Below are 115,343 nucleotides of genomic sequence, written 5' to 3'. Positions count from 1 at the left end.
CGGTTGCGCTGATGAACCACCCTCTCGACTTCCTCACCGCCGCCGACCTCGGCACCCGTGTCGTCGTACGCACGCGCATCGCCGACGGCTACACGGATGCCCTCGGCTACCTTAGGTCCCGCAACGCCACACACTGCACGGTGGAGACCAAGCGTGGCACGGTGTCGCTCGTGCTCGCCGAGGTGGTCGCCGCCAAAGAGGTGCCGCCGCCGCCCCCGCCCCGCCCCCGCCGCCACGTCGGCGACTAGGTCTACCCGCCTTCGTGTGATGTATCCGCTGTTCGCCCCCACCCCGCTGGTTGAGCCTGTCGCAACAAGGTGACGTGCCCGCGAGAGTCGGCCGCGTTCGTGAGTTCGTCTCGCGGGGTCTCGACGAGCTCGACCAGCGGAAGGGTCGCGACCAGCGAATGGGTCGCACTCAGCAGACTGGCTGCGGCTCAGCCCGGCGGCAAGGCCCCGGCCCGGCGCCGCAACGCCGCGCGCAGCCGCTCGTCGCGGGCCAGCTCCACGGCCCGGTCGTACGCGCCGCGGGCATCCGCCACTCGCCCCACCTCGGCCAATAGATGCGCCCGGGTGGCCCAGAACGGCTGAAACGACGCCGTGTCCGGACGGTCGCGGGCCAGCACGTCGAGCACGCCGAGCCCGGCCGTCGGCCCGTCGACGTTGCCGATGACCGCGGCCAGCGCCACCCGGGCGCCCGCGGTGGGGGAGACCCGCACCAGCGCGGTGTGCAGGGTCTTTAGCGCGGGCCAGTCGGTCACGCCGGAGCGGGCGCGATCGCAGTGCGCCGACTGGATGGCCGCCTCCAGCTGGAACCGGCCGATCCGGCCCAGCGGCTGGGCGCGCCGCAGGTAGCTCTCTCCGCGCGCGATGAGGGCGGTGTCCCACAGGTCCGGGTCCTGGTCGTCGAGGGCGACGAGCTCGCCCGTGCTGCTCGTGCGGGCCGGCAGTCGGGCGATCGAGAGGGCCAGCAGGGCGGCCAGGCCGAGCACCTCCGGTTCGTCGGGCAGCAGCGCGGCGAGGGTCTCGGCCAGGTACAGCGCTTCGCCGGCCAAAGAGTCCGGCGCGGCTCGGGTATCCGGCTCCGCGCTGGCCCAGTCGATCGCGTAGGCACCGTAGACGGCCTCGAGCACCGCGGGCAACCGCTGGGGCAGGTCGGTGAGCGACGGCACCACGAACGGGATGCGCGTGGCACGGATGCGCCGCTTGGCCCGCACGAGCCGCTGCGCCATGACGGGCTCCGGAACCGCGTAGGCCGCCGCGATGTCGGCCGCTGTGAGGCCCAGCACGGACTGCAGCATCAGCGGGGTGCGCACGGCAAGGTCGATGGCCGGGTGCGCGCACACGCAGAGGAGCTCGATGCGCTTGTCGGGAATCGCCTCGGTGTCGAGCGCTTCGAGCGCGTCGAGTCCCACCGCTCCGGAGCCGGCAGCCAGTCTGCCGTCCCAGGCGTCCGCTCCCGTGCCTGTCGACCAAGCGCCTGTCGATCGGGCGCCGTCCCGATCGGCACCGTCGAGAGTGCCCTCGACCAGCGGAGCCCGCAGCCGCACCGCCGCCGATTTCCAGAGGTCCCTGAGTCGATTGCGGGCCACGGTGAGCAACCATCCCTCCGGATTATCGGGGACACCCTCGCGCGGCCAGATGGTGAGCGCACGCTCGAACGCGTCGGAGAGGGCGTCTTCGGCGGCCGCAATGTCGCCGGTGGGCGCGGCCAGCACGGCGATCAGGCGCCCGTAGGAGGCACGGGCGGCGAGTTCCGCCCGCGCCCGGGCGGTCACGCTACCTGGTGCCATTCGCCGTCGGTGAACACGATCGCCGACGGGCGCACCTCGATAGCTCCGTACTGGGCGGCGGGGCATTTCCCGGCCCAGTCGATGGCGGCGTCGAGGTCGGGCACCTCGATCACGAAGGTGCCGTTCAGGCGTTCCTTGGTGTCGGCGAACGGGCCGTCCTGAATCTGCAGGGCGCCATCCCGCAGCGATACCGTCGTCGAGGCCGACACGGGCTGCAGGATGTCGGCGGACACGAGCACGCCCGCCGCGTCGAGGGCCTTGCCGTAGGCGTCGAACGCCGCCCGGCCCCATTCCATGTCTTCCTCGGTGATCCCGGCGTCCCCGGACTCCTGGCTGATGACGAGTAGTGAATATTGCATGATCTGTCCTTTCACGCGTAACGGATACTGACACTCCTATGACGACTGAACCAGTCCGAAATCGACATCCGCCCCGCAACTGTTGCCCGTGCGGGCAATTGTGTCCGGCGCACCGGGCGCAGAAGTCCGCTCTGGCAACAGTAGGCGCGCGCGATGCGACCTGGCCCGGCTCGGGCGCGCGGCTCAGGTGCGGCTCAGGCGGGCGGGCCGGCCGCGGGCGGGTCGTCGCGGCCGACCCGGCCCACGAGCAGTAGGCCGCCGATGGCGAGCAGCGCCGAGAGAGTGAAGCAGCGGACGCAGCGCCACCCCGGCCAGTACACAGGCGGCCCCGGTGCCAATCCACAGCAACGCGCCCGGCAGCTGCGCCGCCATCGACGCGCAGAGCACCGCCGCCGCCGCACCCAGCGACCACAGCGTGCGCGATAGCCGCCACGGTTCCCGAACACCAACCGGCCGCTCCCGCTCCGACGCCGCGATCGACGCCAGCCCCGGCCGCAGCATGCCCATCGCGGCCAGCACCAGCACCACAACCCCGAGGAACACCCACCGCCAGCTGGTGTACTCCGCCACCAGGCCCGCGATGAGCGGTCCGATCAGCGACGGCACCACCCAGGCTCCGGCGAAGGCGCCGAAGAACGCCGGATGCATCCGCTGCGGGTACACCCGCGCGACGACCACGTACAGCGACACGCTCAGCGCCCCGCCGCCGAGGCCGTGCACCAGTCGTCCCACGATGAGCGCGGGCATGGATGCGGCGGTGCCGGCGATCATCAGGCCCACGACAAACAGCACAACCGCGGTCAGCACCACGGGCACCGGGCCGGAGCGGTCCGCCCAGTTTGCCCGCAACCACCATGCCCACAACTCCCACGGCGAGCGGACCGGAGAACGCCAGCGCGTACAAGGAGTCGCCGTCGAGCGCCGCACTGATGGTGGGCATCACCGTGGTCACGGCCAGCGCCTCGAACGGCAAGGAAGATCAGCGCGAGGATGCCGACGGTGACCCAGACGTACTCCCGGCCGAAGATCGAGGCGGGGCGCAGCGGGGCCGCGGACGGCAAGGTGGGTAGGGGCACGAGTGCGATCGTAGAACCTCAACCAACGGCCGGCCTCTCACACAAAAAACCCCGCCTGTACGTGCACTGGGCTACGCGGGCGGGGTTCCGGGTGAAGCAACTTGCGGAGAATGGGGGATTCGAACCCCCGAGGGCTTTCACCCAACACGCTTTCCAAGCGTGCGCCATAGGCCACTAGGCGAATTCTCCTGAGCCGGCCGATTCGTGAAGACAACGACCAGGGAAAATCTTACCTGCTTCTGAATGCTCTGCGTGACACATCGTTCAGGGTGCCCGGGTTTGGGCATGGGGACGAGACGCCCTAAACTGGCAACGGCTCCTCGCGTGGCGCTATCCCAGCCAACTCCCCCAGGACGGAAACGTAGCAAGGGTAACTGGGCTCTGGTGGGTGCGCGAGGAGTTTTACTTTGCCCGGATGTGCCCGGATGTGCCCGGATGCGAACCGGTAAGCGTAGCCCTTTCGCCGGCGGGCAGGGGGGACCAACGTCCCTCTTGCAAAGAATCAACGCTCCTAGACTTGAACAGCGCCACTGGCGCCCATAGAGCACTTGGAGTCCGTGATGGTCCATTCGTCCAGCGCCACCTCATTCACCTGGCCCAGCCGCCTGCCGCACGCGTTGAGCGCAGAAGCTCTCGCCAGCGTCGACGCGTGGTGGCGTGCCTCGAACTATCTCTCCGTCGGGCAGATCTACCTGCTCGACAACCCGCTGCTGCGGGAGCCCCTCACCCGCGAGCACATCAAGCCGCGGCTGCTCGGCCACTGGGGCACTACCCCCGGCCTCAACTTCCTTTACGCGCACTTGAACCGGGTCATCCGCGAACGCGAGATCAGCACCCTCTACATCACCGGCCCCGGCCACGGCGGTCCCGGCATGGTCGCCAACGCCTACCTCGACGGCACCTACTCCGAGATCTACTCCGGTATCGATCAGTCCGAAGACGGCATCAAGGGCCTGTTCCGCCAGTTCTCCTTCCCGGGCGGCATCCCCAGCCACGCCTCACCCGAGACCCCCGGCTCGATCCACGAGGGCGGCGAGCTCGGCTACGCGCTCAGCCACGCCTACGGTGCAGCGTTCGACAACCCCGACCTGCTCGTGGCCGCCGTCATCGGTGACGGAGAGGCCGAGACCGGCCCGCTGGCCACCAGCTGGCACTCCAACAAGTTCGTCGACCCGCTGCAGGATGGCGTCGTGCTGCCGATCCTGCACCTCAACGGCTACAAGATCGCCAACCCCACCATCCTGGCCCGCATCCCCGAGAGCGAACTGCTCGAGCTCATGCGCGGCTACGGCCACAACCCGCACATCGTCTCCGGCGGTTTCGACGGCGAAAACCCCCTGGCCGTGCACCAGCGCATGGCGCAGACCATGGACGAGGTGCTCAACGAGATCGCCGCGATCAAGCGCGCCGCCCTCGCCGGCGACACCAACCGGCCGCGCTGGCCGATGATCATCCTGCGCACCCCCAAGGGCTGGACCTGCCCTCCCGTGATCGACGGCGTGCAGGTGGAAGACTCCTGGCGTTCGCACCAGGTGCCGCTGGTCAACGCCCGCGACACCCAGTCGCACACCGACGTGCTCGAATCCTGGCTGCGCTCCTACAAGCCCGAGGAGCTCTTCGACGAGGCCGGCGCCCCCGCCGCCAACATCACCGCCCTCGCCCCGCACGGCGATCTACGCATGAGCGCCAACCCGGTCGCCAACGGCGGGCTGCTGCGCCGCGAACTCAAGCTGCCCAACTTCCGCGACTACGCGGTGGATGTGCCGACCCCCGGCGCCACCGTCGACGAGGCCACCAAGGTGCTCGGCATCTGGATGGCCGACATCATCCGCGAGAACCCGGACAACTTCCGCATCTTCGGACCCGACGAGACCGCATCCAACCGGCTCGCACCATCCGTCTACGCCGCCACCGACAAACAGTGGAACGGCGAATACCTGCCCGAAGACACCAACCTCGCCCGCGCCGGCCGGGTCATGGAGATGCTCAGCGAGCACCAGTGCCAGGGTTGGCTCGAGGGCTACCTGCTCACCGGCCGGCACGGCGTCTTCAACTGCTACGAAGCGTTCATCCACATCATCGACTCGATGTTCAACCAGCACGCCAAGTGGCTCAAGGTGACCCGTGAGATCCCGTGGCGCCGCTCCATCTCGAGCCTGAACTACCTGCTCTCCTCCCACGTCTGGCGCCAGGACCACAACGGGTTCTCGCACCAGGACCCGGGTTTCATCGACCACGTCGTGAACAAGAGCGCCGACGTCGTGCGGGTCTACCTGCCCTTCGACGCGAACACCCTGCTGTCGATCTACGACCACTGCCTGCGCAGCGTCGACTACGTCAACGTGGTCGTGGCCGGCAAGCAGCCGGCGCCGAACTGGCTCACCATGGACCAGGCCGTCGCACACTGCGAGAGGGGCCTGGGCATCTTCGAGTGGGCCGGCACCGAGATTCCCGGCACCGAACCCGACGTGGTGCTCGCCGCCGCCGGCGAGGTGCCCACCCTCGAGGTGCTCGCCGCCGCCAAGATCCTCCGCGAGGCCATGCCCGACCTCAGCGTGCGCGTGGTCAACGTGGTCGACCTGATGCGCCTGCAGTCGGAGGACGACCACCCGCACGGCCTGAGCGACCGCGAGTTCGACGCCTACTTCACCGCGAACAAGCCCATCGTTTTCGCCTACCACGGCTACCCGTGGCTGATCCACAGGCTCACCTACAAGCGCCACGGCCATGGCAACCTGCATGCCCGCGGGTACAAGGAGAACGGAACGACGACGACGCCGTTCGACATGGTCATGCTCAACGACCTCGACCGGTACCACCTGGTGATGGATGTCATCGACCGGGTGCCCGGACTCGGAGCCCGTGCCGGACTGCTTCGCCAGCAGATGCAGGATGCCCGCCTGCGTGCCCGGCAGTACACCCGCGATCACGGGGAGGACATTCCCGAAGTGACCGACTGGGTATGGGCTGGGAACGATGCCGCGGCAGCCGCTGCGCGCGCACTGGACACCACTGGCGGGGATAACGTATAACCGTGGCTCGAAGCATTTACATCACCTCCGCCGAGGGAAATACCGGCAAATCCACTATCGCACTCGGCGTTCTCGACACCCTGTTGCACTCCATCGAGCGGGTGGGCGTCTTCCGACCCATCGCTCGTTCCAAGCACAAGCCCGACTACGTGCTCGAACTCCTGCTCAATCACCTGCAGGCCCGCAAACCCGTCGGCGACCATCCCGTCGCGCAGCCGGCGCTCAGCTACGACGAGTGCGTTGGCGTCACCTACGACGACGTGCACGCCGACCCGGATGCCGCGCTCTCGCGCATCGTGGCCCGCTACAAGGCCGTCGAAGCGCAGTGCGACGCCGTCGTGGTCATCGGCAGCGACTTCACCGACGTCGGCAGCCCCACCGAATTGGCCTACAACGCCCGCATCGCCGCGAACCTCGGAGTGCCGGTGCTGCTCGTGCTCGCCGGCCGGGTGGCCTTCGGCCAGGGCGAGGGACTCAACCAGAGCGACCAGCTCGGCCAGAGCGAACCGCGCACCAGTGACGACATCCGCCAGCTCACCGATGTGGCCCTGACCGAACTCGCGTCAGAACACGTCTCGCTGCTCGGCGTCGTGGTCAACCGCGCCGACCCCGCCAACCTCAACGGCCTCATCGCCGCGGTGCGCGAGGGCGTCGACAACACCCCGGCCACCGCGGATGCGTTGCACGCCGCCGTCGTGCCCGTCTGGGCCATCCCCGAAGACGCGTTCCTCGTGGCCCCGAGCATGAAGACCATCCTCGAAGCCACCCACGGCACCCTGGTGCAGGGCGACCCCGAACTGCTTTCCCGCGAGGCGCTCAGCGTCGTCGTGGCCGCCATGTCGATGGTCAACGTGCTTCCCCGCCTCGCCGAGGGCGCCGTCGTCGTCATCCCGAGCGACCGCCCTGAGGTGCTGCTGGCGGCCCTGATGGCCAACTCGTCGGCCACCTTCCCGTCGCTGGCCGGTGTCGTTCTCGTCGGCGGTTTCGCGCTGCCCGAGTCCATCGAACAGCTCATGAAGGGCCTCGCCCCGTCGGTGCCGATCATCCGCACCGACCTGGCCTCCTACGAGGCGGCCCTGCGCATCACCCACACCCGAGGCCGCCTGGCCGCCGACTCGCAGCGTAAGCACGACACCGCCCTGGCGTTGTTCGAGCAGCACGTCGACGGTGCCGCCCTGCTCGATCGGCTCAAGGTGAGCCGCGCCGACGTGGTCACCCCGCTGATGTTCGAGTACACCCTGCTCGAGCGCGCCAGGCAGAATCGCATGCGCATCGTACTGCCCGAGGGTGACGACGACCGCGTGCTGCGCGCCGCCGCCACCCTGCTGGCCCGCGACGTGGCCGACCTGATCATCCTCGGCGAGGAGTTCGAGGTGCGCTCGCGCGCCATCGGCCTGGGCCTGGACATCGCCAAGGCGCAGGTCATCAGCCCGTTCGACGACGTGCTGCGCATGCGCTTCGCCGAGGAATACGCGCGGCTGCGCTCCCACAAGGGCGTCACCATCGACCAGGCCCGCGACGTCGTCACCGACGTCTCATACTTCGGCACCATGATGGTGCAGCTCGGCCTGGCCGACGGCATGGTCTCCGGCGCGTCACACACCACCGCGCACACCATCCGGCCCAGCTTCGAGATCATCAAGACCCGCCCCGGCGTGTCCGTGGTCTCGAGCGTGTTCCTGATGGCCCTGGCCGACCGTGTGCTCGTCTACGGCGACTGCGCGGTCAACCCCGACCCCACCGCCGCCCAGCTCGCCGACATCGCCATCTCGGCGTCGGAGACGGCCATCGAGTTCGGCATCGACCCGCGCATCGCGATGCTGTCGTACTCCACCGGCGTCTCCGGCAACGGAGCAGATGTAGAAAAGGTGCGGGAGGCCACCGCGATCGTTCGCGAACGCCGCCCCGACCTCGCCGTCGAAGGCCCGATTCAGTACGACGCCGCGGCGGATGCCGCTGTGGCCGCCGCCAAGATGCCGGAATCCGAGGTCGCCGGCAAGGCGAACGTGTTCATCTTCCCCGACCTCAACACCGGCAACAACACCTATAAGGCGGTGCAGCGCAGCGCTGGCGCCGTGGCGATCGGCCCCGTCCTGCAGGGCCTGCGCAAACCCATCAACGACCTTTCCAGAGGAGCCCTCGTGCAGGACATCGTGAACACCGTGGCGATCACCGCCATCCAGGCCGCATCGCTCCGAGCGGTGGTGGCAGCAGTATGACCGCCATCCTCGTCATCAACTCCGGCTCGTCCTCGTTCAAGTACCAGCTGATCGACATCGACACCGAGACCGAACTGGCCGGTGGACTCGTCGAGCGCATCGGTGAGGGCACCGGACACGCCCGCCACACCAACACCGCCTCGGACGCCGGCCGCCAGGAGCGCAACCTGCCGATCCCCGACCACACCGCCGGTTTCGACGTGATGATCGCCGCGTTCGCCGAGCACGGCCCGCAGCTGACCGACGCCAACCTCATCGCCGTGGGCCACCGCGTCGTGCAGGGCGGCAGCATCTTCACCGGACCCACCGTGATCGACGACGCCGTTCAGCAGCAGATCAGCGACCTCGCCGACCTCGCCCCGCTGCACAACCCGGCGCACGTGCAAGCCATTGTCGCCGCCCGCTCGAACTTCCCCGACGTGCCGCACGTGGCCGTCTTCGACACCTCGTTCCACCTCACCATGTCGCCGGCCGCGTACACCTACGCGATCGACCCGGCCCTGGCCGCGGAGCACAGCATCCGCCGGTACGGCTTCCACGGCACCTCGCACAAGTTCGTCTCAGAGGCCGCCGCCGAGTTCCTCGGCCGTCCCCTGAGCGAGCTGAAGACCATCGTGCTGCACCTCGGCAACGGTGCCTCGGCCACCGCCGTCGACGGCGGCAAGTCCATCGACACCTCGATGGGCCTGACCCCGCTGCAGGGCCTGGTCATGGGCACCCGCTCCGGCGACATCGACCCCGCCGTGCTGTTCCACCTGCACCGCAAGGCCGGCCTGTCGATCGACGACCTCGACACCCTCCTCAATAAGAAGAGCGGAATGCTCGCCCTTACCGGCAACGGTGACATGCGCGACGTCGAAGACGCCGCCGTGGCCGGCGACGCCGTGTCCCAGGCCGCGCTCGACGTCTACTACCACCGCATCAAGGGCTACGTGGGCAATTACATGGCCCAGCTCGGCGGCCTCGACGTGATCGTCTTCACCGCCGGTGTCGGCGAGAACTCCGGCATCATCCGCGAGGGCGCCCTGCGCGGCCTCGAGGGCCTCGGTATCGAGATCGACCCGGCGCGCAACGACCCGTTCTCGCGCGTCGCCCGCGTCGTGTCGACGGATGCCTCCCGCGTCACCGTGCTCGTCATCCCCACCAACGAGGAGCTCGAAATCGCCCGCGAAACCCAGGCCGTCATCTAGCCCCCGGCTTCCAGCACTCGAGGTGCGGAAAATCCCGCCTTCGTTCCCACAACGAAGGCGGGATTTTCCGCATCTCAGTCCTGTTCCCCCTGCCCGTGAGTCCCGCGCCGTCCGTCGGCCGAGCCTGTCGAGACCCGCGAGTCGATCCCGCGCAAGGACCCGTTGGTCGAGCCAGTCGAGACCTCGTGCAGGCCGGACAGGGCGGCGGTAAAATTCCCCCGTGCGCACACTCCTCAACGTCATCTGGCTTGTCCTCTCCGGCTTCTGGCTCTTCCTGGGCTACGTCGCTGCCGGCGTCGTGCTCTGCATCCTGATCATCACGATCCCCTGGGGCATCGCTTCGTTCCGCATCGGCGTTTACGCGCTCTGGCCGTTCGGCCGAACCGTCGTCGCCAAACCGTCAAGCGGAGCCTTTTCGTTCCTCGGCAACGTGATCTGGGTGATCCTGGCCGGCTGGTGGCTCGCCCTCGCGCACATCGTCTCCGGCATCGCGCTCTGCGTCACCATCATTGGCATCCCGCTCGGCATCGCCGACTTCAAGATGGTGCCCGTCTCGCTCGCACCGCTCGGTAAGGAGATCGTGCCCGCCGGCGGCGAGTTCGATCGGGCTATCTCCCGCCGAGCCTCCGCCTGACCCGTCGTCGTCGGCAGCACGGTGGTCGGGATGCGCAACTCCTGCAGAATTTCGCCGCAGTGGCACCCACCCGCGAAATTCCGGCATCCGATGCCGGTCTGAAGGGGAAATTGCAGGAATTATGCCTAGGGCGCGAGGGTGACAGGCCCGCCCGGCGTCGGGTCGAGTGTCGACCCGGCGGGAACCGCGACCCGATCGGCGTTCGACACGGCGGCGTCGGGCGATCTCGCGAGAACGCTCGATGTACTGCACGACATCAACTTCGCCCCGACCCACTCCGACCGCATCGTCGTCGCCATGCGCGACGGCCGGGTCGTGGCGGATGCGCCGGCTGACCTGATCAGGCGCGCCGACGTGCTCGAACTCGTCACTGACACCCAGGTTGAGGTGCGCGAGATCGACTGCCGCCCGGTGGCTCTGTACTACAGCTGACCGCCGTCGCCCAATGGCCAGAGGAATGACGAAAAGTGAGAAAAGTTCGGCGCCGAGCGTGACGATACGCCGCGTCAGTCCGTCTGAGAAAGGTAGCCCGTTATTCGGACAGAGGCGCATCATCGGCCTCTCCGATGTACTCGTTCAACCAGGCACCATCGTTCGAAGGAGAACCTCATGACGTCAGCGCAGAACGAACCCGGACAGGGTCCCCCACCCAACTCATCCGGCGACACCCAGCCGGCCGCCCACGCGGCGACCAGCGGAAACACCATCCGCGAGGATGTCCTCGCCAAGGAAAAGGCTCAGTTCGGCGGCATGAAATTCGGCGCGGCTTTCTTCGGTTGGCTGACCGCCACCGGTGCGGCCGTGCTTCTCACCGCCTTGGTCGCAGGAGCTGGTGCGGCCGTCGGCCTGGGCGCCGAGGTCGACCCGGCAGAGACCTCGGAGGCTGCGGCCCAGAACGCCGAGACCGTCGGCCTGATCGGCGCCATCGCCCTGGCCGTCGTCGTCTTTGTCGCGTACTACTGCGGCGGCTACGTGGCCGGCCGGATGGCGCGATTTGACGGCATCAAGCAGGGCATCGCCGTTTGGTTGTGGGCGCTCATCATCGCCGTGGTGCTTGCAATCGTGGGAGCCATTGCGGGAAGCCAGTTCAACATTCTGGCCGACCTCAACAGTTTCCCCCGAATCCCCGTCAACGAGGGCGACCTCGCGCTGGGCAGCATTATCACGGCACTTGTGATCGCACTCGTCAGCCTGGGCGGCGCCATCCTCGGCGGCATGGCCGGGATGCGGTTCCACCGCAAGGTAGACAAGGCCGGGCTCGGCCGATAGGCCGCGCCACCCTCGCCACACGAATAATCCTCAATTCGATCCACCGCCCCACCAGCGTCGAACAACCCGTTCGGTGTGAGAAGCAGGAAGAGAGAAATGACAATGATCAACACCAACAACATCGATTCACTCATCGGTGCAAACGTCGTGGACACCGAGGGCCGCAAGGTCGGCACGGTCGGCCAGGTGTATCTGGACTCGTCCACCAACCAGCCCAGCTGGGTAACTGTCAAGACCGGACTGTTCGGAACCAGCGAATCCTTCGCGCCGCTCGACAGCGCCGACTGGACCGGCGACGAGCTGCGTATCGGCTTCGACAAGAGTTTCGTTAAGGATGCCCCGCGGATCGACACCGACGGCTCACTGGAGAGCGCCGATGAAGACGCCCTCTACAAGTACTACAAGCTCGGCGGATCGAGCACGACGGACCGCGATGCGGACTACGCCGGCACGCAGACGAATGCCACCGTCGGCGACCGGCGCACCGAAGGGTACGACACCTCCGGCCCCACCACGGATGACGCGATGACCCGCTCTGAAGAGCAGCTGCGCGTGGGCACAGAGCAGGTGGACGCGGGCCGAGCTCGGCTGCGCAAGCACGTGGTTACGGAGAACCAAACCGTCACTGTGCCGGTGAGCCATGAGGAAGTCACCCTCGAGCGCGAACCCATCACCGACGCGAACCGGGGCAACGCCACCTCCGGCCCCGACCTCAGCGACGAGGAGCACGAAGTCCAGCTCACCGAGGAGCGCGTCGTGGTGGACAAGGAAACCGTTCCGGTGGAGCGGGTCCGCCTGGGCACCGAGACGGTGACCGAGGACCAGCGGGTCTCCGAAGAGGTGCGCAAGGAAGAGATCGACTACGACGCGTCAGACGCCGACCGCAAGGGCAACCGCTCCCGCGACGACACTCACTAGCACCGCACTGTTATCGAGCCCCGGGGACCTCACGCCCCCGGGGCCTGATGTCGTGACGGGTCGCCGCGAAGGCCCAAACCGTTCCATATTCTTCATGACGTTTCCCACCCGAGAACCGTCTCACTCATAACTGCCCCACAATCACGAGGAGTATCCGTATGTCGTCACGCAACACTCTCGTTCGAAGCTTTCACGATGTCGGCCTGGCAGCCTGGTTCGGTGGTTCGCTGATGGGGGCGGTGGGGCTCAACAGCGCCGCAGCATCGGTGAGCAGCCCCCGGGAACGGCTCGCAGTGTCCAGCGTGGGCTGGAAGCACTGGGCTCCAGTGCAGTGGGCGGCCATGGCCGCGCACGGCATCGGCGGGGCTGGCCTGATCCTCGGCAACACGGAACGCCTCGCCCTGCAGCGGGAGGGGAGAGTCAACACCGGAGTCAAGTTGGCCCTCACCCTGGTCGCCGTCGGCGCAAGCGTCTACTCCGGCGTTGTCGGCATGAAGATGGGCGCCAACGCCGGCGAACCCGTCGAGGGCACCACCGAGCCCGCGGAGGGCACCCCCGACGAGCTGGCGTCAGCGCAGAACCAGCAGCGCATCCTGCAGTGGGTCACTCCCGCCGTCACGCTCATCCTGATCGTGCTCGCCGCCCAGCAAGGGGAACAGCAGCGGCCCGAAGCCACCGGCGGCAGGCTGCAGCGCCTCTTCAAGCGCTAAAAGCTTCACCCTCGGCCCGGGTCGCGCTTGACCCGGGCCCTACCCTTCAACAAGGAACACCACTCATGACGAACCCGAGCGAAGACCCCACCACCAAGTACTTCTCCGCTGGCTTCCCCAGGCAGGAGCAGGACCAGCCCGGACTCACCGCCGCGACCGAACCTCGCCCCGACCACGGTGAGAACACCTATGAGGGCAGCGGCAAGCTCACCGGCAGGCGCGCCTTGATCACCGGAGGCGACTCCGGGATCGGCCGCGCCGTCGCCATCGCCTACGCCAGGGAAGGTGCCGACGTGGCCATCTCCTACCTGGCCGAGGAGCAGGAAGACGCCGAGGACACCGCAGCCCTGGTCCGCGCCGCAGGTCGCACCGCCTTGCTGCTTCCCGGCGACATTCGCGAGGAGGGGCACTGTATCTCCATCGTGAACGAGACCGTCGCCACCCTCGGCGGGCTGGACATCCTGGTGCTCAACGCCGCCTACCAGGAGAACCGCGACGGCCTGGAAAACCTGTCCACGAAGGAATTCGACCGGGTTTTCAAGACCAACCTGTACGCCACCCTGTGGATCGCGCGCACCGCCGTCCCGCATCTGGCGCCCGGCTCGTCAATCATCTCCACATCCTCAATACAGGCGTCGAGCCCCTCGCCGCAGCTCATCGACTACGCGATGACCAAGGCCGCGCTGGTGGCATTCACCCAGGCGCTCGCGCAGCAGCTGGGCTCCACCGGGGTGCGCGTGAACGCCGTAGCTCCCGGCCCTATCTGGACCCCGCTGATCCCGGCGACCTCCTGGCCGGACACGCTGCCCACCTTCGGCCAGGACACGCCGCTGGGCCGGGCCGGGCAGCCCGCAGAACTCGCCTCCGCCTATGTTTTCCTGGCCTCGCCGGAGGCCTCATACATCTCGGGCGCGGTGGTGCCCGTCACCGGCGGCCGAGGCTTCTGACGCCGGATTCCGGCAGAACCATCCCCCCATGTCGCGCGAGCGGCGGCGCGGCGTCGGTGCTGCTCGTTTGGCACGGCGAGAGCGCGGCGAACGTGGCCGCCACCGCCGCCAAGCCGCTGACTCCGAAATCGTCGACATGCCACTGCGCGGCGCGGATGTACCGCTCACCGGACCGGGGATCAACCTCTGTTGAACGCCCTCCATCAGCCGGCTGGTTCGCGACAACGGGCAATCGCTCTGCCGGTGGCCAGCTACACCGATGTGTCCCACTTGGTCACGGCTGGTGTGAGCGTCACCGCGCACACATCCGCGACGGCGCCGCTGTCGCTTCAGAGTGAACGCAGTCACGCGAGATCCTGTCGGACTTGCCCGGCCTGCTGGCCGAACTGGGGCAACACGCCTAACCGAGCATCCCGACGAGGGCCGCCTCACGGGGTGAGGACGACCTTGATACAGCCCTTCTGCTTCTTTTGGAACAGCTCGTACATTTCAGGCGCGCGCTCCAGCGGCACCCGGTGCGTCATCAAGTCCTCGACTCCCAGCGGGTCGGCAGGGTCCTCCACCAGCGGCACCAGATCGTCCAACCAGCTGTGCACGTTGCACTGGCCCATCCGGATGCTGACCTGCTTGTCGAACAGGGTCCGCATGGGGGTGGGATCGGCCACGCCGGCGTACACCCCGCTGAGGGACACTGTGCCGCCACGACGCACCGCCTCGAAGGCGAGGTGCATGGCGCTGAGCCGATCGATCCCCGCGGTGTCCAGCACCTTTTTCGCTACGGGGTCCGGCAGCAGGCCGACCGCGGCCTGGGCGAAACCGGTGCCGGGGGAGCCGTGCGCCTCCAGGCCCACGGCGTCCACGATCGAGTCAGGGCCGCGGCCGCTGGTGGTATCCCGCAGCCGCTCGAGCACGTCATCGGTAAGGTCCAGGGTTTCGATCCCGTACCGCTCCGCCATCAGGCGCCGCTCTGGCACCGGGTCGACCGCCACGACCCGGTGTCCCAGGTACCGGCCGATCCGGCCGACGAACTGCCCCACCGGGCCGAGCCCCAGCACCCCGAGCACGCCGTCCTCCGGCAGCTCGGCGTAAGCGACGCCCTGCCAGGCTGTCGGCAGAATGTCGCTGAGGAACAGGTAGCGCTCATCCGGCAGGTCGTGGCCCACCTTGCGGGCGTTGGCGTCGGCCAGCGGCACCCGTAGCCGTTCCGCCTGGCCGCCCGGCACCGAACCGTACAATTCGGTGTAGCCATACAGCGAGGCCCCGGTGTTGTGGGCGTGGTTTTGGGTGGTCTCGCACTGGGTCGTGAGCCCGCGCCGGCACATGAAGCAGTCGCCGCAGGCGATCACGAATGGGATGACCACCCGGTCGCCGGGACGGAGGGAACGCACGGCCGCGCCCACCTCCTCGACGACTCCCATCGATTCATGCCCGAGGACGTCGCCGGGGGAGAGGAACGGCCCGAGCACCTCATAGAGGTGCAGGTCTGACCCGCAGATGGCCGTCGAGGTGATCCGGATGAGCGCATCTGTCGGTTTCTCGAGGACCGGGTCAGGCACCTCTTCGATCGAGACGTGCCGCTTGCCCTGCCAGGTGAGGGCTTTCATTTCTTCTTCGCGGGTCCGAAGGACACGTGCACCTCGGCCATCTCCATGTCAGCAGTGGCCTGGATGAGCTCCAGCAATGCCGGGTCCAGGCCGGGGGCGAACTCCTCCATCCGTTCGGGGGCGATCACCGACGGTACCCCCGTGGGAGCCTGCTCGTCAGCGACCAGGCTCGTGCCGTCCTTCGAAGGGGACAAACCCTGGAAGATCTTTCCCGCCTCAGACTGACCGGCGAGATCAAAGGTGTACTGCTTGCTCTGCAGGCCGAGGTCGAGCAGTTTCTTCACCTCGGGGAACTTCTCGGCGTTGGTCTTCGGGATTGGCAGCAGGGTGTTCCAGTTCACGCCCAAGGATTCCAGGGCCTTGGCGTAGGCGTTCTCATGGGCCTGGTCGCGCACAATCAGGTAAGAGATCGTGGATCGTGCCGTTTTGTTGTCGGTCATCTCGTAGATGCGGCACTTCTGCAGCCGGCCGGTGGACTCCAGCATGAGGTTGTAGATCAGGTCGAGCACGAGGTTCCCGGAATTGTACACGTAGCTGCCGCTCCACGGGTTGCCGACGGCGTCGACCGGCAGTGCGCCCTGCGCGCCGACCAGGTAGTGGTGGATATTGCCGTGGTCGAGGGCGATTTCCAGGGGAACCGCTCCGCCGGAACCGGCCTTGTCCAGCGGGTCGGTGACCTTGCCCTGGTAGCCGGGCGAGCCATCCAGCAGCCGGGAGATGGTGGTGCCGATGAGTTCGACGTGGCTGATCTCCTCGGTGCCGATGCCCTGGATCAGGTCGCGATACGGCTTCGCTGCGGGACCCCGGAAGTTCATAGACTGGAACAGGTATTGCATCATGGTGCGCATCTCACCGAACTGCCCACCCAAGCCCTCCTGCAGCGCGTTGGCCGCGGCCGGATCCGGCTCGTCCTGGACGATGTCGTGGATGAGGTTTTGCACGTGGAAATACATGGTCTTCCTTTCATCGGGGTGTGTCGACGGTCGAACCGGCCGGGCTCGGGCTCAGACTCAGTCGGTGTCGCGGCCCTCGCCGCTCTCCTCGCGCAGGCGCCGCCCGGTGGCCACGTCCGCGCGGTCCTTCTCTGCTGCTTTGTCGCTCTTGCGGGTGTCCCGCGGCGGCAACTGGATGTCCTCCTCGGCTGCGATGCCGGCCTGGAGTTGGCGGCCGCGCTCGAGTTCGGCGTCGAACTCGGCACCGAAGAGCAGGGCGAGATTGGCGATCCAGAGCCAGAGCAGGAACACGATGACGCCGGCGAGCGATCCGTAGGTGCGGTCGTAGTTGGAGAAATTCGTGATGTAGAGCCCGAACAGGAACGACGCGATCACCAGGGTGATCAGCGCCAGCAGGGCGCCCAGACTGATCCAGCGGAACTTCGGCTGCTTGGCGTTCGGGGTCGCGTAATAAAGGATCGCGATGATCAGCACAGCGGCCAGGGCCAGGATCGGCCACTTCACGATGGACCACACGATCTGCACGGTCTCGCCGAGACCGAGGGCGCTGCCCACCGCATCCGTGACGGGCCCGGAAACGATCAGGATCACCAGCATGATGAGGATGAGCAGGATCGAGACGATAGTCACGAAGAGCTGCATAGGGCGCAGTTTCCAGAACGGCCGGCCCTCCTCGATTTCGTAGATCCGGTTCATGGCCCGGCTGAACGCGCCGACGTAGCCGGATGCCGACCAGATGGCCAGCACAATGCCGAAGACCAGGGCGAACCCGGCGGCCGGTGACGAGCTGAATTGCGCGAGCGGTTCGCGCAGCATGTCGGCCGTGCCGCCGGGAGCTACCTGGTTGACGAGGTTGAGGATGGTGTCGACGGACCGCTCTCCCTGGCCTAAGACGCCCAGTAGCGACATGAGCGCGATCAGCGCTGGGAACAGCGCCAAGACGGCGTAGTAGGTCAGCGACGCTGCGATGTCGGTGCACTGGTCGGCGGAGAACTCGCGAAACGTCTTCCGTATCGCGTATTTCCAGGACGGCTTGCTCACCTCACCCGGCGAATCCGGCTTGCGCGAATCGTCGGGCGAGGGAGCATGGTCCTTCTTCTCGTGGGTCTCGTTGCTGGCCACCGGAAATATCTCCTCGCGATCGTCGAGCGGATGGTGCGGGTTCCGCAGCTACCCGAGGGCGCCCGAACCGGTGTGCTTCGCAGTGTCCCGCACGTCTTCTGCGGACGAGGTCGTTTCGGACTTCACAGTTTCGGCGGCATCCGTTGCGGTGCCCTTGACGGCGTCGGCGGCGTCGGCGAGCGGCTGCTTGAGGTTCTCACCCATCTCCTTTGCTACGTCGGTGACCTCGTGGACCAGCGGCTCAGCGGCATCCTTCACGTTCGCCGCGATCCTCGTCTCGGCGGTGCTGGCGGGTATCAGCGACGACGCCAACCAACCCACACCGAACGCGATCAGGCCGATCGCAAGCGGGTTGCCCTTTGCCTTGTCGACGGCGTTGTGGGCAAGGCCGGAAGCCTCATCGGCCACCCCGCCCAAGGAGTCGCCGGCGTCGGATGCTGAACCCATGAGCTTGTCCTTCACAGAGGAGAAAGCTCCTCGTACTTTGGTGGTCTGGCGCTGCATGATCTTGCCCGGGGTGACCTTGTCGGCCAGGGCGTCCACGTCGGCGCCCAGGCCCCGGCGGGTTTCCTCGATCTGTTGCCGCAGGACCTCTGGGTCGGAGCTGTTCGTGTCGTAGGTGCTCATCGGTTTTCCTCGTTTCGTTTCAGTGCGTCAGGGATCTGCTTCAGGGTGTCGACGGTCTCGGGCGCGCCCTTGATGGTTTTCATCTCGTTGCGTCCGAGCACGAAGAGCACGGCGGCCACGATGGCCCAGACGACGGCGACAATCACTGCGGCCCAGGCGATGTCGATGACATGCCCGAGCCCCCACCAGGCCGCGAACGACAGGAAGAGCACGGTCAGGTGACCGGCGTAGCCGGCTCCGCCGAGCATCCCGGCACCCTTGCCGGCGCGGGTAGCAGACTGCTTGACCTCCGCCTTGGCCAGTTCGACTTCCTGGCGCATGAGAATGGACACGTCGCGAGTCACCTCGCCGAGCAGGTCGCCCAGCGAGGTGTCTGCCGCCTTACGTTCAGAGGGGGTGGGCAGGTCACTCATTGCGGTTCTCCCGATATTCCGGGTACTCAGCCGCGAGCGGGGTCCCGACGCCGCTGGGCGTTGCGGGGGGAGTCCCGACCCCGGGCTGACCGCCGTACGCGCTCGGGGTGCCGACGCCGGCCTGCGGGTTGGAACCGGACGGCGTGCCGCCGCCGGTGCCGCTCTCAGAGGATTCCTTGCTCTCGGCGATCACCGAGCGGGTGAGGCGCCCGGCCAGGACCCCGGCGACGGCGGCGATGGCGATGAAGGTGCCGGGCCGGCGGCGGGCGAAGCCCTTGACCTCGTTGAGCAGCGAACCCGGATCGCGCTGGTCCAGCCAGTCGGCGACTCCGGCGGCACGCGAGGCGGCCTGGTGGGCGAGGTCGCTGGCAACACCCTGAGTTTCAGACGAATCCGCCATCGACCCGAGTTCATCACCGAGCGTGCGGATGCCGGACGCGACTCGTTTCTGCTGCGAGGCGGCCTGGTCGGCGAGTTCGCTCTGCGTCTGGCGGTACAGGTCCTTGGCTTGTTGCTTGGTCTCGCTGCCGACGCGGTGAATCTCGTCCTTGGCGACGCCGGCAACGTGCTGGCCGGCGGCGACGGAGGTGTCCTTCACCTCGGCGGCGCGCTCCTTGGCATCGGGGCCGCTGTCTGACGCCGCGCGGGCGTCGAGGTCCGGGGTGCCCGGTGCGGATGGTGGATAAATGTTCGACATGACACTCCTTGAAAAATCGATGTGTGAGAGACGCCGACCCTCGACGTCTGTGTCGCAATGCGAATATCCTCTGTCGGCTCTAGCTCAATTACAAGCACTCTGAGAGAATCCGCTAACTTGGCTTTTTTCCGTGACGAATCGGCGATTTCACCGTCTATTTAGAGCTGCAGACGGATTCGCTCTACCGCCGGAGGAGGGGGTAGTGGCAACCCCAAACGAGGGGTATTATCCCGTGCCGCACGTCGTCTCGCCGGGTCTACTGCGACACCCAGCGCATGGCGTCGGCAGGCTCGACCAGTTGAGCGGGTAGCTAGCTGGGCGGGGACGCCGTGCTCGCGCGCACCACAAGGTGCGTGGGCACGATGGTGGTGCCGGGGCCCACGGCAGAGTCGATCTGGAGCAGCAGCTTCTCGATGCACAGCCGCCCCACCTGGCCGAAGTCCTGGTGCACGGTGGTCAGCGGCGGCCAGAAGGCATCCGCCTCGCGCACGTCGTCGAAGCCGACCACGCTTGCCTCGGCGGGCACCGACCGGCCGGCCTCGTGCATGGCCCGCATCACGCCGAGGGCCCTCTAATCGTTCGAGGCGAAGAAGGACGACTCCGGTCCGGCGATGTGCCAGACCGTGCGGTGCCCGAGGTCGAGCAGGTGCTGGGTGGCCAGCCGGGCGCCCTCGGTCTGGTCGGTGTCGACCACCGTGTAGCGCTCACCGGCGTCGGAGTCAACGATCACGGCGGGCACACCGGTCGGTACGGTCACATCGATCCGGTCCAGGATGTGCGCTTCCATGATGATCACGATGCCGTCCACAGCCTGCTCGGGGAGCCGCTTCACGGCGCCGGTGACGGCGTCGAGGGTGCGCATGCTCAGCACCGAGGGCTGGGGCAAGGGGCACGCCTGGAGCAACGGGTTCAGCCTCGGCCGGTTTTGGGACCGCGGCCCGCAGACCACCCTCTACGTGCCCGGCCCGGTGCTCGGTACCGAGAACGAGGTGGTCATCCTCTGCCTGCACGGCACAGAGAACACCCTCGCCCGCTTCGTGCCTCAGCCCCGCCGAGTTGCCCCGCCGCGGACGAGTTGCGCAGGTCCGCCGGGGCAACTCGTCCGCACGGGGGCAACTCGCGTCCCACACGCGGTGCGGGGAGCCCTGTGCACGAACCAATCGGGGTGTCAGCGGCAGCAAGTACGATTGACCTCGTGGTTACCGCCCTGTATCGCCGTTACCGGCCAGAGACTTTTGCCGAAATGATCGGTCAGTCCCAGGTGACCGATCCGCTCATGACCGCCCTGCGCACCAACAGGGTCAATCATGCCTACCTTTTCAGCGGACCCCGGGGCTGTGGCAAGACCACCTCCGCCCGCATCCTCGCCCGGTGCCTCAACTGCGCCGAGGGCCCCACCGACACACCGTGTGGCGTCTGCCCCAGCTGTGTCGAGCTCTCCCGCGACGGCAGCGGCTCCCTCGACGTGGTCGAGATCGACGCGGCCAGCCACAACGGTGTCGACGACGCCCGTGACATTCGCGAACGCGCCATCTTCGCGCCGGCCCGCGACCGCTACAAGATCTTCATCCTGGACGAGGCGCACATGGTGACCCCACAGGGCTTCAATGCGCTGCTGAAGATCGTCGAAGAGCCGCCGGAACACGTGAAGTTCATCTTCGCCACGACCGAGCCCGAAAAGGTCATCGGCACCATCCGCTCGCGCACCCACCACTACCCCTTCCGGCTGGTGCCCCCGGCGCCCATGCTCGACTACGTGCAGCAGCTCTGCGACAGCGAGAACATGACCGTGGCACCCGGCGTGCTGCCGCTCGTGGTGCGTGCCGGCGGCGGCTCGCCCCGCGACACCCTCTCACTGCTCGACCAGCTCATGGCCGGCTCCGAGACCGACGCGATCGAGTACGAGCGGGCCGTGGCCCTGCTCGGCTACACCCACGCGACCCTGCTTGACGACGCCATCGACTCCATCGCCGCCCGCAACTCCTCGGCCGCCTTCGACGCCGTCGACCGCGTCATCCAGACCGGCCAGGATCCCCGCCGCTTCGTCGAGGACCTGCTCGAGCGCATGCGCGACCTCATCATCGTGGCCGCCACCAGCGCCGCCGCGGCCGCGGCCGTGCTCCGCGGCGTGCCGCAGGACGAGCTCGACCGCATGCACGTGCAGGCCTCCAAGTTCGGTCCCGCCGAACTGAGCCGCACCGCCGACATCCTCAACGCCGCCCTCACCGAGATGACCGGCGCCACCTCGCCGCGTCTGCACCTCGAACTCATGATCGCGCGCGTGCTCATCCCCGCCACCGACGACACCACGCGTGGCGCCCTCGCCCGCGTCGAACGCCTCGAGCGCCGCATCGGCGTCGACGGCGGCACCACGGATGCCGCGGCCGCGGCCGTTCCCGCCGCCGCAGCACCGGCCCCGCGCACCCCCGCGACAGTTCCCGCCACCCCGCCGGCTGCTACGACGACCTCCGTCCCTCCCGCAGCCCAGGGCTGGGCAACCCGGGCCCCGGGGACCCCCGCTGCCGTCCCGGTCGAGTCCGCCGCGCCCGCCGCAGCAACCAGCCCGGCCGCCGACACCAGCCCCGTCACCGGTGCCAGCCCCACCGCCGGCGTTCCCGTTCCCGCCGTGGCGACAGCGCCGCCCGCGGCCCACGTCGTGCCCGTCGGTCCGGTCACCCTGGCGCAGATCAAGGACGCGTGGCCGCAGATCCTCCAGGCCGTCAAGGAGGTCAAGCTCAGCGCCTGGCTCGTGGTGTACACCGCCCGGGTGCTTGACCTGCGCGGTGAAGACGTTCTGGTGCTGTCCTTCCCCAGCGAGCAGGACATGCAGGGCTTCAAGGCCCAGCAGGCTCCCGGCCAGGGTGTCAGCGAGTTCCTCCGCGGCGCCATCGTGAAGGTGCTCGGCCTGCGGGTGAAGTTCATCGCCCGCGCCGACTCCGAGACCTTCGCCCCAGCGCCCATCACCCCGACCGCGGGCACCGGCACGGCCCCCACCCCGCCGCCCGCCGGTGCGGCCGCCACGCCGCCGGTCAGGTCGGCTTCCTCGATCGCGGCTCCCACCAACACGGCTTCCGTCAAGGCAGCGACGTCCGGCTCGTCGCCCTCCAGCTCAACGTCGGGCTCGGCCCCCTCCGCCGCGGCACCAAGCAACTCGGCTTCCTCCAACTCGGCGCCCTCCACCAAGACGCCTCAGGGCGCTCCGGCGGCGAGCACCCCGCCGACCCCAGCCGCGGTTATCAACGTGCCCTCGGCCGCGTTCGGTGGCCCGTCCAGCGGCGCCGCCTCCGACTTCGGCCCGGCCACAGGCACCGGCACAGCGACCGCGACCCTGGCGCCGCCGACCACCTCCACGGGCTGGGCCACCGTGGTCATCCCCGGATCTACTGCCGCCCTGGCCGCCGCCGAGACCACGGCAAGCGAACCAGCCATGGTCGCCCCCGTCCTGGGCGCGCCCGCGGGCGTATCCGTCACCATCCCGGCCATTGCGCCCATCAGCGCACCGGCCGTCGCACCCGCCGGCGCCGATTCCCCGGCCGCCACGCGCGCCCCGGCCGCCACCCCGGCAGCGTCACCGCCATCCGCCGCGCCCCAGACTGCGCCGCAGTCCGCCCCGGCGTATGACTACGCGCCCGAGCCCGACTTCGAGCCGCCCTTCGACGAGGAGCCGCCGCCCTACGACGACCTCCCCCCTGACCCACAACAGTTCTCCGCACCCCCGGAGCCGACCCGTGGCTCCCGGCCGGCCACGCAGCCGACTCCCCACCAGCAGCAGGCGCCCAGCGCATCCGCACCATCCGCACCATCCGCGCCCACCGCATCCGCCCAGCGCGGCGCGGGAGCGCAGGGCGCCTCCGCCCGGCGTTCACCGGCGTTCGCCGAGAAGCAGCGCTACGGCGAGGCCGTGGTGCGCGAGATCCTCGGCGCCACCTTCATCGAGGAACAGCCGCACGACCCGATCTCGCGACAGAGGAACGATTAACCCATGTATGAAGGCATCGTTCAGGAACTCATCGACGAGCTCGGCCGGCTGCCCGGCATCGGCCCGAAGTCGGCGCAGCGCATCGCGTTCCACATTCTGCAGACCAAGAACTTCGACGTCACCCACCTGGCCAACGTGCTGCTAGAGGTGCGCGACAAGGTGAAGTTCTGCGAGATCTGCGGCAATGTCTCCGAGCAGGACACCTGCATGATCTGCCGTGACCCGCGCCGCAACCCCACCTCCATCTGCGTGGTCGAAGAGGCCAAGGACGTCGTCGCCATCGAGCGCACCCGCGAGTTCAAGGGCCTGTACCACGTGCTCGGCGGGGCGATCAGCCCCATCGACGGCATCGGCCCCGACGACCTGCGCATCCGTCAACTGATGACGCGACTCGCCGACAACACCGTGCAGGAGGTGATCATCGCCACCGACCCCAACCTCGAGGGCGAGGCCACCGCCACCTACCTCTCCCGCCTGCTGACCACCCTCGACATCAAGGTCAGCCGCCTGGCCTCCGGACTGCCCGTCGGCGGCGACCTCGAATACGCCGACGAGGTCACCCTGGGCCGCGCCTTCGAGGGCCGCCGCACCGTCACGAGCTAGCCCGGCGCCCGCAACTGTTGCCCGTGCGGATATGTGCGCCCGGTGCGCCGGCCACAACTGTCCGGATCGGCAACAGTTGGTGCTCGGGAGCACCGCGCACTCATCCACCTCGCCCAGCGCACAACGACACATGAACACCCGAGAATACGAACGCATTTAGGATGGGAGCGCGGGATGTCTCCGCGTACCCGGAAGCCAGGAGTGCCCACGTGAGCCTGATCGTGCAGAAGTTCGGCGGATCATCCGTTGCCGACGCCGAGAGCATCAAACGCGTTGCCAAGCGCATTGTCGACACCAAGAAGGCCGGCAACGACATCGTCGTGGCCGTCTCCGCGATGGGCGACTCCACTGACGAGCTGCTCGACCTCGCCCACGAGGTGACCCCGATCCCGGCGCCGCGCGAGCTCGACATGCTGCTGACCGCGGGGGAGCGTATCTCCATGGCCCTGCTCGCCATGGCGATCAAGAGCATGGGCTACGACGCTCGCTCGTTCACCGGCAGCCAGGCCGGCATGATCACGGATGCCCAGCACGGCGCCGCCCGCATCGTCGACGTCACCCCCGGACGACTGCGTGACGCCCTCGACGAAGGCGCCATCGCCATCGTCGCCGGTTTCCAGGGCTTCAACCGCGACACCAAGGACATCACCACGCTCGGCCGCGGTGGCTCCGACACCACGGCAGTGGCCCTCGCCGCCGCCCTCGGCGCCGATATCTGCGAGATCTACACGGATGTCGACGGCATCTTCAGCGCCGACCCCCGGGTCGTCCCCAAAGCGCACAAACTCGACAGGGTCTCCAGCGAAGAGATGCTCGAACTCGCCGCCGCGGGCGCCAAGGTGCTCTACATTCGCGCCGTGGAATACGCCCGCCGGCACGGGGTCACCCTGCACGTTCGGTCGTCGTTCAACAACAACACCGGCACCATCGTCTACAACCCGGGCGCCACCAGCCCCTACGCCACCGAAATATTGAATGGAGAGCCCGTGGAAGAGCCCATCATCGCGGGGGTCGCCGCCGACCTCAGCGAGGCCAAGGTCACCGTCGTCGGTGTCCCCGACATCCCCGGCAAGGCCGCGCAGATCTTCAAGATCGTCGCCAAGACCAACGCCAACGTCGACATGATCGTGCAGAATGTGTCGGCCGCGTCCACCGGACTCACCGACATCTCGTTCACCCTGCCCAAGTCCGAGGGCCAGCAGGTGCTCACCGCGCTCGCCAACGAGCAGCAGCACGTCGGCTTCGCCGGCCTGCAGTACGACGACCAGATCGGCAAGCTCGCCCTGGTTGGCGCCGGGATGCGCACCAACACCGGCGTCTCCGCCAAGCTGTTCGAGTCGCTGTTCGAGGCGGGTATCAACATCGAGATGATCTCCACCAGCGAGATCCGCATCTCGGTCGTCACCCGCGCCGACACCATCAACCAGGCCCTGCGGGTTGTGCACACGGCCTTCGGGCTGGACAGCGACGACGACGCCGTCGTGCACGGCGGCACCGGCCGCTGACCCCAGCCACCGGCCGCCAAACCCCCGCCCCGGCATAACTCCTGCAATTCCTGCCAAAAACAGCCCGTTCGGCCGGTTTCGCCACCGAACGGGGAGAATTGCAGGAGTTATGCGCACCCCGTCGCGAGATTTGACTGAGTAAGGACCACACAGTGACCAGCACCGCAGCCACCAGCACCGCAGCCACCAGTACCGCAGTACCCCGCCGCGCAGGAATCAACATCGGCGTCGTCGGCGCCACCGGCCAGGTCGGCGCCGTCGTACGTCGCCTGCTGGAAGAGCGCGACTTCCCGGTCGCCAGCATCCGCTACTTCGCCTCCGCCCGCTCCGCCGGCACCGTGCTGCCCTTCAAGGACGAGCGGATCGTCGTGGAAGACGCCTCGACCGCCGACCCAACCGGCATGGACGTGGCGATCTTCTCCGCCGGCGCCACCCTGTCCAAAAGCCAGGCACCGCGGTTCGCCGCGGCCGGCGTCACCGTGGTCGACAACTCGTCCGGTTGGCGGATGGACCCCGACGTGCCTTTGGTGGTCAGCGAGGTCAACCCGGAGGCCATCGACCAGGCCGCCAAAGGCATCATCGCCAACCCCAACTGCACCACCATGGCAGCCATGCCGGTGCTCAAGGTTCTGCACGATGAGGCCGGGCTCGAACGTCTCATCGTGAGCACCTACCAAGCGGTCTCCGGCAGTGGCCTGGTCGGTGCGCAGGAGCTGGCCTCCCAGATCCGTGCCGCCGCGAGCGACGACAACCTCTTCCAGCTGGTGCACGACGGTTCCTCGGTGAGCATGCCCGAGCCCACCGTTTACAAGCGGCCGATCGCGTTCGACGTCATCCCGCTGGCCGGGTCCATCGTTGACGACGGCTTGTTCGAGACCGACGAGGAGAAGAAGCTGCGCAACGAGAGCCGCAAGATCCTCCAGCTGCCCGAGCTTCTCGTCAGCGGCACCTGCGTGCGCGTGCCGGTCTTCACCGGGCACTCGCTGTCGATCAACGTCGAATTCGGCAAGCCGATCTCCGTCGCCCGTGCCACGGAACTCCTCAGCGAGGCGCCCGGCGTGCAGCTCACCGACATCCCCACCCCGCTGCAGGCCGCCGGCGCCGACCCGAGTTTCGTGGGCCGCATCCGTCAGGACCCCGGCGTGCCCAACGGCCGCGGCCTGGCGCTGTTCATCAGCAGCGACAACCTGCGCAAGGGTGCCGCGCTGAACGCCGTGCAGATCGCCGAGCTCATCGCGGCGAAACTCGCCGTCGGATAGTTCGTCGGATAGGGCCCCGCGGGCGCGAAGCCGCGGTCCGCTCCAGTAGTGTCAGACCTTGTGGAGACGATCAGGGGGGCGACGGCAGCGGGCCGGCTGGCTTTCGGCGTGTTCGCGGCGACCGGGCTGTTCTTCATCGGCTCCGCGCTCACCCAGCTGGTGCTAGGCGGCAACGCTGAACACCTGTTCATCGCTCTGATGGCCGTCGCCTGCGCCGGCACCCTCGACATCCCCCGGCTGCGGCTGGGCACCGTGCCGTACCGCAGCCCAGTGGTCAGTCTGCCGATCGTGGTCGTACTCGGCGTGGAACCGGTCTTCGACACGGCCACGGCGGTAGGCCTGGTCTGCCTGGGCGTGCTGGTCGTGGTGTGGCTGCGTGCCCAACGCCCCGAAGTGGCGCTCTATTCGGCCGGGCTCACGGGTGCCGGCGGAGCCGCCTACCTCGTGGCCCACGACGGGCTCCATGCCCAGGGGTTCGCCGAAACGCTGGCGTCGGCGGCCGGTGCGGTCGCGTACATCGTCACGGTCATCGCGTTGGAGGCCCTCCGCCGACGGTTCGACCGGCCCAGAGTCGACCCCGGCGCCGGACGGCACTACTCGGTGCCCCGCCTGGCCCTGATCGTCGGCGGCTACGCCGGGCTCTGCGCCCTGCTCGCTGCGTGGACGCATCCGTTTTTCAATCTGAGCACCGACACCCTGGCCGTGGCCGTCACGCTGGTGCCGCTCGCCGTCATCGGCGTCGGTGCGATCCTGATCGTTCGGGCCACGGCGATGCGCCGCCGACTGGCCGGGGTGGTTGACGGGGTCATCGACCTCAACGCCACGAACCACTTCGTCAAGACCGGCGGCCAGGCCACTCCCATCACCATCACGGCCACCGGCATCAGCACCGACCTGGCCACTGTGCTGCTTCGCGCCGTTCACGACACCGTCGGCGTCGAGTCCGCCAGTGTGCGCCACGAACCGGCCGGACTCGGGGAGATCGACACCTCCTTGGCCATCAGCGTGCTCGGAGGCCAGCACCTCGTGGCCCGCCGCGACGTGATGGACTACCCGTTCACCAGGGACGACCGCCGCGCCCTCGAAGCCCTCGCGCACACCGCCGACGTGGTCTACACCGCCAGGGAGAGCATCGGCGGCCTCACCATCCGCGCCAACACCGACCCTCTCACCGGGCTGCCCAACTACGGCGCCTTCCAGGACGCCCTGGCGAACATCAACGACCACCGGGACTACTCCGAGGCGCTTGCCGTGCTGTTCATCGACCTCGACGACTTCAAGCGGATGAACGACCGCTACGGCCACCAGACCGGCGATGAGATCCTCAGCGAACTCGGCCGCCGGCTCAGCGCCGTCATCCGTCCGTATGACGTCGTCGCCAGGGTCGGCGGCGACGAGTTCGTCGTCATCCTCACCCGGCTCTCGTCCCTGGCCGAGGCGAAGCTGCTGGCCGAGCGCATCATGGAGGCCACCGGCGAACCCCTCGCGATCAGCGGCACCGTGCTCAACCCAATCCTCAGCATCGGCCTGGCCTACTCCGCGCACCGCGAGACGGATGTCAACCAGCTGCTTCGCGACGCCGACCGCAGCATGCTCGCGATCAAGAAGTCCCGCCGCCGCGGCGGCCCGGCCAACGAGAGCAGCATCAACATCTCCGGGCACCGCTCGTCGCAGATGAACGATATCGTCGCCCGCGCCATCGACGAGGACCTGCTCGAACTCGCCTTCCAGCCGATCGTCAGCCTGGTCACCGGCCAGATCTGGGCCTTCGAAGCACTGGTGCGCTACACCGACCCCGAGCTCGGACCACTGTCGCCGCCGTCGCTGGTGGAGAAGGCCAAAAGTCTCGGCCGGCTCGACGCTCTCACCCGCCAGGTGGCGCTCAAGGCGATGGCCGCCGCCGCGGATTTCCGGCTGCTCGAACCGCGCATCGTCTGCATGACCATCAACGTCGAGGCCGGCCAGATCCTGCCGCAGCGGGTCGGCAGCTTCGTCGAAGAGCTGGCCGACCGCTACCCGGGTATCTCGCTCTGCCTCGAACTCAACGAGCGGTCCGTCGCCCGGGTCTCCACCGCGGTGCGCGCCCAGGCCGACCACCTCCGCGACATCGGCATCATGATCGCTTTGGACGACTACGGATCCCAGGACTCCTCGGTCGACGCGCTCGTGCGGATGCCGATGGACATCCTCAAGATCGACAAGAGCCTCGTCGACGACCTCGACGACGTACGTCAGCGTGAGGTGCTCACCGCCCTGCAGGGCTTCGGCGACAACCTCGAGTACTCGATGATCGTGGAGGGCGTCGAAAACGAGGCCATGGCCACGCACCTCTCCGCGCTGGGCATCCGCAGCGCCCAGGGTTTCCACTACGGTGTGCCGCGCAGTTTCGAGAAGACCCTCGCCCGCCTCGAGGAGTTCGGGGCCGACGCGGTGTTGCCCGTGCGCGCCGCGTCTGAGCTTCCGCTCTAAACGCTAGGGTCGCAGTATGGTCGAGCAGAGTCTGAGGTTGCCGCATGTCGGCGTGCGGGAGCGCGTCGAGCGATCCGTGTTCCTCACCCAGCTGCTCCTGGCCGCGGCCACCCTGCTGCTCGTCGCGGTCACGGTGGCCAAGGACGCGGCCATCTTCGTGGAGCCGCTGTACTTCCTCGGCGTCATGATCATCTTCGGCACCACCGGGCTGGCCGCCGCCGTGCCCTGGCGCCGACTGCCCAAGATCTGGATCGTCGTCCTTCCGTTGCTCGACATCGTCGGGCTCACGCTGGCTCGGGAGGCGCAGCCACAGCTCGGCGTCAGCTTCCTGCTGGTGTTCCCGGTGATCTGGATGTCCACCCACTTCGGCCAGGCCGGTGCAACCGGCAGCGTCATCTTCGCCAGCCTGCTGCTCTGGGCCGGCCTGCCGCTGATGTTCTTCAACGACCCGCTCAACGCCTCCGGGTACGCCACCTCGCAGGCGCCGCTGCTGGCCGTAGTGACGATCATGCTGGCGTTCGTTGCGTCCGTCACCTACACCTCCAACCGGCGGGCGCTGGCCCAGCGGGTGCTGCTCACCCAGCAGGCCGGCCTGTTCGAAGCGGCCCTGCAGCGCTCACGGCGCCAGGAGCAGACCCTCGACGAGATCTTCAACACCGTCGACTTCGGTGTGGTCGGCTACGACAGCGACGGCCGGGTCAACTTCGTCAACCGGGCCCAGCGGTCCATGCTCACCCGATTCGGGGTCAGCGACGGCGTCGGCCTGGCCACCATTGTCTACAAGGAAGACGGCGTCACGCGCTTCGACGACCAAGACCGGCCCACCCAACGCGCCCTCCGCGGTGAGACCATCGACAGGGTGACGGTGTGGCTGGGTTCCCCCGACCAGCAGCAGGCCGCCATCCTCCTGTCGGCCCGGCCCATCCACGACCACAACGGCCGCTACGACGGCGGCGTGATCGTGACCCGCGATGTCACTGCCGAGGTGCGGGCCGTGCAGGCCAGGGACGACCTCGTAGCCTCGGTCTCCCACGAGCTGCGCACCCCACTCACCTCGATCCTGGGCTACCTCGAACTCGCCCTCGACGACGACACGATCGACCCCGACACGCGCCGGATGCTCGAGATCGCGTCGAAGAACTCCGACCGGCTCCTCGAAATCGTCTCCGGACTACTCACCGCGGCCAGCGAGTCCAAAGAGGGTCTGGCGCTCAACGTCGCCGCCTGCGACCTGTCGGCGATCATCACGGATGCCGTCGAGTCGGCCGAGCCGCTCGCCGCGCAACGCGACATCACGTTCGAACTGGCCCATCTGGCGCCGATCACGGTCATCGCGGATGCCTTTCGGCTGCGCCAGGTGATCGACAACATCTTCTCCAACGCGATCAAGTACAACGTGGAATCCGGCAAGGTCAGCGTCGAGGTGCTGGACGTAGAGTGCGGCATCGAGCTGCGCGTCGCCGACACCGGTCGGGGCATGAGCGAAGACGAACAGGGCAACCTCTTCGACAGGTTCTACCGGGCCGACTCGGTGCGGGGCTCCAGCGTGCACGGCACGGGACTGGGCTTGAGCATCAGCCGCGACATCATGCGCGAACACGGTGGCGACCTGCGCCTGGAGTCGACCAAAGGCAAGGGGACGACGGCAATCGCCACGCTCCCGGTGAACAGAGGTTGAGCGTGGCACACCACGCTCGACGGGGGACAGCATGCAACTAGACGGACCCACACTGCAGATGATCAGTGGGTTGATCGTGATCCTGTGCGGGGTCTCGTTCATTTTCAACACCGCGCTCAACCGCAACGACCCCCCGGGCCGGTTGTGGAGCCTCGCGTTCGTGGCGGGCATCATGGTGGCCGTCGGGTACGGCGTTTACATCGTCAGCGACGAGGCGTGGTGGTCGATCACCTTCGCCAACGTCTCCCTGGCCGTCGCCGTCGGCGCGCTCTGGTCGGGCAGCCGGGTCTACAACGGCCGCAGTTCCGGCTTCGCCGTGGTGGGCGGCCTGGCGCTGGTCGTGGCCGTCATCAGCCTCCTCCCCGGCGCCGACGGCGGAGAGTGGGCCGGAGCGGCCCCACTCTGGCTGGTCGTGGCGCTGATGGGCGCCCTGGGCGGTTACGAGGCGTTGCGCGGCCGGCTGCGCCGCAATGTCAACGGGCGGATCTTCTCGATCGTGCTCTTCGTCGTCGCCATCTTCTACACCGGCCGCGCCATCGCCTTCATCGTGGGTGGCGCTGACAGCGCCACCTTCACCACGTACTTCAACTCGGGCACCACGTCGATCCTCAACATGGGACTCATCGTCACCGTCTGCATCGCCACGTCCATACTGCGGGCCGAGCGGGTCGGCAGCAACGCCGTCGGTGACATCACCGTTGGCATCCACTCGGCCGCCGGCGTGTTGTCCGGCACGTCGTTCCAGCAGGCGGCCAGCGACCACCTGCAGCGGGCCGAGAGGGCCGAGCTCGGCCTGGCCGTGATCGGCGCGGACATCGACAACCTCCCGGAGATCAACACGGCGTTCGGCCGTGTCACCGGCGACGAGGCCATCGCCCGCTTCGCCGACACTCTCCGCGGCAGCGCTCCGCTGATGGCGCAGATCGGACACCCGGCCGCTGGCCGTTTCTACGTGCTGGCCGCCGTCGGCTCCGCCACCGAGGCTCTCACGATCGTGCAACGGATGCAGAACGCCCTCGTCGACGGGCCGCTGGGAGAGTCGTACCAGATCCGGCTCACCGCCAGCTTCGGCATCGCGGACACCTTCGACCACGGCTACGACCTCGCCGACCTCACCGCGGCGTCCGGTCGGGCCATCGACATCGTCAAGCGCCGCGGCGGCAACGACATCGCCGTGACCACCGAGTCCGCCGTCGCACGCGAGGCGTGACCCTCCCGCTCCCATCCCCATCCCCATATCGCGAGCTGTGACTTAAGCCCCAGAAACTTCAAGTTTTGGGTGCTTTTCTCACGGCTCGCGAAGGTGTGGGGCTGGCGGATGCGCTCGCCTCGAGCGGCTGCTGCGCTGTTCTTGAGCTTATCTTGCGAGAATCTTGCCCCCGGCCGGGGGGTAAAATGTGATTTCTCCTGACAGAGTGGGGACTGTGAGCACTAACACCCTGACTCTGCCGACGTGCAACGAGACCGACTCCATCGGCGGCGTCCTCGACTCGCGCGTGGCCCAGACCCGTCTGCCCGACGACATCCAGGTCGACAACTGGGCCGAGCAGGCCAAGGCCGAGCGCGGCTCCGGCAACGCCAACCTCGTGCCCCTCCTAGTGGGGCTCGCCGCGGCGGCAGCCATGGTGTTCATCTGGATGCAGCTACCCATCATGTCCCAGTCCACCATCCCGAGGATCGGATGGCCGATCCTTGGGGTGACCACCGTGCTGCAGACCTTGACCATCTTCTTCATATTGATCAAGCGCCACCGCGGTTACCGGGGGTGAGCGCCCACATCGAGTCCATTGCCCTGCGAGCACTGCTCGCCCAGGTGGGTGGCGACCGGGAAATGCAGCGCCGCTTCGTGCACGATTTCGTGCAGTTGTGGCACAGCCGCTCCCAGCGTTTGGCCGCGGCGCTGGCGTTCCCATTCCCGGATGCCGAGGAAGCCCACGTGGTGTTACTGAGCATCCGTTCGAGTAGCACCATGGTGGGCGCGGTCACGGTGGAGGCCACCGCCGCGATGATGCACGACGCCCTACGCGACGGCGACATCGCGGGGTCGGTGCGTCACATTGCCCGGCTCAACGAGGTCGGTGAGCTGGCCTGCACCGACCTGGTCACCATGTTCGCGCTCCAGCGTTAGCCGCCAGGGCGAGACTTAATACGAGTCGCGCCCGGCGTCATCCGACGCCGCGAGCCGGTAGCCCACGCCGCGCACGGTCTCGAGCCAGCGCGGCGTGGTGAGACTGTCGCCGAGCTTGCGGCGCAGGTTGCTCAGGTGCGCCTCGACGGCACGCTTGTCGGCCTCGTTCACGTAGTACGAGGTCACGTAACTCTCGCCGCGCAGCAGCAACGCCAGGTCGGCCTTGCTGCGCACGCGCCGCTTCGACTCGAGCAGTGCGGCCAGAAGGTCGAACTCGGTGCGGGTCAGATCCAGCTCGATGGTGCCCAGCACGGCCAGGCGCATGTCGTTGCTCAGCCGCAGCCCGTTGTGCTCAATCCAGTCGTCGGCCCGCTCATCGATGCCGGCGGACGCGGCGTACCCGGCGTGGGCGATCGGCGCGGTGGCGACATGTTGGCCGGTCACCGGAACCGGGGCGAGGCTCGGCGGCAGGTCGGCGGCCGGGGGCGCCGGCACGGTGACCTGCGGAACGTACGCGGGGGTGTACTCGGGTTCCGGGTCGGCGGTGTGCGAGCCGGCGGCCGGCGTGTACGCGGGTGCGCTCTGCGGTGCGGGGGGCTGGGCCACAACCTCGGCGCCCTCCGGCGGCAACGCCAGCCGGGGGCGGCGCAGCATGGCGTCGATGCGGGCGCGCAGTTCACGCGGCCGGAACGGCTTGGTGAGGTAGTCGTCGGCGCCGGACTCCAGGCCCTGCAGCGTGTCGATCTCCTCGTCCCGGGCGGTGAGCATCACGAGATACGTGGCGCTGAACGCGCGAATCCGCTTGGCGGTCTCGAACCCGTCCATGCCGGGCATGCTGACGTCAAGGGTAGTGACGATCGGGTCATATGCGCGAACCGCGCGTACTCCGTCGAGCCCGTTGCTCGTGGCGATGGCATCGAATCCGGCCTGGGTGAGCACGGCTTCCAGCAGATGGCGGATATCTGCGTCGTCCTCGATAATCACAGCTACCCTGCGTTTTTCCCCTGACGACGACATACCTGAGTATATTACGCGGTCTGAGCATCCATCATGTAGATCGGATCTGTTCGGTCGATCGAACTACCAGCCGGCTGCGGCCGCGAGCTCGAGGGCCCGTTCGTTCCACCACCCGCCGGCGGCCGGACCGTTGTCGCAGGTGCCGTCGCCCTCGCCTAGGGCGATGATGCCCGGGAAAGGCCGAGACGGCTGCCGGTCGAGTCCATTTGGCCGCCCGAGGACCCGCAGCTGCCACCCGAGCCGCGCCCCTGGCGGCCCGGCGGAGCGGCCCGCGCGGCGGGCTAGAGTTAGAACGTGAATTCAGAAAAGGTCGATGTCGCCCTGATTGGCGGGGGAATCATGAGCGCCACCCTGGCCACCCTGCTCGCCGAACTGCAGCCCGACTGGAACATCCAGGTCTACGAGCGCCTCGGTGAGCTCGCGCAGGAGAGCTCCAATCCGTGGAACAACGCCGGCACCGGACACGCGGCGCTCTGCGAACTCAACTACATGCCCCAGGCCGCCGATGGCACCGTCACGGCCGAGAAGGCCGTCGCCATCAATGAGCAGTTCCAGATCAGCCGCCAACTCTGGGCGCACCTGGTCGAAACCGGGGTGCTACCCGAGCCGGAGAAGTTCATCAACTCCACCCCGCACATGACGTTCGTGCACGGCGCCTCCAATGTGGACTACCTCCGCAAGCGCATGGCCGTGCTCGCCGACCAGCCGCTGTTCGCCGGGATGGAATACAGCGAGGACCCCGCCGTGATCGGCCAGTGGACCCCGCTGCTCACCAAGAAGCGCGCCGCCAGGCAGAAGATCGCCGCGACCCGCATCGAGTCGGGCACCGACGTGGACTTCGGCGCCCTCACCCGCTACCTTTTCGCCTCGCTCAAGGAGCGCGGCACCCACGTGCACCTGAACCAGCAGGTCACTTCGCTCAAGCAGCAGGACAACGGCTCCTGGAAGCTCAAACTGCTCAGCCTGGTGGGCCGCTACACGAACACCGTCGAGGCCCGGTTCGTCTTCGTCGGCGCCGGCGGCGGCGCCCTCGCACTGCTGCAGCGCAGCGGCATCCCCGAGATCAAGGGCTTCGGCGGATTCCCGATCAGCGGCCAGTTCCTGCGCACCAGCAACCCCACCATCGTCAAGCAGCACCAGGCCAAGGTCTACGGCAAGGCCGCCGTGGGAGCTCCGCCGATGTCGGTGCCGCACCTCGACACCCGGGTAGTGGACGGCGAGACCTCGCTGCTCTTCGGCCCGTTCGCCGGGTTCAGCCCCAAGTTCCTCAAGACCAGCACCTGGTGCGACCTGCCGTTCTCGGTGCGCGCGCACAACCTCGTGCCGATGCTCGCCGTGGCCAAGAACAACTTCGGCCTGATGAAGTACCTGTTCGGCGAGGTCTTCGCCTCCCGCATGGCCAAGCTCAACGCGCTGCGCGAGTTCATGCCGACGGCCAAGGCCGAGGACTGGGAGCTGATCACCGCCGGCCAGCGCGTGCAGGTCATGAAGAAGGACGCAAAGGCCGGTGGCGTGCTGCAGTTCGGCACCGAGGTCATCACCTCCGCCGACGGCAGCATCGCCGGACTCCTCGGAGCCTCGCCCGGAGCCTCCACAGCCGCGCCGATCATGGTTGACCTGCTCAAGCGCTGCTTCCCCGGCGAGTACCCCCGCTGGGAGCCGCAGCTGCGCGAAATGGTCCCAAGCCTGGGCACCAAGCTCTCCGACGACCCCGTCGCGGCCGCAGCCTCGCTGGCCGCCACGGCCGCGACGCTGCACCTCACCGCCTAGGTCCGGCCGCACCGGGGCATCCGCCCGATCGAGCTATGACCCGAACTCGCGAACGCGACCCCGCCACGAGAACTTCGACAAGCTCGATCAGCGGATGCTAGTCATCGCCACCTTGCATCCCACTCGAACATGTGTTCGACTGGATGCATGCGCTGGAGTGGACAGGAACTAACGACCGAGCAGGCCGGCGCGCTGCCAGGCCTGGCCCGGCTGAACAATTTGGTGCGGAGCGTGCGCACCCCCGAGTTCGACGGGATCACCTTCCACGAGGTGCTCGCTAAGTCGGCCCTCAATCGGGTGCCCGGCCAGAGCGCGATGCCATTCGGCTGGACCATCAACCCGTACCGGGGCTGCTCCCATGCGTGCACCTATTGCCTGAGCCCGGAAACCCTCATCCTGATGGCAGACGGCCGTCAGAAGCCGCTCTGGGAGGTGCGCGTCGGCGACGCAATCATCGGCACCCGCACGGAGGGCGCCTACCGGCGATACGTCCAGACCACGGTCCTCGCTGCGTGGAACACCCGCAAGCGCGGCCACCGGATCACCCTCGCCGACGGCACCGAGGTCGTCGCCAGCGGCGACCACCGATTCCTCACCGAACGCGGCTGGAAGTATGTCACCGGAGCGACGAGCGGCGGCGCGCAACGCCCTTACCTCACCACGAACAACGCGTTGATTGGCTTCGGGCTCAACGGGCTCACCGAAACGACTCAGCCGCACTTCTTTGCGCCCAGCTACCGGCGTGGCTACCTAACAGGCATGATTCGGGGCGACGGCATGATGATCTCCCGGGATTATCCGCATCGGGCTCGGGGCGGAAGCAAGGTGCGCTTGTTCAGGCTGGCGTCGGCGGACCCGGAAGCGCTCAACCGCTCTCGCCTGTTTCTCGAACAGGAGGACGTTCGCACGCAGAGCCGCCCCTTCGCCGTCGCATCCGACACGCGGCGGGCAATCAACTCGATCTACTCCGGAAAGGTCGAGAACTACGTTCGGATCACCGAACTCATCCAGTGGCCCGAATCGCCGGACTCGGATTGGCACGCAGGCTATCTCGCGGGCGTCTTCGATGCGGAGGGATCGTGTTCGCAAGGGATTTTGCGCATCAGCAACACAGACGTCGCGATCCTCGACACCATCCAGCGGTCCATGGGCGAGCTCGGAATCGATCATGTGCTCGAGGACCCCAGACCAACTGGCGCCCGAGGCGTTCGAGTGACCGGCGGTCTCCCGATGCGGTCGAAGTTTTTCAACCTGACCGGCCCAGTTATCGACCGCAAGCTCTCCATCACCGGCAGGGCAGTGAAATCGGATGCCGAGCTGCAGGTCGTGGGGATCGAAGACCTGGGTGCCACAATTGACATGATCGATATCACCACGGGCACCGGCGACTTCATCGCCAATGGCGTGGTGAGCCACAATTGCTTCGCGCGCCCCACCCACAACTACCTCGACCTCGACGCGGGTAAGGACTTCGACAACGAGATCATCGTGAAGGTCAACGTCGCCGAGGTCTTGCGAAAAGAACTGACCAGGCCCACCTGGGGCCGGCATCCGGTGGCGCTTGGCACCAACACCGACCCGTACCAACGGGCCGAGGGTCGCTACCGGCTGATGCCCGGCATCATCGCCGCGCTCGCCGACTCCGGCACCCCGTTCTCGATCCTCACCAAGGGCACCCTGCTGCGCCGCGACCTCGACCTGCTCGTCGAGGCCAGCCAACACGTTCCGGTGGACCTCGCCATGTCGATCGCCATCTACGACGATGCGCTGCAGCAGGCCGTCGAACCGGGCACCCCCAGCACCAAGGCCCGACTGGCCACGGTCAGCGCCATCCGGGAGCGCGGCCTGGACTGCTCGGTGTTCATGATGCCGGTCCTGCCGTTCCTCACCGACACCCGCGCCCACCTCGACGAGGCCATGCGCCAGGCCAAGGCCGCCGGCGCCACCGGGGTGCTCTACAGCTCGCTGCACCTCAAGCCCGGGGTCAAGGAGTGGTACTTCCGGTGGCTCGAGCAGGACCATCCCGAGCTGCTGCCCACGTACCGCGAACTGTACAAGCGGGGCACCTACGCGCCCAAGGAGTACCGCCGGTGGCTGGCCGAGCGGATCCAGCCGCTCATCCGTGCGCACGGGCTGCAGCGGCGCCGGGAGGACCCGGCGACCGGCGGCATCCTCTCCACCGCGCTGACCGCGCCCGGCCGGCCCGAAAACCCCGAGACCCCGCCCCCCTCCCTGATAGCCGCCGAGCTCCCGCCCGAACTCTCACCCACCCTGTTTTGACCCTCACCGAGCGCAAACCGACCCCGAACCGGCTACCCGCCAACCCGCCAGCACCTGAGATAATCAGAGGCGGAGAGGGCGCGATGTCACTTGGATTACCCGACCACCTGGTCAAGGCCACGCTCAGCCGCGCCCTGGCCCGTGCGTCGCACTGGTTCGGTCTCGTCTGCCTCGCCGGTGCCCTCTTCTCGGTCCTCGCGCTGAGCGTGTTCCCGGTCACCGACCGGTTGCAGATCACCGTCGCCGCGATCCTCGGCATGGGCGCCCTGCTGGCCATGCTCGCCCGCTGGCGCACGGTGCCGCTCACCATCGCCTACCTGCTGCTCGGCGCTGTGTGCACCTACCTGTTCACCAGCGCGGTGCTGGGCATGCCCGGCGTCTTCCCGTCCTCGGACATGTTCCTGATCTCCCTGCCCAAGATGGCGCTGATCATGGTCGGCGGCGCCGGAACCGGCGCGCTCGTCGGCGTCCTGTGGAGCACGGTCGGCTTCCTCTTCGCCGAGGCCGCCGCCACCCTCGCCATCTCGCAGACCCCCGTGCCCGACCGCCCCGACATCTTCACCATCGTCACCTACCTGTTCCTCGTCGGCGTGATGCTGCTCGACGGCCTCGCCCGTCGCACCGGACGCGCCGCCCAGCCCGCCATCCACCGTGCCGTGCAAGACGACCAGTCGCGCATCCTGCGCCACGACTTCGACGTGCGCGCCATCGCCCTGATGCACGACACCACCCTCAACCAGCTGGTGTCGGTGGCTCGCGCCAAACCCGGCCCGCTCAGCCGTGGCCTCGAGGCCGGCCTCCGCGAGACCCTGCAGACCCTCGCCGAACGAGACTGGCTCACCCATGTCGACGAACGCACCGCCACCGCGGCGGGCAACGACGGATGGCTGTCCAGCGCCGTGTTCCGCGCCATCGACCGCACGCGCGACCGCGGTCTCGTCGTGGACATCACCGGCGACAAGGAGGCCCTGGCGCGACTCGACCCGCAGAGCGACCGGGAGCTGGGCCTGGCCGTGCAGCAGTGTCTGGTCAACGTGCTGCTGCACGCCGGCATCGTCACCGCCGAGGTGGTCATCGACGCCGACGGGCAGAACGTCTCGGTGATGGTGCTCGACGCCGGACGCGGCTTCATGGAGTCCGAGACCGGCAGCGACCGGCTCGGCCTGCGCCAGTCGGTGCGCAAACGCATCGAACGGCTCGGCGGCTCCGTGGTGATCTGGTCCCGCCCGGGCGCCGGCACCTCGGTGCTGCTGACCCTGCCCGTCGCCTTCTCCGCCGCGTTGCCCCCGTCCGGACCAGTCGCCCCGGCGCGCCGGGGCAACTCGTCCGCGGAGGGGCAACTCGCGGATGTGCCCTCCCCAGCCCCCACCGACCAGGCCACCCCGTGAGCGCCCGTCGCGCCACCCAGCAGCGCCTCGACCCGCTGGGCACCCTCGCCGCCTGGCCGCTGTCGCCCGCGATCGCATCGATCGTGCTCTGTTATTCGGTGATCGCCACGGTCCTGCAACAGGACCAGATCCGAAACCCGCTGATGGCCACCCTCGCCGCGCTGGCCATGGCCGCCGCCGCCGCCACCCTGGTGGTCGCCACCCAACCGGCGCACTCGCCGTTCGGCCGCCGGATCCACCTCTTCATGGTCGGCTGCGCCCTGCTCGGGTACGTCTTCGAACAGCTCAGCCGCTGGGGCGGCAACCTGCTCGTGCAAGACGACTTCGGCCCGGTCTGCATCGGCCTCCTGCTCCTGGCGCTGGCCCCCTACCGGCCCTGGCGCGAGATCGCCCTGTCCGGCGTCGTCGCCAGCGTCGTCGCGATCCTGATCACACTGCCGCAGGCCGACGCGTTCGCGGTCAAGGTGCCGGTCGCCGTGTACGCGATCGTCGCGGCCACCCAGATCCTCGCGCCCACCGCCGCCGGTGCCGCGTATTCGCGCCGCATCGTGCGTTCCATCCTCGCCTGGCAAACGGATGCCCGCCGCGCCATCGTCGCCCGCACCGAAGAGGCCAGAGGCCAGATGGCCCGGGCCGTGGTGGAGCAGCAAGTGTCAGCCCTGAAATCCGGCGTGATCCCCTTCCTCGCCGAGCTCCTCGACCGCGGCACCCTCACCGCCCTCGACATCGCCCAGGCCGGCCAGCTCGCCGCCGACGTGCGCCGCACACTGGTTGCCGAGATCGACCGCACCTGGCTGGACTCCGTGGCCAGCCGGGAACGCGCCGCCCTGGCCGAGCGCGGCACCCCCGGCCTGCTGGTCGTGGCCGACCCCGAGCACCGCGCCACGGCCTTCCGCGCCGACCAGCGCGCCGCCACCGCGGCCCTGATTGGCGCCCTCTGCGCCGCGCCCGGCTTCGACCCCCACAGCCTCGTCGTGCAGATCACCGGCTCGAGCACACCCACCCCGCCCCGCCCCGCCCCGGCCACCCTCACCGAACCCCAGCTGACCCTGGCCAAGCCCACCAAACGCACCGCGGCAACCCAAGGCACCGCACCGGTCCCGGTCGACACCATCACCATCCAGGCCGCCGTCGACCTGCCGCCGCGCAAGGTGCGGGCCCTGCTGCGCCCCTACCTCGGTGTCATCAGGGTGGTCTTCGCCAATGTGCGGGTCACGGTGCGGCGCCCCTCGCTCACCATCGAGTTCGACGGCGCCCGTAACCCTCATGAGGTCGGCCCGGCCCGGGAGGACCCGGCGACCCCGGCCACCCCCGCAGGGGTGCGCGCGAAGCAACCGCCCCGCCAAGTACGCTGAAACCTCAACGTGCGCGGCCACCACGGGGCGACACGGCACGACAGCGCACGACGACGACGTTATAAAGGGCGGTACCGGCGGTTATGGCGAAACTGTATTTCCGATACGGGGCAATGAACAGCGGCAAGAGCACCTCGATGCTCCAGGCCGCCTACAACTATGAGGAGCGCGGCCACCGGGTGCTACTGGCCAAGCCGTCGGTCGACACCAAGGGCGACCGCGGCATCCTCTCCCGCCTGGGCGTCACCCGCGGCGTCGACTTCCTGCTCACCCCCGGCACCGATGCCTACGTCCTGTTCCAGCAGCACCGCGCCGACACCCTCACCACCACCGGGCTGGACGTCAGTGCCCTGCTCGTCGACGAGGCGCAGTTCCTCACCGAAACCCAGGTCGACGACCTGCTGCGCATCGCGATCATCGAGAACATCCCGGTGCTGGCCTACGGCATCCGCACCGACTTCCAGACCGTCGCCTTCCCGGGCAGCCGCCGGCTGCTCGAGGTAGCGCACAGCCTCGAGGAGCTCAAGACCATCTGCCGGTGTGGGCGCAAGGCCGTGTTCAACGGCCGCAAGGTCGACGGGGAGTTCGTCTTCGACGGCGACCAGGTTGCCATCGACGGCGTCGAGGTTACCTACGAGTCGCTCTGCGGCTCCTGCTACCTCGAAGAGAGCCACGGCGTGCTCAACAATCGTCGCCGGGAGCCGGCGGAGCGAGGGCGCTCAATCGACGTAGATACGCACGAAGCGAATCCGCCCATCGAGAGCGCCCCAGCTTGCCCCCCGGCAAGTTCCCCATCATTACCTTAGGGAAGCACCCCCGGCGGCAAAAGCCGTCATTTATAGGGGCACTCGATCCAGCACGGCAGAAAAGGTAGACATGCACAGTTTCCGCGTTGCGCTGATCGACGACCACGAGATCGTGGCGCGCGGGTTCGCCGGGCTGTTCGAGACCCTGCCCGAGATCCAGGTGGTAGCCACCGTCGCCTCGGTGACCGAGCTGCTCCAGCTCGTGGGGGAGACCCCGGTCGACCTGGTGATCCTCGACCTGCGCCTCTCCGACGGCTCCACGGTCACCGGCAACGTCGACAGGCTGCGGGCCACCGGCGCGGCCGTGCTCGCGTTCACCGGCGGTGATGACGCGGGTCTCATGCGCGCCGCCGCCCGCAGCGGCGTGCTCGGCGTGGTGCGCAAGTCCGAACCCACCGACGTGCTGCTGGACGCCGTCACCCGGGCGGCGGCCGGCGACACCATCGCCTCCACCGAATGGGCGGCGGCGCTGGATGGCGACCCCGACCTCTCCGACGCCGGCCTGAGCCCCCGCGAGCGGGAGGTGCTCTCGCTCTATGCCGCCGGCGCCAAGGCCCCGCTGGTGGCCTCGCACACCGGACTGTCCGAGCTCACCGTGGTCGATTACATCCGCCGGGTGCGGTCCAAGTACGAACGGGTCGGCCGGCCGGCGAACACCAAAATCGACCTGTACAAGCGTGCTCTGGAGGACGGCATCCTGCCGCTTCCCGGCCGCTCATGACCGCGCTGACGGGCGGCACCGGCACCGGCACCCGCGCCGGTACCGCCACGCAGCCGGCACCCGACCCGACAGTGCCGATTCCCACGGTCGCCGAGCCCCCGGCCCACACCGCCACCGCCAACCTCACCCGGCTGCTTTGCATCGCCGTGGCGGCCGCGGCCGGCATCTTCGGCCTGCTTTCGCTGCCGTCATACTTCGCGCAGGCCTGGCAGCCAAGCCCCGGGTTGGCCGCGACCGCCTGGGTGGCGTCGTTCGGCCTACCGATCACCCTGGGCCTCAGCGCCAGGTGGGGGTCGGCGCGCATCCTGCGGGGTCTCGTCACGGCCGAGGCGCTGAGCTTCGTCGTGATCCTCGGCTTCTGGCTCGTCGTGCGGAACGGCCCTCTGCCCGCCGGCGGCGACATCCCCTGGGTGATCACCCTCACCGGGGTGCCCTGCGTTGCCGTGGCCGTCTTCGCCGGCCGGCGCCTGGTCTGGGCGTTCACGGTGCTCGCCTGCCTGCTCAGTGGTCTGGTGCGGTTCAAGACCTCCGCCGACGCCGACCCGGCCCTCATCGGCCTGGCCGACGGCCTGTACTCGTTGCTGCTGGTCAGCGTGTTTGTCGCGTTAACCCTCGCCGCCCGGCGCGCTGCGGCCCGCGTCGACGAGGCCACCCTGCTCACCCGGCAGGCCGAAGAGCACCGGGCCGCGCGGGTGGCCCGCCGGCAGGAGCGGCTGAGCATCGACGCGCTCGTGCACGACAGCGTTATCTCCACCCTGTTGATGGCCGGCCTCGGCCGAACCCGGCAGTACGTGGTCTCCAGCCACGCCTCCAAAACCCTCACCCAGCTCGATGCGCTGCGCTCCCCGCCGCCGCAGCCCGTGGTGTTGGTCTCCGACGCCGCCCGACGCCTTGGCCGGCTGGCCCACCAGATTGCTCCGGATGCCGTGGTGCTGGTCGACAACCCGGCGCGCGCCGGTCGGGAGGCGGGCATCGAACGCACCGTGCCGTCGGCGGCCGTGACCGCAATCTTCGGCGCGGTCGGTGAGGCCCTGCGCAACTCGGTCGCCTCCGCCGCCGGGCACGACCCGATCCGCCAGGTGCACCGCGCCGTCACGATCCTCTCCACCACCGACGGCTTCCAGGTCACGGTCAGCGACGACGGCGTCGGCTTTGACCCGGCCCTGGTGCCTCCGGAGCGGCTGGGCATCGCCGAGTCCATCCTGGGCCGCATGACGCGGCTGCCCTACGGCGCCGCCCACGTGCGCTCCAGCCCGGGCCACGGCACCGACGTGGTCGCAGCCTGGGCCCCCGACCGCAAGCCGACGTCGTTGGTCGAGCTTGTCGAGACCCCCGCTGGCCGGTCCGCAAAGCACGCACTGCCGTCCGACCACACCCCGCTGGTCGAGCCGACCCCGCCGGCCGACCCCATCGAGCCCAACCGCTCCTCCCTGGCGCGCTCCCTGGACCTCACCACCCCCATGGCCCGCCTCATCCTGGGCCTCTTCGTCTTCGTGCACGGCCTCCTCGCCATCATCGACATCGTCCCCGGCCGGCCCCTCGCCCTGATGCTCGGCGCCTACCTCGCGATCGTGCTCTCCGGCATCGCACTGATGCGCCCACTGATCCGCCCCTTCCCGCGCGCGCAGGTGGCCGTGGCCCTCGGCCTCAGCGGGATCGGTGCGATGCTGATGTTCGGCTACCTGCCCGCCAGCACCGACGCACCGTTCGCCCACTGGCACCTCGGCGCGATCACCCTGATCCTGGTGGTGCTCGCGGCCAGGGGCCAGATCCGGTCGGCCTGGATGGGCTACGCGGTGCTCGCCCTCCTCGCGGTGGGCTGGGCGGTCGAGACCGGCCAATCGGCCCTGGTCGGTGTGGACCTGGTCAGTAGGCACGCCGGCACCCTGCTCGCCGGCACCCTGTTCGTGGGCGGCCTCGGCCGCTCCGAACGCGACCTGCGGGTGCTCAACCAGGACGACCTGGCTCGCGCCCGGCAAGACGCCACCACCGTGGCGGCCATCCGTGAGCGCAAGGCCCAGCTCCGGCGGGTCAACGTCCTCGCCCGGCCCACCCTGCTGCGGCTGGCCGAGCCGCACGCCCTCTCCGCTGCGGAGCGCGCCGAGTGCCTGTTCGTCGAGGCCAGCCTCCGCGACGCCATCCGCGGCCGCGCCCTGTTCGTTGAGCCTGTCATCACCGCCGTCAACGCGGCCAGGCGTCGGGGCGTGCAGGTCACCGTGATCGACGACAGCGGCGAAAGCCGGCCGGATTCTCCGGCCGCGCTCGCGCTGACCGTTGCCGACGTGCTCGACACCGTGGCCCGAGGCCGTGTCACTGTGCGGGTGCTGCCGGCCGACCGTCCGGATATGGCGACTCTCGTCGTCGAGTCGGACTTGCACAGCATTCTGGTGGTCGGTGCCGACGGGGCTTTGCGGTCTCCGTGAACAGCAGCAGGGTCGCCGAACAGCGGCAGGGTCGCCGCGAAGACAACCCGATGGCGGCATCGGCGCCGCCCTGTTTCGGTGTCCGGTCCGCGCGCAACACCGTCATTGAGGCCAGCCGACGTGTCAGATGTCGCACGATGGAAATCAGCCGATGGTCACGCCCGCGCAATCGTATGACACCATAAGTGGGGGCGCAGGTACTCGGCCTCGACATGCACTTCATAGAAAGGCCGCTGAGTGGAACTTCGCGACTACATTCGAATCCTGCGCAAGAGTTGGGTGCTTATTGTCTTGTTTACGCTGGTGGGAGTCGGTGCCGCCGCCGCATATTCCCTCACGCTGACCCCCAGGTACACCGCGACGGCGAAGGTGTTCGTGTCCACCCAGGGTGCAGGAACGACCAGCGAACTCCAGCAGGGCAGCACGTTCACCGTGCAGCGCGTGAAGACGTACTCCAGCCTGGTGTCCACGCCCATCGTGCTCCTTCCGGTGATTGACACCCTCAAGTTGGGCATCACGAGCGACCAGCTCGCGGGTCGGGTCACCGCGTCGGCACCATTGGACACCTCGATCATCACCCTCAACGTCACCGACACAGACCCGGTGCGAGCCGCCGACACCGCGAACGCCATCTCGGAGAGCCTCACCGCAGTGGTGGAGGACATTGAGTCCCCCGACGCCGTCGATGCCCTGTCCCCGGTCAAACTCACCCGCGCGCAGGAGGCCACTGTGCCCGCGAGGCCGGTGAGCCCGAACGTGCCTCTGAATATCGTGCTGGGAACCCTCATCGGTCTGGCCCTCGGCCTGGCCGTGGCCGTGCTCCGCGAAACTCTGGAGACCCGCATCCGCAATGAACACGACGTCGAAGGTGTCACCGACGTTCCGATCCTGGGTGGCATCGTCTTCGATCCCCGCGCCCGCGACCGGCCTCTCATCGTGCACGCCGACCCGCGCAGCCCGCGTGCCGAATCGTTCCGCACCCTGCGCACCAACCTGCAGTTCCTCGACGTGGGTCGTACTGACCGCAGCTTCGTGGTCACGTCGTCCATCGAGAGCGAGGGCAAGAGCACCACTGGCGCCAACCTGGCCATCGCCTTGGCGGATGCAGGCTCGCGCGTTCTTCTTATCGACGCCGACCTGCGCCGGCCCACGGTCGCCGAATACATGGGCGTTGAGGGCGCTGTCGGGCTCACTGACCTGCTCATCGGCCGCGCGGAGCTCGATGACCTGATTCAGCCATGGGGTACAGGTCAGCTGTTCGTCCTCCCGGCAGGGCAGATCCCGCCGAACCCCAGCGAGTTGCTCGGCTCGGCCCGGATGAGCCACTTCATCGATGAATTCAACAAGATGTTCGATGTGGTCATCTACGACACCCCGCCGCTCCTTCCTGTGACCGACGCCGCCATCCTGGCCAAGAACGTGGGCGGCGCGATCATCGTGGTCGCCGCGGGACGCACCCACAAGAACCAGCTCAAGGGAGCCATCAGCGCGCTCGACAACGTCGGAGCACCCATCTCCGGGCTGGTGCTCACCATGCTGCCTACGAAGGGACCGGACGCCTACGGCCACGGACGTTACGGCTATGGCTACGGCTACGGCTACGGCTATGGAGACGACGTGGCCGCAGCTTCGAAGCCCGCAGAGGCACCGCAGGTGAGCGTGTGAGGAAGAGCAGGGCCAGGAGCTGACCTCGACGCCGAACGACGCGCCGGCACCGTTCATCCTGCTGGTGGTGTGCACAGGAAATATCTGCCGGTCTCCGCTGGCGGAGCAGCTTCTGCGCGCGCGCCTGCGTGAGTTGGGCGTCCCGGCCAAGGTGCGTAGCGCCGGCAGCCGCGCCATGGCCGGTCACGGTATGACTCCGGAAGCGGCACTCGTCAGCCGCCGGCACGGGGGAGAGAACGACGGCCACGTGGCCCGTCAGCTCACCGAATCGCTCATCGCGGAGGCGGATCTCGTGCTCACTGCCACCCGCGAGCACCGCAGCGCCGTTGCTGCTCTGTATCCGCGTGCGGCGCGGTACAGCTTCACCCTTAACCAGTTCGCCCGCATTTTGGCGCCCATGGTTGCGTCCGGACAGTTATCAGTCGCATCGGCTGCCGACGGCGATACGGGCCGCGCGAACCCAACACAAGCAGCCAACGGCCTGCGGGCCCTCGTGGCCGAGGTCGCCGCGACCCGTGGGTTCTCGCCGCCCCCAGCGCAGCCTGCCGATGACGATATTGAAGACCCGTACCGCCGGACCATGGGCGTGTATGACAGGGTCGGTCTGGTTGTCGACCGTGCCGTGATAACAATCTCACGTGCATTCGGGTCGGCGGCCGGCCGCGCCTAGCCCCGGTGCGCTCCGCGGGTCGAGGTCCCGGGACATCGGTCTCGGTCGACGGCGCAGTTAATCCAGGCGTAACCCAAATGGGGTACGTTATAGCGACGGTCGGTCTCCCGGAAACTGCGGGAGTGCAGCTGATCGCCCTGCCGGATGAAGCGGTTCGCCCACCCCGACAGGTTGTCTCCAGGTGGACACACCATCGGAGACCTTGCCTGGCAATGTCGCCGCCTCTGAAGCCGCCGGCACCCCTGGGTCTGGTCAGGCGACGAGGTGAAGCGATCACTGGATGAGGGCGCATCGGGGGAATGACTCGGTGCGACATGGGGGGAATATGAGCGAAACAGAGATGCTGGCCGGGCACTCGGACACAGTGACACCTTCCGTGAACCGCGACTGGCGCGACACGTATGCAGTTCGGCTGGCCGTGACCGACTTTCTGGTGCTCGTGTGGGTCGTCTTCGGCGTGCAGATCGCCTGGTTCGGTGTCACAGCCTCCGACATCCAGTTCCGTGGCCGGCTCAATGAAGTCGTCGTGAGCTACACGGTGTTCTCCGTGTCGATAATCGCCGCATGGATGCTGATGCTCGGTATCTACGGGAGCCGCGGCTACCGGGTGCTCGGCACCGGTCCCCAGGAGTACAAGCAGGTGGCAAACGGCACTGTGCGCCTTTTCGGCCTGGTCGCCATCGTCGCCTTCCTGTTCCACGTCGATATCGCGCGCGGCTATATCCTGATCGCCTTCCCGCTTGGCGTGATGGTGTTGCTGCTTTCGCGCTGGATGTGGCGCCAGTGGCTGGGTGTTCAGCGCCTCGACGGGCGCTTCTCGTCGCGCGTACTCCTGGTCGGTTCCGAAGCCTCGGCCACTCACCTTGCCCGTGAACTCGCCAGACAACCGTCAGCCGGCTATCACGTCGTTGGCGCGTGCATCCCTAGCGGCCTTGTGGCGGACTACCTTCCTGGCACGGAAATTCCGGTGTTCAGCAACGTTGAGAAGCTGCAGGCGGCGATGGCGTCCGTCAACGCCGACACCGTCGTCGTCACAAGCAGCGACGAGCTGCCCCCGGACCGTATGCGCGAACTCAGCTGGAGCCTGGAACCGGGACGACAGCACCTGGTCGTGGCGCCGAGCCTCACCGACATAGGTGGCCCACGAATTCACACCAGGCCCGTCGCCGGTCTCCCGCTCATTCACGTGGAAACCCCGCGGTATGAGGGCATGAAGCTCTACACGAAGCGCGGGTTCGACCTGCTCGGCAGCGCCTCGTTGATCCTCTGCCTGTCGCCCTTCCTGGTCATCATCGCGATCGCGATCCGGTTGAGCACACCGGGGACCGTGCTGTTCCGGCAGGACAGGGTCGGCATCAACGGCCGCCACTTCAACATGCTCAAGTTCCGTTCCATGGTCACGGATGCCGAAACCCAGCTGGCCGGCCTTCAGGACCTCTCCGAGGGCAACGCCGTCATGTTCAAGATGAAGGACGATCCCCGCATCACAACCATCGGCAAGTTCCTGCGCAGATTCAGCCTCGACGAATTACCCCAGTTGTTCAACGTCTTCGGCGGCACCATGTCCCTGGTCGGCCCGCGCCCCCCGCTCGAGAAGGAGGTGTCGAAGTACGAGAACCACGTGCACCGGCGGTTTCTGGTCAAACCCGGCATAACCGGCCTCTGGCAGGTCAGCGGCCGCTCCAATCTGTCGTGGGAAGACACCGTGCGGCTCGACCTTTACTACGTCGAGAACTGGTCGATGACGGGCGATGTCGCCATCCTCTGGCGCACGGCGAAGGCCGTGCTGGCACGCGAGGGCGCATATTAGCGGCGTCAGGCCCACGGGCCCGTCATCCGCATCGGGCACTGAGGCCGACCTGGACCGCACCCCGAACTCCGAACCGAAGGGCCCGCCCGTGAGCACAGCCCGCCGATATCGAGTGGGTGGCCAGTTCGCCTGGGTGTCCGGCGGTCGCATTCTTGCGGCTCTGATCCAGGCTCTCATCATGCTTTTGCTCGTGCGCGCGGTTGCGCCGGCAGAGTTCGGCTTCTTCGCAGCGGTGTACGGGGTGATGACAGTCGCGCAGACGTTCTTTGACTTCGGCCTACCCACTCTCGTCATTCGCGAGCGCGCCAAGCGGGCGAACCCGGCCATCGTGGCGGCCGCGCTGCGCCTGAATAACTCGCTCTCACTCACCATGGGGGTGCTGCTCGTGGCCGTCACCGGGCTGCTCGGCGTCGTGGCCGACCCCCGGTACTTTCTGCTGTTGCCCCTTGGCCTCTGGGCCGCGGCCGAGCGCAACGCGGATGCCTGGCTTGGCGTGGTCTTTGCCGACGGTGATGCCCGCATCAACACGGCCAACCTGGTGGCGCGGCGCGTGGGGAATCTGGCGATGTTCGTCGGACTCACCCTGTGGACGCCGATCGATCCGGTCCTGGCCTTTGGCATCTCCTCAGCCGCCGCGGCCTGCGCGTCCTGGGTATTCGCCCACGTTTTCGTGGCCAGGCTGCTCGAGTCCACTGAACACGTCGCCGCGCGCTCGTTGATCCGGTTGTCCTGGCCTTACTGGATGAATTCCGTCGCAACCCAGGCGCGCAATCTCGATGCCACGATCATCGGCTTCGTCGCCGGCACAGCCCAGGCCGGGTTCTATGCGGCGGCCGCTCGCCTGACCAGTCCATTGCGCATCCTGCCGACATCGCTGGCCTCGGTGCTCTTGCCGGCTTCGTCCACCCGCAATTCGAGCACGATGCGTGGATTGCTCAAGCTGGTCGCCGTTGTCGTGGGCGGGCTCGGGATCTTCTATCTGATCCTCGGACTGGCTGTGCCGTATGTCGTGCCTTTCGTGCTTGGCGAGGCGTACACCGGAGCCGTACTGACGTTGCAGATCACGGCCGTCGGTCTGGTCTTCGCTGCCGCGGCGTCGTTACTCGGTTCTCTCCTGCAGGGCGTGGGCCTCAAGCACTACGTCGCCGGCACTGCGGTGCTCACCACCGTCGTCTGCCTCATGGGCGTCGGAATCGGCGGGTTGCTGTGGGGCGCCGGAGGCGCCGCGTGCGGATTGGCCTTTTCCTACGTCGTACAGAGCGCCGTCCTGGTGACCCGCCTGACAACCTTCATCCTTCGAAAGGAGCCGAACCGATGAGCTCATCGACACCCCGGCCTTCCCCGCGGCCGCGCCGCACAGTGTTCTACAGCGTCGCCGCGCAGTGGGACAACCTCGGCGACATCGAAATACGAAACGCTGCGCTGGGATGGATCCGCGCCACGGACAGCGACGTCATCGCTTATGCGGGCTCCATGCCGGCGGCATACCTCGCGGCCTTCGACATCGACGAACGAGTCCGGTTCGTCACCAACCCGGTCCGGTATCAGGCTCTGCTCTGGCAATACCTCGTGCGCCGCCGGGCGTCGATAGTCTTCGCTCCGGGGCCGCAGGTATTCGGGCCGAGCGCACGGGCGATCGGCAAATCACTGATCAACCTGGCCAATGTGGCCGCGGTCAGGACCTCCGGCGGTGCCGTACTGGCGGTCGGGCGGTCTCTTCGTGGACGTGGTCGTCTGGCCCGACGGGTTGAGGCCGCCGTTGTGGCGATGTTCCAGCTCTACGTCGTTCGGGACACCCGGTCGGCTGAGGTGCTGGGTGAGGACCTGGCCAGTGCACCCGATCTCGCTTTCGCACATAGTTTCAGCGACGGAACCACTGTCCGCGGCCGAACGAACGTCGTGATCTCCCTGCGCGGCGATCGCCCAATCGCCGTGGATGGTCTGAAGGCCGTTGTCGGCCACTTGCGAGACAAAGGGCTGAACCCGGTTCTGGTCACCCAGGTGAAGCGTGACGATGACCAGCACCGTGCCATCGGCGACGCCCTCGACGTGCCCACCGTCTTGTGGGGCAACCACTCGCATGCCGAGCAGCTCGAGCGGGCTCGCACCGCGTATGCCCAGGCCGGCGCCGTGCTCAGCAACCGGCTGCACGCGCTCATCTTCGGCATTCAGCACGGTGCCTCCCCGATTGCGGTACTCGACCACGCATCCGACAAACTCACGTCCACTCTGCGACCGTGGGTGGACCTGCGCACCACCAGCCCCAGCTTCGACGGCCCCAGTGACGTGGACTGGGCGAACGCAGACATCGTCGGCCTCTCCGGCACGGTCGAGGTGGAGGCTGAACAGGCCCGTGCCGCTCTGGCCGGCGTGCAGGGGCAGTTTTCCCGGTTGCTCGGTGTCACCGAAGTCGCCCCGGTTGCCGAGGTCAGGGTATGAGCCGGCCGCGCCGCTCGCTCGTCGCGATAACTCAGCCATACGTGCCCGGCTACCGGGTACCCCTGTGGGCCAGGGTCGTCGACAACCTCAAGAGCGAAGGCGTCGAGTGCCGCGTGTTTTACGGCGGCGACGCGGAACAGATGCGCATCCGGGCCGGCCGTGGCGACGGTGTCGAGACAGTGTGGGCCACGCAGGTGCCCACGCGAACGCTCACCTTGCATCGTCGGCTGCCCAAGCTCATCTTCCGTACCCTGCCGCGGCGGTGGCGGTCGCGCCGGGTGCTGTTGGTCACCGAGATGCAGGTGTCCAATGTGAACGCGTGGCTGGCCATTGCCTCCGGGCGCCGCATTGTCACCCTCGGTCACGGCTCATCGGACACGACCGACCAGAACCAGCTTGCCGTTGCGCTCGAAAACCAGCTCAACCGGTGGGCGGACCACGTGCTGACCTACACTGAGCGAGGTCGCCGCCATGTCACCGGCGCGGGCCGGGTTCGCGAGAGCCGGGTGACCGCTTTCCGCAATGCAACGGACACGGTCCAGCTGCGCGCCGCCCTGGCCGCGGTGACCCCCCAGCACCAGGCCGAGTTCCGCGCCGCTCACGGGATACCGAACGACGCCGAGATCGACCTCTATCTGGGCGCGTTGAACCGGCACAAGAATATCGACCTGCTGGTGGATGCCGCCCGGACGGTGTTCGCGGCCGAAGCATCCCGCTGGTTGGTTGTTGCCGGCTGGGGAGAAGACGCAGCCCGGCTTGAAGCCCTCGCGGCCGAGACCGGCAGGGTGGTGCTCCTGGGACAGGCCGACGCCGCAGAATACGCCGCCGCCGCGAGCCAGGCCGGTTTGCTCCTGAACCCCGGTCGGGTCGGCCTCGTCGCCGTCGACGCGCTCATCATGGGCCTGCCCATTCTCACCACTTCCGCCAGCGCCCACGCACCCGAATTCGACTATCTTCGGCCGGGCATCGACGTTCTCGAAACCGCCCCGACGGCGGGGGCATACGCCACCGCCTGGCTGGCCGGTCCCACCCCGATCCAGAGTCCGCCGTCTGACGTGCCCTCCGTCGAGGCCGCGGCCGACATCATCAGCGGTGTCATCCTGGCCCAGCTCGAGGAACGTCGATGAGCGCCGGCACGCAGCGCGTACTGCACTACTACGCGCGATACCTTGAACACCCGTCGGGCGTGACCGATTCGCTCAATCACTGGGCAGAAGCGTCTATCGCCGCCGGCGACGACGTGTCGATCCTGGCGGCCCAACCCACGGGCGGTGACCGTAACGAGTTCGCGTTCGAGGGCGTCGTGAAGACCATTCCGCACTGGGGCAGGAGCAGGGGCACCTGGGTGCCCATCGGATTGCTGCGTGAGTTGAAGCGCGGCGACATCCTTGTTCTTCACGAGGGGTGGGTGCTCAGCAATGTCGTGGCCGGTGCCATCGCTCGGATCCGTGGAGCGCGAATCGTGGTGATGCCTCACGGCGTCTACGAACAACAGATCGTTGCGAACCAACGAGATCTGCTGGGCATTCGCGCCCGCATGGACCGGTGGCTGCTGGGCCGGGCCAGCGCAGTGCACGTCTTCTACGGTGGCGAGAAAACCGTCGTTCGAGAGTTCGCGCCGTCCGTCACACGCTTCATCACCGTGCCCAACGGCACGACCGAGGTTCCTGCCGACGCGATGTGGAACGGTGCCGGCGACTATTTTCTCTGGATCGGCCGGTTCGACCTGTTCCACAAGGGCATCGACAACCTGCTGGAATTCTGGGCGAGGCTGCCACAGCCGCGCCCGAAGCTCCGTCTGGTCGGACCGGACTTCCAGAACGGTCGCGCGGCGGCCCTGGCCATGGTCGACCGGCTCGGGCTCGGGGACAGCGTCGATATCGGAGGACGGGTGACGGGCGCGGCAAAGGACGAGCTGCTCGCGAGCTGCCTGGCCTATGTGCACCCGTCCCGGTGGGAGTCCTGCAGCATCATGCTGCTCGAGGCCGCTGCAGCCGGAGTGCCCAGCCTGATTTCCGACAGCATTCACGCTGCGCACGAACTGGGCCCATTGCGGGTACTGCGCTCGGTCGATTTCACCGATGACACCGTCGACGGTCAGGCCACCCTCGAATCGGTGGCCGGCAACCGGGAGCTGGCCGGCAGTGCTTTCGACTGGGCGGCCACGGAAGCCCGGTGGTCCAGGGTCGGCACACAGATGGTTGAGGCGCACACCGCGCTCGGCCTGCGAACACAAGGAGGATTACGCCCATGAGCGTTGTAGTAGTAGACCCCGGGATGACCTCAACGAATCTGGGCGACCAGATTATTTCGGATGCCATCCGCCGGGAATTCGTGACCCCGCTGAGCCGATCGGCCGACGTCGAGGTGATTCCCATGCACGGACCATTGTCTGACGCGTCGCGGAACGCGTTGCGGGCCGCCGACGAAGTTGTCGTCTGCGGCACCAACCTGCTGTCCAACCACATGCGCTTCCGCACCAGTTGGGAATGGGACCGCGCCGACATTGAGCTGGCCAAAGGCAAGCTCACCGTGTTCGGCGCCGGCTGGTGGCAGTACCAGGTGGGCGCCATTGACCCCGTCAGCGCCCGGTGGATGAAGTCCATGGCCGGCGGTCGAACGTGGGGTGTGCGAGATGCGTACTCGGCCAAACGTCTGGCTGCCGCCGGTGTGGCGTCTGCACACATTTCCTGCCCCACCCTCTGGCGGGTCAGCGAGCAACCCTTGCCGTCGACGCAGAACCGAATCATTGCCACGTTCACCGACTACAACCAGGACCCGCTTGCCGACCGCCGGCTGATCGACTTGCTCGAGTCGCGGCATGACGTGCTCTACTGGCCGCAGGGCCCGGGCGATCGGCGTTACATTGAATCGATTTCACCCGGCACGCCCAACTTCATCGATGCAAGCCTGGCTGCATTCGACCACGAGCTGCAGCAGCCGGACACGGCATACGTCGGTCTCCGCCTCCACGGCGGAATCCGTGCCCTGCAGTTCGGTGTGCCGAGCCTGATACTCAGCATCGACAACCGTGCGCGGGAGATCAGCCGCTCGGTCGGTCTCCGTGCGCCTTCCCGGCACGCATTCCGTGACATCGAACATGCCCTGGACGGGCAGAGCCCCGTCGCGATCGAGCTTCCCGCCGACGCGATCGAATCCTGGACGAACACTTGGAGCCTCGCATGAGCAAGCTGACCCCGACCCGACCGGCGACCACAGTCCTGGCGTGCGCAGTCCCGCGCACCTGGGCTTCGGAGCCCGGCTCGACCGCCGCGATCGGGTCCGAAGTGTCGTCGTTCGACTTCGTGCTGGTCTTCAACGCCAACCAATACCGGCAGGTGCTCGAGGCGGCCGGACAGCCGATTCTCATCACCCGTGACTTCAGCGTGACTGATCGCCGGGGCAAGCTGCGGCTGCGCCTCGGCCGTCTCATCGAACCATGGCGGCTCCGTCGCACGCTGCTCAATGAGGGCGTCTCCCGGCTCACGATCCTGCCTGGCCCTGGCGCTCTCGCATACCGCGTCGCCGCCATCATGGGTCGCGTCCCGGTCTCGTAGCGAGAGGGCGACTACCTCTAAACGGACCCGGACGACCCCGTTTAGAGGTACTCGCCGACCGTGGAACGGGCCGGCCGAACAGGGGCCTAGTACCGTGCGGCTGCCGACAGTGCGGTGTCGTAGTGCCCGGCAAGCAAGGTGGCCACCGAGTCGATGGAGAAGTCCCGTTCGATCAGCTCGCGGCCATTGCCGCCCATACGACGCGCCAGGGCCTCATCCGTCAGTAGGGACTCCAGCGCCAGCGTGAGACTCTCCTGGCTGTCGTCGATCACAACGCCGGCCTCGGCGGCCCGCACGAACGGCGCCAACCCGCACGTGTCGGTGATGATGACCGGGAGGCCAACAGAAAGCGCCTCGAGGACGGACATCGGAAACGGCTCATCGACCGACGGTAAGACGTAGACGCTGGCGGAGCGCATTCGCTCCAGGGTCGCTTCAGGGGGAAGCGCGCCGCTCCAGACGATGCGGTCAGCGTGGCCGGAGTCGTCGATTCGGTCCTGGACTGCGCGGCCCTCGCCCTCATCCGGTCCGATCAGGGTGAACTGCACGTCCCGGAATCGGCCGGCGATCTGCACGGCAGCTTCAACGAATAGCTGAGGCCGTTTGCGCTTCTGCAGGCGGGCGAGGAACAGCGCCTCGCGGCGTCCCGAGGATCCAGGGGCCGGCGGGTGGGACCGCGGAACACCATTCGGAATCCGGCTGATCACGAGGTGGGGTCCGCCGACCTTGCGCAGGTCAGACTCTTCCCTGGGCGTCAAAGAGAGAATGCGCCGGGCATCACGCAAGACCGGCCGAGTCAGTGCAGCGTCAAGCGGCACGGCCAGCGGGTTGCTGCTTTCGTCAATCATGCCGTGACACTGCACCACGTAAGGTGCCTTGGCGTTTCGCACAATGGCGGCAGCCGGCAGGGTCACGAGGTCCCGAGCCAGGTGGATGTGCCACATGTCGAACCGGCGCACCTCGCGGTGAACTGCCCGGAGCAGGCCGGGGGACGACATCCCGGCGAAACCGGCACGCGGAATGGCCTGGACGGTCCTGAAGAGCCGCACCGGTACGCCGTCTATTTCGGTCGGTGGACTCTGGAATCCGCGGGTGCCGGCGAATATCGTCACCTCGTGGCCCTTGGCGATCAGCGCTTTCGCCTGGTTGACGGCGACGCGTACCGGGCCGCCGTATGCACCTTCAGGCGTAACGACGGTGACGACTTGGGCTATGCGCATGGATGCCTCATCGGGGGAGTGGTTGTCATGGAGTGGTGCCTCAGTTGAAGCGGGTGCCGAGGGGACCCGGCTTGTCTGTGCTGCCCCAGATGGTATTTTCCGGAACGATGCCCTGAACGGTCGTCCCCGGCTGGATGAGGGCGGAGGAACCGACGTCACTGCCGCCCAGCACAATGCACCGCGACGTCACCCATGCGCCGTCGCCGATACTGATCGGGCGAACGATCAGGGCCATGTCTCGCCGGTGGGCGTGGCTTCCTGTCGTGAGAAAGGTCTCCTGGGAGAGGACGACGTCACTGCCGATGAAAACGTGGTCCTGGTTGTGGAACCACACGCCTTCGCCGATCCAGGAACGGTCGCCGATGTGCAACTTCCACGGGAACTTGACCCGGGTGCGGGGCCGGAAGATCACTCCGTCGCCGATCTCCGCGCCGAAGAGGCGCAGGGCGCGGATCCGCAGCGCCGAACTGATTTGCCAAGCGTTCGTCACCAGCAGGAGCTCGACGATCGCCCACAGGTAGACCTGCGCTTTCGGCCTGTCCCACGCCGCCTTCTCGCCTGGCGCGTCGGCCAGGTTGATCACGCGCACACTACCCGGCTGGTTCGTTTCCTTCAGCCCCACGATGTCCTCCCCACAATTGCCCACCCCCATTGTGCCGCCTTTGTGCCCCGTCCGGGGTACATCGAGTGCCTTCGTGTCGGGTGTTAATGTGACCGAAACCCGCAATTTACCCTCTCGACCTCTCCACTTTGGGGGTGGGGTGCTCTCGTGGTTAGGCTGGGATCCCGCACCGCGACTGTCACCCGGATGGGTGTGACCCGTTCGGGCGCCGCGGTTGGAGACATTGATCCACTTGGGGGATTCTCGTGAAAATTATTGTGCCTGGGTTCGTGCAATTCGCGGCGCGCTGCGCCGCGACAGCGGAAGCAGCTCCACTGTGACCCGTGTGGACATCCCGCCGCCCACGGTCGGCGCGGCCGAGAGCCATGCGCTCAGGGTGCTGGTGATCGGGTTGAACTACACCCCGGAGACCACCGGCATCTCGCCATACACCAGTGCCTTCGCCCGCGGCCTGGCGCAGCGCGGCATTGCGGTGAGCGCACTCACTTCCCACCCGCACTACCCGGAGTGGAAGATCCACAGCGGGTACGGCCGCTGGACCAGCACCGAGGTCATCGACGCGGTGCCGGTCACCCGGTTGCGGCATTATGTGCCGGCCAGCCCCGGCGGCGTGAACCGGCTCGTGTCCGAGCTCTCCTTCGGGCTGCGGTTGCTCTTCGCGCGGTGGGGCCGGCCCGATGTGGTCGTCATGGTGTCGCCGGCACTGTTTTCCACCGCGATCGGCATGCTGCGCGCCCGTCTGAGCTTAAACCGACCTCTGGTGAACGTGTGGGTGCAGGACATCTACAGCCTCGGGATCACCGAGACCGGCATGGGAAACGGCCCCGTCGCGAAGTTCATCACCTGGGTGGAGAAGACCACCCTGAAAGCGGCCGCCGGCGTCGTCGTCATCCACGACAGGTTCGGCGAGCACCTCAGCCGTCGTCTCGGCGTCGACCCCGAGAGCATCGAGGTTGTCCGCAACTGGACCCACCTCGACCCCGGCGCGCCCACGGATGTCGCCGCCACCAGGGCCAGGCACGGCTGGGCCGACGACGAGACCGTCGTGTTGCATGCCGGCAATATGGGAGTCAAGCAGGGCCTCGAAAACGTCGTGCACGCCGCCCGGCTCGCCGACGAACAGAACCGACTGGTGCGCTTCGTGCTGCTGGGCAACGGGAGCCAGCGTGATGAGCTCCAGGAGCTCGGCGCGACGATCGTTCGGCTGCAGTTCATCGGGTCGCTCGATGACGCCGGATTCCAGGACGCGCTCTCGGCCGCGGACGTGCTCCTCGTGAATGAGAAGCCGGGTGTCTCGGAAATGGCGGTGCCCAGCAAGCTCACGTCGTACTTCAACGCAGCCCGCCCGGTCATCGGGGCGACGGACCCGGAGGGGCTCACAGCCAGTGAGATCGAAGCCGCCGAAGGCGGCCGGATTGTGCGTGCCGGCGCCCCCCAGGCGCTCCTGGACGCCGCACTCGCACTGGGATCCGACCCGGAACTGGCCCGAACTCTGGGCGCGAACGGGTTTCGTTACCGCACAGAGGTGCTCGGTGAGGCTGCGGCCATCGACCGATTCGCGGGTTGGCTGGGCACTCTCATGGCGCGTTCCAGCACCCGTAGATGACGTTGCCGGGTACCCCCCGTTTGCGTCACCGCACCCGAATCCATATGCTCGGCCTTGAAGTGAAACAGCCCGGCATCGACGACGGACGTCACGTCCGATCGCTGTTGCCCGACACCCCTGGGGGACCAAATGACTAAGCGCGCGCTCATCACCGGAATCACCGGTCAGGACGGTTCCTACCTGGCGGAGCTGCTGCTCGCCAAGGGGTACGAGGTGCACGGTCTGATTCGTCGCGCGTCGACGTTCAACACCTCGCGGATCGATCACCTCTACGTGGACCCGCACGACCCGACGGCCAAGCTCTTCCTGCACTACGGCGACCTGTCCGACGGTTCACGCCTGGTGACCCTGCTGGCCGATATCCAGCCTGACGAGGTCTACAACCTGGCCGCGCAGTCGCATGTGCGGGTGTCCTTCGACGAGCCGGAGCACACCGGTGACACCACCGGGATGGGCACCATCCGTCTGCTCGAGGCCGTACGGATGGCGGGCATTCACCCGCGGTTCTACCAGGCGTCCAGCTCGGAGATGTTCGGTGCCACCCCGCCGCCGCAGAACGAGGACACCCCGTTCTACCCGCGTTCCCCGTACGGCGCCGCGAAGGTGTACTCCTACTGGGTGACCAGGAACTACCGCGAGGCGTACGACATGTTCGCGGTCAACGGGATCCTGTTCAACCACGAGTCGCCGCGCCGCGGTGAGACCTTCGTGACGCGCAAGATCACCCGGGCCGTCGCCGCGATCAAGGCCGGCACCCAGGACCACGTGTACCTGGGCAATCTGGATTCGATCCGGGACTGGGGCTACGCCGCCGAGTACGTGGAAGGCATGTGGCGGATGCTGCAGGTGGACGAGCCCGACGACTTCGTCCTGGCCACCGGTGGTAACTTCACCGTGCGCGACTTCGTCGAAACCTCGTTCAGCCATGCCGGACTGAACTGGGAAGACCACGTCAAGTTCGACGAGCGCTACCTGCGCCCGACCGAGGTCGACGCTCTCGTCGGCGACGCGTCCAAGGCCCAGGACAAGCTCGGTTGGAAGGCTGAAGTCGACACCGCCGAGCTGGCCCGCATCATGGTCGACGCCGACATCGCTGCTCTGGAGCACTCCGGTCGGCCGTGGATCGACGAGGTCAAGCTCACCAGCTGGGGAACCCAGCTAACCAGCTCGGGCACAAAGTGACCGATGCAGCGACGGACACCCGCGATCAGGTCGACTTCACCCCGGCGGCCCTGGACCGGGACGCCCGGTTCTACGTGGCCGGGCACCGTGGCCTGGTCGGCTCCGCCATCTGGCGGCGCCTTGAGGCGGAGGGTTTCACCGACCTCGTCGGCCAAAGCTCCGCCGAACTGGACCTGAAGGACCGCGACGCGGTGTTCGCTTTCTTCGCCGAAACCACGCCACGATACGTGGTGCTGGCCGCGGCGAAGGTCGGCGGGATCCTGGCCAACAGCACCTACCCGGTGGACTTCCTCAGCGACAACCTGCGCATTCAGGTCAACGTGCTCGACGCCGCTCTCAAATACGGTGTCGAACGCGTGCTGTTCCTGGGTTCGTCGTGCATCTACCCGCGCCTGGCCCCGCAGCCGATCCGGGAAAACACCCTGCTCACCGGCCACCTCGAGCCCACCAATGACGCGTACGCGATCGCGAAGATCGCGGGGATCCTGCAGATTCAGGCAATCCGCCGTCAGTACGGGCTGCCGTGGATCTCGGCGATGCCGACGAACCTGTACGGGCCCGGCGACAACTTCTCGCCCACGGGCTCGCACGTGCTGCCGGCGCTGATCCGCCGCTACGACGAGGCCGCGCAGTCCGGTGCGGTCAGTGTCACGAACTGGGGCACCGGCACACCGAGGCGTGAGTTCCTGCACGTGGACGACATGGCCGAAGCCTGCCTGCACCTGCTGGAGCACTACGACGGCCCGGAACAGGTCAACGTGGGCACCGGCCGTGACGTCACCATCCGCGAGATCGCCGAAACCATCGCGAGGGTTGTCGGCTTCACCGGCACGACCGAATGGGACACCGACAAGCCCGACGGCACCCCGCAGAAACTCCTCGACGTGAGCAAGCTGGCCCAGGCCGGCTGGACGGCGAAGATCGGGCTCGAAGACGGGCTCCGCAGCACCGTGCAGTGGTACCGCGAGCACGCGCACAGCCTGCGCGAGTAGCGGCGGCCCGCCGAAATGGGCGGCTGGCCGGGGAGATTCCAGTGAGTCATGGAGGCGCAATTGACACGCGCAGTTCACAGAGATGAAACACGCAAACTGGATAACCGCTGTTATTTTCCCCTAGTGTTGGCGTAAGCCCCCCATTTGGGGAGGGGGCCGCTTCGGTCGAAGCATCGCCAGTGTCGGCACCTTTCTTGCACACCATCAGGGGGTATTTCCATGTTTAAACCGTCGTTAGTGGCCACCGCTCTCGCGGCTCTCGCAGTCTTCGCAGTTCCGGCCGCAGCCAACGCCGCCGGTTATGTCCCGGACGACAACATCAGTGTCGCGGGTGACATCACGCCTGACGCCACCGTTACGGTCAGCTTCATCGACGGGTCCTTCACCCCGGAGGAAGAAGTCTCCTTCACCCTCTCCGGCGAAACCGCAGTGGACGCCACCCTTGCGACCCTCAAGTCGGTCGTGAACTCGCCCAGCATGGTCAAGACAGGCACCGACACGGGCGCCGTCGCTCTCGACGTCACCCTGCCGAAGGACGCGTCCGGCACCTATACCATCACGGCAACCGGCCTGACCTCCGGAACCACCGGCACATCGAGCCTCACCGTCTCAGACGCTGACGCGACAGAGGGCGCCGGTGCAGCCTCAGGCGCGCCCATCGGTGGCGGCCTCGCCAGCAGCGGCTACAACGGGCCCATGCTCGTCATCTGGGGTGCAGCCGGCACGCTGCTCCTCGGTGTGGCAATGGTCGTCGTGCTCGGCGTCGTTCGCCGCCAGCGCGCAACCGTCTAGTCCAGGATGTAGAGCGATACACGAGCCCCTGCTCACCCGCGCCTGTCCGCCGTCTTCCAATCATCAACCGTCGCCAACCGGGCAGCCCAGGGGCTGCCGGTAGGCTTGTCCCATGGGGAATCACACATGAAAATATCTGTAATCGGCTGTGGCTACCTCGGCGCAGTGCACGCATCGGCTATGGCTGAGCTTGGCCATGAGGTTGTCGGTATCGACGTGGACGCGGCCAAGATAGCGGCGCTGTCCGCCGGCAAGACTCCGTTCTTCGAGCCCGGCCTGCCCGAGGTGCTCACCTCCGCCATGGCATCGGGCCGGTTGCGTTTCAGCACCGACATCGCGGATGCGGCCGGCGCCGCCGTGCACTTCGTGGCCGTCGGCACCCCGCAAAAGAAGGGCAGCCACGCCGCCGACCTCAGCTACGTGGACGCGGCGGTCGAGGCTCTTCTGCCACACATGGCCGCCGGCGACCTGATCGTGGGCAAGAGCACCGTGCCGGTGGGCACAGCGGCACGTCTCGCCGCGGTCATCACGGCGTCTGGATCCGGAGCGACCCTGGCATGGAACCCCGAGTTCCTCCGCGAGGGTTTCGCTGTGCAGGATACGATCGCCCCAGACCGGCTTGTTTACGGTGTTCCCGCCGGAGAAGCCGGCGAGCGCGCTGTCGCGCAGCTCAATGAGGTCTACGCGTCGGCCATCGCCACCCAGACCCCGCTGGTGGTCACCGACTACGCCACGGCCGAGCTCGTCAAGGTCGCGGCCAACGCCTTCCTGGCCACCAAGATCAGCTTTATCAATGCCATGGCCGAGATCGCCGAGGTTTCCGGCGCCGACGTCACCCAGCTCGCGGATGCGATCGGCTACGACTCCCGTATCGGGCGCAGGTTCCTGAACGCGGGGGTCGGTTTCGGCGGCGGCTGCCTCCCCAAAGACATTCGGGCGTTCACTGCCCGTGCCGAGGAACTCGGTCGCGGCGAGTCCGTCGCGTTCCTCAAGGAGGTCGACGCCATCAACATGCGTCGCCGACAGCGCGTGGTTGACCTCACTGTCACCGCTCTGGACCGCCCGGTGTACAACGCGAAGGTGGCCGTGCTCGGCCTCAGCTTCAAGCCGCACTCCGACGACGTGCGCGACTCACCCGCCCTCGACGTTGCCGTTCAACTGCGCGGTCTTGGCGCCAACGTCGTGGCCACAGACCCCCAGGCGATCGAGAACTCCCGTACGCGGCACCCGCAGCTCAACTACGAGACCGACCTCGAGGTGACCCTACGCGGGGCATCCGCCGTGGTGCTGGTGACGGAATGGCCGGAGTTCAAGGCCATCGACCCGGTCTGGGCTGCCACACTGGTGGAAACTCCCACCATTGTGGACGGGCGAAACACGCTCGATGCTGCGAAGTGGCGTGCCGCCGGGTGGACTTACTACGGATTGGGCCGCCCCTAAATGACAAGAGAACATCCTCGGCTGGTCGCGTTCGACCTTGACGACACCCTCGCACCCTCGAAGTCGCCCATCGACGCCCGCATGGCCGGCCTCATAGTGCGCCTGCTTGGCGTGGCGGAGGTGTGTGTGATCTCGGGCGGCCAGTTCGCGCAGTTCACCATGCAGGTGATCGACAACCTGGTCGATGTGGATGAGCGGGCCCTGACCCGTTTGCACCTGATGCCTACCTGCGGAACCCAGTACTACCGCCACGAGGACGGCGCCTGGGTGCAGGTCTATGCCGAGAACCTCACGGACGACCAGAAACAGCGCGCCCTGGCCGCTGTGGAGGCCACCGCCAAAGAGCTCGGCTTCTGGGAGGCCGATACCTGGGGTCCGATTCTCGAAGACCGGGGATCGCAGATCACCTTCTCTGCGCTCGGCCAGGCCGCACCGGTCGCGGCAAAGACGCAGTGGGACGTCGACGGCGCAAAGAAGACCGCCCTCCGAGAGGCCGTGCAAGCGCTTCTTCCCGATCTCGAGGTGCGCTCGGGCGGGTCGACCTCGGTGGACATCACCCGGCGTGGCATCGACAAGGCCTATGGCATGAACCGACTGGCAGAGCTCACCGGCATCCCCCTGGACGACATGCTCTTCGTCGGTGACAGGCTCGACGAAAACGGCAACGACTACCCGGTGAAGGCCCTCGGTGTCGACTGTGTGGCCGTCGAGAACTGGGAAGACACTGCGGTGTTCCTCGACGAACTCATTCCGGCGCTGGAGACCGTTTCCCCGTAGAAGGTGCTGGTGGCGGGTTCGTCTCGGCGGAATCCTGCAGCAGGTGTTCGTCGATGCGAGCGTACATCGCGGTGAGTGGCGTGGAGACTTCGCGTTCGAACCAGCGACGCAAGCCAAAACGGGTTGACGGCATGGGCACATCCTCTTCGGGGAGCATGGTGTTGCAGTGCCGGCGGGTCCGACGCTCGAAAGCGGCGGGGTAAGCGCCACGATCGCTGTCACGATACCCCGGTGTTGCCCGCAGGGCGAGCCGGTGTGTGGAGCTTGCGCCGAGAGCGCTACTCGCTGAGACCTTCGGTGACGCGCTCAACCTGGTCGGGGCAGCTCTTTGCGGCGGATTCCTCGAGCACACGATGTGCCAGCTCCTCGCGGGACTGTGCCGAAAGCCCCTCGGTGGCATAGGTGGACAGCATCTTGTCGACGGCGGCGTTCAGATCGAGGTCGGGGCGCTCGGTCAGGTTGCTGCAGACCACCTGGCTATAGAGGTTCACCATGGTGTTGGTCTGCTTTTCGACCAGCTGTGGCTCGGTCTGGGCCTGCTCGTCGGGCAGCTGCGCCTGGGTCTCGGTCGAGGGGGTCGGCGTTGGCGTCGCGGAGTGGGTGGGAGTGGGCGTGGGCGTCGGGGCGGAGGCGGCACATCCAGAGATCAGGATGATGCCAAGGAGAACGGTGGCCGGAGCAAGAGGACGCATTCAGCGAGCTTACCCGGGGATGTCAGAACGCCGCTCGAATGGGCAGGAGCCGTCACACCTCTGCGCACCCGGTTGGGGACCCCCACTTCGGGTGTCGGCACAATGGAGGACACTATCCGGGTCTGAATCGGCGGACTATGGTGTGCGCACCGCAACCCCACCGGTCCGCAGGAGGCAACCCGATGCCCGAAGTGCAGAATGCTCCAACGCGCCATCTCGCTCCGCCCCCGCCAGGCCGTCGGGCCTGGTGGATCGTTTTTCTGGTGTTCGGCGTGTTCGCGGTGGTGGTGCTTGGAGTGGCGGCCGTGACGGTGTGGAACCTCTCGCGCAGTTTCGAATCGGTGGAGAAGATCCCCGAAGCGTTCCCCGCCGATGAGGCGGCTCGGCCGCCGGTGGCGACCGGCGTCGCGGCATCCGCAATGAACTTTCTGCTGCTGGGCTCCGACAGCCGCGGAGCCGGTACCGGGTCGATCGCCAACCTCAGCGGGCAACGCTCAGACACCATCGTGATCGTGCACGTGCCCGCGGACCGCAAAACGCTGTCGGTGATGTCGATTCCCCGGGACAGCTGGCTGGCTATTCCCGGCCACGGCGAGGCGAAGATCAACGCGGCCCTGTCGTACGGCGGGGTGCCGTTGGCGGTGCAGACGGTGGAGGGGCTGCTGGGGTCGCGCATCGACCATGTGGCGGTCGTGGACTTCGCCGGGTTCGCGGCGCTGACTGATGTGCTCGGCGGGGTGGACATCGACAATCCCATCGCCTTTGAGGCCTACCATCTGGAGGGCCACACCTTTCCGCAGGGGATGCAGCACCTCAATGGCACCGAAGCGTTGGCTTTCGCCAGGGAACGCTACGCATTCGCCGACGGCGACTTTCAGCGCGTGCGCAACCAGCAGTTGCTGATCAGCGCACTGCTCAGCGGCTTGATGCAAAAATCGGTGCTCGCGAACCCGGCCACGATGGGCGGCGTGATCGAGGCCGTGAGCCCCAACCTCGCGATCGACGAAGAGCTTTCGGCCACCGACCTGGTGAGCCTGGGTGTGGAGCTGCGAGACGTGCGGGAGGGCGACGTGACCTTCTTCACCATCCCCACGGCCGGAACCGGCACCTCCGCCGACGGGCAGTCCATCGTGAACCTGGACTGGGCGGCGCTGCCGGCTTTGCAGGAGGCGTATCGCAGCGACACCCTCGCGGGAATTCTGCAGCCGCAGCTGCAGGCGGCCGGCTGAGTGCTACGCCGGCTGCGCCGGGCGGGCGGGGGAGCGAGAGGTGACCGCGGCGAGCGCCGTCAGGGCCAGCAGCGCGCCCAGGGCGGTGCCGGCGGTGTTGGCGAGGACGTCGAGCGGGGTGGGCCAGAACGCGATCAGGGCGAGCGAGAGCAGGTCCGTGGCAGCCAGCCAGCGGGCGGCGCGGCGGAGGGCGGCGTGGCGGCGGTGTGCCAGGGCGTTCACGCGACCACCTGTGTGCTGTGGGTCACGGCCTCCGGCAGGGTTCATCGCGGGAGGACATCGCCGCCAACGGACCAGGCTCCCAGCGTGGCGAGGCCAAGCTGGGAGGCCAAGGTGCGGCGATCGGAGGGCGCTCAGCGGCCGCCGGGAGCTTCGACGCGCTTGGGCAGCAGGAATACCAGAAGCAGCGCCACCACGCTCAGCCCGGCGCTGACGGCCATCGCCAGGGTGGCGCTGTGGGTGAAGCCGGCGGCGAGGGCATCCGCGCCGGGCCCGGCGACCACCAGGGTACCGAAGAACACGCTGCCCACCACGGCGATACCCGCGGCGCTGCCCACCCGCTGCATCACGCCGATGACGCCGCTGGCCGCGCCGGCCTCGGTCGGGTCGACAGTGGCAACGATGAACGCGACGTTCGGCGCGATGAAGCAGCCGCTGCCGAGGCCCGCGATGAACAGCGGCGGCAGCAGGATCCAGTTGGTGAGGTCAGAAGGGGCGGTGAGCAGGAGCACCAGCCACACCCAGACCAGACCCACGGTGACCAGGGCCACGCCGCCGACGAGCACGGTGCGACCCAGGCGTTCGGTGAGCCGGTTGCTCTGCGACGCGCCCAGGATCGAGCCGATCGCGAAGGGGATCGAGACCAGGCCGGACTCCAGTGCGGTGTGGCCGAGGCCCGCCTGCCAGAGGATCGAGATTGTGAAGAAGATGCTGGTGAATGCAGCGAAGTAGACCAGGGCGAGGATGACGCCGCCGGTGAAGGCGGGATGCGAGAAAAGGTGCGGCGGCACGAGCGGGCTGTTGCCGCGTCTGGTCACGGCGACCTCCCAGGTGCCGAACGCCACGATGAGCAGGGCGCCGGCGGCCAGCACCAGGTAGGTCCAGAGCGGCCAACCTCGGTCCTGGCCCTCGATCAGCGGCACCAGCAGGGCGACCAGACCGGCGGAGAGAAGCAGCAGGCCCACCACGTCGACGCGGGCCGGTGCCGGAGCGCCCTGTGCGGAGGCGGTGCCGGTGCCGGCGGGCAGCAGGAAGGCGGCGGCGATCAGTGCGATCACGCCGATCGGCAGGTTCACCCAGAAGACCAGTCGCCAGCCCTGTTCTACGCCGAAAGCCTCGATGATCAGGCCGCCCACGATGGGGCCGAGCGCCGTGGATACGCCGATGACCGAGCCCATGATGGCGAACGCCTTGCCGCGGGAGGCAGGCGGGAACATTAGCTGGATGACGGCCGTGACCGCGGGCACGAACATGCCGCCGGCCAGACCCTGCACGACGCGGGCGATGATCAGCTGTAGGTCGTTCTGCGCGAGCCCGCAGGCGAGACTGGCGACGGTGAAGAGAGCGAGCCCGGTGAAGAACACCCACTTGTGGCCGATCCGGTCGCCGATGCGGCCGGCCGGGATGAGGGCCAGGCCGAACGCCAGTGCGTAGCCGGAGATGATCCAGGACAGCGTCGCCTCGGAGGCGTCGAGACTGGTTCGGATGCTCGGCAGGGCCACGTTCACGATGGTGGTGTCCAGGAGCGCCATGAACATGCCCGACATCAGCACGATCAGCGCCTGCCAGGCGCGCCGGGAGACCGCCGGTTGCGGGGCAATGCGGGGGGAGTTCGTCATGGCGGACCTTTCGTGAGTGACGGGACAGAAAAACCCCCACTCGACATGAGTGGGGGTTTATTTCTGTCGGGGTAACAGGATTTGAACCTGCGACCTCGTCGTCCCGAACGACGCGCGCTACCAAGCTGCGCCATACCCCGATGGTCCTGTGGACCTCGACAAGTATAACCCCATCGGGTCCCCGGGTTTCGACCAGCGGCCGTCGCTGATCGAACGTCGACAGGCTGAGCCTGTCGTGAAGTCGGTTCGACCGGCGACGGGTGGCGACTAGGGGGCCTTGCCGACGACCACGATCACCGTTCCGCCCGGGACGGCCGGACTGCCAGCGACGGGGTTCATCACGGTGACCTTGCCGACCTGGTTCGGGTCGGCCACGGTCTCTTCCAGCGTTTGCACGCCGAAGCCGCTCAGGGCGGCCCGTGCCTGGGCCAGGGTTTGCCCCACCACATTCGGCAGCAGCACCTGGGAGCCGTTGCTCGAGTACACGGTGACGAGGGCGCCGGTGCTGGTGCTGTTCCCGCTGGCGGGCTCGCTACGCGCCACCGTGCCGGCGGGCAGCTCGGAGTCGGTTATGCCGCCGTCGAGGAAGCCGAAGCCGGCGCCCTCGAGGGTGAGGCGAGCGTCGTCCACGCTCTTCCCACGAACGTCGGGCACGGTGGCCTGCGCGCCACGGACGAGATTATTGGCGGCCTGGTCGAAGTCGTCCCCGCCGTACTTGGCGTTGGCCACACCCATGATCTCCGGCCACATGCGGTGCCGGGCGGTTGCCGCCTGGCCGCTGTCGAAGTACACCTTGCGCTGGTTCGTGTCGAAGCCGGTCACACTCACCACACCCACGACCGTGGCGATCTCGGTGCTCGCCCCGCTCATCCAGGTGTCCTTGCTGCCGTCGGTGGTTCCGGTCTTGCCGATCATCGGGGAGTGCGGGTACGTGTTGTCGTCCGACTGGGTTGCGGACCCCTGAGTCATGACCCGTTCCATGGCGTAGGCCATGCCGGCGGCCACGGCGGGCTCCACCGACTCGGTGCAGGTGGACACCGGCGGGGGAATCTCGGCGCCGTCAGCGCCCAGTATCCGGTCGATCACGATGGGGGAGCAGGTGGTGCCCTTGTTGGCGATGCCGGCGAAGGCCACGGCCATGCTCAGCGGCGCGATCTCGTTGGTGCCCAGCACCGAGGAGGCGCCTTTCTGCAGGGGGTCGCCATCCGCCCGGTGGACGCCGAAGCTCTCGGCGGTGTCTTTGATCCTGCACAGGTCCAGGCGCTTGGCCATGCCGAGAAACCCGGTGTTGATCGAGTCGATCGTCGATTCGAGTGCCGTGTAGTTGCGGCCGGACTCGTTGGAGTCGTTCCGCGGGTTGTAGCCGGGGAAGCTCTGGGGGCCGTCGCAGTAGTCCTGGAAGGTTCCCCAGTTGGCCTTGCGTGCGGAGTCGACCCGTTCGCCGAGCGGGTGGCCTTCCTTGAGCCACTCGGCCAGCGTGAAGACCTTGTAGGTGGAGCCGGGCTGGAAGCCGAGGGAGCCGCCCTGGCTGAAATCGGTGTTGTAGTTGATGCCGGTGTACTCCGGGCCGGGCGCGACCTCCAGCTGGGTGTACTTCTTGTTCTGCGCCATGGTGAGGACCCGGCCGGTGCCCACCTGCACGCTGGTGGCCACGGCTCCCACGTCCCAGCCGTCGAAGGTCATCGGCACGTTCTCGGCAATGGTCGTCTCGGACGCCAGCTGCAGGTCGAGGTCGAGGGTGGTGTAAATCTGGTACCCGCCGCGACGGAAGTTCGTCATGCGGGTGTCTTCGTCTGCGCCGAAGGTGGGGTCGGTCTTGAGTACCTGGGTGACGTAGTCGCAGAAATAGGCGGCACCGCCGGCGGTCTGGCAGCCGGTGCTCGGTTCCTGAATGGCCGGTTCGATCGGGCTGGCGACGGCGGCGTCGTAGTCGGCCTGGGTGATCTTGGCGTACTTGAGCATTTCCCGCAGGATGTAGTCGCGGCGATCCTTGTTGGCGGCGTAACCGTTGGCGGCGCCGTTGGTTTCGCTCTCGGGCTCATCGAGGCGGAACTTCGACGGGTTGTTCACGATCGCGATGAGGCTGGCGGACTGCGGCAGCGTGAGGGTGCCGGCGGAGGCGCTGTAGTAGTACTCGGCCGCGGCCTGGATGCCGTAGACGGTGCCGCCGAAGCCAGTGATGTTGAGGTAGCCCTGCAGGATCTCGTCCTTGGAGTATTCCTTCTCCACCCCGATGGCCAACCGCATTTCCTTGAGCTTGCGCTCGGCCGTGGTCTTGGTGGCTTCCTCGAAGCACGCGTCCAGGGCCTCCTCGTCGGAGAGCACCTCACACTTCTGCACGAGCACGTTCTTGACGTACTGCTGGGTCACGGATGACCCGCCCGAGACGTCGCCGGGGCCGAAGGTCGACAGTGCCCCGCGAATCGTGCCCTGCAGGTCGACGCCACCATGCTCGTAGAACCGGGGGTCCTCGCCGGCGACGACGGCGTCACGCACGAACTGGCTGGTGGCCTGCAGCGGCACTTCCACCCGGTTCTGGTCATAGAACGAGGCGAGCTCGTAGGGCTGGCCGTCGTTCTGCACGGCGTAGATGGTGCTCACTTGCGACAGCTGGTCGATGGCCAGGTAGTTCGGCAGGTTCTCGAAGGTGTTGATTGTCGTGCGCGTGGCGACCCCGGCGATAGCCAGCGCCGGCGTGAACGCCACGGCCACCAACATGCCGGCGATGGCACTCATGGCAATGAAACCGAGAAACCCGCCGAGCGCGCCTCCGAAAGTACGTTTGTAATCCCCCATAAACGGCAGCCTAGGGGATGAACCGGGGGCTTCGTCCTGCGGGGCTTCCCCCGAAGGGGTCGCGGCTACGCGGCGGTGAGGGTGAGCAGGGTCGCCTCGGGCGGGCAGGCGAAGCGCACCGGGGCGTAGATCGAGGTGCCCAGGCCCGCGGAAACATTGAGGTACGCGGTGCGCAGCCCCACACTCCACAGGCTGAGGCCCTTCACCTGGCGGCGGGGAATATCACAATTGGTTACCAGTGCGCCGAACTTCGGCACGCACACCTGGCCGCCGTGCGTGTGCCCGGCCAGGATCAGCTGGGCGCCGTGGTTGATGAAGGAGTTGAGCACACGCTGGTACGGCGCGTGCACGACGCCAACGGTCAGCGTCGACCGCCGGCCGGCCGGTTCTTCGGGGTCCGGCCAGGTCTCCTCGGTGAGCGGGTCGTTGCCACGCATCTCGTCGATGGCGCCGGTGATCAGGTCGAGCCGGTCGCGGCGGATGTGCGGGTCGTCGACCCCGAAGATCTCCAGGTGGGTGCCGTTGATGTCCAGCGCCTCCGCGGCGTTGTTCAGGTCGGTCCAGCCGAGCTCGGCAAACACCCGGTGCAGGTCAGCGGTGTCGAGCTCGACAGGCCGGGCGCGGAGGCTGGACGGGCCGCCGAAGTACTTGAGCGGGTTCTTCGGCTGTGGGCCGAAGAAGTCGTTGGACCCGTTCACGAAGATTCCCGGGATGCCCTTGAAGGGTTCGAGGGCGTACTCCACGCCCGCGATGCCGTCTTCATGACCAAGGTTGTCGCCGGTGTTCACGACCAGGTCGGGATTCAGAGCCGCGAGGCCGCGCACCCAGTCCTGCTTATCGCGCTGCCACGGGGCCATGTGCAGGTCGGAGAGGTGCAGCACCGTGATCGGGTCAGACCCGGGCGCGAGCACCTGAACGGTCACCTCGCGCAGGGTGAACCGGCGGCGTTCCACCAGGGAACCCCAGGCCATCGCGGCCAGCCCGGCCGTGGTCACGGCAGCGGCCGAGGCGACGATGGCGCGTGCGGCGCTCAACCTGCCGCTCCCATCTTGCCCACGACGAGCGTGACGGCGCTGCCCTGGGTGGCCGCGGTTCCGGCAGTCGGGGTCATCGCGATCACCTTGTTGTTCTGGGCGGGGTCGGTGACGGCCTGGTCGGTCGTCGTCACGGTGAAGCCGCTGAGCGTGCCCCTGGCCTGCTCGACGCTCTGGCCCGTCACATCGGGCAGCAGGATCTGGCTGCCGTTGCTGGAGTACACCGTGACCGTGGCGCCGTTGCTGGCCGATGCACCGGTGCCCGGGTCGGTGCGGGCCACGGTGCCGGCGGGCAGCTCGGAGTCGGTCACCCCGCCGTCGACGACCTCGAATCCGGCGCCCTCTAGCGCGGCCTGGGCATCCGCCATCGACTGCCCGCGCACGTCGGGCACGGGCACCTGGGCGCCCTGGATGACGTTGGTGGAGGCCTCGGAGAACTCGTCTCCGCCGTACTTGGCGTTGGCGACGCTCATGATCTCCGGCCACATGCGGTGCCGGGCGGTGGCCGCGGAGCCGCTCTCGAAGGCGAAGTCGCGGTTGCGCTGGTTGGCCTCACCGGAGACGGTCACGACACCAACGACGGTGGCTACCTTGCTGCTCGCGCCGGTCATCCAGGTGTCCTTGGCGCCGTCGGTGGTACCGGTCTTGCCGATCATCGGCACCTTCGGATAGGTGGAGTCGTAGGACTGGGTTGCGGAGCCCTCGGTGAGCACCCGCTTCATGGCGTACGCCATGCCGGCGGCCACGGACGGTTCGACCGACTCTTTGCAGTTGGAGGCGGGCGGTGCGATCTCGGTGTCATCCGGGCCCACGATGCGGTCGATGACCACGGCGGAGCAGGTGGTGCCCTTGTTGGCGATGCCGGCGAAGGCCACGGCCATGGTCAGCGGAGCGATCTCGTTGGTGCCGAGCACCGAGGAGGCGCCCTTCTCGAGCTCGTCGCCATCCGCCCGGTGCACCCCGAAGGATTCAGCGGTGTCGCGGATCTTGCAGAGGTCAAGCTTCTTGGCCATGCCGATGAAGCCGGTGTTGATCGAGTCAATGGTCGACTGGAGAGCGGTGTAGTTGGTGCCGGGCTCGTTCGCGTCGTTCTTCGGGTTGTAGCCGGGGTAGCTCTGCGGGCCGTCGCAGTAGTCCTGGAAGGTGCCCCAGTCAGACTTGCGGGCCGAGTCGACGCGTTCGTTGAGCGCGTGTCCCTCTTTCAGCCATTCGGCGAGGGTGAAGACCTTATAGGTTGAGCCGGGCTGGAAGCCGCCGGAGCCGCCCTGGTCGTAGTCGGTGTTGTAGTTGATGCCCGAGTACTGGGCCCCGGTGGCCTGCACCTCGGGGTCCTGGCTGTAGGTCTTGTTCTGCGCCATCGCGAGCACCCGGCCGGTGCCCACCTGCACGCTGGTGGCCACGGCGCCCACATCCCAGTCGTCGACCTGCGGCACGTTCTCGGCCAGGGTGGCCTCGGACGCCATCTGCAGGTCCATGTCCAGGGTGGTGTAGATGTCGTAGCCGCCGCGACGGAAGTTCGTCATGCGGGTGTCTTCGTCTTCGCCGAAGGTCGGGTCGCTCTTGAGCACGTGGGTGACGTAGTCACAGAAGTAGGCGCTGCCGCCGGCGGTCTGGCATCCGGTGCTCGGCTCGGTGATGGCGGGCTCGATCGGGGCGGCGAGAGCCGCGTCGTAGTCCTCCTGCGTGACCTTCTTGTACTGGAGCATCTCGCCGAGGATGTAATCGCGGCGTTCCTTGTTGGCGGCGTATCCGTTCGCTGCGCCATTTGCTTCGCTGTCGGGCTTGTCGAGGCGGAACTTCTCCGGGTTGTTCACGATCGCGATCAGGCTGGCCGACTGCGACAGGGTGAGGTTTGCCGCGGTGGTGTTGAAGTAGTAGCCGGCGGCCGCTTCGATGCCGTACACGCTGCCACCGAAGAGGGTGATGTTGAGGTAGCCCTGCAGGATCTCGAGCTTGCTGTATTCCTTCTCTACGCCGATGGCCAGCCGCATCTCCTTGAGTTTGCGCTCGGGGGAGGTCTCGGTGGCCTCGTCGTAGCAGGCGTCCAGCTTCTTCTGTTCGGTGAGAACCTCGCACTTCTGCACGAGAACGTTCTTGACGTACTGCTGGGTGATGGATGACCCGCCCTGGGTGCCGCCGCCGGTGACGGTGGAGAGGGCGCCGCGAATGGTGCCCTGCAGGTCCACGCCGCCGTGCAACTCGAAGCGGGGGTCCTCACCGGCCACCGCGGCATCCTGCACGTACTGGCTCATGCTCTCGACCGGAACCTCGACGCGGTTCTGGTCATAGAACGAGGCCAGCGCGAACGGCGCGCCGTCTGCCACGACGTAGATCGTGCTCTTCTGCGACAGCTGGTCGACGGTGAGGTAGTTGGGCAGGCTCTCGAACACATTGATCGTGTTGGTGGCCGTCATGCCCGATACGGCGAGGGCGGGGGTGACGGCGACGGTGACGAGGACACCGGCTACGGCGCTCATTCCAATAAAACCCAGGAGGCCGCCGAGCGCTCCACTAACCGTACGATTTTTGGCAGACATACAATTGAGCGTAAGGGACGAAACCTGAAAAACTGCCTGAATCGGAGCCGCATGACTGCCTGGGAATACCTCACCACCCCGCTGATGATCCACAACACAGCCGCCATCCTCAACAACTGGGGGTCGGAAGGCTGGGAACTTGTGCAGGTCGTCACCGGCCCGGAAGGCGGACTCGTCGCCTATCTCAAGCGTCCCGTCGCCGGCGCGACCGGAGCCTGATCGTGTCGCAGATCGAGGCCCGACTGGCCGAACTGGGTATTGAGCTGCCGTCGGTGGTACCGCCGGTGGCGTCGTACGTTCCCGCCGTCGTGAGTGGATCGCTGGTGTACACCTCCGGCCAGCTGCCGATGGTGGCCGGCGTGATGCCCGCCACGGGCAAGGTGGGAGTCGGCGAGGGCCTGGTGCCGGCCGCCGACGCTCAGGGCTACGCCCGGCAGTGTGCGCTCAACGCGCTCGCCGCCATCCAGAGCGTGATCGGCTCGCTTGACCGCATCACCCAGGTGGTCAAGGTCACCGGGTTCGTCGCCTCCGCCCCCGACTTCACCGGCCAGCCCGGCGTGGTCAACGGCGCCTCCGATGTGCTCGGCGAGATCTTCGGCACCATCGGCGTGCACGCCCGCTCCGCTGTGGGCGTGGCCGCACTGCCGCTGGACTCGCCCGTCGAGGTGGAGCTGATCGTCTCCTTCGCGTAGTTTCACGTTGGTCGGCCCGGCCGACACCTCGCGAACTGTGAGTTAAGCACCTTCCCAGAGCCCGGGGAGGTGCTTTTCTCACAGCTCGCGGGCGTTACGCCGCGGATGCCCGGGCCGAGAATTTGGCACCGGCCCGGCCCGCCAGCGTCTGAGCGGGCAGCTCCACCCAGCGGTACATCAGCTGGGCGAGCAGCAGGCTCAGCGGCACCGAAAACAGCGCGCCCCACCACCAGCGCTCCGGCCCGAACAGCTGGCCGAAGGTGACCACGATGGGGAAGTGCACGAGATACAGGCTGAAGCTGATGGTGCCGAGCCAGGCCAGCAGGCGCCCATTGAGCATCCGTTGCACCGGCGGCCACAGCGCCACGGTCGCCACGATGAGCACCGCGCCGGGCACCCGCAGCGCCAGGGCGACGGTGTTCCACGGCTCGGTGAGCGCCGGTCGCAGCAGCCAGAAGGTGATGAGCAGCACCGGCCCGAGTACGGCGATCGCTGCCCACGCCAGCGTGCCGCCGCGGCGCCTGGCCAGTCGGGTCGACCGGGCGAGGAGCGCTCCGTGATTGGCCGCGAGCAGGGCGCCCAGGCCGAACGCGGGCAGGTACATCAGTGGTTCGATCGCGAGCAGGTACCCCGCGGTGGACGTGGCCAGCAGCAGCGCCACCCAGGCCAGGGTCCACCGGCGGGTGGCCAACGCGAAGATCACGCCGATCGGCAGCAGCAGGGAGAACCACATCTCCCAGGCCAGCGACCAGAGCGGCGGATTGACGTCGGGGCGGCCGGTGAAGCCCAGAATGCTGGCCTCGCGCAGCAGGTTGCCGATGCCGAGGTCGGGGCTGCCCTGTTTCGCCATCCAGGCGCCGCCCGCGCCGGTGCGCGGAACGGCCAGTATCCACGCGGCGGCCAGGCCCACCGAGACGATCACGGGGATCGCCAGCCGGATGATGCGGCGCGGGTAATAGGCCAGCCAGTTGTAGCCGGGGGTCGGTGTGGCAGCATCCGCGACGGGCCTTGTCTCGGCGGCGAGGTCCGGGGCGGGCCGCCGGGTCCACGGCCAGCGCCGCAACGGGGTGAGCACGAGCACGAATCCGCTGAGCACGAAGAACACCAGCACGAACTCCGGGCCCGCGAAGAGGATCTTCAGCGGCGACAGGGTGACCCACCAGCCGGTGGAGAATACGGCCACGCCGGCGCTCGACGAGTACGCAGCCGAAATCGACGGCGCGGTCATCGACACGTGGTGCACGAGCACAATCACGGCAGCGACCCCGCGCAGGGCGTCGAGCCCGCCCATCCGGCGTCCGGAGTCATCTCGAGACATTCCGCCTACCGTAAGCGGCCTTCGTGAACGTTTCCTCCACACACCGCGCCCAAACCAACGCGAGCCGTGAGCTAAGCCCCGTCCCGGGCCTCGGGAGGGTGCTTTGCTCACGGCTCGCGAGGGGGTCTAGCGCATGCTCTCCGAGATGGTCTGCATGATCGAGGTGTCGGCGAGGGTGGTGGTGTCGCCGATCTCGCGGCCCTCGGCCACATCGCGCAGCAGCCGCCGCATGATTTTGCCCGAGCGGGTCTTGGGCAGCTCGTTCACGATGTGGATCTCCCGCGGCCGGGCGATCGCCCCGATCTGAAGTGTCACATGGGCGCGCAGCACGGCGCTGATGTCGGCGTGCGAGGCCACATCCGTCTGGCTGTACTTGATAATCACGAACGCCACCACCGCCTGGCCGGTGGTCTCGTCGTGCGCTCCCACCACCGCGGACTCGGCCACCATGGGGTGCGCCACCAGCGACGACTCGATCTCGGCGGTGGACAGCCGGTGCCCGGAGACGTTCATCACATCGTCCACCCGGCCGAGCAGCCAGATGTCGCCGTCGCGGTCGAGCCGGGCGCCGTCGCCGGCGAAGTACAGCGGACCGTTCGGGGCATCCGGGAACTTCTCCCAGTAGGTCTCGATGAAGCGCTCCGGGTCGCCCCAGATGCCGCGCAGCATCGACGGCCACGGTTCGGTGACCACGAGCAGGCCGCCGTTGCCGTGCCCCACATGCTCACCGTCTTCACCGAGCACGTCGATGGAGATGCCAGGGATGGCGACCTGCGCCGCGCCGGGCTTGGTCTCGGTGAGGCCGGGCAGGGCGGAAATCATGATCGCGCCGGTCTCGGTCTGCCACCAGGTGTCCACGACCGGGGTGACGTGGTTGCCGATCACCTCGCGGTACCACATCCACGCTTCCGGGTTGATCGGCTCACCCACAGAGCCGAGCAGGCGCAGGCTGGTCAGGTCGAACTTTTGCGGCTCCTGCCGGCCGATCTTCATGAACGTGCGGATGGCGGTGGGCGCGGTGTACAGGATGCTCACCTTGTGCTTCTCGATGATCTCCCACCACCGGCCGGGGTGAGGGGTGTCGGGGGTGCCCTCGTAGAGCACCTGGGTGGCGCCGTTGGCCAGCGGTCCGTAGACCACGTAGCTGTGGCCGGTGATCCAGCCCACATCGGCGGTGCACCAGAACACGTCGGTCTCGGGCTTGAGGTCGAAGACGTTCTTGTGCGTGAAGGCCACCTGGGTGAGGTAACCGCCGCTGGTGTGCAGGATGCCCTTGGGCTTACCGGTGGTGCCGGAGGTGTACAGGATGAACAGCGGGTTTTCGGCCGGGAACGGCTGCGCCTCGTGCTCGCCGGCGACCGCGGCGAGTTCCTCGTGCCACCATTTGTCGCGTTCGTTCCACTCCACGTCGCCGCCGGTGCGGTTCACCACGAGCACGGTGTGCACCGAGGAGTCGCCGCTGGCCAGGGCCGCGTCGACCGCGGGCTTGAGCGGGGTGGCCCGGCCCTTGCGGTAGCCGCCGTCGGAGGTGATCACGACCACCGCTTCGGCGTCGTCGATGCGGGACCGCAGGCTCTCGGCGCTGAAGCCGCCGAAGATCACTGAGTGCACTGCGCCGATGCGGGCCACGGCGAGCATCGCCACGACGGCCTCGGGGATCATCGGCAGGTAGATGGCCACCCGGTCGCCGGTGCGCACGCCGAGCCCGATGAGCACGTTCGCGGCACGTTTGACCTCCTCGGTGAGCTGCGCGTAGGTGATGGACCGGGTGTCGCCCGGCTCGCCCTCCCAATGCAACGCCACCCGGTCGCCGTTGCCGGCGAGCACGTGCCGGTCGAGGCAGTTGTACGCCACGTTGAGCTCGCCGTCGTCGAACCATTTGGCGAACGGCGGATTGCTCCAGTCGAGGGTGCGGGTGAACGGTTTGTGCCAGTGCAGGAGGTCGCGGGCCTGCTCGGCCCAGAAACCAAGCCGATCTGCTGCGGCATCCGTGTAGAGCGCCTCGCTGGCCACCGACGTCGCGGCAAACTCCGGAGACGGCGGGAATCGGCGGGATTCGTGGAGAAGATGGTCGATTTGCACGCTCATGATGGTTCGCTCCTTTGCGAGTTCAGGCGGTGTCAGGGCGCCGCGGCGGACCCGTCCCTGAACCCTACACGGCGGATACGACGCTTTCGAGGACAAATTCGCCCGGAAGAATGACCGATTTTCTGCTCGGGATACATTCGAAAAACCGCTCTCACGGGCACTTATCTTCATGTCCTCATTTAGGGGGACCTGGGGGACTTGCGAATCTGATTTTCCCAAGTATGCTTATCCATGTCTGAACGAAAGTTTTGACCTGTGGTGCGTTGGTTCCCCCCAATCAATGCACTGCCGAGGCGGCACCTGTTCCCCCCAATAGGTGCCGCCCCCCTCTTTTAACAGCACGTTCTGTGCCTCTCAACGGCGCACCCGTGTTTTCCCCGCCCGGCTTGCGCGCCCCCGCGCGAACCGCGCACCCTGCGTGACCCGCTGTACCGCAATATCGCTGTATCGGCCCCCTCCAGGCAGAACTGTTGCCCGGCCGGACAATTGCACCCCGCACACCGGGCGCAGAAGTCCGTCCGGGCAACAGTTGTCTCCGCGCCCGTGTCGTTCCACCCCGTCGGTCGAGCGTGTGGAGACCCGGTGACGTGCACGCGTGTCGCGGACCGCCACTCCTCCACAGCCCCGTTGGCGGCGACCACCGCACACCCCCGGATGCCGCGACCTTCCGCGTTCGCCCGGCCGCTAGTGTGCTCGCATGCCAGAGCCCTTCGTTGCGGTGCCCTCCTTCCTCAAGCGGTCCAGCACCCTCACCCTCAGCGCCGGCCCGAATCCCTCAAGGGCCGGAGGAGACTCTCCACACCCCACCAATGCAGCCCCGTTGGCCGGCGCAGGGACCGATCCAGCCGACGACCGCGACCGCCACCACGACGCCGCCCCGCCGTCCCCCTCTCGCACCGACCTCTCCGTGCTCGGCCCGCTCACCCGATTCGCCCGCGACCCGGCCGTCACCGACCTCTTCGTGAACGGGGAGGCCGGACTCTGGCTCGACGCCGGCCGAGGCCTGGTGCCCGCGCCGGAATGGCACAGCGACGAGCGCGGCATTCGTGACCTGGCGATCCGGCTGATCGCCCTCGGCGGCCGGCACATCGACGAAGCCAGTCCCTGCGTCGATGTGCGTCTGGCCGACGGCATCCGGGTGCACGCCGTGTTGCCACCGGTATCGAGTACCGGCACGCTGCTGTCGATCCGATTGCCGCGAGCCGAGCGGCTCAGCCTCGACGCCCTAGCCGCCGGCGGCCTGTTCGGCCACGGTGAGGACGCGGCCGCCCAACTCGGCAGGCTGCGCGCGGCGGTGCTCGATCGGGAAAACCTGCTCGTCACCGGCGCCGCCGGCAGCGGCAAGACCACCCTGCTCGCCGCGCTGCTGGGCGAGGCCCCCGCGGCCGAGCGCATCGTGGCCATCGAGGACGTCGCCGAGCTGCGCATCGACCACCCGCACGTCGTGGCTCTGGAATCCCGCCAGGCCAACCTCGAGGGTGCCGGCCGTATCGGCCTGGACAGCCTGCTGCGCGAGGCGCTGCGGATGCGCCCGGACCGGCTGGTGCTCGGTGAGTGCCGGGGCGTCGAGATCCGGGAGCTCCTGGCCGCCCTGAACACCGGCCATGACGGCGGCGCCGGCACCCTGCACGCCAACTCCCTGGCCGATGTGCCCGCCAGGCTCGAGGCCCTCGGCGCGCTCGCCGGCATGAGCCCGGCGGCTGTCGCCCGGCAAACCGTGAGCGCCATCGGGCTGGTGCTGCACCTGGAGCGCCGAGGTGGCCGGCGGCGCCTGGCGCAGGTGGGCCGCTTCACCCTCGACGCCACCGAGCGCCTCGCAACGGTGCCCGCATGAGCCGCCGCCCGGCCGCGCCACCGCCGATCGACGAGGTGGCTCGCATCGCGGAACGGCTGGCCGTGCTGCTTTCGGCGGGGGTGTCGCCGGTGTCGGCCTGGGACTATCTGGTGCCGCCCGCAGCCGAGGCCGAGCCGCAGCGCCGCCGCAGGCCGGGCCGAGCCGGCACGACGGTCAGTGACCCGGGCCACCGGGAGCTACTGACGGCGGCCGCGCGGGCCGCGCACTCCGGCGACAGCGTGGCCGACGCAATCGCCGCGGCCGCTCCCCGCACCGGGCAGCTCGGCGACGCCTGGCGCGCGCTCGCCGTAGCCTGGGATGTCGCCACCCAGGCCGGGGCACCGCTGTCCGGATGCCTGCGCGACCTGGCCGCCGCCTTCCGTGACCTCGGCCAGCTGCAGCGCGACCTGACCGTGGCCCTGACCGGGCCGCGGGCCACCGCGCGGATGGTGATGGTGCTGCCGCTGGTGGCCCTGCTTTTCGGAGCGCTGCTGGGCTTCGACACCCTGCATACGTTGCTGTTCACCGGCCCAGGACTCGCTTGCCTCGCCGCGGGCTCCCTGCTGATGCTGGCAGCGGCCCGCTGGAACCGGCGCCTGGTCTCGGCCGCCCTGGTGCAGGGCGCCGCTCCCGGACTCGAACTCGACCTCACCTCCATCGGCATGGCCGGTGGAGGCTCGCTCGACCGGGCCCGCGACACGGCCCGCCGCAGCGCCGAACGGTTCGGCCTGCGCTCGCCGGGGTCGGCGTCCACGCCAGCGGACGCTGTCATCGATCGGGTGCTCGACCTGTCGGCGCGGGCCGGTGTCCCGGCCGGGGAACTGCTGCGCAGCGAGGCCGACCAGGCCCGCCGGGATGCCCGCAGTGCCGGCCATCAACGCGCCGAGACCCTCGCCGTGGCCCTGATGATCCCCCTCGGCGTCTGCGTGCTGCCGGCCTTCATGCTTGTCGGAGTCGCGCCGCTGCTGCTCAGCGTGCTCTCCTCCACACTCAGTTCCTTTTAGGAGTTGTGCACAGCTGCGCAAACGCGGGTCAGGCCGGGTGGGGACGGCGGGAGGCTGAACGTGCTCGTGCCACCCGCACCGCGTCCCGGACGCGAAAAGGAGACCCCTCATGCTCAGCATCCACAAGCCGTCGGCCGCCCCCGCGGAAGCCAGCAACGCCCCTGAGTCCGCCACCGACACGGTCGTGGACTCGGCCGGCGGTGCCCGACGGTACGTCCGCACCGCGAGCGTCGGTACCGGGGCACGGCCGGGCAGCGTCCGCACCCGCACCGTGCGCTCGAACACCCACAGGGCGCTCCTGCGCTTGCGCGAGGACCGCGGGGCGGCCACCGCTGAGTACATCGTGGCCACCATGGCGGCCGTCGGGTTTGCCGGCCTGCTCATCGTCATCCTGCGCGGCGACGAGGTGCGCGGTATCCTCACCGAACTGGTGCGCAGTGCGCTCACCGTGGGCTGAGCGCACGGGTGCCGTGGCGTCGCTCGCGCACGGGCCGCACCGCGATCGGGGCAGCGTCACGGCGGAGTTCGCCGCCGCGCTTCCCGCGGTGCTGGTGGTGCTGGCCTGTTGCCTGGGCGCCGTGCAGGTGGTGGGGCAGCAGGTAGGCCTGTCGGATGCCGCCGCCGACGTGGCCCGGCTACTGGCCCGCGGCGATGGCGCAGGCCCGGCGTCCGGACTGCTGGCCGCGGTGGCGCCCGGTACGGCGCTCGCTGAGGAACGGCAGGGGGAGTTCGTCTGCGCCCGGCTCAGCGCGCCGAGCGCCTTCGCGCCGTTCGCTGCCGCGGGCCTCACCCTCGCCGCTCGGTCGTGCGCCCTCGCCAGCGACGCCGCGAAAGCCGACCCGTGACACGTCGTCGTCTCTCAGCCGTGCCCACCGCCGCCGGCCGGTTCTACCTTTCACCCCGACGCGCCGCGACCGGCGACCGTGGGTCAGGTTCGGTGCTCGCGGTCGCGCTGCTCGGCGCGCTCGTCACAATGACCGCCGTGCTCGTGCCGGTGCTGGCCCTGCTGCCGGTCAGTCAGTCCGTGCAGGGCGCGGCGGATGCGGCGGCGCTCGCCGCCGCTGATGTCGCCTCCGGTCTCATGCCGGGGGCGCCCTGCGACACGGCGGCGCGGGCCGCGGAGCTGAACGGGGCCCGCCTGGTGGCCTGCTCGGTGGACGGCCTGATCGCCACCGTGGCGGTGTCCCGCACGGTGGGCGGATTCCCGATCGGTTCCAGGGCGCGGGCCGGGCCGGCGCCGTAGCGTCGAATCGTCACTGGGGTGGCGTCGGGCAGGGCGCCCGAAACGGGATCCCCAATCGCTCGGGTTAGGTCGTCGCCGGGGGAGCGTCGAAGAGCGCCTCGAGGTAGCGGTAGTCCACGGCCGACGGCTGGTCGGGATGCTCGGTGGAATCGAACTCGAGACCGGCGGCGCGGGCATAGAGGTACCGCTTGCCGCTTGCGTCGGCTGGGAGCTCAATCCGTGGCCGGGGATCCCCGGACTCGAGGAACTGGGTGGTGACGGTTTTTCCTTCGAGGGGGCCGTCCGTCAGTTTCGCGGTGTACGTGCCCTGCGCTGCAGTAACCATGTCTCTATTGTGCGGCTGTGCTCCGCGGAGGCAACCCCCAATCCGCAAACCGAGTCGAGCCGGCCGCGTGTCGGGTGACACCAGAACGAATTGCGGGAACATGTGTGCACCCTCGTTTCAGCCTTGCACTGCGCCGCAGGCAAGCTACCGTGGAGTCAATTCGGGGCACTCCCGCACTGTCACGGTCGGCGCGCACTCGATTCCTGTGTGTATGGTGTGGCTTGGTCGTTACACAGACCGTTACCTATAAAGAGGAGTCTGGTGCCAGGCACTAAGAAGCTGGTCATTGTCGAGTCGCCGACCAAGATGAAGTCGATCGCCGCCTATCTGGGCGACGGATACGAGGTTCTGTCGTCGGTCGGGCACATCCGAGACCTGATTGAGCCCAAGAATCTGCCGCCGGAGCTCAAAAAGGGCCCGCTCGGCAAGTTCTCCGTCGACGTCGACAATGGCTTCGAACCGTACTACGTGGTCTCCGACGCCAAGAAGAAGACAGTCAGCGATCTCAAGCGAGCGTTGAAGAACGCCGACGAACTCCTCCTCGCAACTGATGAGGACCGCGAAGGCGAGGCCATCGCGTGGCACCTACTGCAGGTCCTCCAGCCCAAGGTTCCGGTCAAGCGGATGGTGTTCCACGAGATCACCAAGGACGCCATCATCGCGGCCACCAAGAACACCCGCGACCTCGACACCGCCCTCGTCGACGCGCAGGAAACCCGGCGCATCCTCGACCGCATCTACGGCTACGAGATCTCGCCCGTGCTCTGGCGCAAGGTGGGCCCGGGCCTGTCCGCCGGCCGTGTGCAGTCCGCCGCCACCCGCCTCGTCGTCGACCGGGAACGTGAACGCCTCGCGTTCGTTTCCGCCGGCTACTGGGACCTCATCGCCCAGCTCGTTCCCGGCGCCTCCGCCGAGAACGGCTTCCAGGCCAAGCTCGTGCGCCTCGGCGGCGAGCGGATCGCCACCGGCAGCGACTTCGACGACACCGGCAAGCTCAAGCCCAAGGTCGTCGCGGCCACCCTCGACGAGGCATCCGCCCTCGCCCTCGCCGATGCACTCAAGGTGCCCGGCGTGCCGATCACGGTCACCAAGGTTGCCTCCAAGCCCTACCGCCGCAGCCCCGCCGCACCGTTCACCACCTCGACCCTGCAGCAGGAGGCCGCACGCAAGCTGCGCTTCACCGCTCGGCAGACCATGAGCGTGGCCCAGTCGCTGTACGAAAACGGGTACATCACCTATATGCGTACCGACTCGCCGTCGCTGTCGCAGCAGGCGATCACGGCCGCCCGTAAGCAGGCCGCGTCGCTGTATGGCGCCGAGACCGTGCCGGACAGCCCCCGTCTGTACAAGGGCAAGAGCAAGAACGCGCAGGAGGCCCACGAGGCAATCCGGCCGTCCGGCGACACCTTCCGCACCCCGTCGTCGCTCTCCAGCACCCTGCGCGGCAACGACTTCAAGCTCTACGACCTGATCTGGAAGCGCACCGTAGCCAGCCAGATGGCGGATGCGACCGGGTCGACCGCGTCGGTGACCATCGCCGCGGGCCCCACCGGCCGGGCCGCGCATCCCGCCGCCTCGGAGGCGCTCGCCGAATTCGCCGCCAGCGGCACCGTGATCACCTTCCGCGGTTTCATGCTCGCGTACGAGGAGTCCAGGGACGAGGAGCGCAACGCCCCCACCGACCCCACCGAGTCGAAGCTGCCGCCGCTGGAAGAGGGCCAAACGCTGACCCTCGTCGAGGTGGAGGCCAAGGGCCACGAAACCAGCCCGGCCGCCCGGTACACCGAGGCCAGCCTGGTGAAGAAGCTCGAAGAGCTCGGCATCGGCCGCCCCTCCACCTACGCGTCGATCATCTCCACCATCACCGATCGCGGTTACGTCACCCCGCGCGGGCAGGCCCTGATCCCCAACTGGATCGCCTTCTCCGTGGTGCGTCTGCTCGAGGAGTTCTTCGCCGACCTGGTGGAATACGACTTCACCGCCGAGATGGAAGACGACCTCGACCGCATCGCCGGCGGCACCGCCGACCGGGTGGACTGGCTGACCAGCTTCTACTTCGGCTCCGAGAAGCACCGCGGCCTGCGCCAGGTCGTCGACAACCTCGGTGAGATCGACGCCCGCACGATCAACTCGATCCACATCGTCGATGACATCACCCTGCGCATCGGCAAGTACGGCCCCTACCTCGAGGTCGCCGACCCCACCGCCGACCCGGATGCCACCCCCCGCCGGGTGAACATCCCGCCGGACCTCGCGCCTGACGAGCTCACTCCGGCCAAGGCCCGCGAACTTGTGGATGCCCCGGTCGTCACCGACCGCGTCATCGGCGTGAACCCGGACAACGGCAAGGAGATCGTCGCCAAGGACGGCCGGTTCGGCCCGTACGTGACCGAACTGGAACCGCCGGCCGACACCGACGGTCCCGGCGAGTCCATCGACCCGCTCACCGGCGAGGTCACCTCACTGGCCGACGCCGGAGCCCCGGCCGCCCCGGCCGGTACCGCTCCGGCCAAGCCCAAGCGCAAGGCCCCGGCCAAGAAGGCCGCCGCCGCGGCGAAGCCGCGCACGGCGTCGCTGTTCAAGTCGATGGACCTGGCCACCGTCGACCTCGATACCGCGTTGGCGCTGCTGAACCTGCCGCGCGTGGTGGGCCTCGATCCCGAGACCCAGACCGAGATCCTCGCGCAGAACGGCAAGTTCGGCCCGTACCTCAAGAAGGGCGTCGACACCCGGTCGCTGACCAGCGAGGACCAGATCTTCGAGATCGACCTGGCCGGCGCCGTCGACCTGTACGCGCAACCCAAGTACGGCGCCCGCCGTGCCTCGAGCGCGCTCAAGGACTTCGAAGAGCCCGACCCGGAGAGCGGCAAGGCCATCAAGATCAAGGACGGCCGGTTCGGCGCCTACGTGACGGATGGCATCACCAATGCCACCATCCCCAAGGCCGAAAGTGTCGAAGAGGTCGACTACGAGCGCGCCGTGCAGCTGCTCGCCGACAAGCGGGCCAAGGGCCCGGCGGTGAAGAAGTCGCCGGCCAAGAAGGCCCCGGCCAAGAAGCCCGCCGCCAAGAAAGCTCCGGTGAAGAAGGCCGGCGCCACCACGAAGACCGGCACCAGGCGTGCCCCCGCCAAGAAGACCGGCGCCTCCGCGGCCACCCCCGGCGTGCGCGCCGAGCGCACCCCGGAGCAGAAGGCCGCGACCGCCGCGAAGGCGGCAGCCACCCGGGCGGCCACCGCGGCCGCGAAGGCAACCCAGGCGGCCGCGCAGTCGTGAGCAGCACAGCACCAACCGCTCCGCTGACGGAATCGACGGCGCCCGGCCTGTTCATCACCCTCGAGGGTGGCGACGGGTCGGGCAAGAGCACCCAGGCAGAGCTGCTCGGCGAGTGGCTGCAGGCCCAGGGGCGCACCGTGGTGCGCACCCGCGAGCCCGGCGGCACCGAGGTGGGCGTCGCCATCCGCGAGATCGTGCTGCACCACCGCGGAGAGGTCACGCCCCGCGCCGAGGCCCTGCTCTACGCCGCCGACCGGGCCCAGCACATCGGCACCCTGGTGCGCCCGGCGCTGGCCCGCGGCGAAATCGTCATCCAGGACCGCTACCTCGACTCCTCCGTCGCCTACCAGGGCGCCGGTCGGGTGCTCGGCGGCACCGAGGTGCGCGACCTCTCGCTCTGGGCGGTCGAGGGGCTGCTGCCGCACCTCACCCTGCTTCTCGACCTCGACGAGACCGCCGCCCGCGGCCGCCTCGACGCCGCGAACAAGCGGTTCGACAGGCTCGAAGCCGAGAAGAGCGAGTTCCACGCCCGTGTGCGCGCCGCTTTCCTCGACCTTGCCGCCGCCGAGCCCGACCGGTTCCTGGTGTTGGATGCGTCGTTGCCGGTCGACGAGCTCGCCACGTTCATCCGCACCCGCGTCGCCGCCCTGCTCTAGCCGCCGCGCCCCGACAGGGCAGAAGAGGCCCAGTTCGCGCCCGGCAACGGGCCCCAACTGCCCTCTCGCCCGGGCGCACTATCGCGAGATGACCCTTGAGGCCGCGTGGCGGGTATCCAACGGGCCTCATCTGGCCACTCGTCGGGCGGGACAACCGCACCCGGCCGTCACCGGCGCCGGGTAGCCTTGGTGAATGGCAGTGTGGGATGACCTGACGGGTCAAGCAGACGCGATCGCCATCTTCCGTGCCGCCGCAGAGCGCCCGGGAGCGGTCGCCACACTGGAGCGCCCCGACGCCGCCACGGATGCGGCCACGACCGCCGCCGGCCGCAGCACCTCATCGTCGATGACCCACGCCTGGCTGATCACCGGGCCGCCCGGCTCCGGCCGCTCCAACCTCGCGTTCGCGTTCGCGACCGCGCTGCTCAGTCCCGGCACGCCGCAGGGCGACGAGTCCACGAGAAGGCTCGTCGACGCGCGCACCCACCCCGACCTCACCGTGCTCAGCACCGAGGGCGTGATCATCAAGATGGACTCCGTCAAGGAGGCCGTGGCCCGCTCGCAGTACTCCCCATCGGTGGGCCGCTACCGCGTGGTGGTCGTCGAAGACGCCGACCGCATGGTGGAGCGCACCTCCAACGTGCTCCTCAAAGCCCTCGAGGAGCCGCCGGAACGCACCGTCTGGATCCTCTGCGCCCCCAGCGAGGCCGACCTGCTGCCCACCATCCGCTCCCGGGTGCGCACCGTGCGCCTGCGGGTGCCGAGCATCGACGCCGTGGCCGAGCTGCTCATCCGTCGCACCGGCGTGGAGCCGGCCATCGCCGAACGGGCCGCCCGCGAGGCGCAGAGCCACATCGGCATGGCCCTGCGGCTCGCCACCAACGCCGAAGCGAGGGCCCGACGCGAGGAAACCCTCCGCGCCGCCCTCGGACTCACCGGGGTGTCCACCGCCGTCAACGCCGCCGCCCGGCTGCTGGCCATCGCCGGTGACGACGCCAAGGCGATCACCATCGAACGGGATGCCGCCGAACGCGAGGGCGTACTGCGCTCGCTCGGCGTGGAACCCGGCCAGTCGGTCCCGCCCGCGCTCCGCAGCCAGATCAAGAACCTCGAAGACGACCAGAAACGCCGCGCGACCCGGAGCCTGCGCGACGGTATCGACCGCATCCTGGTGGACCTCACGTCGTTGTACCGCGACGTGATGATGATGCAGCTGGGCCGGGACAACACCATCATCAACCTCGAACTGCTCCCCGAATTGCGCCGGGCCGCCGGGGCGTGCCCCCCGGCGACCACCGTGGCCACGATGGATGCGATCGCCCTGGCCCGGCAGAGAATTGAAGCGAACGTGGCACCCGCGCTGGCCCTCGAAGCCATGCTGGTGTCGATGATCCGCCGGTGACGGCAACCGCAGCAACACACAGGATTCACCAGAGAAGAGGAACCCAGTGACCCAGCGCACCCGTGTATTCACGACCATCGCGGCCGCGGTGGCAGTGACGCTCGGCCTGACCGGCTGCGTGCCGTGGTTCATGCCCCAGCCCGTACCGTCCACCTCCACGTCCACCGGCGAAAAGGTCGACGCGCCGCTCGAGCCGTTCTACAGCCAGGTGCTGGCCTGGTCCGACTGCGACGACGGCATGCAGTGCAGCACCGTGACGGCTCCGCTGGACTGGAAGGACCCTGCCGCCGGCTCGGTCGACCTCGCCCTGGTGCGTCAGCCGGCGACCGGCGACCGGCTCGGGTCGTTGCTGCTGAACCCAGGTGGTCCCGGCGGTTCCGGCTACGAATTCGTCAAGACCTCTGTCGACTACGCCACCGACGCTGCCCTGCAGGAACGCTACGACATCGTCGGGTTCGACCCGCGCGGGGTCGGCCGCTCTTCGGCCGTGGCCTGTTACAAACCCGCGCAGATGGACGAATACCTCTACGGAATCGCCGACGCCGAGCGCGGCAGCGACGCCTGGGTCCAGGAGCTGGAGGCCAGCGCCACCGATTTCTCCGCATCCTGCACCGACGAGACGGGCGCCCTGCTCGGCCAGGTCGACACCCGCAGCGCCGCCCGAGACCTCGACCTGATGCGCGCGGTGCTCGGCGACACCCAGCTCAACTACCTGGGCTTCTCCTACGGCACCTTCCTGGGCGCCACCTACGCCGAGCTCTACCCCGACAAGGTCGGCCGGCTCGTGCTCGACGGCGCCCTCGACCCGTCCACCAGCAACTTCGAGGTGACCAGCACCCAGGCGCTGGGCTTCGAGAATGCCCTGCGCGCTTACCTCACCGACTGCCTGGCGGGCTCGGCGTGCCCGTTCAACGGCACCGTCGACGACGCCATGGCCACCATCTCGGCGCTGCTGGCGTCGGTGGACGCCAGCCCGATCACCGCCACCGACGGCCGCCAGCTCGGGGCGAACGCTTTGCTCACCGCGATCATCTACCCGCTGTACCAGGCGACGGCGTGGACCAACCTCAGCGACATGTTCGAGGGCGTGCTGCAGGGCAGCGCCGACGGCGCCATGCAATTCGCTGACGGGTACAACGGCCGCAACGCCGACGGCAGCTACCGCGACAACTCCACCGAGGCGTTCACGGCGATCAACTGCCTGGACTACTCCTACAACGATGACCTCGCCGCCATGCGCGCCGAGGCCGCCCAGATCGAGCAGATCGCCCCCACCATCGGCAAGTACATGGCCTACGGCGACATCTCCTGCTCCAGCTGGCCGTACGCCTTCACCGGGGAGCGCCAGGAGATCCACGCCACCGGCGCGGCCCCAATCCTCGTCGTGGGTACCACGAACGACCCGGCCACCCCCTACGTGTGGGCGCAGAACCTGGCCGCGCAGCTCGACAGCGGCCAGCTCGTCACCTACGAGGGCGAAGGCCACACGGCGTACAACAAGTCCAACTCCTGCGTCAACGACGCCGTCGACCGGTACCTGATCGACGGCACCGTGCCCGCGGCCGACCCAATGTGTTGACAAATGGACGCTGCACCTGACGAACTGGGCCTGCGCGAGCGCAAGCGCCGGGCCACCCGCCGGGAAATCCAGCGCGCCGTGCTCACACTCTGCGCCGAGCGAAGCATCGACAAGGTGACCGTCGAGGAGATCAGCCGGTTCGCCGAGATCTCGCCGCGCACCTTCTTCAACTACTTCGCCTCCAAGGATTCCGCCCTGATCGGCGATGAGCTCGAGTTGGCCTGCGACGCCGACATCGAGCGGTTCGTCGCCGGCGGACCCGACGTTCACGTCATGACCGACCTGGCCGGGCTGATCAGCCGGAGCCTGCAGAACACCGACGGGGACAGGGAGATCCATGAGCTGCGTCGCTCGGTGATGAAAGAGAACAGCTACCTCTTCACCATGCGGATGGCCACCCTGCGCAACTTCGAAGCCGGCCTGCAGGCAATCGTCGAGCGCCGGCTAGCCGCGGACGACCCGCACCTCGCCGAGGACCCGCGGGCCCTCGCCCAGCGGGCGCTGCTGGTCACCCTGATCGCCATGGCCGCCACCCGGCATGCCTGGCGGTGCTGGGCCGAAGCGGATGACCGCACCCCGTTGTCGGCCTGGGTCGCCAAGTCCTTCCGTGAGCTGTACTCCGTGACGTCCCCGATCGACTAAGCTTTGATGCTGTGTCGCCGCGCGTCTTTCGTAAGGAAGTATTCGGTCTCACGCCGCCTTAGCTCAGTTGGTAGAGCGATTCACTCGTAATGAATAGGTCATCAGTTCGATTCTGATAGGCGGCCCTCTCTTTCCCCGCTGCTCCCGCCGTTTCGGTGGTCGAGCCCATCCTTTGGTCGAGCTCATCCGTTGGTCGAGCTTGCCGAGACCCGGCGACCCACCCGCCGCGATACAGTCGAATGTGGCTGACTGGACCGAACACGTGATCTGGTGGCACGTGTACCCGCTCGGCTTCGTCGGAGCGGACACCACCGGCGCCGACCGCACGCCCACCCACCGGCTGCGGCAGATCGAGTCGTGGCTGGACTACTTGCTCGACCTCGGCGCCAATGGGCTGGCCCTGGGCCCGGTGTTCGCCTCGCGCACGCACGGCTACGACACCACCGACTACTTCCGAGTCGACCCGCGGCTCGGCGACACCGCCGACCTCGAGCACCTCATCGCCGAATGCCACCGGCGCGGCATCCGGGTGATGCTCGACGGAGTGTTCAACCACGTGGGCCGGGACTTCGCTCCGCTGGTCGCCGCGCTCGCCGACCCGGCCGCGGCCGAGAACGCCTTGTTCCGCCGCACGCCGGCCGGCGAGCTGGTGGCCTTCGAGGGGCACGACGCCCTGGTGACGCTCGACCACGACACTCCAGCTGTCATCGCCCTCGTCATCGACGTGATGACCCACTGGCTCGACCGGGGAATCGATGCTTGGCGACTCGACGCCGCCTACGCGATGCCCGCCGCGTTCTGGGCGAACGTGCTGCCACGGGTGCGCGAGCGGCACCCCCAGGTGTACGTGATGGGCGAGGTGTTGCACGGCGACTACGCCGGCTTCGTCGCCGCATCCGGGGTCGACACCGTTACCCAGTACGAACTCTGGCAGGCGATCTGGCACGCGCTGAACGAGGTTAACTTCTTCGAATTGGACTGGGCGCTCACCCGGCACACGGCGTTCCTCGGCGCGTTCGTGCCGTACACCTTCATCGGCAACCACGACGTGACCCGGCTGGCCAGCCAGATCCACGACGAGCGCCACCACCCGCACGCCCTGGTGCTGCTGCTCACCCTGGGCGGCACCCCGGCGATCTACTACGGCGACGAGCGCGGGCTACGCGCCGTGAAGGAGCAGCGGGCCGGCGGCGACGACGCCGTCCGCCCCGCCTACCCGTTGAGCGCCGTCGACCTGGACCCGGCCGACACCGCTGGTACGGAGTCGTTCGTGCTGCACCAGGAGCTGATCGGGCTGCGCCGTCGGCACCCATGGCTGCACACGGCCACGAGCCGGCCGCTCGCCCTGACCAACACTGGCTACGTGATCGAGGTGAACGACGGCAGCCACCACCTGGTCGTCGCGCTCAATCTCGGTGACGAGATCCTGCGGGTCGACACGGATGCCGCCCAGCGACTGGCCGGCACGGCCGCGGCCGGTCCCGCCGGGTTCACGGTTCCGGCGCACGGCTGGGCGGTCTTCGGCTGACGTCCGCAGCGGCTCGCGTGATTTACTGTGGTATGGCTGACACAGGACGCGAACGGGTTGAAACGGATGCGCGGGCGCGCGGACTCGACATCGACATCGTCGAGCGTCCCGCCGCGGACAGCCTCGAGAGCGCCGCCCGGCTGCTGGGGCTCGAGCCGGCCGGCATCGTCAAGTCGCTCGTGGTGAAACGCCATGACGGCGACTACATCTTCGTGCTGGTGCCCGGCGACCGGCAGATCAGCTGGGCTAAGCTGCGCGCGCTGGTGGGCGTGAACAAGCTGTCACTGCCGCACGAAGACCTCGCTCTGGCCGCGACCGGGTATGCGCGTGGCACCATCACGCCGCTGGGCAGCAGCACCCCCTGGCCGGTGTTCGCCGACGAGCGGATGCGCGGAACCCGGGTGGCGATGGGCGCCGGGGAGCACGGCTACTCGGCGTTCGTCGACGCCGACGCGTTGATCGCCGCCTACGGCGCCACGGTCGCCGACATCACCGACGAGATCAAACCGCGGTCGTAGGGGAGTGCTTGGCAGGTTGGCGTGCGGGGGTCTCGACGGCTCACGGGGTCGGGACGAGACCGGCCTGCGTGACGGACTCGTAGAACAGGTCGATGCCGGCGACGATGCGCCGGGCATCCGCTCGCGGCGGCAGGAGAGTCGGCGAGAACAGGGGAATCCCGTTCCACGGGCTCTACCGGAAGAGCTCATTGAACCGCGCGACGGCAGCGACCTTCGTGTCGTTGATTACATCGAGGTCGGGCGTGAGGATCTCGATGTCGTCCATAGCCGGGGCGCCGTCGGGGGTACCGCCGTCGCCTCGCACCGGCAGGTAGGACTTCTCCACGGCGAGGGCCTGGCCCATGGCCGCCTGTTCGTCGGTGCTGGCGAAGATGCCCACGGCCTGCGAGACCGGTAGGTGAACGGCCGGTTGACGGCAGGCGGCGTGGACGGCAACACCAAAGAATTGGGTGGGTGTGGGCGCCGGAGTGGCGCACCGTGAGGCAGCTGTTGGAACGCTTTCCCACGCTCTGCAAATTGCCATCGTTGCGGGCGCGGCCGGCTCATGCGCAACGCCTGGCCTCGGCGACCTTTTTGATCGAGGCCACGGTCCAGACCCGTCAACGTGTCACTTGCACGTCACGGCGTCGAAACATCGTGCCTATACACTCGTTCGGGGGGTAGCTACCACGACGTAAGGGGGATGGATGGCAGTCGCGATAATTGATCGCACAGGGATCGATGCACTAAGGCCGACTGTGCGGACCGCATGGGACAGTGCTCGGCTCGGGTGGCAGGATGCGCACTATGGCGTGCTCAAGGGCGTCGCAGTATGAACACCCGAGCGCAGCCACAAATGCAGAATCGCGCGCTCGACCTTCTCAGGTCCGTTTCAGCGCTCCTGGTCGTCTTGGGGCACGTTAGGGTCCTCTTCTTCAAGGACTACGCGGACATCCCCCACTCGGCGGCAAGTGCGATTGCGTATGCGTTCACAAGTCTCGGATCAGAAGCAGTCATTGTCTTCTTCGTAATGAGCGGTTTCTGGGTCGGGGGCGGGGCCGTTCGAGCCATGAAACGACGTACGTTCACCTGGGGCGGGTACGCGTCAGCGAGACTCACCCGCCTGTGGCTTGTACTCATTCCTGCTTTGCTGCTAACCATTCTCATCGACTTGGTGGGAAGACACTTCTTCAGCTCGGCCGACATCTATGCCGAAGCGGGACGTTACGCTGCAGTGCCTTCGCATCCAACGTATTCTCTGGAAAGCTTTTTCGGCACCGTCGCATTTCTCGGCGGAATACACGTTCCAATCTTCGGACTGAACATGCCGCTGTGGTCGATCCCATACGAGTTCTGGTACTACGTGATGTTTCCAGCGGCAATGCTGGTGTTCGGGTTCGCATCCGGACGGTGGATGCGCCTTGTTGCTGCGCTGGTTCTTGCCGCGTCAGCCTTTATCGCTGGTGGCGAGGCTTTACTTCTATTTCCTGCCTGGCTGGCGGGTGCCGCTGTCGCATGGAAACGCGACGATATCGTCGGACTGCTCAGATCTATGCAGTCAAGAAGGCTGGCCGTGCTTCGAATTGCGGCGCTGCTGGGGACGTTGGGAGCGATGGTTTTCGCGCATGAGGGACCCCTGCCGGCCTTGATCGGGAAGTGGCTAGTGGCTCTTTTTGCGGCCGCGCTCACCGCCACGTTGGTGGTGGACGTGGCGTGGAGTGGGCCGAGCGGGCGCATTCTGTCGTCGGCGGCAGGCACTGCCCACTACTCATTCTCGCTGTATGCGATCCACATGCCGATCGTCGCTCTGCTGTCCGCAGTCCTCGTCCCCGACGTTGCCGACAGGTGGACGCCAGGCCCTTGGACGATATTGGCGTTTCTCGCGATCGTAGTCTTCCTTGAAGTTCTTGCGGCGGTCTTTGCGTCGTTCACTGAGTCAAAGACTGACACCGTGCGCGGATGGATGCGGGCCCCATTAGCGCGTTCGCGCAGGGTCGACCACGCCATTTAGGCTTGCCAAATTGAAAACAGGAGACTTATGACGACACAGACCCGGCACATTCAGACGTCTGTGAACTCTGGTGATCGGGTGAGCATCCAGCCCGTGATCACGGTCCTCTGGGTGATCCTGGCGCTGCCAATCCCGGTTTATCGAATCATCCCGGGAACGCTCGCCAATGTATGGACATACGGTGCCCTAGGCTTGGTGATTCTCCTTATCCTGTTGGGCCGGGGCGGCAAGCCCAAGTGGCCAGGGGTATGGGTGTTCGCCGGGCTGTGCGCGCTGGCCGCCGGGGTGGTTTCCAGCGGAACAAGTGGTCTCGCCAAAACGATGCCCATCGGTATTCAGCTCTTCATCCTGTTGAGCCTGGCTCCTTTCGCCGTGCGTGGATCCGTCGTACGGGACTCAAAACTGCTCGCACGAGTATCCGTCTCTTTCACTCTGGCGCAGACTGTGTCAGCGCTTGTGGGAATCGTGCAGCTGCTCGGCGTACCTGTGCTCGGATATGCCGCTGTCTACGGTCGCTCGCCAGGCCTGGCCGGCCATCCGAACGTCTTAGGCGTGATGGGAGCGATCGCGGTGCTTCTGTGCACCCATGTTCTGGCCGTTCGGGCTCCATTCCCCCGTCTGCTGGTGATCGGTGCCTTGGCAGTGAACGCTGCGGGTGTGCTCAGCACCGGCAGCCTGAGTTCGATGTTCGCCTGCGTCTTCGGAGTTCTGTTCGTACTTTCGTCTCATCGGATACCCATCACGAGGGTGCTCTGGGTCGTTGTGGCGGGCGCACTCGCGTTGTGGGCTGCTCTGCAGAACCCGAACGTCGCGCAGTATTTTCGCAGTCCAGCTGACCGGTTCTTCCAGGTGACAGGACAAACGGACGACATCAGCACCCTGGACATCCGCATGAACACCTACCGCGTCGCCTGGGAACGAATTCAGATCGATCCATTTATGGGAAAGGGCATCGATCCAGGTCAGTCCGCGGCGTTCGGAAACACGATGGTCCATAACGTCTTCTTGCATGCCTGGTACCAGGGCGGAATCGCTCTGGCGGCCGGAATTGCGGCAGTACTTCTCGCCGCTGTCGTCTTCGTCCTACAAGCGCTTCGCGCACGTGAGTTCGCGCTCGCCGCGGGCATCCTGATCACCATACTCAGCTACGCACTAACTTCAGCGTTCTTCGATCAGGTCTACTACTGGTTGCCAGTCGTCGCGGCCTGGGCGTCATTGTCGACGTCGCCCATTCGGGCCAAAAAGATAGCCCCGCCTAGTATGCCGCGACCCGTAAGGAATGGCCGTCCATGAGCGCCGAAAACGCGACATTCCCCCCGACCGACCGACCGACAAGCGGAAATCCCCGCAGCCCAACTGAGCTCGCGCGACGCCCGGAATTCCCCTATCTGGACGGCATCAGAGGATTCTCAGCCATTGCGGTGGTTCTGTACCATGCGCTGCTATTCACCGGGCTATCCAACGAGGCCACGCGATCGCTTCCCCTCATCGATCTGATCTTCGGCTGGGGCTACCTGGGAGTTCCAGTCTTCATCGTTCTCTCCGGATACGTCCTGATGCTGCCGACGCTGTCGAACGACTTTCGGCTTCGCGGTGGAATGGCGAAATACCTCAAGCGCCGCGCCCGACGTGTGATTCCACCGTATTACGCTGCCCTCCTCATCAGCATCCTGCTGATTGTTGTCCTCCCTGTCATGCAGGAGCCGTCCGGAACGCAGTGGGACACCAAACTTCCAGTGACCGTGCAGAGCGTTGTGAGTCATTTTCTGCTGGTGCACAACTTCAGCCCCGACTGGATTGACGCCATCAACGGCCCCTTATGGAGCGTTGCGGTCGAGTGGCAGATCTATATTCTGTTTCCACTGATCCTTCTGCCCTTGTGCCGAAGGAACCGAACTGGACTCGTCGTCATTGGCGCCGTAATCATCTCACTGTCCCCAGTGTTTACGGGCGTCGGTGTATGGGCGCATCCGTGGCTAATCGGTATTTTCGCCATGGGCATGTGGTCGGCACAGGCCACCATGAGCCCGGTGAAGAACCGGTGGGCGGGCCCACTCTTCCTCGGGTTCATCGCCTTGACTCTTGTCGCGATTGTACTCACCAAACAATTCGACATCCGATCGTTCGGGCTTATCGAAACCTGCGCTGGTGCAGCAGTAGCAGCGGGTCTCGTCTGGACCGGCCAGCGTGCAGTACGGGGTGCGACGCCCTGGTTTGTGAAACCGTTCCAGAGCCGACCGATGATTCGGCTTGGCCTGTTCTCGTACAGTATTTATCTCTTGCATAGCCCGCTGCTCGCACTCGCCAATCTGCTCCTGTTGCCGCTCGGACTCCCGCTGGAAGTTCAGTGGATGGTGATGACCTTCGCAGGCGTACCTGTGGTGGTGGCCGTCTGCTACGGGTTCTTCTTCGTCGTCGAGAGAAGATTCCTCAACACTCGGCAGCGCCACGCTGAGACAGAACTAGCGAGCGATGCGACGCCCGCGACCGACCAAGCTGATGGTGTCCCTTCCCAACGCTAGAAGCCTTCATGCCGAGAACCGGGCACGTGGTTGCGTAGGCTTCTCGAGCCTGGCATGCCTGCCGATACTCGGTCGAGGTGCCGCCACCCCGGGCCACGCTCGCTGCCTCGTAGGCTGGGACTATGACCGAGGAGACCAAATTGTCCGCTGTGACGTCTTTCCGCCGCAGGAGCCTGCCATGGGTGTTTTGCGGTCTCGTGCTCGTCGTGAGTTGCGGCGCGGTAGCCGCTGCCGCGCTGGCCAGCGGTGGCGGCGCATCGAGAGGTCTCGCCGTCTCGACGGCGCCACCGGCGCCGACGGTGTCAGCCATCCCGGTGGCCGTGTTCGTCGGCGACTCGTACACGCAGGGGCTCGGCGCTTCGTCTCCGGTGACCAGGTGGTCGACGCTCGTGGCCGAGGAGGCCGGCTGGACCGAAGTCAACCAGGGCCTGGGCGGCACCGGCTACGTCACAGCGGCCTCGGCCATCGACTGCGGCCAGAAGCAGTGTCCCACCTACCCCGACCGGGTCGCCGACGTCATCGCCTCGGCACCAGATGTCGTCGTCATCGCGGGCGGCCAGAACGACCGGTGGGCGCTCGGCACCGATCCGCAGTTTGTGCGCGCCGCCGTCAACGAGACGTTCCGGCTCATCCGGGCGGAGTTGCCGAACGCCCGCCTCATCGCGGTGGGACCTTCCACCGCCGAGCCGGCCACCGCGATGCTCACCGACCTGGATGGCTGGGTGCAGGCCGCCGCACACCGGGTGGATGCCGAGTATGTGAGCCTGCTGGACCCCGTGGTCATCCGGGCCGAGATGGTGGTGGCCGACGGCGTGCATGTCGACGACGCCGGCCATCGTGCGATCGCGGACCGGGTGCTGGCCACGGCCCTGACCCGCGCCGACTGAGCCCGCCGGTCAGCGCGGCAGTCGACGGTCCTTGACCAGCAGCACGACAAACACGTACACGCCCACCAGCTGCCAGAGCGCCCGGAACAGCAGGTCGGTTGGGGAGTTGCGGAGGGCGAATTCCGGCGGCGCGGTTGGCAGCTGCTTCGGCAGCGCCTGGCGCCGGGCCGGCTGGATCGGTAGCGGGATGACGAGGCGGGACGCGGCCCGCGGCGGCGGGGTAACGGTGCGGGGCATGGCCCGTTGCTGGGGGGTCGTACGCCGGGCCAGAAGCAGATTCTCGCTCACGGGCGTCAGCGTACGCGGCCTCGGTGACCGCTCGGCAAACGCCGGGTGACGGCTTACTCCCCGGTCGTGCCGGGCCGCACTGCGGCGGTGTCGGCCACGTCGATGCGTTTGACGCCGTCGGACTTCTCGTCCACGGTCACCCGCGGGGCCGCATCCAATTCGCTGGCCTTGGGGGCGGTGGTGAGCTGATCGTGGCGTTTTTCGTCGAATGTCTTTTCGCTCATGAGCGGCACAGTAACACGGCGTTCTGGCGGGCCACCCAGTGAATTCGCTAGGCTCGCAGCATGACTGATGCACTCCGCTGGGGAATCCTGGCCACGGGCGGAATCGCCCACCAATTCGCCGGCGACCTCGTGAAGAACGGCTTCACCGTGCAGGCCGTCGGCTCCCGCAGCCAGGCGTCGGCGGATGCCTTCGCGGCCGAATTCGGCATCCCTACCGCGCACCCCAGCTACGAGGCTCTCGTGGCCGACCCCGAGGTCGACATCATCTACGTGTCGACCCCGCACCCGTTCCACGCGGCCAACGCCACCCTGGCGCTGGAAGCCGGCAAGCACGTGCTCATCGAGAAGCCGATCACCCTCAACGCCGCCGAGGCGCGCGCCCTGGTGGCGCTGGCCGCGAGCAAGAACCTGCTCGTGCTCGAGGCGATGTGGACCCGGTTCCTGCCGCACATGGCACGCATCCGCGAGATTCTCGCCTCCGGCACCCTCGGCGACGTGCACTCCCTGATCGCCGACCACACCCAAGACCTGCCCGACGACCCCACCCACCGCATCAACTCGCTGGCGCTGGGCGGCGGCGCGCTGCTCGACCTCGGCATCTACCCGGTGTCGTTCGCGTCCGCGCTGTTCGGCCCGCCCGAGACCATCCTCGCCTCGGCCACGTTCAAGGACACCGGGGTGGATGCCCAGATCGCCACGATCTTCCGCTACCCGGGCGGCCAGATCGCGTCGCTGATTTCCGCGAGCGACACCAAGGGCCCCAACACCGCCAGCATCCTCGGCACCGAGGGCCGCATCGACATCGGCGAGGTCTGGTACTCGCCCACCTCGTTCCGCGTGTACAACGGTGCCAACGAGGTCGTCGAGGCGTACGAGACAGCTGCCTTCGTCGGCCGGGGCATGCACTACCAGGCCACCGAGGCCGAACGGCTCGTGGCGGCCGGCCTCATCACCAGCGAACTGCTGACTACGACGGAATCCGTGCAGATCATGGAGACCCTCGACGCAATCCGTGCGCAGATTGGCCTGGTCTACGTTGGCGACTAGGGTCGCGCCGCGCGACCCATCAGCTGACTAAGCGTGCCGGTTGCCCGGTGAGCGGCTGTTGCCGTTGTGTCCAGTGCGCGGGAAGCGGTCGAGGTTGGCGTTTCCTGGCGCAGGTAAGTGCTCGCGGCGCAGGAAATGCAGCCCGATAACCTGCGCCGCGAGGCGAACGTGCGCCGCGACGGCTAACGCGTGCCGCGGGGACTACCGCGTGCTGTGAGACGGGTGGACCGACGGGAGGTGGCACGCGGCCGGGTGGGTCGCATTGCTGTCGTGGCGCATCCGGCGCTCTGACCGGGCTCACACCCTCGCTCGGTAACATGCGTTGGTGGATACACCAGACCCCACCGTGCCTGAACAGGGTGAACCCTCGGCCGGGGCGACGCAGTTAGGCGAGCATGTCGACTCAGGGAGTCCGGAGCAGCCCACGAATCGCCTGCGCCTGATCATCGCCGCGGCCGTGGCTTTCATGCTGCTCGGCACCGGCGCCGTGTGGGCGGGAACGGCCACCGGCGGCGACCCCAAGCCTGTTGTCGCCGTGGCCGACGCATCCGCCACGCCCACCCCGACCCCCACCCCGACCGCTCCGGAACTACGGCCCGCCCCGACCCTCGCCTCCGTCGCCGGCCCGCTGCGCACCTGCTCGGTGGCCGACCTCGCCGCGGACTCGCGATTGGGCGAGTTCCAGGCGCAGGTGGTCAACGCCGAGACCGGGGAGATCCTCTTCGACCGCGGCGGCAGCACCGCCTCCCGGGCCGCCAGCGTACTCAAGGTGCTCACATCGGCCGCCGCGCTGAGCGTGCTCGGTCCGGACTACCGCGCCACCACCACCGTGGTCGCCGGCAGCGAACCCGGCCAGGTGGTGCTCGTCGGCGGCGGTGACCTCACCCTCTCGAGCACCCCCACCGGAGACGAATCGTTCTACGCCGGCGCCGCGCACCTCGACGCCCTCGCCGAGCAGACCCGCGCCGCGTTGGGCGGCACCGCGATCACATCGGTGGTCCTTGACTCCTCGTATTTCGGCGACCCGGCCTGGGAACCCAGTTGGGACCGCAAGGAGCAAACCGACGGCTACATGCCGCCGATCACCGCCCTGCAGGTGGACGGCGACCGCGACAACCCGTACAACAGCACCTCCGCCCGCAGCGACGATCCGGTCGACCGGGCCGGCGCCGCGTTCGCCGGTGAGCTCGGCGGCGACGCGAGCGTGAGCGTCGGCACCGCCCCTGCCGGCGCCAGCCAGCTGGCCTCCGTACAGTCCCAGCCGGTCTCCACCCTGATCCAGCAGTCCCTGATCGTCTCCGACAACGCCGTCGCCGAGATGCTCGGCCGCCTGGTGGCCGTGGAGGGCGGCACCGGCAACACCTTCGCCGCCATCCAGCCCGCCGTGCTCGCGGGCCTGGCCGAGTACGGCATCGACACCACCGGCATCCGCATCATCGACGGCTCCGGACTCTCCGACAACAACGCAGTGCCGCCCGCCTACCTCACCAAGCTGTTCCAGAAGATCAACGCCAGCGAGGGCAGCCTCGGCGTGATCTTCGACGGCCTGCCCGTCGCCGGCGGCAGCTCAGGTTCGCTCTCCTACAGCGACCGATTCAGCGGCAGCAACGCGGATGCCGATGGCGCCGTTTTCGCAAAGACCGGCTGGATCGACACCGGCTACACTCTCTCCGGCATCATCAACGCCGGCGACGGCAGCACCCTGACCTTCGCGGTATACGCGCTGGGTGATGTGGGTGATAATGCGAAGCAGGCGATCGACACCATCACGACGGGGTTTTTCCGTTGCGGAAACAACCTCTCGAACAACTGATCCTCAACCGACAGGAGTGCATCCGTGACCCGCGCACTGATCATCATCGACGTTCAGAATGACTTCACCGAGGGCGGCACCCTCGCGGTCGACGGCGGGGCCGCCGTGGCCGGGGCGATCAGCGCCCTGCTGGCCGCGCATCCGCACAGCTACCCGCACATCTTTGCCTCCCGCGACTGGCACGACGCCGAGGGCGGCAACAACGGCCACTTCGCGGTCGACGGCGAACCCGACTTCATCGACAGTTGGCCGGTGCACTGTGTCGCCGACACCCCCGGAGCGGAGTACCACCCAGCGCTGGAGCTGCCGGAATCGACGGTGCACATCCTCAAGGGGCAGGGTCAGCCCGGCTATTCGATCTTCGACGGCGTCGACGCCGGGGGCGAAAAATTCGGCGAGCTTCTCATCGCCGCCGGCGTGACGGATGTGGACCTGGTCGGCCTGGCCACCGACTACTGCGTGCGCGCGTCGGGGCTCGACGCCCTCGAGCACGGCCAGCACGTGCGGGTGTTCACCGATCTCGTTGCCGGGGTGGCAGCGGAGTCCAGCGAGCAGGCACTGGCCGAACTCGCGCACGCGGGAGCGGTGCTGGCCACCTCGGAGCTCGTCGAGCAGGTCTGACGCGCGGCGCCGCAGCCGCCATCGAGTTGCCGGAAAGTGCCCCTTCGCGAGCGTCGAAGGGGCATTTGGCGCGACTGGGTGGATGTTTGGGAAACTTTCTCACCGATCGCCCAGGCCCAGCGTGACGCCCTGCCCGGCTGGGCGGCGAGCGGCAACGCCTCCGTGGCGGAGTCCGCGGACGGTCGACGGGAAGTCGTGGTGGACCTTGACGACGACGCCGGCAGCGCCGGGCTGCGCGAAGTGTGGCTCCTGACCGCCGACGCCACCGGGCTGGTCAGCGTGGGACTGCTCGACGGCTCGAGCGGCCGATTCAGCATCCCGGCGGGCATCGACCTGGCCGAATACCCGGTGGTGGACGTCCCGGCGGAACCCGCCGACGGCAACCCGGCGCACTCCGGCGACTCGATCGTGCGCGGCACCCTGAGCGGCCTGTAGCCCGCGCGCGAAGACGCAGAGTTGCCGCCCGGGCATGCCACCCGGGCTGGGGATTGTGACCCGCACGCCGGGGGATCAGGATGGCGACATGGCGCCTCACCCTGCATTAGTCGGCCCCGCCGTGCACGGCACAGACCGGGTTGAACCCCGTCGGTGGTGGTGGCTGGCACTGCTGGTCGTGGGCTGGTTCAACCTGATGTCGGCGCTGGGCGGCGGGCTCGGCCTGATCCTCGCCAACGGGATGGGGATGCCGATGAGCTGGCTCGCGGGCACCCCGTTCGACTCCTACCTGATCCCCGGGCTCATCCTGATGCTGATCGTCAGTGGCACGCAGGCGCTCGCCGTTCTGGGGCAGCACCGCCGGCAGCCGTGGTACCCGGCCGCGGCCGGTGTCGCCGGGTTCGGCATGGTGGTCTGGGTCTACGTGGAGGTCGCGTTGCTGCCGGTGTACTCGTTTCTGCACACCCTCTACTTCGCGACAGGGTTGGCGCAGCTGATCTTCCTGCTGCTGTGCCTGGGCATCCTGCCCGCGTCGACCAGCGGCCGGTCAGCGGCACGCGAGTACATTTGAGGTCGACGACTTCAGGGAGGCATTTGTGGCGCACGTAACCGAAGCAGAACTGCTCCAGCACGTACCCAACGAGCTGTACATCAACGGGCGGTGGGTGCCCGCCGCCGACGGGAGCACCTTGAGCGTGCACGACCCGTCCACGGGCAAGGTGATCAAGACCATCGCCGACGCCGGCGTCGCCGACGGTCTGGCCGCCCTCGATGCGGCCGTCGATGCGCAGGATGCCTGGGCCGCCACCCCGCCGCGAGTGCGCGGCGAGGTGCTGCGCCGCAGCTTCGAACTGCTGCAGGAGCGCAAGCACGAGTTCGCGCTGCTGATGACGCTCGAGATGGGCAAGCCCCTCGCCGAGGCCTACGGCGAGGTCGCCTACGGCGGCGAATTCCTGCGCTGGTTCAGCGAGGAAGCCGTGCGGATCACCGGCCGCTACGGCACCAACCCCGAGGGCACCGGCCGCATGATCGTGTCGCAGCACCCGGTCGGACCCAGTTTCCTCATCACCCCGTGGAACTTCCCGCTTGCGATGGCGACCCGCAAGATCGCGCCGGCGCTAGCGGCCGGCTGCACCGTCGTGATCAAGCCCGCTGAGCTGACCCCGCTCACCACGCTTTACCTGGTTAAGCTGTTCGAAGAAGTGGGACTGCCCGCCGGCGTGGTGAACGTGCTCACCACCTCCACGTCGGCGGCCGTGTCCGCGCCGATCATCGCCGACCCCCGGCTGCGCAAGCTCAGCTTCACCGGCTCCACCGGCGTCGGCCAGAAGCTCATCCAGCAGTCCGCGCAGAACGTGCTGCGCACCTCGATGGAGCTCGGCGGCAACGCCCCGTTCCTGGTCTTCGAAGACGCCGACATGGACCGCGCCGTCGAGGGCGCCCTGGCCGCGAAGTTCCGCAACGTGGGCCAGGCCTGCACCGCCGCCAACCGGTTCATCGTGCAGGCGTCCGTCGCCGATGAGTTCGCCCGCCGGGTCACCGAGGCCGTCACCGAATTCACCGTGGGCCGCGGCACCGAGACCGGCGTCAAGATCGGCCCGCTGATCAACGCGGATGCCGTGGCCAAGGCCGACACCCTCGTGCAGGAGGCCCTCGGCCGCGGTGCGACCCTGCTCACCGGCGGGCGGGTCCTGGACCGGGTGGGCACGTTCTACCAGCCCACCGTGATCACCGGGGTGAAGCCGGGCAGCGCCATCCTGCGTGAAGAGATCTTCGGGCCGGTGCTGTCGATCGTGCCTTTCGACGACGAGGACGACGCCGTGCGCATCGCCAACGACACCGAGTATGGGCTGGTCAGCTATGTGTTCACCCGGGATCTCGCCCGGGGGCAGCGGATGATCGAAAGGCTGCAGACAGGCATGATGGGGCTGAACATGGGCGTGGTGTCCAACGCCGCCGCCCCGTTCGGCGGGGTCAAGCAGTCCGGCCTCGGCCGGGAGGGCGGCTCCGAGGGCATCCACGAGTACCTATCCACCAAGTACACTCTCACTCCGGACCCCTTCGCCGACTACGACTAGGGCGTGTCTCCTAATTCGTGTAACCAGACGATGATGGCGCTCAAACAGCTCCGCCTCGGCAGGTGAGTGCGAGTTTGTCGTAGCGGGTGGCGAGTCCGCGCCACTGCTTTAGGGTGTTGAACGAACGCTCGATGACGTTGCGGCGCTTGCAGGCCTCTTTGTCGAGGTCGACCGGGCGGCCACCGTTTCGACCGCGGCGTTTCCGGTTGGCGACCTGGTCGGAGCGTTCCGGAATGACGACCTGAATGTTCCGTTTTCGCAGCATCTCCCGGTGGGCTTTGGCCGAGTAGGCCTTGTCTGCAAGCACCCGGTCGGGTCGAGTGCGGGCCCGTCCGGGCCGATCCGATCGACGCTGAGCGAGGCCATGATCTCCGGGAGCATTGGCGAATCGACGCCCTGACCGGTGCCCAGAAGAATCACAAGCGGGCGCATATTTCCGTTGCAAAGCTGGTGAATCTTGGTGGTCAAACCACCGCGGGAGCGGCCAACGGCGTGATCAGGAGGCTCTTCCAGCAGATTCGTGTAATTCGACAGGTCCCCCCGTGGTGCGCGGAAGATTCGTCCCGGGTTGATGCGCCCGATTCACCGTCGAGTCCACCGAAACCTCCCAATCGATCTTCTCCAAGGCATCGGCCTCGGACAGTAACCGGGCCAGAATGCTGTCCGGGTGCCATCGCCGCTGAAACGCCGATGACGTTTCCAAACCGTCTGCCACGGACCGAAAACCCTCCGGCAGATCCCGCCATGGGATCCCCGCCCGATACCGGTACACGATGCCTTCCATCACCCGGCGGTGATCCTGAAACGGACGCCCAGGACGCTCAGACGACGGTGGCATCAACGGCTCGATCCGAGCCCACTCGCTGTCAGACAACATGGCAGTACGAGACATAGGTCAATTTTGCCGAAAACCCTCACCGGACATTAAGGAGACACGCCCCAGCGCGCCCGGTCGAACTTGTGGAGCGCCCTGTGAGAGTAACGGCCTGAGCCTGATCGCATGAGCACCACGGCATCTCAGATCGAGTACTACGCCCGCGCGCTGCGCGCACCACGGATCGGGGACGCGTTCCGGCGCCTGGGCGACCAGGCCCGCGACGCCGGCTGGTCGCACGAGGAATACCTCGCCGCGGTGCTCTCCCGCGAGGTCTCCGAACGCGAAGCCTCCGGCGCCGCGCTGCGGATCAAGGCCGCCCGGTTCCCCGGCCACAAAACGTTGGAGGACTTCAACTTCGATCACCAACCGTCCGCGGACCGGAACCTGATCGCGCACCTGGGCACGAGCACCTTCGTCACCGAAGCGAAGAACGTCGTCCTGCTCGGCCCACCAGGCACCGGCAAGACCCACCTCGCCGTCGCACTGGGCGTTCAAGCCGCCAAACACGACCACCGGGTCCTTTTCGACACCGCGACGGGCTGGGTCGCCCGCCTCCAAGACGCCCACTCCCGCGGCAAACTGGCCGCGGAACTGACCCGGCGACGCCGCTGCAGCGTCCTAATCTGCGACGAGGTCGGCTACATCCCGTTCGATCAGGACGCCGCGAACCTGTTCTTCCAACTCATCGCAAGCCGATACGAACACGCATCCCTGATCATGACGAGCAACCTGTCATTCGGGCTCTGGGGCGACGTCTTCGGCGACCCGACCGTCGCCTCCGCGATGATCGACCGCATCGTGCACCACGCCGACGTCATCAGCCTCAAAGGCACCAGCTACCGGCTCAAAAGCCACCAGCCGACGCCCGGTACGGCATAGTAGAAACACATAGTGGTCCTGTTTTCAAACGGCACTATTGGCCCTGTTTTGGGTCGGCGTTATCAAGCCTCTTGTCCCGTGGACACCCGGCTGCCTCGAGCAGCTCGAACAGAAAACCCCGATAGGTCAGCTGCTCGTTCTGGGCCGCAGTCGCCGCTCTTTCGACTAGGGCGCCGGCAAGCCTGGTCAATGGCTGCGTTCGCGGCTTCCACAGTGAGCCCTCGTTACCTCCGCTGGGTAGAGGTGATGCAGCTCAGCCGTGGGTTCGGCGTTGGTTTTGGTCGGTAGGCTGGGCCTGATACTAAGGGGCTTCTGTGCAGGTGGGTGCTTGTGAACATGGGGGTCGCCTGATCGGCGGGTTGAGGTCTGGGCGCTGGTTGATGTGGGTCGTCAGCGCTTTGGTGATTGTTTATTTTGTGGGATTGCTGTTGCACGGGGACGGCGCGAACCCGTTTGTTGATGTGTGGTTGTGCGGGCTGACACAGTGGGGGCCGGTGGTCGTGTTTTTCGTGGCTGCCTGGCGGACACATTTCGCACGCCGTGACGTGCTGCTGGCAGCGGCAGCCGTGACGGTGTCCGCGGTCGCGGATACCTACTATTCCCTGTTCATGGATGACAGCGGGTATTTGGTGTTTCCCTCCTTGGCGGATATCGGATATCTCATGTTTTACCCGCTCATGCTTGCCGCCGTGGTTGTGCTGGTTCGGAGGCAGGTGCGAGGTTTCTCCTGGTCTGTGCTGCTCGATGGCGCGGTCGGGTCTTTGGGCGCGGCGGCGGTCCTGGCTGCAATTCTCAGTCCCGTCTTGGAAGACGCGATCAAGGGTCCCACCCCTGTTGCGACAGCGGTTGCGGTGGCTTACCCGTTTTTTGACTTGCTGCTGGTCGCAGTCATCACCGGCATAGCCGCCGCCCCGACCTTGGACATTGGGCCACGGTGGCTGTTCCTCTTTTTTGGGTTGGGCATGCTGACCGTAGCCGATGTCGCTTACGCGCTGCTCGAAAATGCGGATCAATACAGCGTCGGAAACCCGTTGGACGCGGTTTGGGCGCTCGGCCTGGCTTTGATGGCCCTGTGGGTGGACGGCTCGGGGAGGAACACGGATACCTCGTGCCGGCGGCAGAGGGAAACGCCCCCGTTGAGCGTGCCGGCTGGCGCCGTCGTGGCCGGGCTGGGACTTCTTGTATTGGGCACCCAAATCACAGTGTCGGTCCTTGCGGTTGTCTTAGCCACCGCCACGGTGGGGTTGGCTGCGCTTCCTCTCGCATTTCGGCAGCGACTTCTGCGCCGGGAGTCTCTCACCGATGAGCTCACCGGGCTACCCAATCGAAGGGCACTGAAAGCCGAAGCGGAAACACGATTCAAGGTTGGATCGGGCTCGCCCCTGACCCGCCGCCGTAGTGCCCTGATGCTGTTGGATCTGGACCGGTTCAAAGAAGTGAATGACAGCCTGGGCCACGACGCGGGAGACACGTTGCTGGTTCAAGTGAGCACCCGGCTGTCGCGGTCCCTGGGCGCGGGAGATTTCCTGGCCCGACTCGGGGGTGACGAGTTCGCGATCATCCTTCAAGGCTCCGGCGAGGAGGATGCTCTCGCGGTGGCCAGGAAGCTTCGTGCTGCTCTTGCTGCCCCATTCACTCTGGAAAATATCGCCCTGCAAACCAGCGCGAGCATGGGGATCGCCCTGTTCCCCGACCAAGGCCAAAACCTCGGTGAACTTCTTCGGCGAGCTGACATGGCTATGTATGAGGCGAAAACAACACACAGTGGCCACCACGTTTTCAAACAAGCCGATGATAGTCATGGCGAAGTCCGGTTGAGGACCTTGGAAGAACTGCGCGTGGCCCTGCTCGATGACCAACTCGTGGTGCACTATCAACCTAAGATCAATCTGAAAACGGGGCACGTGACCGGGGTCGAGGCCCTTGTCCGATGGAACCACCCGAGCCGGGGTCTGCTGCTACCTGAAGAGTTTCTAATCCTGGTCGAGGAATCTGGCCAGATGGCAGCTTTGACCCGGATCGTATTGGAGAAAGCCCTTGATCAGGCCCAGCTCTGGCAAACCCACGATCGGGCAATGACCGTCGCCGTCAACTTGTCCTCTAGCTCCTTTGTCGACATTGACCTGCCGGAGCGCATCGCCGCCATGATCGACGCCCGACAGCTGAGCGCCTCCACGCTGATACTGGAGATCACCGAGGACTTCCTCATGGCAGACCGAGAGCGAGCCCGCACGATTCTGACCCGACTCCGCGAGGGCGGTGTCCAGATCGCTATCGACGACTTCGGTACTGGCTACAGCTCTTTGTCCTACCTACGTGACCTACCGATCGACGAAATCAAACTCGACCAATCCTTCGTTTTACCGATGGGCCAAGATCCCCGCGCTGCCGCACTGGTGGCCTCTACGATCGACCTTGCCCACAGCCTCGGCTTGCGCATGGTCGCCGAAGGTGTAGAAAACAGTGCGGCCTACGACGAACTCGTCCGTTACGGGTGCGATCACGCCCAAGGCTTCTTCATGTCCGGCCCCGTCCCCGCCGCCGAACTTGACAACTGGATCGCAAACCAGCGTGTGGAGGACATCGATGACCTCGTGCAGGTGAATAATGCAGGCGCGTCGACAACTGGGCTCTGAGCCGATTCCAGATTCCTACACCGGGCGGCTCGAGCAAGGCGGACAAAACTGTGGACCAGTGGAGGGCATTAATTTTGAGGTTGTGGCTAGGGCGTGTCTCCTAATGTCTGGTGAGGGTTTTCGGCAGAATCGACCTATGTCTCGCATAGCCGTTGTCTGACAGCGAGTGGGCTCGGATCGAGCCGTTGATGCCATCGTCATCTGGGTCGTCATTCCGGAACGCTCCGACCCGGTCGCCGACCGGAAACGCCGCGGTCGAAACGGTGGCCGCCCGGTCGACCTCGACAAAGAGGCGGAGCTGTTCTGAGCGCCATCATCGTCTGGTTACACGAATCAGGAGACACGCCCTAGGGCCTCCCGGGGTCGTTAAGCTCGTGGGGTGCCCGTAATCGAGATCCACGAACTGAGCGACCCCCGCCTGGCCGACTACACCCAGTCCACGGATGTGGCGCTCAAGAAGGCGCGCGGTACCGAGCACGGCCTGTACATCGCCGAGTCCGCGCTGGTGCTCGAGCGGGCGCTCGGCGCCGGGCACCGGGTGCGGTCGGTGCTCACCCTGGCGAACACCCTCGACGAGGCACGGACGCTCGTCGGCGACGACGTCCCGGTGTTCGTGGGCGCGGGGGAGCTGCTCACCGAGCTCACCGGCTACGTGCTGCATCGCGGCCTGATCGCTGCGATGCACCGGCCCGCACTGCCCGAACCGGCGACGCTGCTGGCGGATGCCCGGCGCATCCTGATCCTGGAAAACGTCACCGACCCCACCAACGTTGGTGCCATCTTCCGCTCCGCAGGCGCGATCGGGGCCGACGCGATCCTGGTCACCCCGCGCTGCTCCGACCCGTTCTACCGCCGCGCCATCCGGGTGTCGATGGGCACCGTGCTGCAGGTGCCGTGGACCAGGGTGGGCGACTGGCCCAGCACCCGGCAGCTGCTCACCCGCCACGGCTTCCACGTCGCCGCCCTGGCGCTCACCCCGGATGCGGTGAGCCTGCGCGATTTCCACGGCGAACAGCACGCCCGGCTGGCGCTGCTCCTCGGCGCGGAGGGCGAGGGGCTCACCGACGAGGCGCTCGCCGCGGCGGACGCCGTGGTGCAGATCCCGATGAAGCACGGCATCGACTCCCTTAACGTGGCCGCGGCCAGCGCGGTCGCGATGTGGGCACTTTCCAGCTGACTCTCGTCGACCTTTGAGCCTCGCGTCATCTGTTGTTTACACAGGAGCGTTCTCTGCAACGTGTTCGAAACAGAGTTTTGCTGAGTGTGTAACACAGTCCTGTCAGGGTATGTCTTACCCGACGCGAGCCGCTGCGTCCGTGCAGAGAGGTTTTTCAAATGGATCAAGGCAATACCGCTTTCTTGCTGATTTCCGCAGCGTTCGTCCTGCTCATGACTCCGGGACTCGCGTTCTTCTACGGAGGACTGGTCAAGGCCAAGAGTGTCATCAGCATGATGATGATGAGCTTCGGCGCACTCGGACTGATCGGCGTGCTCTGGGTGATCTACGGCTACGCGATCGCGTTCCCCGGCTCGGAGGGCTTGGTTGCACCGTGGGCGATCGACTGGGCCAACATCGGCCTCACCGGTGCCCTCGAAACGCCGGAAGGCGCCGCGTACCCGCCGCTGGCCTTCGTCGCCTTCCAGGCCACCTTCGCCATCATCACGGTCGCGCTGATCTCTGGTGCGATCGCCGACCGCGCCAAGTTCGGCTCCTGGATGATCTTCGCCGGTATCTGGGCGTCCATCGTCTACTTCCCGGTCGCCAGCTGGGTTTTCAACTTCGGCCTGGCCGAGGACGGCAGCTTCGCCTACGGCGGCTGGATCACCTACGGCCTGCAGTCGGTCTTCGGCCTCGGCGCGATCGACTTCGCCGGTGGTACCGCGGTTCACATCAACGCCGGTGCCGCGGCTCTCGCTCTCGCCCTGGTGCTGGGCAAGCGCGTCGGTTTCCAGAAGGGCGTCAACGTTCCGCACAACCCGCCCTTCGTGCTCCTCGGAGCGGGTCTGCTCTGGTTCGGTTGGTTCGGCTTCAACGCCGGCTCCGAGCTGGCCGCTGACGGAACCGCAGCCCTCGCCTTCGTCAACACGATCGCGGCGCCGTCTGCCGCCCTGCTCGCCTGGCTCGTGGTCGAAAAGGTGCGCGACGGCAAGCCGACATCGGTCGGTGCCGCATCCGGCGCCGTCGCGGGACTTGTTGCTATCACCCCTGCGTGTGCTTCGCTGCAGCCGATCTGGGCGATTGTGCTCGGCCTGCTCGCCGGTGCGGTCTGCGCGATCGCTGTGGACCTCAAGTTCAAGCTGGGTTTCGATGACTCGCTCGACGTCGTGGGCATCCACCTCGTCGGCGGCCTGATGGGTACCCTCTACCTCGGCTTCTTCGCCAACGGCACCGGCCTGTTCCTGGGCGGCGACGGCACGCAGCTGCTCGTCCAGGCCATCGCAGCGTTCTCCGTACTCATCTACTCGTTCGTCCTCGCCTTCGCCATCGCCTTCCTCATCGAGAAGACGATCGGCTTCCGCGTGAAGAACGAAGACGAGATCGCGGGCATCGACTCGGTGATGCACGGTGAAGAGGGCTACGTCCTCGTCGACACCAAGGCCTGAGAACCCAGACCCAGGTAACACCGAGATGTGCTGGATGGTTGATATGCGAACCATCCAGCACATCTTTGCGTCGGCCCCCGGAGGGCCGGCCCCGACAGGCCGGGACAGCCGATGAGCATTGCAGCAGAAGAGGATGACGGCGTTGACGCTGCAGCGACTCCGCCTCGCATCATCCGGTTCTCCGACCTCCCCCGCCAGCCCCTGGACCAGGGGAGGGGCAGCGCCCGTGAGGTCTGGGCCGACCTTGACAGCGACCTGACACTGCGCTGGCAGCTTCGGGTGGTCGAGATCAAGGACTCCACCGGCCTGCTGGTCGGACCCGCCGGCACGCACCACTACGTGGTCGGGCTTGCCGGCCCGCAGATTGCGGTGCGCAATACCGAATCGAACCGGGTGCTTCGGCGTGACCATGTCATGCCGGTGCTGTCCTCCACCGTGTACTTCGAACGGCCCAAATTGCGGCCGCCCGGTGCGAGTTCCCTCTTCGTCCTCACCTTCACCGCCGCCGCCGACCCGCCGGAATTCGTCATCCGCGCCCTCCCGCCGGAGACCGAACTTCGTGCGGGTTCGCAGCTTCTGCTTGCGCTGCGAGGCACGGTGCGGGTGGATGGGGTCGAGGCTGCCCCCGGGTCGGCGCTGCTGCTGGATCCGACCAGGAGCCATCGACCGCAGGCCGTGTCCGCGCAGGTCCTCACCGTGCATCGGCCGGGAGCTCACCCGGTCCCATAGGCTGGAGGCATGAGCAATGATGCTGTCATCGTCGATGTTGTCCGCACCCCGTCCGGCCGGGGTAAGCCCGGCGGTGCGCTCTCCGGGGTGCACCCTGCCGACCTGCTCGCCGGGGTGCTGAATAACCTGGTCAACCGCAACAACCTCGACCCGGCCCTGGTCGACGACGTGATCGGCGGATGCCTCACCCAGGTGGGCGAGCAGAGCACCAACATCACTCGCACCGCGCTGCTCGGCGCCGGGTTTCCCGAGTCGGTTCCCGGCACCACCATCGACCGGCAGTGCGGCTCCAGCCAGCAGGCCGCCACCTTCGCCGCGCAGGGCGTGCTCGCCGGCAGCTACGACATCGTCATCGCCTGCGGGGTCGAATCGATGAGCCGCATCCCGCTGGGTTCCGCGGGCGGATCTACCCCGGCCGGCGGCTCCGACGCGGCCGGCCGCACCGAAGGCTGGGGCTCGGCCGCGTCCGCGATCATCAGCCAGGACCCGCACGGCCGCCTGATGCACGCCCGCTACCCGCAGGGCCTGGTCGGCCAGGGCGTCTCGGCCGAGCTGATCAGCGCCAAATGGGGCCTCACCCGCACTGAACTCGACGAGTACGCCGCCCGCTCGCACCGCCTCGCCGCGGAGGCCGCCGCGCGCGGCGACTTCGACGCGTCTCTGCTGCCGGTCACCCTGCCCGACGGCCGGCAGGTGGTCGGCGACGAGACCATCCGGCGCCGCAGCACGGTCGAGACCCTCGCCGACCTGCCGCTCGCGTTCCGCACCGACGAACTGGCCGCCCGGTTCCCCGAGGTGGACTGGCAGATCACCGCCGGCAACTCCTCGCCGCTCACCGACGGCGCCTCCGCCGCTCTGATCATGAGCGCCAGCCGCGCCGCCGCGCTCGGCCTCACCCCCCGCGCCCGGTTCCACAGCTTCGCGGTCACCGGCAGCGACCCGTTGCTGATGCTCACCGGCGTGATCCCCGCCACCCGGCGCATCCTGGCCCGCACCGGTCTGGGCATCAACGACCTCGACGCCTACGAGGTCAACGAGGCATTCGCCTGCGTGCCACTGGTCTGGCAGCGAGAACTGCGCGCCGACGTCGACAAGCTCAACTCCAGCGGCGGCGCGATCGCCCTCGGCCACGCGCTCGGATCCTCAGGCACCCGATTGCTGGGCACCCTGCTCGGCACCCTCGAAGCCGGCGGCGGCCGCTACGGCCTGCAAACCATGTGCGAGGGCGGTGGCATGGCCAACGCCACCATCATCGAACGGCTCTGATGCGCATCAACGGATGCTCCGCCCTCGTCACCGGCGCCGCCTCCGGCCTCGGCTTGTCCACCGCGCGAGCGCTGCACGCGGCCGGCGCCCACGTCGTGCTGTTCGACCTGCCGAACTCGCCCGGAGCCGAGCGGGCCGCGGAGCTCCACGGCAGGGCTGGCACCCCGACCACGAGGCTGGTTGAATCCGTCGGATGCGGTGCCGTGGCACGGTTCCCCGGTATATTCCTGCCCGGGGATGTAACCGTGGATGCCGATGTGCAAGCGGCGGTCGAGGCCGCCGGCGCCCTGGCACCCCTGCGGATCGTGGTCAACTGCGCCGGCATCGCACCGGCCGCCCGCACCGTGGGGCGGCAGGGTCCGATGGCCCTGGCCGACTTCGAGCGGGTGCTTCGGGTGAACCTCCTCGGCACGTTCAACGTGGTGCGCCTGGCCGCTGCGGCCATGCAGGCCACGGCCCCGGTCGGCGCCGGGCCCGACTCCGACAACGCCGGCTCTGAGTCGAGTTTCTCGACCCCGCAGGGCACAGCGGAGCGCGGCGTGATCGTGAACACAGCATCCGTCGCTGCGTTCGACGGTCAGATCGGCCAAGCGGCCTATGCCGCGTCGAAGGGCGGTGTCGCGGCGATGACCCTACCGCTGGCCAGGGAGTTCGCTCGCTCGCTCATCCGCGTGATGACCATCGCCCCCGGCCTGTTCGACACCCCGCTGCTGCAAGACCTGCCCGCGGAGGCCCGCGCCTCGCTCGGCGCCCAGGTGCCGCACCCGGCCCGGCTCGGCGACCCCGCCGAGTACGCCGCCCTCGTGCGCCACATCGTGGAGAACCCCATGCTCAACGGCGAGACCATCCGCCTCGACGGCGGCATCCGGATGGCGCCCCAGTAGCCGTCCCCGCCCACCCACATGCCCGGCGGCACGTCTTATGCCCGCCGGCACGTGTTCTTACGCGGGCCGCGAGCAGCACCGGCCGGACCACCACACGCATCAGAAAAACCCCCTCAGGTAAGGTGCCGGCGTTGACATCATTCGAGACCGAGCTGCGCCGGTTCGTGCAGCCGCTCGACCTGCGGCTGCTCTTCTCCGACTTCACCGCCAAGCTCGCCGCCCACGCCGCCGGCTGACAGAGGGGAGGTCGGCGACGAGAGTCCAGTGCGACATTTTGCTGGAATGATCAGAGCCATGGACTTCTTGACAATTGCTGGCCCATACGGCGCCATCCCGATTCGTGTCTATCGCGCCGCCGCCGCGGAACTGAGGCCGGCGCTGGTCTGGGCGCACGGGGGTGGCTTCGCGTGGGGCGACCTTGAGATGCCCGAGGCGCACTGGGTGTCCCAGGAGCTCGCGGCGCGAGGCATCACGGTGGTCAGCGTCGACTATCGGCTGGCGCCCGTGTCGGCGGCCCTCACCGACAGCGAACCGGCCCACGACGGAGTGCTCTTTCCGGTCGCCTCAGAAGAGGTCACGTTGGCATTCCGCTGGGCAACCGATCATGCGGCCGAGCACGGCATCGACGGTGACCGGCTGTCGCTGGGCGGGGCCAGCGCCGGCGGCGACCTCGCCGCGGGGGCATCGCTCCGGCTGCGTGATGCCGGCGGCCCACAGCCGGCGTCGCTGCTGCTGGCCTACCCGCTCGTGCACAGCGTTCTGCCGGAACCCAGCGCCGAACTCGCGCTCAAGATTGCGGTGCTGCCCCCTGACGCGCGGTTCGAGCCCGACGATGTGCGGGCGATGAACCTCAACTACGTGGGCGACACTGCCGGGCTCGGCAATCCCTACGCGTTCCCCGGCGGTCACGACCTGGCCGGCCTGCCGCCCACGTTCGTCCTGAACTCGGAGCACGACAGCCTGCGCTCGTCGGGGCAGGCGTTCGCGGCGGAACTCGCGCTGGCCGGCGTCGATGTCACGGTCTGCCTCGAACCCGGAACGCGGCACGGTCACCTCAACGAGCCGGAGAATCCGGGTGCGCACGCCAGCATCAGGCGCATGGCCGCCTGGCTCGAAGGCTCGGCCGTGCGTCGCCCCGCCAGCGTCTAGGGTCCGCCGCTCCCGCCGCTCCCGCCGCTCCCGCCGCTCCCGAGGGCGCATAACTCCTGCAGTTTCCGCCGACCGTGGGCACGGATGCCGGAATTCAGCGGGCGCATCCGTCGCCCGGGCACGAATTGCAGGAGTTATGCACGCGCGCCGGGGGAGAGGGCGCGACAGACATTTCCGCCCTCGACTGCACCCGCAGCTACCTGCAGGAGTTCGAGCGGGTGCTCGAAATCTCGCCCGATGGCGCGACGACGACCGCGGCGCTGGTGGAGGCGTACCCCGCCTCCGGCAGGCTGATCGCGGCCCAGCTCGGCCCGAAGGTCGCGAAGGGGGAGATGACATGGGGCTGGGCGAGTCCGACCTGACCGTTTCCAGCGCGCAGCGCGACGTCGTGCGCCGGCAGTACCTCGCCTGGTCGCGGGTGACCTGGCGGCGCTCCGCGCCACGATGGCACCCGACGTGGAGTGGACCGAG

At 67.6% G+C, this 115,343-nt stretch carries 108 protein-coding genes, 3 tRNA genes and 1 other RNA gene (2 of these 112 running past the window's edge); 82 read left to right on the top strand and 30 right to left on the bottom strand.

The window, feature by feature from the left end; translation table 11 throughout:
- Positions 1–12: the 3' portion of a potassium channel family protein gene (locus E3O42_RS03425; RefSeq protein ID WP_241984601.1), read on the top strand. The gene continues 702 nt to the left of window position 1, outside the view; the window shows 12 of its 714 coding nt (coding positions 703–714); the start codon falls outside the window, past its left edge; its stop codon occupies positions 10–12.
- The gene (locus E3O42_RS03420; protein WP_134452511.1) at positions 12–248 is read left to right on the top strand and encodes a putative acetyltransferase; all 237 of its coding nucleotides are present in this window, start codon (positions 12–14) and stop codon (positions 246–248) included. Before E3O42_RS03425 ends, E3O42_RS03420 begins: the two co-directional genes overlap by 1 nt.
- Before the next feature lie 188 nt (positions 249–436).
- On the opposite strand, the gene E3O42_RS03415 is transcribed toward E3O42_RS03420, so the two are convergent.
- The 3 genes from E3O42_RS03415 to E3O42_RS03405 all read right to left on the bottom strand — a co-directional run bounded on the left by E3O42_RS03415 (position 437) and on the right by E3O42_RS03405 (position 3,000).
- On the bottom strand, positions 437–1,792 hold the full coding sequence (locus E3O42_RS03415) for an RNA polymerase sigma factor (protein ID WP_134452510.1): 1,356 nt from the start codon (positions 1,790–1,792) through the stop codon (positions 437–439).
- Entirely contained in the window at positions 1,774–2,151 is a 378-nt protein-coding gene (locus E3O42_RS03410; RefSeq protein ID WP_134452509.1) for a YciI family protein, read from the bottom strand. The genes E3O42_RS03415 and E3O42_RS03410 overlap by 19 nt, the downstream gene beginning before the upstream one ends.
- Before the next feature lie 183 nt (positions 2,152–2,334).
- Entirely contained in the window at positions 2,335–3,000 is a 666-nt protein-coding gene (locus tag E3O42_RS03405) for an MFS transporter (RefSeq protein ID WP_166787882.1), read from the bottom strand.
- A 5-nt stretch (positions 3,001–3,005) separates the two neighbouring features.
- Between E3O42_RS03405 and E3O42_RS17905 the strand changes: the two genes are divergently transcribed.
- Complete coding sequence (locus E3O42_RS17905; protein ID WP_166787881.1) at positions 3,006–3,221, top strand: hypothetical protein; 216 nt, start codon at positions 3,006–3,008, stop codon at positions 3,219–3,221.
- 110 nt (positions 3,222–3,331) lie between these two features.
- Here E3O42_RS17905 and E3O42_RS03400 read toward each other — a convergent pair.
- Positions 3,332–3,416, bottom strand: a tRNA-Ser gene (locus tag E3O42_RS03400).
- Between the two features lie 122 nt (positions 3,417–3,538).
- Here E3O42_RS03400 and ffs point away from each other — a divergent pair.
- From ffs to E3O42_RS03350, 10 genes are all read left to right on the top strand, one after another.
- Positions 3,539–3,635, top strand: an RNA gene (gene ffs, locus E3O42_RS03395) — signal recognition particle sRNA small type.
- A 152-nt stretch (positions 3,636–3,787) separates the two neighbouring features.
- Positions 3,788–6,259, top strand: a complete 2,472-nt coding sequence (locus tag E3O42_RS03390) for a phosphoketolase family protein (RefSeq protein WP_134452507.1) — start codon at positions 3,788–3,790, stop codon at positions 6,257–6,259.
- A 2-nt stretch (positions 6,260–6,261) separates the two neighbouring features.
- A complete protein-coding gene (pta, locus tag E3O42_RS03385; protein WP_134452506.1) occupies positions 6,262–8,478 on the top strand; it encodes a phosphate acetyltransferase in 2,217 nt (738 codons plus the stop codon).
- Positions 8,475–9,668 carry an acetate/propionate family kinase gene (locus tag E3O42_RS03380; RefSeq protein ID WP_134452505.1) on the top strand — a complete coding sequence of 398 codons (1,194 nt, stop codon included), beginning with the start codon at positions 8,475–8,477 and terminating at the stop codon, positions 9,666–9,668. Before pta ends, E3O42_RS03380 begins: the two co-directional genes overlap by 4 nt.
- Positions 9,669–9,888: 220 nt before the next feature.
- The gene (locus E3O42_RS03375) at positions 9,889–10,302 is read left to right on the top strand and encodes a YccF domain-containing protein (RefSeq protein ID WP_134452504.1); all 414 of its coding nucleotides are present in this window, start codon (positions 9,889–9,891) and stop codon (positions 10,300–10,302) included.
- 138 nt (positions 10,303–10,440) lie between these two features.
- Positions 10,441–10,734 (top strand): ATP-binding cassette domain-containing protein, encoded by a 294-nt coding sequence (locus E3O42_RS03370; protein ID WP_134452503.1) that lies wholly within the window; start codon positions 10,441–10,443, stop codon positions 10,732–10,734.
- Between the two features lie 177 nt (positions 10,735–10,911).
- Positions 10,912–11,571, top strand: coding sequence for a hypothetical protein (locus tag E3O42_RS03365; protein ID WP_134452502.1), 660 nt, complete (start codon positions 10,912–10,914; stop codon positions 11,569–11,571).
- A gap of 96 nt (positions 11,572–11,667) precedes the next feature.
- On the top strand, positions 11,668–12,489 hold the full coding sequence (locus E3O42_RS03360) for a DUF2382 domain-containing protein (RefSeq protein WP_338144919.1): 822 nt from the start codon (positions 11,668–11,670) through the stop codon (positions 12,487–12,489).
- Between the two features lie 158 nt (positions 12,490–12,647).
- On the top strand, positions 12,648–13,199 hold the full coding sequence (locus E3O42_RS03355) for a hypothetical protein (RefSeq protein ID WP_134452501.1): 552 nt from the start codon (positions 12,648–12,650) through the stop codon (positions 13,197–13,199).
- Between the two features lie 65 nt (positions 13,200–13,264).
- Entirely contained in the window at positions 13,265–14,146 is an 882-nt protein-coding gene (locus tag E3O42_RS03350) for an SDR family oxidoreductase (RefSeq protein WP_134452500.1), read from the top strand.
- A 428-nt stretch (positions 14,147–14,574) separates the two neighbouring features.
- Here the strand turns inward: E3O42_RS03350 and E3O42_RS03345 are convergent, their stop codons facing one another.
- The 8 genes from E3O42_RS03345 to E3O42_RS18395 form a co-directional block, all read right to left on the bottom strand.
- Entirely contained in the window at positions 14,575–15,750 is a 1,176-nt protein-coding gene (locus E3O42_RS03345; protein ID WP_134452499.1) for an alcohol dehydrogenase catalytic domain-containing protein, read from the bottom strand.
- Positions 15,747–16,703, bottom strand: a complete 957-nt coding sequence (locus E3O42_RS03340) for a manganese catalase family protein (protein ID WP_134452498.1) — start codon at positions 16,701–16,703, stop codon at positions 15,747–15,749. Before E3O42_RS03340 ends, E3O42_RS03345 begins: the two co-directional genes overlap by 4 nt.
- A gap of 57 nt (positions 16,704–16,760) precedes the next feature.
- Positions 16,761–17,825 (bottom strand): YihY/virulence factor BrkB family protein, encoded by a 1,065-nt coding sequence (locus E3O42_RS03335; protein WP_134452497.1) that lies wholly within the window; start codon positions 17,823–17,825, stop codon positions 16,761–16,763.
- 48 nt (positions 17,826–17,873) lie between these two features.
- Positions 17,874–18,452, bottom strand: coding sequence for a DUF3618 domain-containing protein (locus E3O42_RS03330; protein ID WP_134452496.1), 579 nt, complete (start codon positions 18,450–18,452; stop codon positions 17,874–17,876).
- On the bottom strand, positions 18,449–18,865 hold the full coding sequence (locus E3O42_RS03325) for a phage holin family protein (protein WP_134452495.1): 417 nt from the start codon (positions 18,863–18,865) through the stop codon (positions 18,449–18,451). The genes E3O42_RS03330 and E3O42_RS03325 overlap by 4 nt, the downstream gene beginning before the upstream one ends.
- Complete coding sequence (locus E3O42_RS03320) at positions 18,858–19,562, bottom strand: hypothetical protein (protein ID WP_134452494.1); 705 nt, start codon at positions 19,560–19,562, stop codon at positions 18,858–18,860. Before E3O42_RS03320 ends, E3O42_RS03325 begins: the two co-directional genes overlap by 8 nt.
- 310 nt (positions 19,563–19,872) lie before the next feature.
- Positions 19,873–20,118, bottom strand: coding sequence for a substrate-binding domain-containing protein (locus E3O42_RS18400; RefSeq protein WP_241984612.1), 246 nt, complete (start codon positions 20,116–20,118; stop codon positions 19,873–19,875).
- Between the two features lie 15 nt (positions 20,119–20,133).
- A complete protein-coding gene (locus tag E3O42_RS18395; RefSeq protein ID WP_241984600.1) occupies positions 20,134–20,448 on the bottom strand; it encodes a type 1 periplasmic-binding domain-containing protein in 315 nt (104 codons plus the stop codon).
- On the opposite strand from E3O42_RS18395, the gene E3O42_RS18810 reads away from it, so the two are divergent.
- The 10 genes from E3O42_RS18810 to E3O42_RS03270 all read left to right on the top strand — a co-directional run bounded on the left by E3O42_RS18810 (position 20,336) and on the right by E3O42_RS03270 (position 33,183).
- A complete protein-coding gene (locus tag E3O42_RS18810; protein WP_338144918.1) occupies positions 20,336–20,809 on the top strand; it encodes a hypothetical protein in 474 nt (157 codons plus the stop codon). The two genes, E3O42_RS18395 and E3O42_RS18810, sit on opposite strands and share 113 nt — an antisense overlap.
- Positions 20,806–23,541 carry a DNA polymerase III subunit gamma and tau gene (locus E3O42_RS03310; RefSeq protein WP_241984599.1) on the top strand — a complete coding sequence of 912 codons (2,736 nt, stop codon included), beginning with the start codon at positions 20,806–20,808 and terminating at the stop codon, positions 23,539–23,541. The genes E3O42_RS18810 and E3O42_RS03310 overlap by 4 nt, the downstream gene beginning before the upstream one ends.
- A gap of 3 nt (positions 23,542–23,544) precedes the next feature.
- A complete protein-coding gene (gene recR / locus E3O42_RS03305) occupies positions 23,545–24,144 on the top strand; it encodes a recombination mediator RecR (protein WP_088455142.1) in 600 nt (199 codons plus the stop codon).
- 209 nt (positions 24,145–24,353) lie between these two features.
- Positions 24,354–25,649: an aspartate kinase gene (locus E3O42_RS03300; RefSeq protein ID WP_134452492.1), complete on the top strand. Its 1,296-nt coding sequence runs from the start codon at positions 24,354–24,356 to the stop codon at positions 25,647–25,649.
- A 152-nt stretch (positions 25,650–25,801) separates the two neighbouring features.
- A complete protein-coding gene (locus E3O42_RS03295; protein WP_134452491.1) occupies positions 25,802–26,908 on the top strand; it encodes an aspartate-semialdehyde dehydrogenase in 1,107 nt (368 codons plus the stop codon).
- A gap of 48 nt (positions 26,909–26,956) precedes the next feature.
- Positions 26,957–29,377, top strand: coding sequence for a putative bifunctional diguanylate cyclase/phosphodiesterase (locus tag E3O42_RS03290; RefSeq protein WP_134452490.1), 2,421 nt, complete (start codon positions 26,957–26,959; stop codon positions 29,375–29,377).
- Between the two features lie 16 nt (positions 29,378–29,393).
- Positions 29,394–31,055, top strand: a complete 1,662-nt coding sequence (locus tag E3O42_RS03285) for a sensor histidine kinase (protein WP_134452489.1) — start codon at positions 29,394–29,396, stop codon at positions 31,053–31,055.
- A 31-nt stretch (positions 31,056–31,086) separates the two neighbouring features.
- On the top strand, positions 31,087–32,265 hold the full coding sequence (locus tag E3O42_RS03280; protein WP_134452488.1) for a GGDEF domain-containing protein: 1,179 nt from the start codon (positions 31,087–31,089) through the stop codon (positions 32,263–32,265).
- Positions 32,266–32,479: 214 nt separating this feature from the next.
- Positions 32,480–32,824 carry a hypothetical protein gene (locus E3O42_RS03275; RefSeq protein ID WP_134452487.1) on the top strand — a complete coding sequence of 115 codons (345 nt, stop codon included), beginning with the start codon at positions 32,480–32,482 and terminating at the stop codon, positions 32,822–32,824.
- A complete protein-coding gene (locus tag E3O42_RS03270; protein ID WP_134452486.1) occupies positions 32,821–33,183 on the top strand; it encodes a hypothetical protein in 363 nt (120 codons plus the stop codon). The genes E3O42_RS03275 and E3O42_RS03270 overlap by 4 nt, the downstream gene beginning before the upstream one ends.
- 15 nt (positions 33,184–33,198) lie before the next feature.
- Here E3O42_RS03270 and E3O42_RS03265 read toward each other — a convergent pair whose 3' ends face one another.
- A complete protein-coding gene (locus tag E3O42_RS03265; protein WP_338144917.1) occupies positions 33,199–34,167 on the bottom strand; it encodes a response regulator transcription factor in 969 nt (322 codons plus the stop codon).
- 327 nt (positions 34,168–34,494) lie between these two features.
- Here E3O42_RS03265 and E3O42_RS03255 point away from each other — a divergent pair, with 327 nt between their 5' ends.
- The 16 genes from E3O42_RS03255 (at position 34,495) to E3O42_RS03175 (ending at position 55,084) form a co-directional block, all read left to right on the top strand.
- Complete coding sequence (locus E3O42_RS03255; RefSeq protein WP_134452484.1) at positions 34,495–35,970, top strand: malate:quinone oxidoreductase; 1,476 nt, start codon at positions 34,495–34,497, stop codon at positions 35,968–35,970.
- Positions 35,971–36,117: 147 nt separating this feature from the next.
- Complete coding sequence (locus E3O42_RS18160; RefSeq protein WP_174844213.1) at positions 36,118–38,250, top strand: intein-containing Rv2578c family radical SAM protein; 2,133 nt, start codon at positions 36,118–36,120, stop codon at positions 38,248–38,250.
- Between the two features lie 83 nt (positions 38,251–38,333).
- A complete protein-coding gene (locus E3O42_RS03240) occupies positions 38,334–39,638 on the top strand; it encodes a sensor histidine kinase (RefSeq protein ID WP_134452483.1) in 1,305 nt (434 codons plus the stop codon).
- The gene (locus E3O42_RS03235; RefSeq protein WP_134452482.1) at positions 39,635–40,993 is read left to right on the top strand and encodes a hypothetical protein; all 1,359 of its coding nucleotides are present in this window, start codon (positions 39,635–39,637) and stop codon (positions 40,991–40,993) included. Before E3O42_RS03240 ends, E3O42_RS03235 begins: the two co-directional genes overlap by 4 nt.
- 83 nt (positions 40,994–41,076) lie before the next feature.
- Positions 41,077–41,799: a thymidine kinase gene (locus E3O42_RS03230; protein WP_134452481.1), complete on the top strand. Its 723-nt coding sequence runs from the start codon at positions 41,077–41,079 to the stop codon at positions 41,797–41,799.
- Positions 41,800–41,869: 70 nt separating this feature from the next.
- A complete protein-coding gene (locus E3O42_RS03225) occupies positions 41,870–42,520 on the top strand; it encodes a response regulator transcription factor (RefSeq protein WP_134452480.1) in 651 nt (216 codons plus the stop codon).
- Positions 42,517–44,943: a sensor histidine kinase gene (locus E3O42_RS03220; RefSeq protein WP_134452479.1), complete on the top strand. Its 2,427-nt coding sequence runs from the start codon at positions 42,517–42,519 to the stop codon at positions 44,941–44,943. The genes E3O42_RS03225 and E3O42_RS03220 overlap by 4 nt, the downstream gene beginning before the upstream one ends.
- A 237-nt stretch (positions 44,944–45,180) precedes the next feature.
- Complete coding sequence (locus E3O42_RS03215; protein WP_134452478.1) at positions 45,181–46,608, top strand: tyrosine-protein kinase domain-containing protein; 1,428 nt, start codon at positions 45,181–45,183, stop codon at positions 46,606–46,608.
- A gap of 64 nt (positions 46,609–46,672) precedes the next feature.
- Positions 46,673–47,278 carry an arsenate reductase/protein-tyrosine-phosphatase family protein gene (locus E3O42_RS03210; RefSeq protein ID WP_338144916.1) on the top strand — a complete coding sequence of 202 codons (606 nt, stop codon included), beginning with the start codon at positions 46,673–46,675 and terminating at the stop codon, positions 47,276–47,278.
- A gap of 340 nt (positions 47,279–47,618) precedes the next feature.
- A complete protein-coding gene (locus E3O42_RS03205; RefSeq protein ID WP_420897852.1) occupies positions 47,619–49,088 on the top strand; it encodes a sugar transferase in 1,470 nt (489 codons plus the stop codon).
- An 88-nt stretch (positions 49,089–49,176) separates the two neighbouring features.
- Positions 49,177–50,406, top strand: coding sequence for an oligosaccharide flippase family protein (locus tag E3O42_RS03200; protein WP_166787879.1), 1,230 nt, complete (start codon positions 49,177–49,179; stop codon positions 50,404–50,406).
- Entirely contained in the window at positions 50,403–51,527 is a 1,125-nt protein-coding gene (locus E3O42_RS03195; protein WP_134452474.1) for a polysaccharide pyruvyl transferase family protein, read from the top strand. Before E3O42_RS03200 ends, E3O42_RS03195 begins: the two co-directional genes overlap by 4 nt.
- A complete protein-coding gene (locus E3O42_RS03190) occupies positions 51,524–52,654 on the top strand; it encodes a glycosyltransferase (RefSeq protein ID WP_134452473.1) in 1,131 nt (376 codons plus the stop codon). Before E3O42_RS03195 ends, E3O42_RS03190 begins: the two co-directional genes overlap by 4 nt.
- On the top strand, positions 52,651–53,781 hold the full coding sequence (locus E3O42_RS03185) for a glycosyltransferase family 4 protein (protein ID WP_134452472.1): 1,131 nt from the start codon (positions 52,651–52,653) through the stop codon (positions 53,779–53,781). The genes E3O42_RS03190 and E3O42_RS03185 overlap by 4 nt, the downstream gene beginning before the upstream one ends.
- A complete protein-coding gene (locus tag E3O42_RS03180; protein ID WP_134452471.1) occupies positions 53,778–54,713 on the top strand; it encodes a polysaccharide pyruvyl transferase family protein in 936 nt (311 codons plus the stop codon). Before E3O42_RS03185 ends, E3O42_RS03180 begins: the two co-directional genes overlap by 4 nt.
- Positions 54,710–55,084, top strand: coding sequence for a hypothetical protein (locus tag E3O42_RS03175; RefSeq protein ID WP_134452470.1), 375 nt, complete (start codon positions 54,710–54,712; stop codon positions 55,082–55,084). The genes E3O42_RS03180 and E3O42_RS03175 overlap by 4 nt, the downstream gene beginning before the upstream one ends.
- Positions 55,085–55,170: 86 nt before the next feature.
- Here the strand turns inward: E3O42_RS03175 and E3O42_RS03170 are convergent, their stop codons facing one another.
- A complete protein-coding gene (locus E3O42_RS03170; RefSeq protein WP_134452469.1) occupies positions 55,171–56,304 on the bottom strand; it encodes a glycosyltransferase in 1,134 nt (377 codons plus the stop codon).
- A gap of 40 nt (positions 56,305–56,344) precedes the next feature.
- Positions 56,345–56,926, bottom strand: a complete 582-nt coding sequence (locus E3O42_RS03165) for an LbetaH domain-containing protein (RefSeq protein ID WP_241984597.1) — start codon at positions 56,924–56,926, stop codon at positions 56,345–56,347.
- A 316-nt stretch (positions 56,927–57,242) separates the two neighbouring features.
- Between E3O42_RS03165 and E3O42_RS03160 the strand changes: the two genes are divergently transcribed.
- The 6 genes from E3O42_RS03160 to E3O42_RS03135 all read left to right on the top strand — a co-directional run bounded on the left by E3O42_RS03160 (position 57,243) and on the right by E3O42_RS03135 (position 63,715).
- The gene (locus E3O42_RS03160) at positions 57,243–58,532 is read left to right on the top strand and encodes a glycosyltransferase family 4 protein (protein ID WP_241984596.1); all 1,290 of its coding nucleotides are present in this window, start codon (positions 57,243–57,245) and stop codon (positions 58,530–58,532) included.
- A gap of 129 nt (positions 58,533–58,661) precedes the next feature.
- Positions 58,662–59,714 carry a GDP-mannose 4,6-dehydratase gene (gene gmd / locus E3O42_RS03155; protein WP_134452468.1) on the top strand — a complete coding sequence of 351 codons (1,053 nt, stop codon included), beginning with the start codon at positions 58,662–58,664 and terminating at the stop codon, positions 59,712–59,714.
- The gene (locus tag E3O42_RS03150) at positions 59,711–60,706 is read left to right on the top strand and encodes a GDP-L-fucose synthase family protein (protein ID WP_134452467.1); all 996 of its coding nucleotides are present in this window, start codon (positions 59,711–59,713) and stop codon (positions 60,704–60,706) included. The genes gmd and E3O42_RS03150 overlap by 4 nt, the downstream gene beginning before the upstream one ends.
- Positions 60,707–60,943: 237 nt before the next feature.
- Complete coding sequence (locus tag E3O42_RS03145; RefSeq protein WP_134452466.1) at positions 60,944–61,498, top strand: hypothetical protein; 555 nt, start codon at positions 60,944–60,946, stop codon at positions 61,496–61,498.
- A 126-nt stretch (positions 61,499–61,624) separates the two neighbouring features.
- On the top strand, positions 61,625–62,938 hold the full coding sequence (locus E3O42_RS03140; protein ID WP_134452465.1) for a UDP-glucose dehydrogenase family protein: 1,314 nt from the start codon (positions 61,625–61,627) through the stop codon (positions 62,936–62,938).
- The gene (locus E3O42_RS03135) at positions 62,939–63,715 is read left to right on the top strand and encodes an HAD-IIB family hydrolase (protein WP_134452464.1); all 777 of its coding nucleotides are present in this window, start codon (positions 62,939–62,941) and stop codon (positions 63,713–63,715) included.
- A 278-nt stretch (positions 63,716–63,993) separates the two neighbouring features.
- Here the strand turns inward: E3O42_RS03135 and E3O42_RS03130 are convergent, their stop codons facing one another.
- Entirely contained in the window at positions 63,994–64,407 is a 414-nt protein-coding gene (locus tag E3O42_RS03130; RefSeq protein WP_134452463.1) for a hypothetical protein, read from the bottom strand.
- Between the two features lie 182 nt (positions 64,408–64,589).
- Between E3O42_RS03130 and E3O42_RS03125 the strand changes: the two genes are divergently transcribed.
- On the top strand, positions 64,590–65,636 hold the full coding sequence (locus E3O42_RS03125) for an LCP family protein (RefSeq protein WP_166787878.1): 1,047 nt from the start codon (positions 64,590–64,592) through the stop codon (positions 65,634–65,636).
- Positions 65,637–65,639: 3 nt separating this feature from the next.
- Here E3O42_RS03125 and E3O42_RS03120 read toward each other — a convergent pair whose 3' ends face one another.
- From E3O42_RS03120 to E3O42_RS03095, 6 genes are all read right to left on the bottom strand, one after another.
- Entirely contained in the window at positions 65,640–65,858 is a 219-nt protein-coding gene (locus tag E3O42_RS03120; protein ID WP_134452461.1) for a hypothetical protein, read from the bottom strand.
- A 131-nt stretch (positions 65,859–65,989) separates the two neighbouring features.
- On the bottom strand, positions 65,990–67,474 hold the full coding sequence (locus tag E3O42_RS03115; RefSeq protein ID WP_134452460.1) for a DHA2 family efflux MFS transporter permease subunit: 1,485 nt from the start codon (positions 67,472–67,474) through the stop codon (positions 65,990–65,992).
- Positions 67,475–67,540: 66 nt separating this feature from the next.
- A tRNA-Pro gene (locus E3O42_RS03110) sits at positions 67,541–67,614 on the bottom strand.
- A gap of 127 nt (positions 67,615–67,741) precedes the next feature.
- Positions 67,742–70,270, bottom strand: coding sequence for a transglycosylase domain-containing protein (locus E3O42_RS03105; protein ID WP_134452459.1), 2,529 nt, complete (start codon positions 70,268–70,270; stop codon positions 67,742–67,744).
- A 65-nt stretch (positions 70,271–70,335) separates the two neighbouring features.
- Positions 70,336–71,304 carry a metallophosphoesterase gene (locus tag E3O42_RS03100; protein WP_420897850.1) on the bottom strand — a complete coding sequence of 323 codons (969 nt, stop codon included), beginning with the start codon at positions 71,302–71,304 and terminating at the stop codon, positions 70,336–70,338.
- Positions 71,301–73,781 (bottom strand): transglycosylase domain-containing protein, encoded by a 2,481-nt coding sequence (locus E3O42_RS03095; RefSeq protein ID WP_241984595.1) that lies wholly within the window; start codon positions 73,779–73,781, stop codon positions 71,301–71,303. Before E3O42_RS03095 ends, E3O42_RS03100 begins: the two co-directional genes overlap by 4 nt.
- A 111-nt stretch (positions 73,782–73,892) precedes the next feature.
- Here E3O42_RS03095 and E3O42_RS17895 point away from each other — a divergent pair, with 111 nt between their 5' ends.
- Positions 73,893–74,060 (top strand): Sp36 family protein, encoded by a 168-nt coding sequence (locus E3O42_RS17895; protein ID WP_166787877.1) that lies wholly within the window; start codon positions 73,893–73,895, stop codon positions 74,058–74,060.
- Between the two features lie 2 nt (positions 74,061–74,062).
- Positions 74,063–74,533 carry a RidA family protein gene (locus E3O42_RS03090; protein ID WP_134452457.1) on the top strand — a complete coding sequence of 157 codons (471 nt, stop codon included), beginning with the start codon at positions 74,063–74,065 and terminating at the stop codon, positions 74,531–74,533.
- 94 nt (positions 74,534–74,627) lie between these two features.
- Here E3O42_RS03090 and E3O42_RS03085 read toward each other — a convergent pair whose 3' ends face one another.
- Together E3O42_RS03085 and acs are read right to left on the bottom strand one after the other, a co-directional pair.
- Positions 74,628–75,851, bottom strand: coding sequence for an acyltransferase family protein (locus E3O42_RS03085; protein ID WP_134452456.1), 1,224 nt, complete (start codon positions 75,849–75,851; stop codon positions 74,628–74,630).
- 126 nt (positions 75,852–75,977) lie between these two features.
- Positions 75,978–77,939 carry an acetate--CoA ligase gene (acs, locus tag E3O42_RS03080; protein WP_134452455.1) on the bottom strand — a complete coding sequence of 654 codons (1,962 nt, stop codon included), beginning with the start codon at positions 77,937–77,939 and terminating at the stop codon, positions 75,978–75,980.
- Positions 77,940–78,636: 697 nt separating this feature from the next.
- On the opposite strand from acs, the gene E3O42_RS03075 reads away from it, so the two are divergent.
- The 5 genes from E3O42_RS03075 to E3O42_RS03055 all read left to right on the top strand — a co-directional run bounded on the left by E3O42_RS03075 (position 78,637) and on the right by E3O42_RS03055 (position 82,020).
- Positions 78,637–79,773 (top strand): TadA family conjugal transfer-associated ATPase, encoded by a 1,137-nt coding sequence (locus E3O42_RS03075; protein WP_134452454.1) that lies wholly within the window; start codon positions 78,637–78,639, stop codon positions 79,771–79,773.
- Positions 79,770–80,777 (top strand): type II secretion system F family protein, encoded by a 1,008-nt coding sequence (locus tag E3O42_RS03070; protein WP_134452453.1) that lies wholly within the window; start codon positions 79,770–79,772, stop codon positions 80,775–80,777. The genes E3O42_RS03075 and E3O42_RS03070 overlap by 4 nt, the downstream gene beginning before the upstream one ends.
- 271 nt (positions 80,778–81,048) lie before the next feature.
- The gene (locus tag E3O42_RS18390) at positions 81,049–81,234 is read left to right on the top strand and encodes a DUF4244 domain-containing protein (RefSeq protein WP_241984609.1); all 186 of its coding nucleotides are present in this window, start codon (positions 81,049–81,051) and stop codon (positions 81,232–81,234) included.
- Positions 81,215–81,622 carry a TadE family type IV pilus minor pilin gene (locus E3O42_RS03060; RefSeq protein WP_134452451.1) on the top strand — a complete coding sequence of 136 codons (408 nt, stop codon included), beginning with the start codon at positions 81,215–81,217 and terminating at the stop codon, positions 81,620–81,622. The genes E3O42_RS18390 and E3O42_RS03060 overlap by 20 nt, the downstream gene beginning before the upstream one ends.
- Positions 81,619–82,020 (top strand): Rv3654c family TadE-like protein, encoded by a 402-nt coding sequence (locus E3O42_RS03055; protein ID WP_241984594.1) that lies wholly within the window; start codon positions 81,619–81,621, stop codon positions 82,018–82,020. The genes E3O42_RS03060 and E3O42_RS03055 overlap by 4 nt, the downstream gene beginning before the upstream one ends.
- A gap of 64 nt (positions 82,021–82,084) precedes the next feature.
- Here the strand turns inward: E3O42_RS03055 and E3O42_RS03050 are convergent, their stop codons facing one another.
- On the bottom strand, positions 82,085–82,345 hold the full coding sequence (locus E3O42_RS03050; protein WP_134452450.1) for a hypothetical protein: 261 nt from the start codon (positions 82,343–82,345) through the stop codon (positions 82,085–82,087).
- A 261-nt stretch (positions 82,346–82,606) separates the two neighbouring features.
- Here E3O42_RS03050 and topA point away from each other — a divergent pair, with 261 nt between their 5' ends.
- From topA to E3O42_RS03010, 8 genes are all read left to right on the top strand, one after another.
- On the top strand, positions 82,607–85,618 hold the full coding sequence (gene topA / locus E3O42_RS03045) for a type I DNA topoisomerase (protein WP_134452449.1): 3,012 nt from the start codon (positions 82,607–82,609) through the stop codon (positions 85,616–85,618).
- Entirely contained in the window at positions 85,615–86,274 is a 660-nt protein-coding gene (tmk, locus tag E3O42_RS03040; protein WP_241984593.1) for a dTMP kinase, read from the top strand. The genes topA and tmk overlap by 4 nt, the downstream gene beginning before the upstream one ends.
- A 193-nt stretch (positions 86,275–86,467) precedes the next feature.
- Positions 86,468–87,676: a DNA polymerase III subunit delta' gene (locus tag E3O42_RS03035; protein WP_134452448.1), complete on the top strand. Its 1,209-nt coding sequence runs from the start codon at positions 86,468–86,470 to the stop codon at positions 87,674–87,676.
- Positions 87,677–87,722: 46 nt separating this feature from the next.
- Positions 87,723–89,255 carry an alpha/beta hydrolase gene (locus E3O42_RS03030; protein WP_241984592.1) on the top strand — a complete coding sequence of 511 codons (1,533 nt, stop codon included), beginning with the start codon at positions 87,723–87,725 and terminating at the stop codon, positions 89,253–89,255.
- 3 nt (positions 89,256–89,258) lie between these two features.
- The gene (locus E3O42_RS03025; protein WP_198414048.1) at positions 89,259–89,897 is read left to right on the top strand and encodes a TetR/AcrR family transcriptional regulator; all 639 of its coding nucleotides are present in this window, start codon (positions 89,259–89,261) and stop codon (positions 89,895–89,897) included.
- Positions 89,898–89,949: 52 nt separating this feature from the next.
- Positions 89,950–90,022, top strand: a tRNA-Thr gene (locus E3O42_RS03020).
- A 116-nt stretch (positions 90,023–90,138) separates the two neighbouring features.
- On the top strand, positions 90,139–91,425 hold the full coding sequence (locus tag E3O42_RS03015) for an alpha-amylase family glycosyl hydrolase (protein WP_198414047.1): 1,287 nt from the start codon (positions 90,139–90,141) through the stop codon (positions 91,423–91,425).
- A gap of 32 nt (positions 91,426–91,457) precedes the next feature.
- Positions 91,458–91,943, top strand: a complete 486-nt coding sequence (locus E3O42_RS03010; protein WP_134452447.1) for an aminoacyl-tRNA deacylase — start codon at positions 91,458–91,460, stop codon at positions 91,941–91,943.
- Positions 91,944–92,115: 172 nt separating this feature from the next.
- Here the strand turns inward: E3O42_RS03010 and E3O42_RS03005 are convergent, their stop codons facing one another.
- Complete coding sequence (locus E3O42_RS03005) at positions 92,116–92,322, bottom strand: hypothetical protein (RefSeq protein ID WP_134452446.1); 207 nt, start codon at positions 92,320–92,322, stop codon at positions 92,116–92,118.
- 456 nt (positions 92,323–92,778) lie between these two features.
- On the opposite strand from E3O42_RS03005, the gene E3O42_RS03000 reads away from it, so the two are divergent.
- The 4 genes from E3O42_RS03000 to E3O42_RS02985 all read left to right on the top strand — a co-directional run bounded on the left by E3O42_RS03000 (position 92,779) and on the right by E3O42_RS02985 (position 97,342).
- Entirely contained in the window at positions 92,779–93,933 is a 1,155-nt protein-coding gene (locus E3O42_RS03000; RefSeq protein ID WP_166787876.1) for an acyltransferase family protein, read from the top strand.
- A 27-nt stretch (positions 93,934–93,960) separates the two neighbouring features.
- The gene (locus tag E3O42_RS02995) at positions 93,961–95,226 is read left to right on the top strand and encodes an O-antigen ligase family protein (RefSeq protein ID WP_134452444.1); all 1,266 of its coding nucleotides are present in this window, start codon (positions 93,961–93,963) and stop codon (positions 95,224–95,226) included.
- Positions 95,223–96,455, top strand: coding sequence for an acyltransferase family protein (locus tag E3O42_RS02990; protein ID WP_134452443.1), 1,233 nt, complete (start codon positions 95,223–95,225; stop codon positions 96,453–96,455). The genes E3O42_RS02995 and E3O42_RS02990 overlap by 4 nt, the downstream gene beginning before the upstream one ends.
- 122 nt (positions 96,456–96,577) lie before the next feature.
- Positions 96,578–97,342: an SGNH/GDSL hydrolase family protein gene (locus tag E3O42_RS02985; RefSeq protein ID WP_134452442.1), complete on the top strand. Its 765-nt coding sequence runs from the start codon at positions 96,578–96,580 to the stop codon at positions 97,340–97,342.
- Positions 97,343–97,351: 9 nt separating this feature from the next.
- On the opposite strand, the gene E3O42_RS02980 is transcribed toward E3O42_RS02985, so the two are convergent.
- Together E3O42_RS02980 and E3O42_RS02975 are read right to left on the bottom strand one after the other, a co-directional pair.
- Positions 97,352–97,630: a hypothetical protein gene (locus tag E3O42_RS02980; RefSeq protein WP_134452441.1), complete on the bottom strand. Its 279-nt coding sequence runs from the start codon at positions 97,628–97,630 to the stop codon at positions 97,352–97,354.
- A 53-nt stretch (positions 97,631–97,683) separates the two neighbouring features.
- Entirely contained in the window at positions 97,684–97,854 is a 171-nt protein-coding gene (locus tag E3O42_RS02975; RefSeq protein ID WP_134452440.1) for a multidrug transporter, read from the bottom strand.
- A gap of 60 nt (positions 97,855–97,914) precedes the next feature.
- Here E3O42_RS02975 and E3O42_RS02970 point away from each other — a divergent pair, with 60 nt between their 5' ends.
- From E3O42_RS02970 to E3O42_RS02945, 6 genes are all read left to right on the top strand, one after another.
- The gene (locus E3O42_RS02970; protein ID WP_134452439.1) at positions 97,915–98,901 is read left to right on the top strand and encodes a Gfo/Idh/MocA family protein; all 987 of its coding nucleotides are present in this window, start codon (positions 97,915–97,917) and stop codon (positions 98,899–98,901) included.
- Between the two features lie 325 nt (positions 98,902–99,226).
- Positions 99,227–100,714 carry a D-alanyl-D-alanine carboxypeptidase/D-alanyl-D-alanine-endopeptidase gene (locus tag E3O42_RS02965; RefSeq protein WP_241984591.1) on the top strand — a complete coding sequence of 496 codons (1,488 nt, stop codon included), beginning with the start codon at positions 99,227–99,229 and terminating at the stop codon, positions 100,712–100,714.
- A gap of 24 nt (positions 100,715–100,738) precedes the next feature.
- Positions 100,739–101,335: an isochorismatase family protein gene (locus E3O42_RS02960; RefSeq protein WP_134452438.1), complete on the top strand. Its 597-nt coding sequence runs from the start codon at positions 100,739–100,741 to the stop codon at positions 101,333–101,335.
- A 78-nt stretch (positions 101,336–101,413) separates the two neighbouring features.
- Entirely contained in the window at positions 101,414–101,770 is a 357-nt protein-coding gene (locus E3O42_RS02955; RefSeq protein WP_241984590.1) for an anti-sigma factor domain-containing protein, read from the top strand.
- Positions 101,771–101,858: 88 nt separating this feature from the next.
- Positions 101,859–102,341, top strand: a complete 483-nt coding sequence (locus E3O42_RS02950) for a hypothetical protein (protein ID WP_134452436.1) — start codon at positions 101,859–101,861, stop codon at positions 102,339–102,341.
- A gap of 25 nt (positions 102,342–102,366) precedes the next feature.
- Positions 102,367–103,848: an NAD-dependent succinate-semialdehyde dehydrogenase gene (locus E3O42_RS02945; RefSeq protein ID WP_134452435.1), complete on the top strand. Its 1,482-nt coding sequence runs from the start codon at positions 102,367–102,369 to the stop codon at positions 103,846–103,848.
- A gap of 40 nt (positions 103,849–103,888) precedes the next feature.
- Here E3O42_RS02945 and E3O42_RS18885 read toward each other — a convergent pair whose 3' ends face one another.
- A complete protein-coding gene (locus E3O42_RS18885; protein WP_420897849.1) occupies positions 103,889–104,155 on the bottom strand; it encodes a transposase in 267 nt (88 codons plus the stop codon).
- 189 nt (positions 104,156–104,344) lie between these two features.
- The gene (locus tag E3O42_RS18880; protein WP_420897851.1) at positions 104,345–104,686 is read right to left on the bottom strand and encodes a transposase; all 342 of its coding nucleotides are present in this window, start codon (positions 104,684–104,686) and stop codon (positions 104,345–104,347) included.
- Between the two features lie 162 nt (positions 104,687–104,848).
- On the opposite strand from E3O42_RS18880, the gene istB reads away from it, so the two are divergent.
- The 11 genes from istB to E3O42_RS02890 form a co-directional block, all read left to right on the top strand.
- Complete coding sequence (gene istB, locus E3O42_RS02935; RefSeq protein ID WP_134452434.1) at positions 104,849–105,604, top strand: IS21-like element helper ATPase IstB; 756 nt, start codon at positions 104,849–104,851, stop codon at positions 105,602–105,604.
- Positions 105,605–105,984: 380 nt separating this feature from the next.
- Positions 105,985–108,240 (top strand): putative bifunctional diguanylate cyclase/phosphodiesterase, encoded by a 2,256-nt coding sequence (locus E3O42_RS02930; RefSeq protein WP_134452433.1) that lies wholly within the window; start codon positions 105,985–105,987, stop codon positions 108,238–108,240.
- 166 nt (positions 108,241–108,406) lie between these two features.
- On the top strand, positions 108,407–108,547 hold the full coding sequence (locus E3O42_RS17890) for a hypothetical protein (protein WP_166787875.1): 141 nt from the start codon (positions 108,407–108,409) through the stop codon (positions 108,545–108,547).
- A gap of 72 nt (positions 108,548–108,619) precedes the next feature.
- Complete coding sequence (locus E3O42_RS02925; RefSeq protein ID WP_134452432.1) at positions 108,620–109,417, top strand: TrmH family RNA methyltransferase; 798 nt, start codon at positions 108,620–108,622, stop codon at positions 109,415–109,417.
- A gap of 158 nt (positions 109,418–109,575) precedes the next feature.
- Positions 109,576–110,844, top strand: coding sequence for an ammonium transporter (locus tag E3O42_RS02920; protein WP_134452431.1), 1,269 nt, complete (start codon positions 109,576–109,578; stop codon positions 110,842–110,844).
- 111 nt (positions 110,845–110,955) lie between these two features.
- Positions 110,956–111,573: a hypothetical protein gene (locus E3O42_RS02915; protein WP_134452430.1), complete on the top strand. Its 618-nt coding sequence runs from the start codon at positions 110,956–110,958 to the stop codon at positions 111,571–111,573.
- A 9-nt stretch (positions 111,574–111,582) separates the two neighbouring features.
- A complete protein-coding gene (locus E3O42_RS02910) occupies positions 111,583–112,839 on the top strand; it encodes a thiolase family protein (protein ID WP_134452429.1) in 1,257 nt (418 codons plus the stop codon).
- Positions 112,839–113,723, top strand: coding sequence for an SDR family NAD(P)-dependent oxidoreductase (locus E3O42_RS02905; protein ID WP_134452428.1), 885 nt, complete (start codon positions 112,839–112,841; stop codon positions 113,721–113,723). The genes E3O42_RS02910 and E3O42_RS02905 overlap by 1 nt, the downstream gene beginning before the upstream one ends.
- 294 nt (positions 113,724–114,017) lie before the next feature.
- Positions 114,018–114,872 (top strand): alpha/beta hydrolase, encoded by an 855-nt coding sequence (locus E3O42_RS02900; protein WP_198414045.1) that lies wholly within the window; start codon positions 114,018–114,020, stop codon positions 114,870–114,872.
- Between the two features lie 74 nt (positions 114,873–114,946).
- On the top strand, positions 114,947–115,234 hold the full coding sequence (locus E3O42_RS02895; protein ID WP_134452426.1) for a hypothetical protein: 288 nt from the start codon (positions 114,947–114,949) through the stop codon (positions 115,232–115,234).
- A gap of 94 nt (positions 115,235–115,328) precedes the next feature.
- Positions 115,329–115,343, top strand: partial view of a nuclear transport factor 2 family protein gene (locus tag E3O42_RS02890; protein WP_241984589.1) — the 5' portion only. The gene runs 282 nt beyond the window's last position; only the first 15 of its 297 coding nucleotides appear in the window; its start codon is at positions 115,329–115,331; its stop codon lies beyond the right edge, outside the window.

The sequence above is a fragment of the Cryobacterium adonitolivorans genome, from assembly GCF_004402695.1.
GTDB classification, from domain to species: domain Bacteria; phylum Actinomycetota; class Actinomycetes; order Actinomycetales; family Microbacteriaceae; genus Cryobacterium; species Cryobacterium adonitolivorans.
Note: the sequence above shows the minus strand (reverse complement) of the source record. Positions and strands in the feature narration are given on the sequence as shown.

What these genes read in the sequence shown, in the direction of transcription:
- E3O42_RS03420 (WP_134452511.1), top strand. Translation starts at nt 12, where the DNA reads ATGAACCACCCTCTCGACTTCCTCACCGCCGCCGACCTCGGCACCCGT.
- E3O42_RS03415 (WP_134452510.1), bottom strand. Translation starts at nt 1,792, where the DNA reads ATGGCACCAGGTAGCGTGACCGCCCGGGCGCGGGCGGAACTCGCCGCC.
- E3O42_RS03410 (WP_134452509.1), bottom strand. Translation starts at nt 2,151, where the DNA reads ATGCAATATTCACTACTCGTCATCAGCCAGGAGTCCGGGGACGCCGGG.
- E3O42_RS17905 (WP_166787881.1), top strand. Translation starts at nt 3,006, where the DNA reads ATGCCCACAACTCCCACGGCGAGCGGACCGGAGAACGCCAGCGCGTAC.
- E3O42_RS03390 (WP_134452507.1), top strand. Translation starts at nt 3,788, where the DNA reads ATGGTCCATTCGTCCAGCGCCACCTCATTCACCTGGCCCAGCCGCCTG.
- E3O42_RS03380 (WP_134452505.1), top strand. Translation starts at nt 8,475, where the DNA reads ATGACCGCCATCCTCGTCATCAACTCCGGCTCGTCCTCGTTCAAGTAC.
- E3O42_RS03365 (WP_134452502.1), top strand. Translation starts at nt 10,912, where the DNA reads ATGACGTCAGCGCAGAACGAACCCGGACAGGGTCCCCCACCCAACTCA.
- E3O42_RS03360 (WP_338144919.1), top strand. Translation starts at nt 11,668, where the DNA reads ATGACAATGATCAACACCAACAACATCGATTCACTCATCGGTGCAAAC.
- E3O42_RS03355 (WP_134452501.1), top strand. Translation starts at nt 12,648, where the DNA reads ATGTCGTCACGCAACACTCTCGTTCGAAGCTTTCACGATGTCGGCCTG.
- E3O42_RS03350 (WP_134452500.1), top strand. Translation starts at nt 13,265, where the DNA reads ATGACGAACCCGAGCGAAGACCCCACCACCAAGTACTTCTCCGCTGGC.
- E3O42_RS03345 (WP_134452499.1), bottom strand. Translation starts at nt 15,750, where the DNA reads ATGAAAGCCCTCACCTGGCAGGGCAAGCGGCACGTCTCGATCGAAGAG.
- E3O42_RS03340 (WP_134452498.1), bottom strand. Translation starts at nt 16,703, where the DNA reads ATGTATTTCCACGTGCAAAACCTCATCCACGACATCGTCCAGGACGAG.
- E3O42_RS03330 (WP_134452496.1), bottom strand. Translation starts at nt 18,452, where the DNA reads ATGAGCACCTACGACACGAACAGCTCCGACCCAGAGGTCCTGCGGCAA.
- E3O42_RS03325 (WP_134452495.1), bottom strand. Translation starts at nt 18,865, where the DNA reads ATGAGTGACCTGCCCACCCCCTCTGAACGTAAGGCGGCAGACACCTCG.
- E3O42_RS03320 (WP_134452494.1), bottom strand. Translation starts at nt 19,562, where the DNA reads ATGTCGAACATTTATCCACCATCCGCACCGGGCACCCCGGACCTCGAC.
- E3O42_RS18400 (WP_241984612.1), bottom strand. Translation starts at nt 20,118, where the DNA reads ATGCGGGCCATGCACGAGGCCGGCCGGTCGGTGCCCGCCGAGGCAAGC.
- E3O42_RS18810 (WP_338144918.1), top strand. Translation starts at nt 20,336, where the DNA reads ATGTGCGCTTCCATGATGATCACGATGCCGTCCACAGCCTGCTCGGGG.
- E3O42_RS03310 (WP_241984599.1), top strand. Translation starts at nt 20,806, where the DNA reads ATGATCGGTCAGTCCCAGGTGACCGATCCGCTCATGACCGCCCTGCGC.
- recR (WP_088455142.1), top strand. Translation starts at nt 23,545, where the DNA reads ATGTATGAAGGCATCGTTCAGGAACTCATCGACGAGCTCGGCCGGCTG.
- E3O42_RS03285 (WP_134452489.1), top strand. Translation starts at nt 29,394, where the DNA reads ATGGTCGAGCAGAGTCTGAGGTTGCCGCATGTCGGCGTGCGGGAGCGC.
- E3O42_RS03280 (WP_134452488.1), top strand. Translation starts at nt 31,087, where the DNA reads ATGCAACTAGACGGACCCACACTGCAGATGATCAGTGGGTTGATCGTG.
- E3O42_RS18160 (WP_174844213.1), top strand. Translation starts at nt 36,118, where the DNA reads ATGCGCTGGAGTGGACAGGAACTAACGACCGAGCAGGCCGGCGCGCTG.
- E3O42_RS03240 (WP_134452483.1), top strand. Translation starts at nt 38,334, where the DNA reads ATGTCACTTGGATTACCCGACCACCTGGTCAAGGCCACGCTCAGCCGC.
- E3O42_RS03230 (WP_134452481.1), top strand. Translation starts at nt 41,077, where the DNA reads ATGGCGAAACTGTATTTCCGATACGGGGCAATGAACAGCGGCAAGAGC.
- E3O42_RS03225 (WP_134452480.1), top strand. Translation starts at nt 41,870, where the DNA reads ATGCACAGTTTCCGCGTTGCGCTGATCGACGACCACGAGATCGTGGCG.
- E3O42_RS03220 (WP_134452479.1), top strand. Translation starts at nt 42,517, where the DNA reads ATGACCGCGCTGACGGGCGGCACCGGCACCGGCACCCGCGCCGGTACC.
- E3O42_RS03205 (WP_420897852.1), top strand. Translation starts at nt 47,619, where the DNA reads ATGCTGGCCGGGCACTCGGACACAGTGACACCTTCCGTGAACCGCGAC.
- E3O42_RS03195 (WP_134452474.1), top strand. Translation starts at nt 50,403, where the DNA reads ATGAGCTCATCGACACCCCGGCCTTCCCCGCGGCCGCGCCGCACAGTG.
- E3O42_RS03190 (WP_134452473.1), top strand. Translation starts at nt 51,524, where the DNA reads ATGAGCCGGCCGCGCCGCTCGCTCGTCGCGATAACTCAGCCATACGTG.
- E3O42_RS03185 (WP_134452472.1), top strand. Translation starts at nt 52,651, where the DNA reads ATGAGCGCCGGCACGCAGCGCGTACTGCACTACTACGCGCGATACCTT.
- E3O42_RS03180 (WP_134452471.1), top strand. Translation starts at nt 53,778, where the DNA reads ATGAGCGTTGTAGTAGTAGACCCCGGGATGACCTCAACGAATCTGGGC.
- E3O42_RS03175 (WP_134452470.1), top strand. Translation starts at nt 54,710, where the DNA reads ATGAGCAAGCTGACCCCGACCCGACCGGCGACCACAGTCCTGGCGTGC.
- E3O42_RS03170 (WP_134452469.1), bottom strand. Translation starts at nt 56,304, where the DNA reads ATGCGCATAGCCCAAGTCGTCACCGTCGTTACGCCTGAAGGTGCATAC.
- gmd (WP_134452468.1), top strand. Translation starts at nt 58,662, where the DNA reads ATGACTAAGCGCGCGCTCATCACCGGAATCACCGGTCAGGACGGTTCC.
- E3O42_RS03140 (WP_134452465.1), top strand. Translation starts at nt 61,625, where the DNA reads ATGAAAATATCTGTAATCGGCTGTGGCTACCTCGGCGCAGTGCACGCA.
- E3O42_RS03135 (WP_134452464.1), top strand. Translation starts at nt 62,939, where the DNA reads ATGACAAGAGAACATCCTCGGCTGGTCGCGTTCGACCTTGACGACACC.
- E3O42_RS03130 (WP_134452463.1), bottom strand. Translation starts at nt 64,407, where the DNA reads ATGCGTCCTCTTGCTCCGGCCACCGTTCTCCTTGGCATCATCCTGATC.
- E3O42_RS03125 (WP_166787878.1), top strand. Translation starts at nt 64,590, where the DNA reads ATGCCCGAAGTGCAGAATGCTCCAACGCGCCATCTCGCTCCGCCCCCG.
- E3O42_RS03115 (WP_134452460.1), bottom strand. Translation starts at nt 67,474, where the DNA reads ATGACGAACTCCCCCCGCATTGCCCCGCAACCGGCGGTCTCCCGGCGC.
- E3O42_RS03105 (WP_134452459.1), bottom strand. Translation starts at nt 70,270, where the DNA reads ATGGGGGATTACAAACGTACTTTCGGAGGCGCGCTCGGCGGGTTTCTC.
- E3O42_RS03095 (WP_241984595.1), bottom strand. Translation starts at nt 73,781, where the DNA reads ATGAGCGCCGTAGCCGGTGTCCTCGTCACCGTCGCCGTCACCCCCGCC.
- E3O42_RS17895 (WP_166787877.1), top strand. Translation starts at nt 73,893, where the DNA reads ATGACTGCCTGGGAATACCTCACCACCCCGCTGATGATCCACAACACA.
- E3O42_RS03085 (WP_134452456.1), bottom strand. Translation starts at nt 75,851, where the DNA reads ATGTCTCGAGATGACTCCGGACGCCGGATGGGCGGGCTCGACGCCCTG.
- acs (WP_134452455.1), bottom strand. Translation starts at nt 77,939, where the DNA reads ATGAGCGTGCAAATCGACCATCTTCTCCACGAATCCCGCCGATTCCCG.
- E3O42_RS03075 (WP_134452454.1), top strand. Translation starts at nt 78,637, where the DNA reads ATGCCAGAGCCCTTCGTTGCGGTGCCCTCCTTCCTCAAGCGGTCCAGC.
- E3O42_RS03070 (WP_134452453.1), top strand. Translation starts at nt 79,770, where the DNA reads ATGAGCCGCCGCCCGGCCGCGCCACCGCCGATCGACGAGGTGGCTCGC.
- E3O42_RS03050 (WP_134452450.1), bottom strand. Translation starts at nt 82,345, where the DNA reads ATGGTTACTGCAGCGCAGGGCACGTACACCGCGAAACTGACGGACGGC.
- E3O42_RS03035 (WP_134452448.1), top strand. Translation starts at nt 86,468, where the DNA reads ATGGCAGTGTGGGATGACCTGACGGGTCAAGCAGACGCGATCGCCATC.
- E3O42_RS03025 (WP_198414048.1), top strand. Translation starts at nt 89,259, where the DNA reads ATGGACGCTGCACCTGACGAACTGGGCCTGCGCGAGCGCAAGCGCCGG.
- E3O42_RS03010 (WP_134452447.1), top strand. Translation starts at nt 91,458, where the DNA reads ATGGCTGACACAGGACGCGAACGGGTTGAAACGGATGCGCGGGCGCGC.
- E3O42_RS03000 (WP_166787876.1), top strand. Translation starts at nt 92,779, where the DNA reads ATGCAGAATCGCGCGCTCGACCTTCTCAGGTCCGTTTCAGCGCTCCTG.
- E3O42_RS02995 (WP_134452444.1), top strand. Translation starts at nt 93,961, where the DNA reads ATGACGACACAGACCCGGCACATTCAGACGTCTGTGAACTCTGGTGAT.
- E3O42_RS02990 (WP_134452443.1), top strand. Translation starts at nt 95,223, where the DNA reads ATGAGCGCCGAAAACGCGACATTCCCCCCGACCGACCGACCGACAAGC.
- E3O42_RS02985 (WP_134452442.1), top strand. Translation starts at nt 96,578, where the DNA reads ATGACCGAGGAGACCAAATTGTCCGCTGTGACGTCTTTCCGCCGCAGG.
- E3O42_RS02975 (WP_134452440.1), bottom strand. Translation starts at nt 97,854, where the DNA reads ATGAGCGAAAAGACATTCGACGAAAAACGCCACGATCAGCTCACCACC.
- E3O42_RS02970 (WP_134452439.1), top strand. Translation starts at nt 97,915, where the DNA reads ATGACTGATGCACTCCGCTGGGGAATCCTGGCCACGGGCGGAATCGCC.
- E3O42_RS02950 (WP_134452436.1), top strand. Translation starts at nt 101,859, where the DNA reads ATGGCGCCTCACCCTGCATTAGTCGGCCCCGCCGTGCACGGCACAGAC.
- E3O42_RS18880 (WP_420897851.1), bottom strand. Translation starts at nt 104,686, where the DNA reads ATGCCACCGTCGTCTGAGCGTCCTGGGCGTCCGTTTCAGGATCACCGC.
- istB (WP_134452434.1), top strand. Translation starts at nt 104,849, where the DNA reads ATGAGCACCACGGCATCTCAGATCGAGTACTACGCCCGCGCGCTGCGC.
- E3O42_RS02930 (WP_134452433.1), top strand. Translation starts at nt 105,985, where the DNA reads ATGTGGGTCGTCAGCGCTTTGGTGATTGTTTATTTTGTGGGATTGCTG.
- E3O42_RS02920 (WP_134452431.1), top strand. Translation starts at nt 109,576, where the DNA reads ATGGATCAAGGCAATACCGCTTTCTTGCTGATTTCCGCAGCGTTCGTC.
- E3O42_RS02915 (WP_134452430.1), top strand. Translation starts at nt 110,956, where the DNA reads ATGAGCATTGCAGCAGAAGAGGATGACGGCGTTGACGCTGCAGCGACT.
- E3O42_RS02910 (WP_134452429.1), top strand. Translation starts at nt 111,583, where the DNA reads ATGAGCAATGATGCTGTCATCGTCGATGTTGTCCGCACCCCGTCCGGC.
- E3O42_RS02905 (WP_134452428.1), top strand. Translation starts at nt 112,839, where the DNA reads ATGCGCATCAACGGATGCTCCGCCCTCGTCACCGGCGCCGCCTCCGGC.
- E3O42_RS02900 (WP_198414045.1), top strand. Translation starts at nt 114,018, where the DNA reads ATGGACTTCTTGACAATTGCTGGCCCATACGGCGCCATCCCGATTCGT.